Origin of the sequence: Paenibacillus sp. FSL W7-1287 (genome assembly GCF_038004245.1) — a bacterium.
GTDB classification, from domain to species: domain Bacteria; phylum Bacillota; class Bacilli; order Paenibacillales; family Paenibacillaceae; genus Pristimantibacillus; species Pristimantibacillus camelliae.
In genome coordinates this window covers 3,449,731-3,565,073 of the sequence record NZ_JBBORD010000001.1, presented here as the reverse complement: position 1 = coordinate 3,565,073, position 115,343 = coordinate 3,449,731, and the positions used below count along the sequence as shown (strand labels likewise).

General features: G+C 43.0%; 95 protein-coding genes (2 of these 95 only partly in view). 76 read left to right on the top strand and 19 right to left on the bottom strand.

Features of this window, described 5'->3' with window-relative positions; translation table 11 throughout:
- The 8 genes from NSQ99_RS16080 to NSQ99_RS16045 all read left to right on the top strand — a co-directional run.
- A protein-coding gene (locus NSQ99_RS16080; RefSeq protein ID WP_340837805.1) for an ABC transporter ATP-binding protein crosses the window boundary here: on the top strand, positions 1–808 show its 3' portion. Its footprint begins 923 nt before the window's first position; the window shows 808 of its 1,731 coding nt (coding positions 924–1,731); its start codon lies beyond the left edge, outside the window; it ends in the stop codon at positions 806–808.
- Positions 805–2,634: an ABC transporter ATP-binding protein gene (locus NSQ99_RS16075; RefSeq protein WP_340837804.1), complete on the top strand. Its 1,830-nt coding sequence runs from the start codon at positions 805–807 to the stop codon at positions 2,632–2,634. The genes NSQ99_RS16080 and NSQ99_RS16075 overlap by 4 nt, the downstream gene beginning before the upstream one ends.
- A 104-nt stretch (positions 2,635–2,738) precedes the next feature.
- Positions 2,739–4,628: an alpha-galactosidase gene (locus NSQ99_RS16070; RefSeq protein WP_340837802.1), complete on the top strand. Its 1,890-nt coding sequence runs from the start codon at positions 2,739–2,741 to the stop codon at positions 4,626–4,628.
- 13 nt (positions 4,629–4,641) lie between these two features.
- Positions 4,642–5,931: a galactokinase gene (locus tag NSQ99_RS16065; protein ID WP_340837801.1), complete on the top strand. Its 1,290-nt coding sequence runs from the start codon at positions 4,642–4,644 to the stop codon at positions 5,929–5,931.
- 80 nt (positions 5,932–6,011) lie between these two features.
- Positions 6,012–7,070, top strand: a complete 1,059-nt coding sequence (locus NSQ99_RS16060) for a glycoside hydrolase family 53 protein (protein ID WP_340837799.1) — start codon at positions 6,012–6,014, stop codon at positions 7,068–7,070.
- Positions 7,071–7,079: 9 nt separating this feature from the next.
- The gene (locus NSQ99_RS16055) at positions 7,080–8,162 is read left to right on the top strand and encodes an ABC transporter substrate-binding protein (protein WP_340837798.1); all 1,083 of its coding nucleotides are present in this window, start codon (positions 7,080–7,082) and stop codon (positions 8,160–8,162) included.
- Positions 8,138–8,917, top strand: a complete 780-nt coding sequence (locus NSQ99_RS16050; protein ID WP_340837796.1) for an ABC transporter permease — start codon at positions 8,138–8,140, stop codon at positions 8,915–8,917. The genes NSQ99_RS16055 and NSQ99_RS16050 overlap by 25 nt, the downstream gene beginning before the upstream one ends.
- A 148-nt stretch (positions 8,918–9,065) precedes the next feature.
- Entirely contained in the window at positions 9,066–9,830 is a 765-nt protein-coding gene (locus tag NSQ99_RS16045) for an ABC transporter ATP-binding protein (RefSeq protein WP_340837794.1), read from the top strand.
- 386 nt (positions 9,831–10,216) lie between these two features.
- On the opposite strand, the gene NSQ99_RS16040 is transcribed toward NSQ99_RS16045, so the two are convergent.
- Positions 10,217–10,507 (bottom strand): hypothetical protein, encoded by a 291-nt coding sequence (locus NSQ99_RS16040; protein ID WP_340837792.1) that lies wholly within the window; start codon positions 10,505–10,507, stop codon positions 10,217–10,219.
- 229 nt (positions 10,508–10,736) lie between these two features.
- On the opposite strand from NSQ99_RS16040, the gene NSQ99_RS16035 reads away from it, so the two are divergent.
- A complete protein-coding gene (locus NSQ99_RS16035; protein WP_340837790.1) occupies positions 10,737–11,105 on the top strand; it encodes a BlaI/MecI/CopY family transcriptional regulator in 369 nt (122 codons plus the stop codon).
- Positions 11,106–12,569, top strand: coding sequence for a M23/M56 family metallopeptidase (locus NSQ99_RS16030; RefSeq protein WP_340837788.1), 1,464 nt, complete (start codon positions 11,106–11,108; stop codon positions 12,567–12,569).
- A gap of 44 nt (positions 12,570–12,613) precedes the next feature.
- Here NSQ99_RS16030 and NSQ99_RS16025 read toward each other — a convergent pair whose 3' ends face one another.
- On the bottom strand, positions 12,614–12,865 hold the full coding sequence (locus tag NSQ99_RS16025; protein ID WP_340837786.1) for a hypothetical protein: 252 nt from the start codon (positions 12,863–12,865) through the stop codon (positions 12,614–12,616).
- A gap of 151 nt (positions 12,866–13,016) precedes the next feature.
- Entirely contained in the window at positions 13,017–13,784 is a 768-nt protein-coding gene (locus NSQ99_RS16020) for a serine hydrolase domain-containing protein (protein WP_340837784.1), read from the bottom strand.
- 218 nt (positions 13,785–14,002) lie between these two features.
- Between NSQ99_RS16020 and NSQ99_RS16015 the strand changes: the two genes are divergently transcribed.
- The 5 genes from NSQ99_RS16015 to nadE all read left to right on the top strand — a co-directional run bounded on the left by NSQ99_RS16015 (position 14,003) and on the right by nadE (position 18,531).
- Positions 14,003–14,779, top strand: coding sequence for an NUDIX hydrolase (locus NSQ99_RS16015; protein WP_340837782.1), 777 nt, complete (start codon positions 14,003–14,005; stop codon positions 14,777–14,779).
- A 230-nt stretch (positions 14,780–15,009) separates the two neighbouring features.
- Entirely contained in the window at positions 15,010–15,576 is a 567-nt protein-coding gene (locus NSQ99_RS16010; protein WP_340837780.1) for a cysteine hydrolase family protein, read from the top strand.
- 4 nt (positions 15,577–15,580) lie between these two features.
- Entirely contained in the window at positions 15,581–17,065 is a 1,485-nt protein-coding gene (locus tag NSQ99_RS16005; protein ID WP_340837779.1) for a nicotinate phosphoribosyltransferase, read from the top strand.
- A gap of 12 nt (positions 17,066–17,077) precedes the next feature.
- Positions 17,078–17,692 carry a nicotinate (nicotinamide) nucleotide adenylyltransferase gene (gene nadD, locus NSQ99_RS16000; protein WP_340837777.1) on the top strand — a complete coding sequence of 205 codons (615 nt, stop codon included), beginning with the start codon at positions 17,078–17,080 and terminating at the stop codon, positions 17,690–17,692.
- A 20-nt stretch (positions 17,693–17,712) separates the two neighbouring features.
- A complete protein-coding gene (gene nadE, locus NSQ99_RS15995; RefSeq protein WP_340837775.1) occupies positions 17,713–18,531 on the top strand; it encodes an ammonia-dependent NAD(+) synthetase in 819 nt (272 codons plus the stop codon).
- 127 nt (positions 18,532–18,658) lie between these two features.
- Here nadE and NSQ99_RS15990 read toward each other — a convergent pair whose 3' ends face one another.
- Positions 18,659–19,522 (bottom strand): helix-turn-helix domain-containing protein, encoded by an 864-nt coding sequence (locus NSQ99_RS15990; RefSeq protein ID WP_340837774.1) that lies wholly within the window; start codon positions 19,520–19,522, stop codon positions 18,659–18,661.
- Between the two features lie 123 nt (positions 19,523–19,645).
- Between NSQ99_RS15990 and NSQ99_RS15985 the strand changes: the two genes are divergently transcribed.
- From NSQ99_RS15985 to NSQ99_RS15905, 17 genes are all read left to right on the top strand, one after another.
- The gene (locus NSQ99_RS15985; RefSeq protein ID WP_340837772.1) at positions 19,646–21,190 is read left to right on the top strand and encodes an alpha-L-rhamnosidase-related protein; all 1,545 of its coding nucleotides are present in this window, start codon (positions 19,646–19,648) and stop codon (positions 21,188–21,190) included.
- Positions 21,191–21,359: 169 nt separating this feature from the next.
- A complete protein-coding gene (locus tag NSQ99_RS15980) occupies positions 21,360–25,766 on the top strand; it encodes a glycoside hydrolase family 3 C-terminal domain-containing protein (RefSeq protein WP_340837771.1) in 4,407 nt (1,468 codons plus the stop codon).
- 188 nt (positions 25,767–25,954) lie between these two features.
- Positions 25,955–27,742: a cache domain-containing sensor histidine kinase gene (locus NSQ99_RS15975; RefSeq protein ID WP_340837769.1), complete on the top strand. Its 1,788-nt coding sequence runs from the start codon at positions 25,955–25,957 to the stop codon at positions 27,740–27,742.
- A gap of 2 nt (positions 27,743–27,744) precedes the next feature.
- On the top strand, positions 27,745–29,223 hold the full coding sequence (locus NSQ99_RS15970) for a response regulator transcription factor (RefSeq protein ID WP_340837767.1): 1,479 nt from the start codon (positions 27,745–27,747) through the stop codon (positions 29,221–29,223).
- The gene (locus NSQ99_RS15965) at positions 29,220–30,527 is read left to right on the top strand and encodes an ABC transporter substrate-binding protein (RefSeq protein WP_251666283.1); all 1,308 of its coding nucleotides are present in this window, start codon (positions 29,220–29,222) and stop codon (positions 30,525–30,527) included. Before NSQ99_RS15970 ends, NSQ99_RS15965 begins: the two co-directional genes overlap by 4 nt.
- Before the next feature lie 116 nt (positions 30,528–30,643).
- Positions 30,644–32,005 carry an ABC transporter substrate-binding protein gene (locus NSQ99_RS15960; protein ID WP_251666282.1) on the top strand — a complete coding sequence of 454 codons (1,362 nt, stop codon included), beginning with the start codon at positions 30,644–30,646 and terminating at the stop codon, positions 32,003–32,005.
- Positions 32,006–32,093: 88 nt separating this feature from the next.
- Positions 32,094–32,960: a carbohydrate ABC transporter permease gene (locus tag NSQ99_RS15955; protein WP_251666281.1), complete on the top strand. Its 867-nt coding sequence runs from the start codon at positions 32,094–32,096 to the stop codon at positions 32,958–32,960.
- Positions 32,957–33,793, top strand: coding sequence for a carbohydrate ABC transporter permease (locus tag NSQ99_RS15950; RefSeq protein WP_251666280.1), 837 nt, complete (start codon positions 32,957–32,959; stop codon positions 33,791–33,793). The genes NSQ99_RS15955 and NSQ99_RS15950 overlap by 4 nt, the downstream gene beginning before the upstream one ends.
- Positions 33,794–34,010: 217 nt before the next feature.
- Complete coding sequence (locus NSQ99_RS15945) at positions 34,011–35,711, top strand: RICIN domain-containing protein (protein ID WP_251666279.1); 1,701 nt, start codon at positions 34,011–34,013, stop codon at positions 35,709–35,711.
- 180 nt (positions 35,712–35,891) lie between these two features.
- Complete coding sequence (locus tag NSQ99_RS15940) at positions 35,892–36,716, top strand: carbohydrate ABC transporter permease (RefSeq protein WP_251666278.1); 825 nt, start codon at positions 35,892–35,894, stop codon at positions 36,714–36,716.
- 81 nt (positions 36,717–36,797) lie between these two features.
- Positions 36,798–38,012 (top strand): extracellular solute-binding protein, encoded by a 1,215-nt coding sequence (locus tag NSQ99_RS15935; RefSeq protein WP_340837761.1) that lies wholly within the window; start codon positions 36,798–36,800, stop codon positions 38,010–38,012.
- 34 nt (positions 38,013–38,046) lie between these two features.
- Positions 38,047–38,928: a carbohydrate ABC transporter permease gene (locus NSQ99_RS15930; RefSeq protein ID WP_340837759.1), complete on the top strand. Its 882-nt coding sequence runs from the start codon at positions 38,047–38,049 to the stop codon at positions 38,926–38,928.
- Positions 38,912–39,829 carry a ComEC/Rec2 family competence protein gene (locus NSQ99_RS15925; protein ID WP_340837757.1) on the top strand — a complete coding sequence of 306 codons (918 nt, stop codon included), beginning with the start codon at positions 38,912–38,914 and terminating at the stop codon, positions 39,827–39,829. Before NSQ99_RS15930 ends, NSQ99_RS15925 begins: the two co-directional genes overlap by 17 nt.
- Complete coding sequence (locus NSQ99_RS15920; protein WP_340837755.1) at positions 39,826–40,620, top strand: inositol monophosphatase family protein; 795 nt, start codon at positions 39,826–39,828, stop codon at positions 40,618–40,620. The genes NSQ99_RS15925 and NSQ99_RS15920 overlap by 4 nt, the downstream gene beginning before the upstream one ends.
- 81 nt (positions 40,621–40,701) lie before the next feature.
- The gene (locus NSQ99_RS15915) at positions 40,702–41,421 is read left to right on the top strand and encodes a GntR family transcriptional regulator (RefSeq protein ID WP_340837753.1); all 720 of its coding nucleotides are present in this window, start codon (positions 40,702–40,704) and stop codon (positions 41,419–41,421) included.
- Between the two features lie 24 nt (positions 41,422–41,445).
- Positions 41,446–43,431, top strand: coding sequence for a hypothetical protein (locus tag NSQ99_RS15910; RefSeq protein WP_340837751.1), 1,986 nt, complete (start codon positions 41,446–41,448; stop codon positions 43,429–43,431).
- Between the two features lie 74 nt (positions 43,432–43,505).
- Positions 43,506–43,739 (top strand): hypothetical protein, encoded by a 234-nt coding sequence (locus tag NSQ99_RS15905; protein WP_340837750.1) that lies wholly within the window; start codon positions 43,506–43,508, stop codon positions 43,737–43,739.
- A 219-nt stretch (positions 43,740–43,958) separates the two neighbouring features.
- Here the strand turns inward: NSQ99_RS15905 and NSQ99_RS15900 are convergent, their stop codons facing one another.
- Positions 43,959–44,915, bottom strand: a complete 957-nt coding sequence (locus tag NSQ99_RS15900; protein WP_340837749.1) for an aldo/keto reductase — start codon at positions 44,913–44,915, stop codon at positions 43,959–43,961.
- A 154-nt stretch (positions 44,916–45,069) separates the two neighbouring features.
- Between NSQ99_RS15900 and NSQ99_RS15895 the strand changes: the two genes are divergently transcribed.
- A complete protein-coding gene (locus tag NSQ99_RS15895; RefSeq protein ID WP_340837748.1) occupies positions 45,070–45,903 on the top strand; it encodes a helix-turn-helix transcriptional regulator in 834 nt (277 codons plus the stop codon).
- Between the two features lie 58 nt (positions 45,904–45,961).
- On the opposite strand, the gene NSQ99_RS15890 is transcribed toward NSQ99_RS15895, so the two are convergent.
- Positions 45,962–48,025 (bottom strand): beta-galactosidase, encoded by a 2,064-nt coding sequence (locus NSQ99_RS15890; RefSeq protein WP_340837747.1) that lies wholly within the window; start codon positions 48,023–48,025, stop codon positions 45,962–45,964.
- 242 nt (positions 48,026–48,267) lie between these two features.
- Here NSQ99_RS15890 and NSQ99_RS15885 point away from each other — a divergent pair, with 242 nt between their 5' ends.
- A complete protein-coding gene (locus NSQ99_RS15885) occupies positions 48,268–49,143 on the top strand; it encodes an AraC family transcriptional regulator (protein WP_340837746.1) in 876 nt (291 codons plus the stop codon).
- A 31-nt stretch (positions 49,144–49,174) separates the two neighbouring features.
- Here the strand turns inward: NSQ99_RS15885 and NSQ99_RS15880 are convergent, their stop codons facing one another.
- The gene (locus tag NSQ99_RS15880; protein WP_340837744.1) at positions 49,175–50,020 is read right to left on the bottom strand and encodes an AraC family transcriptional regulator; all 846 of its coding nucleotides are present in this window, start codon (positions 50,018–50,020) and stop codon (positions 49,175–49,177) included.
- A gap of 174 nt (positions 50,021–50,194) precedes the next feature.
- On the opposite strand from NSQ99_RS15880, the gene NSQ99_RS15875 reads away from it, so the two are divergent.
- The 5 genes from NSQ99_RS15875 to NSQ99_RS15855 all read left to right on the top strand — a co-directional run bounded on the left by NSQ99_RS15875 (position 50,195) and on the right by NSQ99_RS15855 (position 57,510).
- The gene (locus tag NSQ99_RS15875; RefSeq protein ID WP_340837741.1) at positions 50,195–51,055 is read left to right on the top strand and encodes a sugar phosphate isomerase/epimerase family protein; all 861 of its coding nucleotides are present in this window, start codon (positions 50,195–50,197) and stop codon (positions 51,053–51,055) included.
- A 12-nt stretch (positions 51,056–51,067) separates the two neighbouring features.
- Positions 51,068–52,225, top strand: coding sequence for a Gfo/Idh/MocA family protein (locus tag NSQ99_RS15870; protein WP_340837739.1), 1,158 nt, complete (start codon positions 51,068–51,070; stop codon positions 52,223–52,225).
- 472 nt (positions 52,226–52,697) lie between these two features.
- Positions 52,698–53,735, top strand: a complete 1,038-nt coding sequence (locus NSQ99_RS15865) for a glycoside hydrolase family 88/105 protein (protein WP_340838814.1) — start codon at positions 52,698–52,700, stop codon at positions 53,733–53,735.
- A 27-nt stretch (positions 53,736–53,762) separates the two neighbouring features.
- On the top strand, positions 53,763–54,869 hold the full coding sequence (locus NSQ99_RS15860) for a rhamnogalacturonan acetylesterase (protein WP_340837737.1): 1,107 nt from the start codon (positions 53,763–53,765) through the stop codon (positions 54,867–54,869).
- 97 nt (positions 54,870–54,966) lie between these two features.
- Complete coding sequence (locus NSQ99_RS15855; RefSeq protein ID WP_340837735.1) at positions 54,967–57,510, top strand: glycosylhydrolase-like jelly roll fold domain-containing protein; 2,544 nt, start codon at positions 54,967–54,969, stop codon at positions 57,508–57,510.
- Positions 57,511–57,600: 90 nt separating this feature from the next.
- Here the strand turns inward: NSQ99_RS15855 and NSQ99_RS15850 are convergent, their stop codons facing one another.
- Complete coding sequence (locus NSQ99_RS15850) at positions 57,601–59,229, bottom strand: response regulator (RefSeq protein ID WP_340837733.1); 1,629 nt, start codon at positions 59,227–59,229, stop codon at positions 57,601–57,603.
- Between the two features lie 2 nt (positions 59,230–59,231).
- Positions 59,232–61,034 (bottom strand): cache domain-containing sensor histidine kinase, encoded by a 1,803-nt coding sequence (locus NSQ99_RS15845; RefSeq protein WP_340837731.1) that lies wholly within the window; start codon positions 61,032–61,034, stop codon positions 59,232–59,234.
- Between the two features lie 120 nt (positions 61,035–61,154).
- Between NSQ99_RS15845 and NSQ99_RS15840 the strand changes: the two genes are divergently transcribed.
- From NSQ99_RS15840 to ltrA, 12 genes are all read left to right on the top strand, one after another.
- On the top strand, positions 61,155–62,033 hold the full coding sequence (locus NSQ99_RS15840) for a carbohydrate ABC transporter permease (RefSeq protein ID WP_251666257.1): 879 nt from the start codon (positions 61,155–61,157) through the stop codon (positions 62,031–62,033).
- Positions 62,034–62,035: 2 nt separating this feature from the next.
- Positions 62,036–62,863, top strand: a complete 828-nt coding sequence (locus tag NSQ99_RS15835) for a carbohydrate ABC transporter permease (protein WP_251666256.1) — start codon at positions 62,036–62,038, stop codon at positions 62,861–62,863.
- 49 nt (positions 62,864–62,912) lie between these two features.
- Positions 62,913–64,214 (top strand): ABC transporter substrate-binding protein, encoded by a 1,302-nt coding sequence (locus NSQ99_RS15830; protein WP_340837729.1) that lies wholly within the window; start codon positions 62,913–62,915, stop codon positions 64,212–64,214.
- 129 nt (positions 64,215–64,343) lie between these two features.
- On the top strand, positions 64,344–65,843 hold the full coding sequence (locus tag NSQ99_RS15825; protein WP_340837727.1) for a glycoside hydrolase family 43 protein: 1,500 nt from the start codon (positions 64,344–64,346) through the stop codon (positions 65,841–65,843).
- 5 nt (positions 65,844–65,848) lie between these two features.
- A complete protein-coding gene (locus NSQ99_RS15820; protein ID WP_340837725.1) occupies positions 65,849–68,233 on the top strand; it encodes a GH36-type glycosyl hydrolase domain-containing protein in 2,385 nt (794 codons plus the stop codon).
- A gap of 17 nt (positions 68,234–68,250) precedes the next feature.
- Positions 68,251–70,578, top strand: coding sequence for an alpha-xylosidase (yicI, locus tag NSQ99_RS15815; protein ID WP_340837721.1), 2,328 nt, complete (start codon positions 68,251–68,253; stop codon positions 70,576–70,578).
- Positions 70,579–70,802: 224 nt separating this feature from the next.
- The gene (locus NSQ99_RS15810; protein ID WP_340837719.1) at positions 70,803–71,804 is read left to right on the top strand and encodes a glycoside hydrolase family 43 protein; all 1,002 of its coding nucleotides are present in this window, start codon (positions 70,803–70,805) and stop codon (positions 71,802–71,804) included.
- A 400-nt stretch (positions 71,805–72,204) separates the two neighbouring features.
- The gene (locus NSQ99_RS15805) at positions 72,205–73,146 is read left to right on the top strand and encodes an ABC transporter permease (RefSeq protein WP_251666250.1); all 942 of its coding nucleotides are present in this window, start codon (positions 72,205–72,207) and stop codon (positions 73,144–73,146) included.
- A gap of 14 nt (positions 73,147–73,160) precedes the next feature.
- Positions 73,161–74,054, top strand: coding sequence for a carbohydrate ABC transporter permease (locus tag NSQ99_RS15800; protein WP_340837717.1), 894 nt, complete (start codon positions 73,161–73,163; stop codon positions 74,052–74,054).
- 68 nt (positions 74,055–74,122) lie between these two features.
- Positions 74,123–75,718 (top strand): extracellular solute-binding protein, encoded by a 1,596-nt coding sequence (locus NSQ99_RS15795; RefSeq protein ID WP_340837715.1) that lies wholly within the window; start codon positions 74,123–74,125, stop codon positions 75,716–75,718.
- A gap of 42 nt (positions 75,719–75,760) precedes the next feature.
- Positions 75,761–76,900 carry a DUF2264 domain-containing protein gene (locus NSQ99_RS15790; protein ID WP_285855577.1) on the top strand — a complete coding sequence of 380 codons (1,140 nt, stop codon included), beginning with the start codon at positions 75,761–75,763 and terminating at the stop codon, positions 76,898–76,900.
- Positions 76,901–77,650: 750 nt separating this feature from the next.
- On the top strand, positions 77,651–78,976 hold the full coding sequence (ltrA, locus tag NSQ99_RS15785) for a group II intron reverse transcriptase/maturase (RefSeq protein WP_251670020.1): 1,326 nt from the start codon (positions 77,651–77,653) through the stop codon (positions 78,974–78,976).
- Between the two features lie 105 nt (positions 78,977–79,081).
- Here the strand turns inward: ltrA and NSQ99_RS15780 are convergent, their stop codons facing one another.
- Complete coding sequence (locus NSQ99_RS15780) at positions 79,082–81,316, bottom strand: AraC family transcriptional regulator (protein ID WP_340837714.1); 2,235 nt, start codon at positions 81,314–81,316, stop codon at positions 79,082–79,084.
- 409 nt (positions 81,317–81,725) lie between these two features.
- Here NSQ99_RS15780 and NSQ99_RS15775 point away from each other — a divergent pair, with 409 nt between their 5' ends.
- The 8 genes from NSQ99_RS15775 to NSQ99_RS15740 all read left to right on the top strand — a co-directional run bounded on the left by NSQ99_RS15775 (position 81,726) and on the right by NSQ99_RS15740 (position 89,608).
- The gene (locus NSQ99_RS15775; protein WP_340837712.1) at positions 81,726–82,430 is read left to right on the top strand and encodes a response regulator transcription factor; all 705 of its coding nucleotides are present in this window, start codon (positions 81,726–81,728) and stop codon (positions 82,428–82,430) included.
- Between the two features lie 205 nt (positions 82,431–82,635).
- Entirely contained in the window at positions 82,636–83,592 is a 957-nt protein-coding gene (qoxA, locus tag NSQ99_RS15770) for a cytochrome aa3 quinol oxidase subunit II (protein ID WP_445670526.1), read from the top strand.
- Positions 83,593–83,609: 17 nt separating this feature from the next.
- Positions 83,610–85,568 carry a cytochrome aa3 quinol oxidase subunit I gene (gene qoxB, locus NSQ99_RS15765; protein ID WP_251666244.1) on the top strand — a complete coding sequence of 653 codons (1,959 nt, stop codon included), beginning with the start codon at positions 83,610–83,612 and terminating at the stop codon, positions 85,566–85,568.
- 3 nt (positions 85,569–85,571) lie between these two features.
- Complete coding sequence (gene qoxC, locus NSQ99_RS15760; protein WP_340837708.1) at positions 85,572–86,183, top strand: cytochrome aa3 quinol oxidase subunit III; 612 nt, start codon at positions 85,572–85,574, stop codon at positions 86,181–86,183.
- On the top strand, positions 86,183–86,491 hold the full coding sequence (gene qoxD / locus NSQ99_RS15755) for a cytochrome aa3 quinol oxidase subunit IV (RefSeq protein ID WP_340837707.1): 309 nt from the start codon (positions 86,183–86,185) through the stop codon (positions 86,489–86,491). The genes qoxC and qoxD overlap by 1 nt, the downstream gene beginning before the upstream one ends.
- Before the next feature lie 156 nt (positions 86,492–86,647).
- On the top strand, positions 86,648–87,079 hold the full coding sequence (locus NSQ99_RS15750; protein ID WP_340837705.1) for a BlaI/MecI/CopY family transcriptional regulator: 432 nt from the start codon (positions 86,648–86,650) through the stop codon (positions 87,077–87,079).
- Positions 87,080–87,194: 115 nt separating this feature from the next.
- Positions 87,195–88,382, top strand: coding sequence for a Gfo/Idh/MocA family protein (locus tag NSQ99_RS15745; protein WP_340837703.1), 1,188 nt, complete (start codon positions 87,195–87,197; stop codon positions 88,380–88,382).
- Between the two features lie 152 nt (positions 88,383–88,534).
- Positions 88,535–89,608, top strand: a complete 1,074-nt coding sequence (locus NSQ99_RS15740) for a Gfo/Idh/MocA family protein (RefSeq protein ID WP_340837702.1) — start codon at positions 88,535–88,537, stop codon at positions 89,606–89,608.
- 85 nt (positions 89,609–89,693) lie between these two features.
- On the opposite strand, the gene NSQ99_RS15735 is transcribed toward NSQ99_RS15740, so the two are convergent.
- On the bottom strand, positions 89,694–90,572 hold the full coding sequence (locus NSQ99_RS15735; RefSeq protein ID WP_340837700.1) for an AraC family transcriptional regulator: 879 nt from the start codon (positions 90,570–90,572) through the stop codon (positions 89,694–89,696).
- A gap of 93 nt (positions 90,573–90,665) precedes the next feature.
- Positions 90,666–92,345 (bottom strand): SGNH/GDSL hydrolase family protein, encoded by a 1,680-nt coding sequence (locus tag NSQ99_RS15730; protein WP_340837698.1) that lies wholly within the window; start codon positions 92,343–92,345, stop codon positions 90,666–90,668.
- A gap of 247 nt (positions 92,346–92,592) precedes the next feature.
- Between NSQ99_RS15730 and NSQ99_RS15725 the strand changes: the two genes are divergently transcribed.
- From NSQ99_RS15725 to NSQ99_RS15700, 6 genes are all read left to right on the top strand, one after another.
- On the top strand, positions 92,593–93,549 hold the full coding sequence (locus tag NSQ99_RS15725; protein WP_340837696.1) for a multicopper oxidase domain-containing protein: 957 nt from the start codon (positions 92,593–92,595) through the stop codon (positions 93,547–93,549).
- 33 nt (positions 93,550–93,582) lie between these two features.
- Positions 93,583–93,996 (top strand): YlbF family regulator, encoded by a 414-nt coding sequence (locus NSQ99_RS15720; RefSeq protein WP_340837694.1) that lies wholly within the window; start codon positions 93,583–93,585, stop codon positions 93,994–93,996.
- Between the two features lie 43 nt (positions 93,997–94,039).
- Positions 94,040–94,732: a Crp/Fnr family transcriptional regulator gene (locus NSQ99_RS15715; RefSeq protein ID WP_340837692.1), complete on the top strand. Its 693-nt coding sequence runs from the start codon at positions 94,040–94,042 to the stop codon at positions 94,730–94,732.
- A gap of 107 nt (positions 94,733–94,839) precedes the next feature.
- Complete coding sequence (locus NSQ99_RS15710) at positions 94,840–95,415, top strand: DUF2249 domain-containing protein (RefSeq protein WP_340837690.1); 576 nt, start codon at positions 94,840–94,842, stop codon at positions 95,413–95,415.
- Positions 95,416–95,429: 14 nt separating this feature from the next.
- Positions 95,430–96,662, top strand: coding sequence for a cbb3-type cytochrome c oxidase subunit I (locus NSQ99_RS15705; protein ID WP_340837689.1), 1,233 nt, complete (start codon positions 95,430–95,432; stop codon positions 96,660–96,662).
- Between the two features lie 114 nt (positions 96,663–96,776).
- Positions 96,777–97,067, top strand: coding sequence for a metal-sulfur cluster assembly factor (locus NSQ99_RS15700; protein WP_251666233.1), 291 nt, complete (start codon positions 96,777–96,779; stop codon positions 97,065–97,067).
- Between the two features lie 116 nt (positions 97,068–97,183).
- On the opposite strand, the gene NSQ99_RS15695 is transcribed toward NSQ99_RS15700, so the two are convergent.
- Positions 97,184–98,050 carry an AraC family transcriptional regulator gene (locus NSQ99_RS15695; RefSeq protein ID WP_340837686.1) on the bottom strand — a complete coding sequence of 289 codons (867 nt, stop codon included), beginning with the start codon at positions 98,048–98,050 and terminating at the stop codon, positions 97,184–97,186.
- Between the two features lie 150 nt (positions 98,051–98,200).
- On the opposite strand from NSQ99_RS15695, the gene NSQ99_RS15690 reads away from it, so the two are divergent.
- Together NSQ99_RS15690 and NSQ99_RS15685 are read left to right on the top strand one after the other, a co-directional pair.
- Complete coding sequence (locus NSQ99_RS15690) at positions 98,201–99,706, top strand: tagaturonate reductase (protein WP_340837685.1); 1,506 nt, start codon at positions 98,201–98,203, stop codon at positions 99,704–99,706.
- A complete protein-coding gene (locus NSQ99_RS15685; RefSeq protein WP_340837683.1) occupies positions 99,703–101,217 on the top strand; it encodes a UxaA family hydrolase in 1,515 nt (504 codons plus the stop codon). Before NSQ99_RS15690 ends, NSQ99_RS15685 begins: the two co-directional genes overlap by 4 nt.
- A 161-nt stretch (positions 101,218–101,378) precedes the next feature.
- Here the strand turns inward: NSQ99_RS15685 and NSQ99_RS15680 are convergent, their stop codons facing one another.
- The 5 genes from NSQ99_RS15680 to NSQ99_RS15655 form a co-directional block, all read right to left on the bottom strand.
- Positions 101,379–102,188 (bottom strand): pyruvate, water dikinase regulatory protein, encoded by an 810-nt coding sequence (locus NSQ99_RS15680; protein ID WP_251666229.1) that lies wholly within the window; start codon positions 102,186–102,188, stop codon positions 101,379–101,381.
- On the bottom strand, positions 102,185–102,868 hold the full coding sequence (locus NSQ99_RS15675; protein ID WP_340837681.1) for a helix-turn-helix transcriptional regulator: 684 nt from the start codon (positions 102,866–102,868) through the stop codon (positions 102,185–102,187). The genes NSQ99_RS15680 and NSQ99_RS15675 overlap by 4 nt, the downstream gene beginning before the upstream one ends.
- A gap of 52 nt (positions 102,869–102,920) precedes the next feature.
- Positions 102,921–103,346: a nucleoside-diphosphate kinase gene (gene ndk, locus NSQ99_RS15670; protein WP_340837679.1), complete on the bottom strand. Its 426-nt coding sequence runs from the start codon at positions 103,344–103,346 to the stop codon at positions 102,921–102,923.
- An 88-nt stretch (positions 103,347–103,434) separates the two neighbouring features.
- Positions 103,435–104,424, bottom strand: a complete 990-nt coding sequence (gene glpX, locus NSQ99_RS15665) for a class II fructose-bisphosphatase (RefSeq protein ID WP_340838812.1) — start codon at positions 104,422–104,424, stop codon at positions 103,435–103,437.
- Positions 104,425–104,933: 509 nt separating this feature from the next.
- Positions 104,934–105,764 carry a helix-turn-helix transcriptional regulator gene (locus tag NSQ99_RS15655; RefSeq protein ID WP_340837677.1) on the bottom strand — a complete coding sequence of 277 codons (831 nt, stop codon included), beginning with the start codon at positions 105,762–105,764 and terminating at the stop codon, positions 104,934–104,936.
- A gap of 288 nt (positions 105,765–106,052) precedes the next feature.
- On the opposite strand from NSQ99_RS15655, the gene NSQ99_RS15650 reads away from it, so the two are divergent.
- The 5 genes from NSQ99_RS15650 (at position 106,053) to NSQ99_RS15630 (ending at position 110,859) form a co-directional block, all read left to right on the top strand.
- Positions 106,053–107,165: a rhamnogalacturonan acetylesterase gene (locus tag NSQ99_RS15650; RefSeq protein ID WP_340837675.1), complete on the top strand. Its 1,113-nt coding sequence runs from the start codon at positions 106,053–106,055 to the stop codon at positions 107,163–107,165.
- Between the two features lie 42 nt (positions 107,166–107,207).
- Positions 107,208–107,891, top strand: a complete 684-nt coding sequence (locus NSQ99_RS15645; RefSeq protein ID WP_251666223.1) for a hypothetical protein — start codon at positions 107,208–107,210, stop codon at positions 107,889–107,891.
- A 180-nt stretch (positions 107,892–108,071) separates the two neighbouring features.
- Positions 108,072–108,656: a TetR/AcrR family transcriptional regulator gene (locus tag NSQ99_RS15640; protein WP_340837673.1), complete on the top strand. Its 585-nt coding sequence runs from the start codon at positions 108,072–108,074 to the stop codon at positions 108,654–108,656.
- A gap of 7 nt (positions 108,657–108,663) precedes the next feature.
- The gene (gene map / locus NSQ99_RS15635) at positions 108,664–109,410 is read left to right on the top strand and encodes a type I methionyl aminopeptidase (RefSeq protein ID WP_340837671.1); all 747 of its coding nucleotides are present in this window, start codon (positions 108,664–108,666) and stop codon (positions 109,408–109,410) included.
- A 120-nt stretch (positions 109,411–109,530) separates the two neighbouring features.
- Entirely contained in the window at positions 109,531–110,859 is a 1,329-nt protein-coding gene (locus tag NSQ99_RS15630; RefSeq protein WP_340834771.1) for an IS3 family transposase, read from the top strand.
- Between the two features lie 74 nt (positions 110,860–110,933).
- On the opposite strand, the gene NSQ99_RS15625 is transcribed toward NSQ99_RS15630, so the two are convergent.
- The gene (locus NSQ99_RS15625; RefSeq protein ID WP_340837670.1) at positions 110,934–111,791 is read right to left on the bottom strand and encodes an AraC family transcriptional regulator; all 858 of its coding nucleotides are present in this window, start codon (positions 111,789–111,791) and stop codon (positions 110,934–110,936) included.
- A 129-nt stretch (positions 111,792–111,920) separates the two neighbouring features.
- On the opposite strand from NSQ99_RS15625, the gene NSQ99_RS15620 reads away from it, so the two are divergent.
- The 4 genes from NSQ99_RS15620 to NSQ99_RS15605 all read left to right on the top strand — a co-directional run.
- A complete protein-coding gene (locus tag NSQ99_RS15620) occupies positions 111,921–113,210 on the top strand; it encodes a Gfo/Idh/MocA family protein (RefSeq protein WP_340837668.1) in 1,290 nt (429 codons plus the stop codon).
- 33 nt (positions 113,211–113,243) lie between these two features.
- A complete protein-coding gene (gene uxaC, locus NSQ99_RS15615; RefSeq protein ID WP_340837667.1) occupies positions 113,244–114,659 on the top strand; it encodes a glucuronate isomerase in 1,416 nt (471 codons plus the stop codon).
- 4 nt (positions 114,660–114,663) lie between these two features.
- Complete coding sequence (locus NSQ99_RS15610) at positions 114,664–114,861, top strand: hypothetical protein (RefSeq protein ID WP_340837665.1); 198 nt, start codon at positions 114,664–114,666, stop codon at positions 114,859–114,861.
- Between the two features lie 176 nt (positions 114,862–115,037).
- On the top strand, positions 115,038–115,343 hold the start of the coding sequence (locus NSQ99_RS15605) for a spore germination protein (RefSeq protein WP_340837664.1). Its footprint extends 1,353 nt past the window's final position; only the first 306 of its 1,659 coding nucleotides appear in the window; the start codon lies at positions 115,038–115,040; its stop codon lies beyond the right edge, outside the window.

Here is a 115,343-nt window from a genome sequence, read left to right as displayed (position 1 = left end):
GCAGGAGGATGGCTTACATCTCGGTGTTTTACGTTTCGATGGCGTAACGTTTCACTATAAGGGACAGGCATCGCCTGCTCTTAAGGACTTCTCCCTGGAGGCGGGAATCGGATCGGTCATCGGTCTTATCGGTGGGATGGGCTCCGGAAAATCGACGGTTATGCAGTTACTAATGCGAGCGTATGAAGTTGAAATCGGTAGCATTACGATTGATGGGATCGATGTTGGCCAATTTGAACGCCGCCGACTGAGAGAGCTCATATCTGTCGTATTTCAGGAGACGTTTCTGTTCTCCGCTACTATTCGCGACAACATCACATATGGCGCAGAGGAAGTTACGATGGAGGAGGTTATCAATGCAGCTCGGCTCGCGCAAGCGCACGATTTTATTCAACAGCTACCGCTGGGCTATGATACTGTCATCGGGGAGAGGGGAATGGGGCTGTCCGGTGGGCAAAAGCAGCGGATTGCGATAGCGCGGGCTTTTATACGAAATCCTAGAATCGTCGTTCTCGACGATGCGACAAGCGCAGTGGACATGGAGACTGAACGCCTTATTCAAGCGGGACTAAAAGAGCTGATGAAGGGCAGGACGACAATCATCATCGCACAACGCATCTCCTCGATAAGACATGCGGATGAAATATTGGTTTTAGACCAAGGGATCGTTGTCCAGCGCGGACGACACGAACAGCTTATCTCAGTGCCTGGACCATATGCAGATATTTATGAAATGCAGTATGACGTGCAATACGAGGCCGAAAGCGTGGCTGCGGGTGCAACTCGCCTACAGGAGGAACGCATATGAATGCAAAGCAATCTTCGATTACCGACAAGACGAATCGGTTCATCTACCCAAACGAAGCAGAAATCAATCATTCCTTTCAGTGGAAGCAGCTTCATCGGCTATATAGCTATTTAAAGCCATACCGTAAGCAGCTGCTGCCAATTGTATTGACGTTGCTGCTTAGTACCATCATCAAGCTGATCGTACCGGCTTTGACCATTATTGCTATTGATTATGCGCTTAACCCTTTAAGCGGCAAGCCGAATGCCGGGCTGCTTATCGGTTTGGCTGGAGTGAATTTGTTGTTATACGTGCTGCAATGGGCCGCAAGTCGATACCGGGTACTCTACACGAACAAGATTGGGCAGCGGATTATTGCCGACATGCGGCAGCAGTTATTTCGACACATTCAATCATTGTCGCATCGATTTTTTAATAGCAGGCCAGTGGGTGCTGTACTTGGAAGAATAACGAACGATGTCAATGCCCTAGAGGAACTGTTCACAAATGGCATTGTCAATCTCCTCATGGATATGATTCAACTGATCGGTATCATGATCATTCTGCTTGCATGGAATGTGAAACTTGGTATCGCTGTAATGCTTACTGTACCGCTTATGTTTTTCATTTCCTCTGTGTTGAGAAGGCAAATACGCCTTGCATTTCAGAAGCTGAGAATGAAGCAGACACGCATCAATGCGCATTTGAATGAATCGATACAAGGCATTCGAGTCACCAAGGCATATGCACAAGAGCAGCACAATATGCGTTTTTTTGACAGAATCAATGAAGACAATGTGAAAACGTGGAATAAGGCAGCGGCGCTTAATCAGTCGTTCTCACCTATTGTGGAATTGACCAGCGCAATCGGAACCGTTATTTTGTTCCTGTACGGAACTTATTTAATCCAGAGTGGAGAGGTGACAGTTGGTGTTATTGTCGGATTTGCCAGCTATGTGGGCAACTTTTGGGAGCCTGTTATGAGACTTGGTCAAATCTATACACAGCTGTTGGTAGGAATGGCTTCCTCTGAGCGGATTTTCGAGGTTTTAGACGAACAGCCGTCGACTGCAGAACAATCAGGTATGACTCAGTTGCCCGTTATTAATGGAGATGTGAAATTCCGGCAAGTTGCGTTCAATTATGAAGAAGGACGCGCGGCCTTGAGAGGAATCGATCTTGAAGTTCAGGCAGGGAGTACTATCGCGTTGGTTGGGCATACAGGGGCAGGAAAAAGCACGCTGATGAATTTGCTGTACCGATTTTATGAGCCAACTGAAGGAAGTATTTTCATTGACGGCACTGATATCCGTGATGCGACTATTCATAGCTTGCGCTCGCAGATGAGTATGGTGTTACAGGACATGTTTCTTTTCTCAGGGACAATTCGTGAAAACATTCGTTATGGCAAGATAGACGCGACGGATGAGGAAGTGGAACGGGCAGCAAGAGCAGTTTGGGCGCATTCATTCATTATCAAATTACCGAACGGGTACGATACGCAAATTGAGGAGCGTGGCAGCAAGCTGTCAGTAGGCCAGCGGCAGTTGTTATCGTTTGCGAGAGCGCTTATCGCCGATCCACGTATACTTATTCTTGACGAAGCGACTGCGAATGTCGATACAGAGACAGAAATGAAAATTCGCCAAGCGCTCCGTACTGTGCGGCAAGGTAGAACAACGTTTGTTGTTGCGCATCGGCTATCGACGATTCGCGACGCGGACATGATTGCCGTCGTCGATCATGGGGTCATAGTAGAGAAAGGAAAACACGATGATCTAATAAATCGACAGGGAACATATTATCGATTCGTTGATGCCCAACAACAAACACTCAGTATTGAATAAGTTTCCAAAAGTGTAAAATAATTTAATTAATATCATACAATATAATATTTTTTCTATAAAATAGTATTTATTGAATAAAAATATAAGTTTGCGAGGAGATATGTATGGGTGACTATTTAAAAATTGCTGTCCAGCTACAGTCGGGAAAGCAAGTCGTGTTTGAGGATATAGTCTTCAGTGAAAACTATTTGTTAGAAAGTGATGGTATTTTACTTAAGGTCGGTAGCGAAATGCCTTATCCTGTTGAGGCGCGTCCACTGGACAATAGCGAGACTATCACAAGTCTTGAATTTACGTTTTACACGGAAATACGCAATTATCATTCAGTCATTGTACCTGATAGTGGTAGGTGGTTTTTCAACAGTTCCAAGATTGTCACGTTCTGGCGTTCGTTCCGGGAACTAGAGACAGGGGTAGACGACACGAAGCTTCCGTTGTACATATTTACAGGACGCGACCGAAATACTGCGCTAGCTGCAGGTATTATTGGTGAAAATTATGAAACGACTTATCAGCTCGTAGAACCAGAATCTAATCGGGCGTTGAATGTACATACCGGACATATCGCATTTCGTATTAAAAGAGGAACAGACCAGTATCCAATTCCGCAGCGAATTGCGCAGCAGTACGACGACAGGTCGGTAACTGAATACGTGTATTATAATCAGTTTGCTGGCTCGGATCATGCGCAGCCGTGGGTCATGAGCATTCGTGACTTTTCGAACTATCAGCGGAGCTTATACCTTCTGCAAGACGTTGAAGTGGAAGCTTCAATGCTGCCGATATGGTGTACGTGGGCTGATTGGCATAGTAATGACATTACGAGCGATATTATTGTCGACAATGTCAAGATTGGTACCGAACTCGGCATTCACAACTATATTATTGACGACGGCTGGTTCGGACCTGGACTGGACAACGATTATAGCGTCAATCTCAATATCGGGGACTGGGAGCCGGATCCTCATAAAATACCGGATATGGTAGCTCTTGTGAACGACATAAAGGAACATGGAGGTAAACCCATCATATGGTGCGCTCCGCACGCGGTAGCAGCTGGTGCAAAATGCTATCCGGAACGGGAGCGCTTGCTTATCGCTGAGGAATCGGGGAAGCCGATTATTAATCCGACGCAATTTTATTCGTTGTGCTTCATGAATGAGGAAGCCCGGGATACGATGGCTGACATTTGTGTCAAGTTCATTGAAAAATGGGATTTCGATGGGGCCAAGTACGACTTGTTCAATTGGGTGCCGAACGTTAAATGCAACAATCCGAATCATCATCATGATGTAACGACGATGCTCGAAGGGCTGGAGATGACGCTTGCTCTGATCGAGGAACGTACGCGCAAACTGAAGCCGGAATATATCGTTGAACTGAAGCAAAACTACGGCACACCGTTTTTCTCAAGATACGGCACAATGATGCGCGCGGGGGACGGGCCGTTTGATCCGGAGAGCAATTTTCTACGAACGCTTTTCATTCAAGGCTATACCCCTTATGCTTTAAATGACTATCAAATTATAAAAGGGTCTGAGACACCGGAGGATACAGCTGTTGCGATTATTAAAATGCTAGCAGCCGGCATCCCAGCTTACAGTATGGATTTCAAGAAGCTGTCTGTCGAGCAATTGGACGTCATCAGGCTGCTCAATGAATGGTATATCAAGCATCTGAATATTTTCAAACAGCACCGTATCCCGCTCGATCCTGACTCTGCCATTCTTAAGGCAGAAGGACCTAATTTCGATATCGTATTTATGGTCAACGGCGGCGGACCAATTGAAATCGCCCGAGACACGATAGTCGTCAACGGCACGTACAGCAGCCAATTGTTCGTACGTAGCAACTGCTCGGAAAAGTTAGAGCAGATGACCATTACTGTGGCCGATTGTTTTGGTAAAGAAGTAGATTCACAGATATATATCGCACATGCCTGGAATGCCGTTCCTATGTCCGTAGGCGGTATTGTCAAGATAACACACATCTAAGGGGGATTTAATAATGCTATTCATACAACAATCGATTGACTTAATCGAGACGACAAAAGCGCAAAGCCTGCTGGTATCAATGTATGGGAGAGATCAGCTTGCAGCTCAAACAAGCCGCTACCAATCGCTGCTCAAGAAATATGCTGAGCATTATGGAGACGGTCAGGTACGACTGTTCAGCGCACCGGGACGCAGTGAAATCGGCGGAAATCATACTGACCACAATTATGGAAAAGTGCTTGCTGCAAGCATCAATCTGGATACAATAGCCGCAGCAGTTGCAACGGACAACGGAGTTATTACGATTATTTCGGAAGGGTATGAGGGTAGGACTGTTATTGATCTGCAGGATTTGGAGGTCAAATCGGGCGAAGGCGGTACGGCTGCGCTTATCCGCGGCATTGCTGCAGGTTTTGTGGCGAAAGGATTTGCAGTTGGCGGATTCACCGCTTATATAACTAGCAACGTGTTGTCCGCATCGGGGTTAAGTTCATCGGCGTCGTTCGAGATGCTCGTATGCACCATTTTAAACTCGTTCTACAATGATGGCTTATTGGATGCCGTCACGATATCTAAAATTGGACAATATGCCGAGAACAAATATTGGAACAAGCCTTCCGGGCTGCTTGATCAGATGGCATGTGCTTATGGAGGTCTCATTGCGATCGATTTTGAAAATCCGGAGCAGCCTATCATAAGACCGATCAACTACAATTTTTCAGAGCAGGAGTATTCCCTCGTTATTGTCAACACAGGTGGAAACCATGCAGACCTGACCGAGGATTATTCCGCAGTTCCTAACGAGATGAGAGCTGTTGCTAACCTGCTTGGTGCAAGCGTCTGCCGTCAGGTGACGCAGGAAGACATTTATCAAAACTTATCGGCTATTCGCAGACAAGCAGGCGATCGTGCAGTGCTTAGAGCGCTGCATTTCTTCGCAGAGAACAATCGCGTTGACGAGCAGGTCAAAGCGCTGCAAAACAATGATTTTGACTACTTCCTTTCGCTTATCACCGAATCAGGCAACTCCTCGTGGAAGTGGCTTCAAAACTGCTATCGGGATTCCGATTCGCATGAGCAAAGCATTACAGTAGCACTCGCGATTACAGAGTCCTATTTGAAGTCAATCGGGAAGGGGGCTTGCCGCGTACATGGAGGCGGTTTTGCAGGCGTTATTCTCGCTATCGTACCGAGAGAATCAGAAAATGAGTACACCGCATTGATTGATCGCACGCTTGGCACATCTACATTTGTCATCCAAATTCGCGAGCAAGGCGCTATTTGTCTGAATGACTTAATGTAAATAATTCAATAAATTCACGACAGGTCGGGTAGAGTTCTCTCTACCTTTCTATTGTCGTGCCAAAAAGGGAGAGGTATTTCATGACTAAGTTAATTACTGGTGCGGATATTTCGTTTCTTGATGAAGTTTTGCAAGCGGGAGGAAAGTTTTATGATGAAGGCGTTCAAGCCGATTGCTTATCCATTTTAACTGACCATGGGATGAAAGCTGTACGTTTGAGAATCTGGAACGACCCTGCTGGCGGATTTTGCGATTTGGAGCGCACACTGCACATGGCCAGGCAAGTAAAGGAGAAAGGGATGCATTTACTGCTCTGCTTCCACTATTCGGACTTATGGGCTGATCCGAAGCATCAAACGAAGCCGAAAGCGTGGGAGGGGCTCGATTTTACATCGTTAAAGCAAGCGCTATATGACTATACGGAGCAAGTTCTGGGTGCCCTCAAGGCACAAGGAACGACGCCAGATATGGTTCAAATCGGTAATGAAATTACGAGGGGAATCGTCTGGGACGAGGGCTGCGTTAGCGGCAATCTTAGTGAATCCGACAAGCAGTGGCAGCAGTTGACGGAACTCGTTAAGAAGGGCATTGCAGCGGTAAAGAAGGTTGATCCTTCGATTAATATTATGATCCATATTGACCAAGGTGGTGATAATGCGACGAGCCGTAAATTTTTAGATCAGTTTGAACGATACGGTGTGCAATTTGATACGATCGGCTTGTCTTTTTATCCATGGTGGCATGGTACATTGAAAGCGCTAGAAAACAACATGGCTGATTTAATTTCTAGATACGGGAGAGATATCATTATTGTCGAACTTGCCTATCCATGGACGATCACCAACCTTACTTCTCCGGGTATGATCGTTGATAAGGAAGATCAATTGCATGAGGGATACCCAGCAACGATAGAAGGGCAAGCGGCCTATATGAGAGATCTGATTGCCCTAATGAAGAGTGCGCCTGAAGGCAAATGTATCGGATTTTACTATTGGGAACCTGCATGGATACCTTGTCAGGAGGAGTGGTCTGTCGGACATCACAACAATTGGTCAAATTTGACGCTGTTCGATTATGATGGCAATAAGCTGAAGGCGATGGATGCGATAAGGGACGCTGTTTCGATATGGAAGGAGTAGGGCAGCCTTATGGGGATAGTCAAACTTAGAATATCAGTAGGCAGCTTCCTGCTCATTCTTCTAGTGCTACTGCAAGGCTGCGGTGGAGGAGCGGTTACGAGTCAGGAAAGATTTACAATCGGCTACCAATCGACCACGGCTCAAACATGGGGGGCACTTATTATAAAAAACAAGAAGCTGCTGGAAAAGCATCTGGAAGAGCTATTGCCAGGGCAGGAGGTAACTGTTGAATGGTTTGATGCTTCAGCAGGCTCGGTATTGAACAATAACATGATCGGGGGAAAAATTCAGTTGTCTTTTCTCGGTGATATGCCTTCTCTGCTCAATGGAGTTCAAGGGAAGACGCGATCAAATTATGATTCCGTGCTGCTTGCGCTTGATGGTAAAGGAGTGTCAGGGCGAAATCAAGGTATCGTGACCCCAAACGGGAGTAGTATTCACACGATAGAGGAATTGGCAGGAAAGACTGTATCGACCCCAATCGGAAGTAGCGCTCACCGTATGCTGCTCGATATGCTTCGTGAACATGGGCTGATTGAGCAGGTGACGATAGTCGATCAGTCGGTATCAGTCGGAATGCAAAGTATCGAGCAGAGAAAGATCGATGTGCATGCAACATGGGAGCCCTATTTGAGCCTGATTGATTACCGGGGAATCGGACAACTATTGCAATCAGGAGAGACGACGAATGTCGATTACTTAACGGCAGTTGTAGCCAATCGAGATTGGGCTCAAAGCAATCGAACATATGTTATCGCATTTCTTAGAGCGTTGTATGAAGCGCATCAATTCATTAGTAATCATCCCACGGAAGCGGCTGAAATTTTTGCAGAGGAGAGCAAGTTTCCGCTGGAAGTATGTCACAAACTGGTCGCTTCGATTCGCTTCGACTCTGCGATCTATAACAAGGATTTGAATACTTTGAATGGCAGTATCGCCTTTTTGTCGGAAATAGGAAAACTGCAGCAAAAACTGGATTTAAACGATTTTGTGGATGATCAATATTTGCGTGAGGCATTGCATTCTCTGGATAAGCCCTATTTGACAGATGAGGAGTTGAAAGGAGATTGGATAGAAGACAAAAGGCTGTAAAAGCTGGACTTTCGTTGACGGTAAAGGTGTTGTCCATCGTTAGTTTCATCGGATTATGGCACATTCTGGTCACATTAGGCTTGAAGTGGCCCTTTCAATTTGCCAATTTACCTGCACCTGCCGAAGTGATGATCGCATGGGTTAACTTGCTTGGAAGTGGCTTCTACTACGAGAACATATTGACGAGTTCCATGCGTGTATTGGCTGGTATTGTCCTGGCCTTTTTTGCAGCTGTACCTCTAGGCTTATGGATAGGGCTTTCCAGACAAGCAAGTAACATTATTTTTACAAACTTTGAGATATTTCGCCCAATACCACTGATTGCCTATTTGCCAATCGCAATGCTCTTGTTCCCGACAATCGAGGGGAGTATTATTTTTATCACGTTCATAGGTGCCTTCTTCCCAATTCTTATTAATACGAAAGATGCGGCCCAGCGGATTCCTAAACAACTCATTCACGCAGCTTACAATTTGGGCTGTACACCTGTTCGAGCTCTGTTTAGTGTATACATTCCAGCAATAACACCCGAAATTTTTACTGGTGTTGCTATAGGAACTGGTGCTTCTTGGATGGGGGTCATTACAGGAGAAATGATGTCTGGACAGACTGGAGTCGGCTACATGACATGGCAAGCATACCATTTGCTTGATTATTCACAGTCGATAATCGGAATGTTTACGATTGGTCTGCTCGGTTTCTCGTCAGCGGTGTTAATTAGAGTGGCGGAACGGGGGATTGTCCGATGGAAATAATGAAGAAAATATTACCAGTAGATATAAAACTCTAATTCATATATTACGGTAAAATTTTACTAGAAATTGTAAAATCGGCACTCATTTCCTAGATACTGGGAGGTTGCCAAAACTAGGCGATATAAATACTTTACGAGGAGAAAGCCTTATGTATATCGAGTTTGATCATGTCAGTAAAACTTATGATGTCGGTACCCATAGTCTATTAAATGCAGTGAGGGACATCTCGTTTACGATTGGGCAAGGCGAATTCGTCTCGTTCGTTGGACCTTCCGGCTGCGGTAAGAGTACATTGATGAAAATGATCGCCGGCATCGAGAGCCCTGATCTGGGCGGCAGCGTCAAGTTTCAGGGGGAAGTGGTAAGAGGTCTATCGACAGAACGAGTCTATATTTTTCAGGACTATACTTTATTTCCTTGGCTGACTGTAAAGCAAAATATTGGATTTGGTTTGCGAGGCACGCGCTATTCCCGTAAGTATCAGGATTCCGTAGTTGCTCAATATATTGAGAAGCTCGGATTAATGGGAATGGAGGATCTGTATCCTGAACAGTTGTCCGGCGGGATGAGGCAGCGTACTGCGATTGCTCGTGCTCTCTGTTTGAAACCGAGTCTGCTACTAATGGATGAGCCATTCTCAGCACTGGATTCCATCAGACGCGAGCAGATGCAGAATGAGCTGATGAATATTTGGGAGACGGAGCGAACAACGATTTTGCTTGTGACTCATGACGTAGAGGAAGCGATCTATTTGTCGGACCGAATTGTAGTTATGTCATCAAGTCCCGGGGTGATTAAGAAGATTGTACCGGTTACGTTTGCTCGCCCTAGAGTTCGTACGTATCCGGAATATGTACAATTGCGCGAGCAGGTGAATCGACTGCTTCACCAGGAGCCGGCATACATCAAGTAGCTTTTTAAAACTTTTAGATTACAGAACGTTGGAACTTACGCTTTTTTGATTCACAATATATCTTCTTATGACTTTTGTGTATTAACGTTAGCTCATTGGACTCTAATCCAATGGGCTTTTTGGTTATTGTTCTGATTATCCGTCATTCTCTTGTTTAAGCTGTGTTCTAAAGAAATTTGAAGCAATATATAAACATATTCCACTGCCGAGCGACACGGTGCCGATTACGGTACTAGCTCCTTCTGCAAATAAAAAAAGCCTATTCCAATCGCCACAAAGAATGTGCCAATATAAATAAACCATTTTCTTATCGAGGATATATTGCTCATAATAAAAGCTCCTTTCGCTATTTCTTAACTAGATTCGATTTCGACTTTGCATCATATTTAAGAAGATCGGTAATTGCTACGCTTTCTTACAACAAATCTATATAGCAGCAGATCAAGCACTAAGCCAGCTATATACCACGTAACAAAATTACATACGTAGGCAAAGAGCAGCATGTTATCACCTAAAAAACTCCAGTTAATATTAAACCATTCGTTCGCAAATAAAAGCGGTGGGGTAGTGAAATAGAGCAGCAGGCTTTTATCATCCCAGCCTAACAAATTTTGAACAATGATGAAGATTGAAACCAACACAAACCAGAAGCGAAAGGATAATAGGAGCTTTTTCATTTTTCACCTCCTCAGTCATTAATAATATTTGTATAATTTTAACATTTTCAGATATGGTGTTACAATTATATTAATAAATAATTAGACATCCCCGAGCATAATGTAAGTTTTGATTAAGATGACCGCTGTTGAAAAATTAATTGGAAGAGCTTGACATCTAAGATTACATATGTAATCATTAAATAGAATTACACGTGTAATCGTAATTGGAAAGGTGTTGATTTACGAGGTGAACATCCCAAATATATCAGCGGCAGAGTGGGAAGTGATGAAAGTGCTTTGGAAGAAATCTCCGGTTACTTCTCAGGAAGTCATTGACCAACTCTCTGAACCGATGGAGTGGAGTCCGAAAACAGTTAAGGCGTTAATCAATCGCCTGCTGAAAAAGGGGGCTATTCAATTCGAAGCAGCAGGACGTGTGTATTACTATTCACCACTCGTTGCGGAGGAAGATTGTATTCGTGAAGAACGAAAAACTTTTTTACAACGCATTTATGGTGGGGCGCTATCACCGATGCTCGCCCATTTTATTCAGGATGAGCAATTGAGCAAGGAAGAAATTGAAGAATTGAAAAAAATGCTGGAGGAAAAACGCTAAATGCATTCCGGTATAGCGGGATGGGTACTTTCCTTGTTCCAACATGTTTTTTTAACGACTCCGTTAGCAGTCGGACTTATCTTGCTCATCTTATGGATACGTAGAACGTCCGTGTTTCGGCTACATATCGGTGTTGTCTATACGCTGTGGCTAATATGTATTGTAAGATTGTGGATGCCATGGACGCCACCAGGCCCGATCCAACTTTGGCAGTCTATACAAGGTAGAGGAGCATCGGTCAGTCACAATGAAACGACTGCGCGATGGACAACCACTGAAATGCGTTCATACGCTGTTCCTGTCGAGCAGTGGATCGAGACTAATGGAGCATTTAATGTTTGGGAGTTACTATTTTTCATTTGGGCCGTTGTAACGGTTGTCTTATTCCTCATCTACGTGGGACTGTCCGTGTACGGCATTCATACCATTCGCCGTGAAGGGGGCCGACCAGCTGATGAATTACGACGGATAGTAGACATGTGCAAACATGATCTGAAGATGCGAAGAAACGTAAGGGTTGAACAATCCAGCCTGGTGGCTTATCCAGTTTTGAGTGGGTGGATTAGACCGAAAATCCTTATTCCTACCCAGTTAATTGGTCATCTAAATGCTGATGAATGGCGCAATATTTTTCTGCATGAACTCATTCATGTGCGTAGAGGGGATATTATTTGGAATCATGCCATGGCCATGCTAGTTATTGTTAATTGGTTCAATCCGCTTGTGTGGATAGGTTATCGTATGATGCGGGAAGATCAGGAATTGTCTTGTGATGGTGTGGCACTGCGCTACACGGATAGTCAGCAATATGGAGCGACGTTGTTACGAGTAGCATCCTGGAAGCTAATGCAAGGGCAAGTCGTTCATGGGCTTCTATCTTTTAAGGGTTCGTCATCGCGAACATTGACGAGAAGGAGGATTGAAATGATCAAGCAAGTTGTAAGCAATAAGCGAGTATGGGCACCGCTCCTTGTTGGAATGGTGGTAATTATTGCAATCATGACATTTACAGGGGAAAATACGACAGCTCTATCACAAGAATTGAATGGTGAATTATCTGGTGAACTACAACAGCTAAAAGCTTCAGATCGTGAGCATGAAGCATTAGAGATTGTGATGACCTTCAACATTCCAGCAGAAGGTAAAGTAACGAATGAGTTTCAGACAGAACGGCCTTATGTGAGTATTGCGAATGCTGAAGGAACAGCTATATACGCAGCGGCAGACGGTGTTGTTGAGCAAGCAGAATATGTTCAGAAGGAAGGTAATTATATTCGCATTGCTCATGAAGGAGGCTATGTTACGACATATAGCCATTTGGAAGGCTTGCAAGTCAAAGCTGGAGATCAAGTGAAAGCTGGTTCACAGATTGGTACTATGGGTTCAACTGGACATAGTACAGGTCCTCATGTGAAGTGGATGCTGCTGAATGGAGAAACAGCGATTGATCCAATGGGACGATAAAGGAAAAAGTTTAGGGCAGCAGTTAAGGATATCCTATGATATCCTTAACTGCTGCCCCTTGCTTCTAAATTTTTACCTCGCTTTGGACCTTTATTATAGAATAAAATTCGGAAAATCGCAGTGAACATAAAAACACTTAGCATAATCAAAAATATTGTTAATCCTTGCACGATATCTGGATCTTTGTGGTAATCATATAAAGTTGGCACTCCGATTTCGAATGGAAGATACACATAGATGTAGGCGAGCATGAACATATAAACAGTAGACAGTATTCCAATCGCGATCCAGCTCATTCCGGTAGGCTTCTTAAATCGTAGGGTCCTACTGCCTTTCCATAGCGAAATGATCATAGATGCTACTAGTAGAGCTAACGCGAGAGTAACAAATAAGGTAACGAGCATAATTAGTTTGAGGTGCTTCTCCTTCAACTCTCCTTGTCGCTGATTATCCGAAGATTAGCGCCATTGCGCAGGACATTACCTTGAACTCCGGCTTTAACTTATACCGAATCATATCATAGGTGAAATACCCGGTCCGCTCCATGCCGAGCGGTTTGAAAATATGTTCCTCCATATACGAAGTGAAAGGTTCGCCAGTTGTTTCTTCAATGAGAACCTGAAGCAGATCGGTATTCATATTCGTATATTCGTATCCCTCGCCTGGGGAATGAGTTAAGCTTACATTGTTGAGCTTTTGGATCATCTGTTTGATGCGGTCCTCTTTGTCCAGAGACACAGCATCATGCATGTTAAGACGATCCGGCAAACCGCTCGAATGATTCAGTAAGTGACGTACTGTAATTTGATTAGATATTGTCGTATCGTCTGTTGTAAACCACGGTAGATAGTGAACGAGCGGCTGTTCGACATCGAGCTTCCCTTGTTCTTGGAGCTGCAACACAGCCAGCGTAACGAAGACCTTGGACAAGGAACCTAGCAAAAAATTCGTCTGTTCATTCACCGCTGCCTCCTCGTTTATCTCCAATAAGCCAAAGCCCTCGGTATAGAGTGCTTTTTCTTTGGTTACCCAGGCGAACGCCATTCCAGGGATGTCGTGAGTCCTCATGTTCGCTTCTATTTCGTTATCAAGCTTATGTATCGTTTGCTCAACATTATTGGAAACAGCGAGGACATTAACTTGGAACGAGAAAAAACAGCTGAATATTAGAAGTAAGGCCGTACTTATTTTGTAATGAGAACTTTTAAAGCTCATCTTTCACCCCTATTCTCTGAAAGAAAGTAGACCACCTGTAATTAGTTTAGCAGGGGAGTACTGATTAGCCAAAACAAAATTAACGATTGTGAGACTTACTAAACAACAAGGTATTACTATTTTCCTAATTAGGCTAATGTATATTGACAATAACAATTACATATACTAACATTACAATTAACAAAATGATAATTGTTAATAAATGAAGGAGGTATACAGTGTCTAATCAGGAAGCATTACAGCAATATGATGTGAAGAAGTACCGAACACCTGACGGCTATACTTCCGATATCGCTGTTTTTACAATATTGCCAGTCAAGTCTGAAGAATTTAAACCGCCTACCCAGGATCTTAAAATTATGCTGATCCAGCGTAGCATGCTCGACAGCGAAGGCCGGCCGAATATTGAGGCAGGAAAATGGGCACTACCGGGCGGGTTCGTTAATCCTGATGAGACAGCGTTCGAAAGTGCAGCGCGCGAGCTAAAGGAAGAAACGGGTGTTGAAGACATCCACCTTGAGCATTTTGCAGTATATGATAAACCAGGACGTGACCCGAGGGGCTGGATTATTAGCAACGCTCATTATGCGATTGTGCCGGAGCATAAGCTAGCGAGTCGGGCAGCTAATGATGATGCGCAGGATGTGCAGCTATTCTCCATTAAAGAGGTCATGCAGCTTGACCTCGCCTTTGATCATGCACGTATTGTCGCAGATGCGATAGAAGTGATACGCCAGAAGCTGCTTGAAACGACTGCCGCTAAGGAGTTTTTGCCCGAGGAGTTCACCTATTCTGAGCTTCAGGCTGTTCTGCTTACTGTAACTGATGATTCTGCGATTACGCTAGAGGCTGCATTTGCACGAAAGATCAAAACCTTGCCATTCATACAAGAGGTGCCAGGCAAGAAGACGACTAGAACGTCAAAAAGACCAACACAGCTATATCGGTTCATTGATGTAGGCATCAAGAGATCTATATATCATGCAAAAATATGAAGAGGTAGTTCAAATAGTCCAGGCTTGATGACGACGTGACTCGTTGTAGCTTAGCCGGCATCGAATATGAAGCCCTACCGAAAGCTCTGTTGCTCACGTACCAAAAACGTACGCTACGCTACTCGCTTTCTAGTATTGCTTCAGCTTCTTGGTCCTGAAACCTGAATTTTTGAACCTTTATTAAATAAATTAACAATGATGAACATGTTAATACTAAGGAGGATATAACAATGGAAAAGAAAAGAGCGTTAATTAATGTGGATTACACCATTGATTTTGTTGCGGCAGATGGAGCGTTGACATGTGGAGTGCCTGGTCAAGCGCTTGAAGCAAGAATGACGGAGATTACGAAAGAATTTATTGATAACGGGGATTATGTCGTGTTTGCGATCGATGTTCATAAGGAAAACGATCCATTCCATCCTGAGACAAAGCTGTTTCCGCCACATAACTTGGAAGGAACTGTTGGTCGAAAGCTATACGGCGAACTAGAGGAGCTGTACCATGCTAACAAACATGCTGCACATGTTTACTGGATGGATAAGACGAGATACAGTGCATTTGCCGGGACCGATCTGGAGCTGCAGCTTCGTGCAAGAGGGATTACTGAGCTGCACCTTGTAGGAGTGTGCACCGATATTTGTGTGCTTCATACGGCCGTAGATGCTTACAATAAAGGATATGACATTGTCATTCATGAGGATGCAGTGGCGAGCTTTGATCCGGAGGGCCACGCTTGGGCGCTTCGTCATTTCAAAGGAACACTTGGTGCCAAAGTAGTAAAGAAGGGAGAATAGCGATATGAATAGCAATGTGCTTCCAGCGTTTAACCATTACGATGACAGCCTTGCGCTGCATACCGATAAGTACCAAATTAATATGGTGCAGGCATATTGGCAGGATGGCATGCATAATCGCAGAGCTGTGTTTGAGGTATATTTCCGCAAGCTTCCCTTTCAAAATGGATTTGCCATCTTTGCGGGGCTGGAGCGCGTCATTCGCTATCTCCACGACTTTCACTTCTCAGAAAGCGATCTGGCCTACCTGCGAGAGGAAGGATATAGTGACGAATATTTAGCCTATCTTCAGAGCCTGCGGTTTACCGGAAACGTACGCTCCATGAGAGAAGGAGAGCTTGTATTCGCCAATGAGCCGATTATGCGAATCGAAGCAACGCTCGCTGAAGCACAGCTTATTGAGACAGCCGTTCTCAATATAGTGAACTACCAGACGCTTATTGCAACTAAGGCTGCTCGTATTAAGCAGGTGGCTGTTAATGAGGCGTGCATGGAGTTCGGAACTCGCCGCGCACAGGAGCTGGATGCGGCGATCTGGGGTACGAGAGCTGCGTATATTGCAGGGTTTGACGCGACATCGAACGTTAGAGCCGGCAAGCTGTTCGGCATCCCTGTAGCGGGCACTCACGCTCATGCGATGGTGCAGGCTTATCGCGATGAGTATGCAGCATTCAAAGCATACGCTGAGACACATCAGGATTGTGTATTTCTCGTTGATACGTATGATACGCTGAGATCAGGTGTCCCAACTGCGATTAAGGTTGCTAAGGAGTTTGGTGATCGCATTCGTTTTCATGGCATTCGGTTAGATAGTGGGGATCTCGCTTATCTCTCTAAGGAAGCACGCAAAATGCTTGATGAAGCGGGCTTTCCAGATGCAAAAATCTATGCCTCTAATGATCTTGATGAGCAAACCATTATGAACCTGAAGGCACAAGGCGCGCGTATTGATGTGTGGGGCATCGGGACGAAGCTAATTACCGCTTATGATCAGCCAGCTCTCGGAGCTGTCTATAAGCTGATCGCCATTGAGGATGAAGCAGGCAAGCTCGTTGATACGATTAAGATTAGCTCTAATCCTGAGAAAATCTCAACGCCTGGACGTAAGCGGGTATACCGGATTGTCAATAAGACCAGTGGCAAATCTGAAGGTGACTACATTGCGCTGGAGCATGAAACACCGCAGAACGAGCAGCGCCTGCATATGTTCCACCCTGTACACACCTATATTGCCAAGTTCGTTACTGGATTTGAAGCAAGGGAGCTACATCATACGATCTTTGATCAGGGCGTGCTCGTGTATGAGCTTCCGACGCTGCAGAATATTCGTGGGTTTGTTCGTGAAAATTTGGATATCCTGTGGGAAGAGTATAAGCGCGCACTGAACCCTGCAGAGTACCCTGTCAACCTTAGTCAGGAATGCTGGAATAACAAAATGCGCTTGATTGAGGAAGTGCGAAGCAAGGTTCAAGCAGCGCTGGAAGACTAGAAGGAGGCCCATATGGCGAAAATCGGTATTTACGGATCATCCTTTGATCCAATCACGAATGTACACTTATGGACAGCAAGCACGGTAGCACATCGCTGCAAGCTGGATCGTGTTATCTTTCTGCCCTGCTCGAGCAAGCGGCAGGATAAGAAGCTGAATGTTTCAGATGAGCATCGGATGAACATGGTTCAGCTGGCAATTGCGGATAACGAGAAGTTTGAGGTAGATGATTACGAGATGAACCAGCTTGGATGGGAGATAGCCACCTATATTACGCTAAGACATTTTCGTGAAAAGTTCCCAAGTGATGAGATATACTTTATTATGGGAGCCGATCTACTTGTCGATATTGGCGAAGGGAAATGGCAGCGGGCTGATGATCTCATTCGTGAGAATAAATTTATTGTGATGGCAAGAGATGGAATTAATATGCTGTCTGCCATTAGTAAATCACCGATTTTACGAAATGCTGATGACGGCCAAACCTTTCATCTTATCGATAAAGGATTAGCGATGGAGATCAGCTCTAGCTATATTAGAGATGAATTAAAAATGGGCGGGGAGCCGCGTTATTTGATGCCGGATAAGGTGTACGAATATATTAAAACAAATAACCTGTACCAGTAGCCCGAGAGGAGATTAGAACGTTGAGTATACAAACTGATATTATGAATGCATTGCACGTTAAGCCTGTAATCGATGCACATGAGGAGATTCGCAATCGCGTAGGCTTTCTAAAGGAATATTGCCGTAAGACGAAGGCCAAAGGCTTTGTGCTTGGAATTAGCGGCGGTCAGGATTCTTCATTAGCTGGTCGGTTGTGTCAGCTTGCAGTAGAAGAGCTCCGTGCAGAAGGCTATGAGGCGACCTTCTATGCTATCCGTCTACCGTACGGTGTACAGCATGATGAGGACGATGCTCAGCTTGCGCTGCAGTTCATTCAGCCTGATAAAGCCTTAACCTTTAATATAGGGGCTTCTGTTGATGCTTTTACCGTTACCTATCAGGAGTCAGATGATAAGCCGCTTTCTGATTATCAGAAAGGTAATGTTAAAGCAAGAATGCGCATGATTGCTCAGTATGCCATTGCAGGTGAGCACCAATGCCTAGTCGTTGGCACAGACCATGCAGCAGAAGCGATTACAGGATTTTTCACGAAGTATGGCGATGGTGGTGCAGACGTTATTCCATTGACAGGACTTACGAAGGCGCAGGGTCGTGAGCTGCTAAAGGCACTTAACGCAAATGAGCGTCTGTATCTTAAGGTTCCTACAGCGGATCTGCTCGACAACAAGCCACAGCAGTCAGACGAAGCTGAGCTTGGAATGGAGTACAGCCAGCTCGATCAGTATTTGGTCGGCAACGAGGTCGACCCGGCAGAAAAAGAAAAGATTGAGCAGCGTTATCGTATGACTCAGCATAAGCGAGAGCTGCCTGTATCGCCGTTTGATCAGTGGTGGAAATAGCTATACGAGGCAACTACAAGTGAAGAGCTTGCAAAAAGTCATTAAATCAAAAAAAGTTGGGCGGAAAACGCAATGTTTTCCGCCCAACTTTTTGCGTGTCTGCTTTAATAAAATTGCGGTAGCCTGCCTACCTATTTTGTTGCTGATTGCGATATTCACGTGGTGAATACCCGGTATGCTTTTTGAATATCTCATAAAAAAATGGAGTGTTCATGTAACCAACTGCTTCAGCTATACTAGAGATCTTTAATTGAGTCGTTATCAGTTTCTCACATGCTGCTCGAACTCGAATACTCTGTACATATTGCGTTAAGCTCATACCTGTATGCTTAACGAATAATCGTTGAAATTGTCTCTCTCCCACACCATACGCGCTTGCCAACTGGCTTGTTGTAAATGTTTCCGCATAACGCATCTGAAGAAGGTCCAGCAAGTTGTCCATTTTATTCGGTATATCTATCCTGTTATTTCGTTCTGTCCCATCATACATTCTAGCGAACAATATGAGCAGTTGGATAAGCAAGGCATATAAAGCTGCTTCCTGTTCAGAGCGTTCTATAGAGTATTCTCGGTATAGGCTTGTAAATAGTTGGTGCGCTGCTCCACTATGATCTTGAGCATGAAAAATTGAAGGGATATGAAGCAGTCTTTGTAGTAAATGAGCTCCTGGAAATGATGAAATAAGTGGGTTAAGCATGTCCAACGTTACAATGCAGTTGTATACGATGAGAGGATTCCCTTTTGCAGTTGAGGCTGGTCTAAACACATGAGATGTTCCCATTGGAATAAGAAACAGATCTCCAGAGGATACTTGAATACATTCGTTGCCCGTATGATGTGTTCCTGTGCCTTCACTTACATAGCTTAGCTCCAAAAAATCGTGGTAATGCTCCGTTAAGTCGTAGGACTCAGAGTTGCGATTGACATAAATATGAAGCTTATCATTAAAATATTGTTCTCCACTTAGTAAGCGAACGGTACGCTTTGTCATATTACACTTCACCTACAATGTCGGATTTATGAATAAAAAAGTCGCAATCACCTAATTTATCTTGTTGTGAAACATTCTATGATAAGTGCAAGTAGAAGGCAAGCATGAAAGGAGATTGTGTGTATGTTATTGAATAAGCAGATGATCGATAAGGCTGAAAGACTTGTTCCTAGCCTACAGTCGAAGGAAGTGAATGTTCAACAGCTTGTTGAGGTGATTGCCGACGAGTCAGCATTTCAAGGATGGCGTACAAAACCTACAATGACGGTACAAGAATGGAAGGAAAACAGCTACGGCAAAGGAGATAGTTTTGTACTTGACTTTGGCGATCATCAAGTAGGTTACGTAAAGATTGCTATAAGGCCGGTAGGCAGCCCACCTGATGCGCCATTAAAGCTAAAGCTGACCTTTGGCGAAATGCCTTGTGAAATTGCTGAGCCATTTGAGAGCTACAATGGCTGGTTAAGCAGCTCATGGCTGCAGGAAGAGCTAATGTTTATAGATGTCTTACCAGCAGAAATTAAATTGCCGAGGCGGTACTGCTTTCGATATATCAAGGTAGAGGTGCTAGATACATCTGTAAAGTACAAGGTTGCCTTTGATCATGTACTGTGCGAAGCAGTGTCATCTGGGAATAGCTCGCAGATCACTTCTCTGCCTTCTGGTCTGCCACAGTATATTGTAGATATGGATCGGGTTGCGATAAAAACGCTTCAGGATTGTATGCAGACCGTATTTGAGGACGGACCGAAGCGAGATCGACGTCTATGGATTGGTGATTTGCGGCTACAAGCGCAAGCGAATTATTATACATTCCAAAACTACGATTTGGTTAAACGCTGCATGTATCTGTTTGCAGGCATGCGACTGGAGGATGGTACAGTCGGCGCATGCGTATTTGAGAAGCCCCATGCACATGTCGATGATACGAAGCTGTACGACTACGCTCTGTTCTTTGTAGCAGTACTGTATGATTATTATGAGGCTACTAAGGATTGGGATGTATTACAAGAATTATGGCCGATTGCAATGGAGCAGCTGAACATCGGTGTTAACAGGCTAGATGAGCGAGGCATAGTTAAAGATGATAACACATGGTGGTGCTTTATAGATTGGCACTCTGAGCTTAACAAGCAAGCGTCTGCGCAAGCGGTGCTTATCTACTGCTTAAAGCGCGGAGAAGCACTTGCAGGGATACTGGGCAATGAACAGGAGAAGCTGATGATCTCCAACCATATCCAGCTTACTTCTAAGGCTGCACTACAATATTTGTGGGACGAGCAGTCCGGCTTCTTTAGAAGTGGGGAAGAAGGTCAAATCTCTTGGGCTTCGCAAATATGGATGGCACTTGCAGAGGTGTTGCCATCAAAGCAAAACGCGCTGTTGCTAGAAAGGTTGTTAATCGAATCACCGAAGATTAGAATGGCAACACCGTATTTGTATCACCATCTTATAGAAGCTTTATTTCTTACCGGTAACAAGGAGCGAGCAGTTGCTGAGATGGAAGCTTACTGGGGGGCTATGCTACAAGATGGCGCAGATACGTTTTGGGAGCTGTATAATCCGAAGGACAAGAAGGAGTCGCCTTACGGAAGTAATCTAATTAATAGTTATTGTCATGCTTGGAGCTGTACACCGACTTACTTTATACGTAAATATATGATCTAAAGGAATGATTTAAAGCCTGAGTATCCAGCTACATTAGGAGAATTCAGGCTTTTTGCAACCAATAAATAAGGTATGAATCAGAAAAAAGACGCGCTTATGGGCAGTAAAACTTTCCATTAAACTGATTATGAAAACGCTTTATATATTATATCGAAAGGGTGAGTTCAGCATGAGAGAATTAGTGAAATCGAAGACAAGCATGAAAGTAGTGGCAATTGCATTAACATGTTCGCTTGCAGTTAGCGCGTTCGCAGTACCTGCGCCTCTAGCGGCACAGGCAGCAGAAAATGATGCCATAGTTTTTAAGACACAGTCGGGTGGTGTTTTCGATGGGATGCCTTTGTTTGATGGTGTGCCTGAGCATTTGGATAAGTTTGTCGATACATACTTCGAATATACAGGGCTTGAAGGTCCTGCGGTGTATGTAACAGGTTCAAGAAATCATTACACGCTTAAAGAAGGAGCAAATGCAGGAAAAAAAATCCCCGGAGCACTTTCTGCAGCTGATAATGTACAAGGCGTATCTACCGATTTTCCTGCACTTGTTGGATTGGGACAGACGTGGAACAAGGAGCTTCTCGCAGAAGTAGGCAACGTAATGGGGAATGAGAAAATAAGTCAACTTAAAGTTAAACAAGGGGATTCCAATATTCACGGTGGAGAGAAAGCCTCCCTTTCAGTTGCTTTTACTGTTGTGAGCGATATGCGAATTAATCCTTTAAGCGGGAGATTCGATGAAGGTTTTTCCGAGGATCCATTTATGGCAGCGGAGCTCATTGATAGTATGGCGAGCGGATTAAGCGGTATTAATCAAGAGGAAAGTGATGATGGATTTTGGATGCGTGCTGCAGTTGGTACGAAGCACTTTTCTGTATATAACGCACAGTGGTATCGCTTCGGAACGAGTACAATTGCAAGCCCGAGAGCAATATTTGAATATCAAACACTTAGCCCAATTAAAGCGCTAGCGTCAGGATCCGTAGCAGGGGTTATGACATCATATGGAATGACGAATGGTGTACCAAACATCATTTCACCTTATCAGCGCTATGCTAATGAGCAATCTCGCTTTGGTGTGTATAGCTCACCAGATTTTAATGGGGATCAGCATACCTTTAATACCTCCATGTCTAATGGGTACGATACAAGCTATGCCAAAGATCGTACGTTAGCTAATGTGTTAATGGCATTAGCTAAGTCGAATGCTGGAAGACCAGGTCCTAATGAGGATAACGCCAATGAAGATGTTGCAGCACTTGTTGAGGCAGTTAGAGCAGGGGCATATGGAATTACTGAAGATGATCTTATTGAAGCAGCTCGTCCGCATGTGAATCAGCTTGTTCGTCTAGGAATTTTTAACGAAACAGATGACAGTGGAATTCCGAAATACTATCCGTTTGCCCAGGATGCATTAGATGTACGTACGGATGCACCAGCTACATATGCTTTAGAAGAGCACCAGGAGATTGCGCTTAAAGCAGCTCAGGAGAGTATTGTACTATTGAAAAATGATGGAGCATTGCCACTCAAAAAGGATCAAACCGCTGCAATCTCAGGTATGTATGCAGATGCTCGCTTTAAAACAACGTACTCTGTAGGAAATACACCGAGCATTCCAAATGCTGGAGATTCACCTTTGCTTTCAATTATTAAGCAAATTGGCGCCGATCAAGTTTCTTATGATCTTGGAGGTAAAATTATCGCGCTTACTTCCAAAGAAAATGGAGAAATTGTTACCACTGATGCTAGTGAGAATGTTGAAGAGGGCGCTCAGCTTATCACAACATCTGACCCACTTGACACTACACAAAATGCACAGCTATTCAGAGTGATTGATCTGGGTCAAGATGGAATTAACTTATTATCATTAGCTAACAATCGCTTTGTTACTTCTCCAACTGGTAATCCAGTCGATGTAGAAAACCTTAAGGTGAAAAATACAGATGCAACCCCATTGAACTTAACGAATAACGATTGGAATTTAGCAGAAATGAGTGGCTCTACAAGTACGATTCCGCCACGTCTAAGAATGGAAAAAAATAGTGATGGTACAGTAACATTTATTACTAATGGGTATCGTTCAGGTTTTAGTGGTGAATTTGCAGACTGGTATTATACCAATGGTCGTATGGTAACCGTTGCTGATCACAAGCTAACTGTTCCTGAAACACCAATTGGAAATGCGGCTGGTGCGGCTAATCGTCCAGATGCTGTTAAATTCGAAAAAACAGTTGTCAGAGAAGTAGGAGAAGATGCGGTAGAACGGGCGACATTGGATGATTATGCAATGGTTTTCGTAGGTGCAATTCCACGTCATAGTGCTGGTGAAGGAAATGATCGTTCGACCCTGTATATGGGTGAGGATGACTATGAGCTTGTAGAAAAGGTTTCAGCGGCATTTGCTGAACAAGGTAAAAAAACAATTGTTATTGTCAAATCAAGCTTCCCTGTTGGAATGGAAGAGATCCAAAATAATCCTAATGTATCTGCCATCGTCTATCAGCCATATGGTGGGCAATATGATTCTTATGCACTAGCACAGGTGTTATATGGGGACTATGCTCCAACTGGTCGCTTGACCTCAACATGGTATGCTGATATGTCAGCCTTTGATGCTATAAGTGAATATTCCATACCACAAAGCTTTCCAAATCATCAGCTTGGCGTTAATATTGATCCTCGATATACCGTTGACATGACAAATGCAGACCCTATCGAAGCTAAGCTTACCTACATGTATACAGCGGCACCAATTACGTATGAATTTGGTTACGGCTTATCATACAGTGATTTCAGCTATAGCAAGCTGCAGGTTCCTGCAACGATTAATGCTAAGGAGCCTGTACAAATAAACGTAGATGTCAGCAATCACGGAAATGTGGATACAGCAGAGGTTGTTCAACTCTATGTCAGCCATGATCATTCTGCCTACGGGGATGCAGCGCCATCTAAAAAGCTTGCAGCATTCGAAAAAGTGCAGCTAGCAGCAGGGGAGACAAAGACGGTCAACTTAACGGTTAACCCGTTAGATTTCGCAATCTGGGATGTGAACAAGGGTGAGTTTATTGTTGAGAGCGGAACATATAGCTTTATGGTTGGTGCTTCAACTAAAGATATTCGCTTATCGCAAAATGTAGTAGTTTCAGGCACAGATGTTGCTACATTGAATGCATATCAAGCGATAAACGTATTCGATCATTCCTTTGCAGCGAATAATGTGAAGTATTATGAGGTTTCCAAGGAACGTACAGCTATTAATCTTAAGGAAAAGAAGGTCATTGGTGGTTTTTATGCAGTCGGCTCCAAGAATCATGACTCATGGACAGCGATTCCAAAGGTTGACTTGACGGGTGCTAATCGAGTTACAGCAACGGTCGCAGCAGAAGGAAATGGCGGAGTCATTACGTTACATGCAGATTCACCAAGCAGTGCTCCTATTGCAACGATAGAGGTCCCCGTAACAGAGCCGGTTACCTACACAATTGAGAATGCAGGAGTCGAAGTTAAGGAGCTAGGCTATACAGATGTTACGGTTGATCTAAGCAATACAAGTATGGTGGGCGTTCATGATCTGTACATTGTTTTCAAGGCTGCAGATTTAAGAATAGATCGTCTAACTTTCCAGAAAGCAACAAGCGGCGGTACTCCAGCTCCTCAACCAATAGCTACGCCGGGTCCAAGTCCATCAACAGAACCTGAAGCAACTGAATCTGCATGGCCAATTGCTCAAATTAGAGCGACTACAGCAGCTGAGCAAGTGCTTGTATCATCTATCAAGCGTATGGGGATGACAATTGTAGGTGATGCGTTTGTCATCTCAAAGGTTAACCCGTCTTCAAGCTATGAGTGGGTAGAGATTACTTTCAGGAATGCGAGTGCTTCAAGACTAACAGCACTTGCTATACTCAATGATGATGGTACCTTAACACCAGTACCGAGTAAGGTCAGAACAACGTCTAATGGTCAAACTCAAGTTCAAGCGCTAGTTTCCACAGGAGGAATATACGTACCTATTGCCGCGAAACGAAGCTTTATTGATGTTCCCGTAGATGCATGGTATGCCTCATATATTGCCGAAGCAAGCAGTTTGCTCCTAATGAATGGTGTAAGCAGTAACGCCATGAAGCCATTAGAAAAAACAACAACAGGTCAAACCGTAATGGTCGCGTTAAATGTACTTGGTATAGCACCAGAGAAATTGGACGATGATCGTAAATGGTATGATGCGGTATTGAGAACAGCTGAACAACATAAATTGTTGAACTCTGAACAATTGGACCCTGAAGAAGTAATATCCCGACAAGGAGTAGCTGCAATTTTGACGCAAGTACTTCGCTATGCAGAAGTGGAAACAGAGCTTTCGCAAAATGAAATAGATGATCTGCTAAAAGATTACTCAGATATTCAAAACAGCTCTTTAGCTGATCGAAAAGCAATGGCGATCCTAGTGAAATACGGTATCTTTAATGGTAAATCTAACGTTAAGCTCGCACCACATGACGAGCTAACGAGAGCCGAGCTCGCAACGTTAGCCTTACGCATTCGTCAGGTTGTTAATCAACAAATTACAAAATAGCTTATCGTCGACCCGCTAAGTGTGCCGAATGAATTTGGCATACATCGCGGGTCTTTTTATGAATCAAAAAAATGCGGTATTGACCAAAAAAAATACTCAGCAATGCAATAAGCGTGCTCTGCTATAATGGGATAGACGTTAACTTTTTCCAGCGGCTGTCCAATTACTCAATGGAAAGGGAGTATGCTATGAAGCTAAGAGTAATGCGCAGTTTTTCTGGTGTACTGCGCCAATCACGTATTAGAAGAAGATTTTTCAGTGCAATGATTCTGGTGTCACTCCCGCCACTAATTATATTAGGTTATGTTTCATTTAATATTGCGAAGGAAACGCTAGTCGACAATCATATGGAGAGAAATTCAGGATATTTACAAACGGCCAGTGAGGTAACAGATTTATTACTAAGCAATATTATTAATATGAATCGCATTATCCTTTCCAACGAGGAGCTGAGGGATGATTTATATGCCAGTGGCTCGAATGCTGGAGAGAAGCAGCAATTTTTAGATGTACGTACGGCTAACAAACTGCAAAATATAGTTGTTTCGAATTTAATTGATACGCAAAATATTGATTCCATCTGTTTGTTCGATCGAAATTTTCGTTCTGTATGCTTTGGGAGGTCTGAGCAGGCAGGAAAGTATGGAACGGATGAGACTAGAATGCAAATAGCCAATACAGATTGGTATAGTGAAGCATTTCGTGCCAAAGGTAAAGAAGTGTTTTTTGGTTACAATGTGCTGGAATCGTCGTTAGATGGTCGCTCATTCTCTAGCGTTAAGCTATTACGAGATCCTAATCGCCTTACGGAAAGCATGATTGGATTGCTCGTCATTAATATTAACAAATCTATCTTTGATCAGTCGGTTATCGGGAGTGGGCAGAACGGCTTTTTAGTGATGGATGCCTCTCATACACCCGAGCCGATTGCAGTGTATGATCTTACGCCTTCGCTGACAGCTAGCATCGGATTAGGTGAAACGTTGGAGGATACTGTTAGCAAGGTGCAGGATGCAGGCTATATAGTAAGTCAGATAACGAATGCAACAACCGGCTGGAGATTTATTCATTATGTAGAAATGAAAACGCTGTTAAACCAATCCGATCGCATTGGTGGTATGACGCTGCTTATCGCTGCTCTTATGGCGGGAATTGCTTTATTAGTTTCATATTTTGTATCGGGTACGATTACACGTCCCTTACTGCAGTTGAAAAAGATGATTGTAGATTGGGCTAAAGGAAGCCCAGTTCATGCTGTATCGTCAACTGATTCATTCGCAGCTGATGAAGTAGGCGTCATTGGTCAAACCTTTCAGAGAATGGCTGCTACTAATCAGCAATTAAGCGAAAGCTTGCTTCAATCTCAGCTGAAGGAGCGTGAGGCAGAGCTTCGTTCCTTACTCTCTCAAATAAAGCCGCACTTCTTGTACAACACATTGGACTCAATCTATTTTATGGCGTTGCTAGAAGATAAGAAGGATATCGCGCAGATGGCGCTTTCTCTTTCGGAAAGCTTCAAGCTCAGCTTAAATAAAGGGAAAGAGCTAATTCCTGTCTTCAAAGAGCTGAAGCATATTGAGCATTATATGATCATTCAAGGCATGCGATATGATAATAGATTCCAGTATGTAGAAGAGGTGGAGGATGAAATAAAGTCCTATGAAATCATGAAGCTATTGCTTCAGCCTTTGGTGGAAAACGCAATGTATCATGGATTGGAGCCAAAGGAAGGTGAAGGAATAATTCGCCTAACCGGACGTAAAGATGGAGATTATCTCGTTTTCACAGTAACGGATAACGGCGTCGGTATGGATGACGTACAAAAAACGGAGCAGGGATACGGCATTCGAAATGTTCGTGAAAGACTCCATCTTTTTTACGGTGGACAAAGTGACTTTAGTATTGTAAGCAAAGTTAATGAAGGTACTCACATTGAGCTGAGGTTTCCTCATCAAGATAGGAAGGGAGACGACTAACCATGCTTAAAGCCGTATTATTTGATGATGAACATATTGTGCTCAAAGGATTACAAAAGCTTATTGTCTGGTCAGAGTGTGGTGTGGAGCTCGTTGCTACTGCTCAAAATGGAAAAAGCGCGTTAGCGGCCATTCGACATCACCAGCCGGATATTGTTTTGACAGATATACGGATGCCTGGCATTGATGGCTTGGAATTAATTCGAACGATTGGTGTTGAGTTTCCTGATACCGTATGTATTGTTTTTAGTGGCTATAACGAATATGAATATGTGAAGACAGCCATTCATCTTGGAGTCATTGATTACTTGGAGAAGCCTATTACTTTGGAGAAAATAAGAGAGGCAATCCATAAAGCAGTTCAACACATTAACGAAAGGTTAGAAATGCTAGAGCTGAAAAAACAAAAAAATCAAAGATTAATAGAGCAAAGCACGATGGAATTGCTTATGAAGGGTCAAGCTGCTGTTCCGAGCTGGATGGAGCAATTCGGCCCGAAAGCAAGCTCTGTGTCAGCTGTAACTGTATTGGCATGTTCTGATGGGCGATACCAAATAAACGAGGACCCATCATACGAGGCCATAAGTATTCGTAATGGTGAAGAGCATACGATTGTTTTGTTTCATTTTGATATGAATTGTCAGAACTGGATGGAGCAATTAAAGGAGCTAACTGATGTAACAGTCGGCTCAGGTAACACGTACATCTCTATGAAAGATGCAAGCAAAAGCTATAAAGAAGCGCATCATGCGCTACGCTATGGTCGTTACTTGGAAGGTAATGGATGGATAACCTTTAATGAATTGGCTGATTTGAGTGAGATTCAGCTGAATACAACGGAAAAGGAAGAAGCGTTGCTATTTGAGCTAAGGCTCGGTAACAAGAAGGAATTTATGATCAAGCTGGATCTTTTTTTAGAGAAATTCAAAAAGCGTTCGATTGACCCTGATGTCGCTGAAATGGAGTTTCTTCAGCTTATTTTTCATTGTATGGAGGCTGCGAAGGAGACAGGTGGAAATGCGGCAGATATATTCTCTCACAGCTTTGTACCACAAAAGGAATTGCGCAATATGAAGACTAGAGATGATGCAGCCATTTGGCTCCGCCAGCAATTAGAATATATTATCGATTGGGTAGTTGGGATTAGACAAAAATCTAAGCACGCAGCTATCGAGAAGGCTATTCGCTACATGGAGGAGCACTATGGTCGTGACTTAACCCAGCAAGAGGTTGCTAACCATGTCAATATGAACGCGACATACTTTAGTTTATTGTTCAAGGAGCAGATGGAGCTCTCTTATATCAAATATTTAACGAAGATACGCATCGAAAAAGCAAAGCTCTTTTTAATAGAGGGACTGCCTATTCAAGAAATTAGTGAACGGGTTGGCTATTATCATGCTAGACATTTTTCAGAGGTGTTCAAAAAGTATGTTGGTCTTACACCAGGTCAGTATCGAACAAAGGGGAATGTGAAATGAATAGCTACCCGATACCGAGAATACTATCTGGCTTGATCATCATTGCAGTACTTTCAGCATGTGGATATAAGCCTGCTCAGGAAACGATTGAACAGCATTCGAGCCAGATCATTATGTATTTATCATCCAATAAGGAGAATGAAGGAAGCGCAAGGATTATTAGTGAGCTTGCTCGTGAATATCAGGCTGCAAATCCTGAAATAAAGTTCAAATTTGAAAACGTCGCGGAAAGTAATTTGAATCAGCGTGTTCAATTGCTGGCGGCAAGTAACGATCTTCCTGTGCTTTTCAGCTATCAATCGGGCAAACCGTTGCTAGATTTGATACATAGTGATGCAGTGCTAGACTTGGAAGAAGCATTCAGTGAATTAGGTATGATGAATCAACTTAATCCCGCGGCTGTCGAGCTATTGAAATCATACGCGAACGGTGAAGGGTTGTATGCGCTGCCGCTTGAGTTCAATATCGAAGGCTTCTGGTATAATAAAGAAATTTTCAAACAGCATGAGCTTCAGGTACCCCAAACCTGGAACGAATTGCTTCAAGCTTCAGAGATACTACATACAAGCGGAGTACAGCCATTTGCCGTTGCAGGCAAGGATAAGTGGCCGATTACTAGACTAATTAACGCTTACGCTATTCGAATGTATGGTGCGGATGTCATGGAGCGTGTTGATAAAGGCGAGATGTCTTTGACAGATGAAGGCTTTGTAGAGGCAGTGGATACAGTTCAGCAAATGGCACTTAAAGGATACTTGGGGCCAAGAATAAATACGACAGATATGGAGACTTCGTTAAATGCATTTCTGCAAGGCAAGACGGCTATGTTTTATATGGGAAGCTGGCAGCTTCGTGCATTCAATAACAAGGATCAGAACCATATTGGTGAGGAATCTATTGGTTTCTTTAGTATTCCTCTTGTAGAAGGAGGGATTGGAACATTAGATGAGTACCCTGTAAACGCAGGATTAACTACCTCCTTTTCGAAAGCAGCTTATACACCTGAAGTTGGCAAATGGATGAAATATGTGTTTGAACGATACGGAGATCGTGCGATGAATGATCTAGGTATGATTACTGGTTTTCAAATTCAAAATACACCAGAAGATCTGCCGCCATTAACGAGACTTGTCCAAGAAAAAATAACGGAAGCAAAAAAAGGTGCACTTTGGTTTGAGGCCAGGTTCAATACTAGTGCACAGCTGCTGGCATGGGATAATGCGCAGCTATTAATGACTAATGAGGATTATACTGCCAATCAATATTTGACAGAGCTACAGGAGGAGCTTGCACGAGGACATTAATTACACCCAAAAAATGCGGTACTCAAGCAAAAAAATGAAGCGCTTACTCATTATCGCTATACCCTATAGAATTGAAATTGTAGAAACGTAATGACAATTTCACAGGGGGTAATTAAATGAAAGTGTTGAATCGTAAGACGTTAGTCATGTTATTAGTAGCAATACTGCTAGTGCTTGGAGCATGCTCATCTAATAGCAACAACTCTGGTACATCCAATGCTACGAACAATCCTAATAATTCAACTGAATCACCTTCTCCTTCAACTTCAACGGATGAACCTGTAACGTTAACTATGCTGGTTTCTGGAGCAAAGGCAGCTGAAGGTGAAGATTTTGAGCTGGAAACTTTACCACGATTAGTGAGAGAAAAGTTTCCAAACGTAACACTTGAAGTACAGAAGCTTCCAGATGAGCAGTACTATACAACGGTTAAAACAAAGCTTGGTGCTGGTGAAGGACCGGATATTTTCTTAGTGTTCCCGAAGCTCGCTAATATGGGAGCGATAGAAGTCGCTAAGGCAGGCTATGCAGCTGATCTGTCAGAGCTTAGCTTCTGGGATCGTGTAAGTCAGGCTGCGAAAAATGATATGAGCTATGACGGTAAGCCGTATGCAGTAGCTAAAGGAATGGACATTCTTGGAACATTCTATAATAAGGATTTATTTGAACAAGCCGGTATAACTGAAGTGCCTACCGATTGGCCTAGCTTCCTTGATGCTTCTGAAAAACTGAAAGCGGCAGGCATCACACCAATCGTAATGGGAGATAAAGATCCATGGGTTATTCAGTTCGGTATGTATCAACTTGCAGCTAATAGTGTATATCCTTCTGATCCAGAATTCGATAATAAGCTGCAAACTGGTGAAACCGAGCTAACAGATGAAAAATGGATTAAGACGCTCAATCAATACAAAGAACTTTACGATAAAGGTTATGTTGTGAGCGGCTCTTTAGGAATGGCGAGCGCTCAAGCCATCCAACAATTTGTAGACGGAAAAGCAGCGATGATTTTTACAGGAACCTGGGATTTGCCTGGCGTAACAGCATCTGGCGCATCTGAATTTGAACGTGGATTCTTCTCACTTCCTGGTAACGATGCTAACCAACCCGTGTATGCTTCTGCTTCTACTGCTGCGGGCTACGCACTTAATGCCAAATCAGCTAATCTCGATGTAGCAAAGCAAGTATTCGAATATTTGTATGATGCTGAATCTCCATTGTTTGAAGCTTGGGTTGCATCAAATCCATCTATTAGTGTATTTAGCGGCGTTGAGTTGCAACATGATATTTTTCAAAATGTACTAAGTGAGATTCAATCTTCAGGGAATGCATTCTATTTCTCTAATCAAATGTGGCCTGCAGGCGTAAGCGATGTTATGCAATCTAAGTTCGCTGAAATTATCGGAGGTAAAAATACAACGGCCGAAGATGTAGCCAAAGCTATGCAGGACAAATACAAAGAACTATACAAAGAGTAATAAGTTCGCTTAACTTTGGAGCGGAACGACCGCTCCAAAGTTAATATTTGATTGGGAAGGGAAAGAATCATCCATGAATAGTGCGGTCATGAAAAAGACAATGTATTTTTTTGTGCTACCTGCTCTCCTGTTTTATTGTATTTTCTGGATATTTCCAATCCTTAAACTGTTTCAATACAGCGTTACGGATTATAACGGATATGTTCAAAATTTTAATTATGTAGGGTTCAATAACTTTAAGACGCTCTTTCAGGAAGAAGTACTAGTAACCTCCATTAAAAACACACTAGTTTATACAGCTATTACCGTTATTCTTGGTAATATTATAGCTCTTTTGCTGGCGTTGCTTTTGAATGCTAATATTCGAGCGAAAGGGTTTTACCGTTCAGCTTTCTACATTCCAACATTGTTCAGTGCGATCGTAGTAGGATTTATTTGGAGCTATGTTTATATGCCACAGGAGGGACTTATCGCGTCGTTTCTAGCAAAAATTGGATTAACTAACTGGGACACGAATTTCCTTGGCAGTTATTCGAAGGCACTATATTCAATTATTGCAGTAGATATATGGAAAAACATAGGTACGAGTGTCATTATCTTTCTAGCAGGCTTGCAAACGGTACCCCACGAGCTGCTGGAAGCAGGTAAAATTGACGGAGCTGGTAAATGGAAGCTGTTTCGTTTTATTACACTTCCTATGCTTGCAACCTCGGTTACTATTAACATAACACTTAGCGTTATTAACGGACTTAAAGCATTTGATTTCCCGTTTATTATGACAAATGGTGGTCCAGGAATATCAACGAATACTCTTATATATGCCATGTACAAGATGGCATTTACTGATCAGCTTTTCGGAAAAGCATCAGCACTAGGTATTATTTCTTTTGCGATTATTATTGCAATAACTATTGTTTGTGTACTGACATTGAATAAGAAGGAGGTATCGGCATGAGAACCGAGTCTCTTATAAGGAAACTGGGGACACACCTCCTACTTCTCATTCTAGTATTTATTAATTTAGTTCCACTAATTATTGTGCTATCAAGCTCTTTGCGTTCACCGCGCAATATGACGAATCCTCTGAATTGGTTCAATGAGTTCACATTTGATAGCTTTATATCTGCTTATACGAGAATGCATTTTCCAATAGCATTATGGAACAGTATGGTGCTCACCTCGGTTTCCGTTGTGTTTGTTGTCCTATTGGCGGCGATGGCTGCATACCCAATGGCAAGAATAAGAAGCAGGACAAGTAAGTTTTTATACATTTTCTTTTTAGCAGGACTTGTTGTTCCAGGACAAATGGTGCTAATTCCGATTATTCAGATGATTAAGAGCTTAGGAATTCCGTTAGGGCAATATACACCAATATTAATGTTTATTACATGTAGCTTGCCTTTCTCCACCTTTCTATACACCGGATTTGTTCGGAGTAGTGTACCAGAGGAAATTGAAGAAGCGGCTTACATTGATGGAGCGGGCTTGATGAAGCGTTTTTGGAAAATTGTTTTTCCTTTACTTTTACCGGTTACGGTTTCAGTTATTATTACTCAAGGCGTCTGGATTTGGAACGATTACTTCTTCAATATGGTTTTTATTACGAAAACACTGGATGCCCCACTTCCGGTTGCTATGCTAGGTTTCCTAGGCGATCAGCAAAACCCGGCGCAATGGAATGTGCTTTTCGCGGCTTGTATCTTATGTGCGTTGCCATTATTACTAATGTTTTTTGCTCTTCAAAAATACTTTGTGGGCGGGCTTACTATGGGATCAGTCAAAGGCTAGGTTCCAATCTACACAAAACCGTTTGATCAATGGTGGAAATAGCTGCTTGCAAACTCATTAAAGCTCATTGGATATGAATCCGATGGGCTTTTTTGTATTTCTAATTGAGACAAGTAAAGATGTGGATATTAAATATAAATATGGTAATTGTTGTATTTGGTAAGCGCTGTCATAATTAGGCTGCAATACAAAAAAATTTGTTGGGAGTTGGTCATTTGTGAAGAAGAAAAAAAGGTTATTGAAGACACTTGTCATGCTTACCTTACTAATCGCAATGGTGCTACCAGCCAGTTCGCCTGCTTATGCTTGGCAGGGAATGCCAATGTCCAAGCTGCATGTGAGCGGAAACCAATTGGTGAATGCAAGTGGAGAGCCTGTACTGCTGAGTGGTTGGCATCAACCAACGGGATCGTATTGGACATACCAGAGCAGCAATTACTATTTGAACCGAAACAATGGCAATCGTCATGCTGCCACATTAGAGTACTTAAAAGAAATTACGGATACATTTACGGATACTTCTCCAAAATACGGCAACGATCATGGCTGGTACTCGAATCAAGTTAGACTATTTATTGATCGTGAAGACATGGGTGATGTTGCTGCAGGAACGTACAATTTTGCAGGTCTACAGACCGTTACACAAAACGTGATTATTCCATACATTCAATACGCAGAAACTAAAGGGCTATATGTGACCCTTGGTTTAGACTTTACGTTTTCTAACAATGAGGCGACTACTCAAGCCAATCTCGATAAGTTCAACGAAATATGGGGCTATCTTGCTTCACAGCCCGAGATAAAAAGCGCGAATAATGTCATGTTCGAGCTCGTTAATGAGCCTGTCCTCTCGTATGCGAATGGACGCTGGGGAGGGCATCCATCCGATCCTCAATTCACTGCATTTTGGAATGCTTTACGTGATTTTCAGAATTCAATGATTACTACTATTCGCAGCAAAGGTGCTGATAATGTCATATGGGCAGCAGGCCTAGGCTGGGATCAATATTACCAGCTATGCGCGACGAATCCACTTACAGATCCATTGAACAATATTGGCTATGCGGTACATTGGTATCCAGGATACGGAGCGAACAATAACTATACTATCCTGCAACAGCAGTGGGATACCAATATTAAGCCTTGTGCAGATCATTATCCCATCAATATTACGGAAACAACCTGGTTCAATACGCTGCCAGGAGATTCTGATTATTGGAGCTTGTTTAACGGTAGTAATGAAGGTTTTGGAAAAAACACAAAAGCGATTTTTACTGCTGCCGGTAATGTAAGTATCGCTGTCCATATGAATGGCTTTTTATTAGAGCCAGGACCTAGAAGTTCTTTTGCAGATCCAACGGCTGGATTATTATATGACGGGAATACGGCTCGAGATGGGATGGCACGATTTATTTTCGAGTGGTATTATGAACGAGCACAGATGAACCCTTGGAATGGGATATGGAATGGCTTGTCCTCTGGTTCAACCTACAAGCTGGTTAACCGTCAATCAGGCAAAGTCATCGATGTGCCAGGTGGACAAAACACGAATAACCTACAGCTACAGCAATATACAGATCTAAACACGACGGCACAGCAATGGGTCATTACGGATATGGGCACTTCAACTAACGTTTATCGCTTACGCAGTGTAAGCTCATCGGACGGTAAAGTGATGGATGTACGTAATGGTACGAAAAATAATGGGGAAGCGATTCAGCTCATGCAGGACTTCTCGAATACAGCCCAACGCTTCCGAATTATAAAGCTTAGCAATGGCTACTGGAGCATAATTAACATAAATAGCAACAAAGCCGTAGAGGTATCTAATTCATCGACTTCTGACGGGGCACTTATTCAACAAAATCTATATCGTGGTAATCTGAATCAGCAGTGGCAGCTGGTTAAAGTTAATTGAAATTCACTTAAGTAAATACAATGCTAGAAATGGACCATTCGATTGAATGGTCTTTTTTATTTCCATTTTCGCAAAATTGGATCTTAACCAATGCTTAATATGAGGATAACACAGTGATAACACATGCTGATTATATTCGTTGTATAGACGTCTAGACAATTAAGAAGGAAGGAGAACAACTTGAACTGGTTAAAGGCGAGCCCAAAATACGTCGTACTAACAGCAGTAGTCCTATGTACACTGTTTCCTGTTTACTGGATGCTAGTTATTGCAACTCAGCGAGATATATTTTCAAAAGTGTCCATTCTGCCGAGCTCCTTAACCTTGGAGCATGTCATCGATATATTTACGAAGGACAACTATATGCTGCCGCTTGCTAACAGCTTTACAATAACTGTTACTTCTCTGTTAATTGTGCTGGTGTTTGGCTTGTCGAGTGCATATGTGCTCGGTCGCAGAACGTTTAGAATTGCCTACAAAAATACTTTGTTGGTTTGGATATTGCTTGTAAGAGTACTCCCACCCATTACATTCGCATTACCGCTTTACATTATGATGAACGACGCTGGATTGCTGAGTACGAAGCTTCCAATCATACTCGCTCATGTACTCGTCAATTTGCCATTAGTCATCTGGTTTATGATGGCGTTTTTCTATAGCGTACCGGAAGAGATCGAGGAAAGTGCAAGAATGGATGGTGCTTCTGAATTCGTTATCTACAGCAAAGTGATTTTGCCGCTTGTACTGCCAGGGATAGCAGCAGTTACGATTCTATCCTTTATGGCGTCTTGGAATGAATATTTGTACAGCGTCATTTTTATTCAAAGTCCAGGTGATTTTACAATTCCATTGAAGCTGGCGACGCTGAACAGTGAGCAGGAATTGACGGAGTGGGGCAAGGTAGCTAGCGGAGGTTTGGTATCAGTCATTCCAGTGCTATTAACGGCGGTGTTTATGCAGAAGCATCTCATGAATGGATTAACAGCAGGAGCAGTAAAAGAATAGTGTACTTATTCAGCAAGAGTAACTTTTTTACACATAGAAAGAAACAAAAAAAGGATGAAAATCTGAGGGAGGATATAAGAAGTGAGGAAACGATTAGCTATAACTTTAAGTTTAATGATGGCAGCTTCTATAGTTGCAGGCTGTCAGGCAAAGAGTGAGGACAAGCTTGTTATTGCAGCGAGAGGTGGCTCTCATGTAACGGCTATGGAAGCAGTAAAAGCTGAATTCGAGCAAAAGCATAATGTGAAGGTTGAAATAATTGGGTTAGAATCAGCTGACCTAAAGCAAAAAATATCACTTGACGCTAAAAATAAAAATGGAGCATATGACTTAATCATGGCTGATGATCCTTGGATGCCTGAGCTAAGTGAAGCAGGGATTTTCGCTAACCTTACAGAGCTTGGGGTGGAGGAAGATGCTGATTTTGAGGAATCCTCATTAGCACTTGGTAAGCATCCATATCAGACGGGAGATCTGTATGCTCTACCATTCTCAGGTAACGTTCAATTGTTCTTCTATAATAAGCAGCTGCTAGATAACTATAATGCTGAAGTTCCGCAAAGCTGGGAAGAGGTGCTACATATCGCGAATAAGGCACATGAAGAAGATAATCTAATCGGTTATGTAATCCGCGGCCAGCAAGGCAATCCGATCGTTTCTGATTTCTTGCCAATTTTCTGGGCATATGGTGGACAGGTATTCGACGAGCAATGGAATGCACAGATCGATTCTGAGGCGGGTCAACAAGCTTTAGATACGTACATCCAGCTAGCGGCGGTCGGGGCTAACTATGAAACAACAGATATTGTTAGCTCTGTCTCAGAAGGACGTGCAACGATGGCATTGGGATGGCCGTCGTGGTTTATTGCGGGAGAGACAGCAAGTGCAGATTATGCGCCAATTCCCTCTAAGGCAACAGCTAATGGAGCAGCAGCTTCGACGGGGATGATTGGCAACTGGATGATGGGTGTAACAGCGAATTCACAAAACAAGGAGCTAGCTGCTAACTTCCTGACCTTCATTACTAGCAGCGACACACAGAAAAAGCTGGTAGAGCATGGCGGTGTTCCAACGAGAAAAAGTGTTTATCTAGATAGCGAGCTAGCTTCTAAGTATAAGCATTTCCCAATTATGCTTGAAGCATTGCAAAACTCCGTTGCCCGACCGAGAACAGCAAAATGGTCTCGCGTAGAAGAAGCGCTTGGTGTGGAGCTATCCGCAGCTATTGCAGGTACCAAATCCATCGAGGCGGCGTTGTCCGATGCTAATAAAGCGGTTAATGAAATTATGCAATAAATGTATATGCGAATGATGAAGGAGTGAAATAAGCTTGCATAGTAAACGGCGATTTCAATGGACAATGCTGGCTCCTGTCATATTGCTGCTGATCGGATTAACTGTATTTCCCGTCGTATATACGATCTCGAATAGCTTTACTGACTATTATTATCTTGCTAGTGAAGCAAAGCAGTTTGTTGGCTTAAATAACTATATTAAAGCAGTTCAGGATGAAGTTTTTCGTAAGGCTGTCTGGAATACCCTTAAGTTTATGCTCTTGGCTGTGACGATTGAAACAGCTCTAGGCTTAGCGATAGCTGTTCTCATCGAAAGCCTTAAAAAAGGTGCTAAGCTTTTGCGAGTATCGCTGCTCATTCCAGCTCTTCTGCCACCGGTAACGGTGGCGTTGATCTGGCAGATGATGCTTAGTAATCATAATGGAATTATTAACCATATTCTGGCTTGGTTTGGTGCGGGACCGTTTAACTTTTTGATGGATATCCGTATAGCCTTTAATGCGATTTTATTTATTGATATTTGGCAGTGGACGCCATTTGCATTTCTACTTTTATATGCAGGGCTGCAAGCAGTTCCACGCTCGCAGTATGAAGCGGCTAAAGTGGATGGAGCGGGCAAGCTGCGCATATTCACTCATATTACATTGCCGAATATTATGCCGACTCTGTTATTAGTTATACTACTTCGTACGATTGATACGTTTAGGCTGTTCGATAAGGTCAATATATTAACAGGCGGAGGTCCAGCCAATTCTACGACAACAATCACACAGTATATTTACAGACATGGCGTATACAATTTGCAAATAGGGTATGGAGCAGCAGCCTCCATCATTATGGTCGGGCTCGTGCTATTGTTTTCAGTAATATACATTAAACGTTCGCTCGGAGGAAGCCAGAATGAAATGCGTCATTGATTTTTTGAATGTCGGCTTTGGCGAAGCGACGGTGATACGAATTATTGATGGGGAGCAAAGCTCTTGTCTTGTTGTCGATGGCGGTGATGTAGATTCGCTAAAAAATTCACGCAGGTGCAGCCTAGAACAGTATGTGAGGGAGCATGCAATAGAGAAAATAGACGTGTTGATTTTGACTCATTTTCATAAGGATCATATTGGTGGGGTGCTGGCTATGCTTGGAAAGCTGCCGATTGAGCAAATGCTTTTTCATGTCATGCTTCCGATTCATATTATGCAAAGCGATCTTGATGATCACTCTACTCCTATGCTGGCATCGCTGTCGCTGTATAAGATGCTGCTTACCAAAGCGAATAGGCTGGGTATTCCGATGCGACTGATAAAGGAGCGGCATACGTTCAATGAGCGAGGTGTGTCCTTTTCGCTGCTTACACCAGATCAAGGCAAGCTGCAGTTGCTATGTGATGAGCTGGATAAGCTAGATATGGCCCAGCTCGATCAGCAGCAGCAGCGCTTGAGTCATATTGATCGCTTGCTCAATGAGACAGCTTTAGCTGTGCTAATTCGCTACAATGGTGAATCAGCAGCGCTGCTCACCTCGGATGTTGGTCTTGATTTTTGGGAGCCGTACGAAGGGGAGATTGGACGAGTCCGTTTGCTGCAAGCACCGCATCATGGCGATGCGGGCTGTATATCTCAGCGTTTATTGAAGAGTCTATCTCCACAAATGGTTGTGGTTAGCGCGGATGATGAAGGAACGTATCAGCTTCCTCAGCCGGAATTTGAAGCTTTCATTCGTGAACATTCACAAGCTGAGGTGTATTATACGGAAGCCGAAGCATCTACTCATCGCATCATACGAATCGATATAAATGATTGGAGATTGGATCTAATTAGATGAATAATGAAAGCTTAAATCTAAATGATGTTTTGAAAAACATAGAAGTATGGGTGGAACAGGTTGCCGAGTTTCAGCGCTCTGTGCTGCAGCATAAGCAGCTTCACGTATTAACTAAAGCATATGATACAGATTTTGTAACTAATGCAGACTTAAAGTCAGAGGAGATATTAGTCCAAGGCATTCGGGACAAATATCCTGAACACAGCATCCTAACTGAAGAACAAGGCCTGCTTGAAGGTCATAGTGATTTTCAATGGGTCATTGATCCAATTGACGGGACTACTAATTTTATTCATGGTTTTCCAGTGTACTCGATTTCTATTGCTTTGCAGATTAATGGAATCACTAAAGTGGGATTAGTCTATGCTCCTTTGCTTGCGATGAAGTTCTATGCAATTAAGGGTCAGGGCGCTTATCTGAATGGCAAGCGAATTCTAGTATCAAAAACGAGTGAGCTCGGGCATGGCTTATTGGCTACGGGATTCCCAGGAGCAGGTAGCGAAGAGCAATATAATCTCGCCTACTTTAACCGGATGATAAGTAAGGTAGCTGGCATTCGGCGTACGGGCAGTGCAGCACTAGATTTATGCTTTGTTGCAGCTTCGTTCTTTGATGGATATTGGGAATTCAATCTAAATGAATGGGATCTATGTGCGGGCGCGTTGATCGCTGAAGAAGCAGGAGGGCGGCTGCTACGAACAAAAGTAGAGGAGCATTCCTTAGTCATTTGCAGTAATGAGCGAATGATGGACGTTTTGCATAGCAGTTTACTAGAGTTAGAGCATAGCTAGGCACAATTGAGTTTTACGTAATATCGAGCTTTGCAGTACTGTTAAAGCTATAAGTTTACTGGAGAATTGGGGTCAAGCATATTGATTAGCTATCAAAATATTAAGCAGGAAATCGAAAAAATGATCGACAACAGCTTCTGGAAGGTAGGGCAAAAGCTGCCTTCGGAATATGAGCTTGCCAAGTATTTTAACGTCAGTCGTGAAACATTGCGTGCAGCAATTAAGCTGCTAGAGCAGGAAGGAAAGCTACTCGTTAAGCATGGAGTAGGTACCTTTGTTATTAAGCCGCTTCCAATGATTCCAAGCAGGCTCGAACTGCTTCAAAGCACGGGCACAATGATTAAGCTGGCTGGTTTAACAGAAGCAGAAAATAAAGAAATGGTTGGGGAGGTGCAGTGCACAAAGGAATGGGCAACAGCGCTGAGTATTGCCGAGGGCTCAACGGTTGTAAAGCTGGAACGTATTCGCTATGCCGACGGGGAAGCGGTAGCTTACTCTATTAATATGATGCCTAAGGAGCTAGTAGGGGATGCTTTTGAAGCTGAAGACTTTTCGGGCTCTCTATTCAGTTTTCTTGAAAACAGGTGCAAGATTCATATTGCTAGAGCCGATACGGAGCTCGTGGTTCCTCTAAAAAAAGATAAATATGTGGCAAGATTACAGGTCGAAAAAGAAGAGGAAACACCCGTTATATTGATGAAGCAGCTACATTATGATGAACAGAATAAAGAGGTGCTGTATTCCTACGATTATTTAAGAAATGACATCTTCAATTTTTGGGTACGCAGAGAGCGCAAGTAACAGTTTCTATCATAAGGAGTGGTGATGGTGAACAGACAGTATGCATGGACAGTAAAATGGTTAACGGTTGTACTAAGCACGGTATTGTTAATATCGTTCATCCCGACAAGTGTGACAGCAAGCTCAGGATTGATTAATGCCAATCCATACAAAGCTTTTCATGATACGTATAATGAGAGTGATCCAGACCAGAAGTTTCTTGATGCGCTGAACTTAAAGTTTTACAATGTCGAGCTAGATATTATGGTGGATACGAATCATAGCGTTTATTCAGGCTCACAATATCCTGATTACTTACAGGATAAAGTGAAGCTGTATGTGAAGCATGATGCCGCAGCTTGGCCGAATACTAGAGATCTTTATAAATATTTTGAGGATGTAGCCGCTCAAATTAATCGTAATGGTGGCAGTGTACATGGTGATGGGAAGAGCTTCATTATTAATATTGATATGAAAACAGCAAACAATCCAAATTATGAAGCTGTGTCTAGCTCTGTACAGGCGATCTTTGAGCATTATGGGCAGCTGATGAGCTATGGCTATATAGGTGATGCAAGCAGCTTCTCTAACGGTGCGATTACTGTGGTTTTATCTGGTGCTGAAGAGATGAAAAATGCTTATTTTGATTACATATCTAGCACGACAGGCAAACTGCTTGCATTTAAGGATGAAGTTTATAGCATTACTGACAGCAGATATGGAAATGTTGCAGATTATTTCCCGAATGAAGCGGATGTTTATCATCGTTTTTACGCCGTTCATTGGAAGCATATTGAGAGCGGTTTTGATCTGCTGATGCCTGGAAACTGGTCCCAAGAGGAAGAGCAACGTTTAGAGGCGATGCTAACAATGGCTTCACAAAAGGGATATACGTTGCGTTTCTACAGTCTAAACGGAAACGAGGGTGCTTGGCATTATAAATTTCCAAATGGAGATGGAGAAGCAGCACAAAGATGGACGCAGTTTGCTTATGTGAATCATAAGTTAGGGACGAATCACTTTGTATCTACGGATTCGTATCAGTCGATTACCGGCATTTATGATCGCTTTTTAGTGCCACTGCGTGATTACAATCATCGAGTGGAAAAACAAGGAGGAACGCAGAATGGCGTAAATGCTTCAATTTCGATTACCGATGATAAAAGGGTCGTTGAAGTGCATAAGGCGGAAGGTTTGTTTAACAACAATTTGTGGTATTCCGTAGGCAGTGTTCAAGATGATGGATATATTCAATGGACAACAAATGAAAGAATTAATCCTGCTGGCAGTAATAAGAATGGTATTCAGCCTGACAGTGACGTTTCGAACATAAACGGTCAATATGTGGTCGTTCAAGTTAATCAGACCGATGGAACAGGCTCAGGCTTATGGGCAAATATCGGTAGATTGGAAGCAAACTCTACGATTACATGGCTTACGAATGAAAGAATTGCTGGTGGTGGTCAGCATACAGAAGGCTCATGGCCGCATATAGCAATGAATGGCGACAAAATAGTTCTCGTTTATTCTAATGGTGGAGCATTGCATTATCATGCCGGACATATTGATCCATCGAATTACAGCATTACATGGATCAATAAGGGAACGGTGAACAACCAAAGTGGTGAACGCCCAGATGTGACACTGAAGGATGATAAATTGATTGTAGTGTACCGTAACAGCGGTCAATTAAACTATACTACAGGAACTTGGGATGCTAGTGGGCAAATTTCATGGCATGTAAGTGGAGACATGAACGGTCAGGATGGTATAGACCCTACGGTTGCATTTATAGGCAACAATAAGGTAATCGAGCTCCACACGAGTGAAAACACGGGACTGATTTGGTACAATATTGGTGAGCTTCAATGGCCAAATATTGCTTGGATGAACAATTATGTATGGGATTCTGGGGCATCGTCAACACCAAGTGTAGATTACAATGCCGAGCATAATGTACTCGTTGATATTCATAAATCATCACTAAATCAAGCGTTGTGGTACAACACAGGCAAGATAAATATTCCATAAGCGATATAGATAAAGGACTAATTTCCATTAATGTCGAATATTAGATTCAATAATCGATATTAAGGGGGATAACAATGGCTAGAACCTATCATGCGGAAGGTAGACAGCTGGCAAAGCTATTAAAGGCACTGTTTATATCAGGCGGAGTTATTTTATATATAAGTATTCCGGGACTGCATTGGGGATTTTTCATTGCGATTGTTATCGCTGCGATACTATTATCCGAGATCGCCGGCGCGATGTGGACTCAAAAAAGAAGGATGCAAAAGAAAAGCAAAAAGGCAAGTAAAGTCAAGCAAAGCAAATAACTGCGCATATAAGTAAATAGATGTCTTTCAACTAATTGACGCTAAACGTTAAGAAGCCATCAAGTCTTAATCATGTCGTAAGATATGATTAAGGACTTGGGGGCTTTTTTATCGAGAAAGGAATCGTCTATCACGGGATGATAGACGATTTCGGTTAGTAAATCATAATTAGATTAGAGAATGTAGCATTAAGGCTGCTCGCATCAAAAGCTAGACTGCTTATTCACGCGTATCCTGTTTTAAATCAAGCCAGCTTACCTCACTTGGAGTAAGTGACACATGAAGCGCTTCTAGGCTGGAAGTTAGCTCGGTGGTATTGTTCGGTCCTATGATGGCGCATGTTGGGAATGGCTGATGCAGCACGAATGAAAGTGCAATATCATTCGTGCTTCTTCCTTTCTCAGCTGCCAGCTCTGAAGCTCTGCTATAACGTTCCCAATTTTCATCATTGTAATAGACACGTACTGCCTCAAGGTCATCCTTGTAGCTGGGGGAATAACGCCCTGTGAAAAAACCACCAGCTTGAGAGGACCAAGATAAGAGAGGTAATTGTGTACGTTCATGCCAATCTACATAGACTTCATTAGCAGAAATACAGCCTTCCCATCTTGGCTCATTCGGCTTCGCTAGACTAAGGTTAGGACTGTTACAAACAAAGCCTCTCAAGCCATGACTTTCTGCATATTGGTTGGCTTCCTCGATTCGAGCTGTCGTCCAGTTCGATACACCGAGTGCATGGCATTTTCCAGCTTCCAGCTGTTCATTAAGTATTTCAAGGATGTAGCCGACTGATTTCTGAGGATCATCACGGTGAAGCATGTAAACATCAACATAATCTGTCTGCATCCATTCAAAGGTTTCTTCAATATCGCGTTCAATCTCCGCCTTGTTAACTCGCGGGCCATTTGCATCGGGATGGGCGCCCTTTCCAATCAGAACAATTCCTTCACGATTGTTACGCTTACTGATCCACTGTCCAATCGCTTTTGCACTGCCTGGACCATATACCTTAGCTGTATCGATCGTATTACCGCCTCGTTCTACATAGCAATCCAACAGCTCTTCAGAGTATTCCTGTCGTTCGATATTCAACATCATCGAGCCGAGTACTAACTTAGTGATAGGTTTTCGTACACCATCAATACCGATAGATTGCATTAGATTTGTACTAGTCATTAGATGACAAACCTCCTTAAAGTTGAAATCTATTTAGTTCATGCAGTAATCGTTTCTATGCTAGAATATTGCTATTATATACAATATAATGTGCCTTGAATATAACATTATTATGATATCGATATAACGATTTTGAACAATAAGGAGAAGAAGTATGAGTAGACATGTTTTTTTGCCTGCAGTAGATAAAGGGCAATTTTTTTGTTTTCCAGATTCGATTGGTCATTATCATTTGAATCCCAATCATATGGTTGATCGTCAGACAGGTGAACTGACCATGTTTAATTTTCATTTGGTTTCTAGTGGAAAAGGCTATGCCGAAGTAGATGGACGAGTATATCCACTTCATGCAGGAGATGTCTTTCTCTATTTTCCAGGACAAGCGCAACGATATTACTCTAGTGAGGAGGAGCCATGGGAGGTATATTGGATACATTTTTATGGCACTCTGGTCAGTGAGTATTTTATAGATCGAGGTTTTGCGCATTTTCCGCTATATACATTACGCCAATGGGAGTCGCTGCAACAACTATTCGAGATATTATTGAATGAAACCAAGGAAAGTGGCGGACTAGAATCTGCTAGAATATCGATGCTGACCTATGGCTTGCTTGCTGAATTTGTTCTCTACGCTGAGCCATTAGGAGTAAGAAGAGGAAATAATGCTACTGAAAGGATTATGGAATTGCTTCCACTTATACAGGAAGTAGCTCAGGAGCCCTTCGAGCTGGACAACTGGGCCAAGAAAGCAGGGATGAGTACTTCCTATTTCTGTCGCAACTTTCGCAAGGTAACGCAGCGTACACCGATGGAATTTGTTACGCTCTGTCGACTGCGTTTAGCTAAGCAAATGCTGCTTGAGGCGAAGGAGAAGTCAATTAGTGTGATTGCAGAGTCATGTGGATATCCAAGTAGCAGCTATTTCATTAAACGGTTTCGAGAACATGAAGGCATTACACCAACTGAATACAGAAACCTATATATTTAGAAATTCCCCTCCACAGACAAATAGAGCAGCGCATCTGAGCTGCTCTGTTTGCCTATGGTTAAAACTCTCTATAGAAATCATCTCTAATGTCCGATACTGCAAGATAGCAATCCTTGCCATCGAGTAGTCTTGCTGGAACCTTCCACACCTCTCCGTAATAGAAGCTATCTGCAACGAATTGTCCATCTGCATAAAGCTGCGCGGTGTCACCATAGTAATCAATATCGATCAACCCCTGACTACCCTTAACGTTAATCATTTGCCACGTAATCTTTCTTTTGCCTCCGATATGCATGTAATCTACATGTGTTGGCTCAAATGGTGGCGCATCGATAGTAGAGAAGGAAACAATTGGCGCTGTATAAGGCTGATGTATCGATTTAAGCTCAAAGCTTTCGCCATTCCAGTAGTGATAGTTGTAATCACCATCTTCAACTGAGAGTATAGTATTGTTTGCGCTGTACAGATCACAGCCATCGCCTAGATAGATCTGACCATCTAGCTTGCGCAAATATTTAGCTTGCTCCCATGTCAGTGTTACAATACGAATTCCATCGACAGTAAACGAGGACTGAATCCCAGGTTGTCGTACAAAATTATCTCCATTATCGAATTGATAAGTGGCTGGAATGCCTGGTACTTGAGCAAAGAAATAGTTATTTCCTATTCTGCATAGCGGCTGTGCGGTCGCATATTTCAAATTAACGCCTGACAGATTCATGTTAAAAGGCATAAAGAAGCTTACATCTCCACAAATATCAATTGTTGGAAATGTGACGGTGCCAGTATCGATGACTACGTCTCGGATATCTTCAAGCGTTGTAAGCCTCTGATAATGATTCACAAATACAAACCCTCGCTTGCCGTCTGTACGCATAACATAACGTAATGAATTCGTATCATCTCGTGTAACCGTATGCTGAGCCTCTACTCTGACCAGTGGTGCCAAGTTTTCCCCGAAGTCTTGTACAAATAAATGCAGCAGGTTTAAAAGCCTATATTGCTCTCGTATCTCGCCATACTCCGAGATTGCCGTCTGAAAATCATAGGAGAGAATAGGGTAATCATTTGGATAGCCTGTAGCCTTCGATTCCTGAAGAGTCGATAGCTGTCCAAGCTTGTTCGTTCCACCATGATACATATAGTAGCCAACGAGATTGTTACCATCACCTAGCTTTACAAGCGATATTGCATAGATATCCATCCCTCGAACAAGCGGTCTGCGATGATGCGTTACTTGCATTCCACCGCCTAGCTCGCACGTTGCAAATGGATATCTCTCATAGGGCAGCTGCCAGCCATCATCGCTTTTTTTCTCTTGAGGAAGGAGATCAGCCCCAATGCCAGTGTCATTACGCATGCCAGTAAAAAAGTAATGTGGAGATGGAGGCAGCTGATTCAAGTGTTCCTCCCAAGGTGCATCACAGTACCCGCCAAACACTGGAACAACATCATCCACAGGAATTTTAGCTCCTGCAGCAGCATTCCAGCCCGTTACTGTATATAAAGGAGCAATGATACCACATTCGATTGCAATCTCCTTTAATTTGAGCAAATGCTCAGCGTCGTGTGTTAATTCATTCTCTAATTGGACAGCAATGATATTCCCACCATCCTTGTACAAAAGCCCCTGCACCTGCTCTGAAATTTTCCTGTACAACATACGCACCAATTCAAGATAACCAGCATTATTATCTCGCAGCTTGAAGGGCTTTTTAAGTAGCCAATCAGGGAATCCTCCATTCCTGCACTCACCATGTGCCCACGGGCCAATTCGAATAACGACCTCGAGTCCTGCTCTCTTACACTCCAATATAAAAGCACGCAGATCATTGTCGCCTGAGAAGTCGAATTCACCTTCAATTTCTTCATGATAGATCCAGAAGATGTAGGTCGATACAAGGGTAATACCACCTGCCTTCATCTTGCACAGTTCCTCATACCAATGTTCTCTGTTATACCTTGAGAAATGAAATTCCCCCATAATTGGCACCCATGGCTTGCCGTTTCGGGTAAAATATAAGCTTGTTACATCTATGCGATCTCCCTCGGGATTCTCTCCTCCAAGCTTCAAATGATGCTCTAATATCTCCGGCTGCTTAAAGTTCTTGAATGTATACATACAGATATCTCCTCTCTTGGCGTTAATATTGAAGCCATTGTAGCTTAAGAGATGACTTAACCGTTAGTAATTCATAATGAAAAAGTAGCACAAAATGGATATATTGATGAAAGTTACGATGTAAATGATAAGTCCATGCGAACTATTGATGGGTGCTCACTACAATCGTGATCGTCTATAATAGGGCTTGAGGATGACTATGACTAGGAGCTGTATTATACGAGCTATATTAGGAGGTAGACATGCTACCATTTAGACTATTTCATCATAAGGGTGAACTTGAATTACCGTTATCATTGTATAGCTGTGGCCTGCATCCCCAGCACATCATACATAGACCGATTGGCTATCCAACATTTCAATGCATGATTTGTTTTTCTGGCTCAGGAACCTTTCACTTTGAAGGCATACCTTATCTGAAGATGAAACAGGGAGAACTATTGTTAGTACCAAGTAAGGTTGCTCATGATTATGGTCCATCAGAGGTAGAGCCTTGGATATTAGGTTATATGGGAATTGAGGGGAGCTATGTGGAATCCATCATTAGTGCACTCCAGCTTCCGTTATTAAAGCCAATAGCAGTAAATGAACATGAGCTTCAACAATTAGAGCAAGACATCCAGCAGCTGTGGCATATGAATGAGCAGGAGGAAGAAGATGCTAATCGGTCTGCTTCTATAAAAATTTATAGTACATTAACCTATATCGCTACGATCAACGGTAAAGAGAAGACGCAGAAGCCGTACCGAAGCAGCAGTGGGGCAAAGGATCTGCTCCGTGCTTCTGTTCAATATATGGAGCAGCACTATATGGAAGACTTAAGCTTAGCTAATATTGCTTATACGGTAGGCTATTCCAAGCAGCATTTTCAACGTAAGTTTAAGGAAGTCTACGGAATAAACCCTAAGCAATATCTCCAGCGTCTTAGATTATTGAAGGGTGCTCAGCTACTAGAGGGAGAAGTCGAGTTATCTGTAGGTGAAGTAGCGACAATGGTAGGGATGGAGCTTAACTATTTTGTGCGGTTATTTAAACGCAACTATGGCATTACTCCTGCAAAATATCGAACACAGAAGGACAAAAACATCGACACCTCCTCAACGATAGAGATAAATTAATAATGAAAGGACTGAAAAAAGATTCCGGTCCTTATTTTCTAAAATATTGCTTAGGAGAATAGCCTGTAATGCCTTTAAATGCTTTGTAGAAGGTAGAGTAATCACTATAGCCAACGGCATGAGCCGCGTCTAATGCGGTCAATCCTGTCATAAGTAGCTCTGAGGCCTTCATAATCTTTTTATAGGTTATATACTCGTTTACGGTAAAACCAGTATTCAATTTAAAGATGTGGCATAAATAATACTTGTTCACATAAAACCTTTGCTGCAGGACATTCAGTGTTATTTTTTCATCTAAGTTTTTATTAATATAATCTAGAATCTCTACTATTTTATGATCGTATTTATGGCTTTTTTGACGCTCTCCAAGTGAACGATCATATTTTGCGAAAACTTTATTCATCGTAACAAGCATCTGTACGAAAATAGCTTTCATTAGGGTGTTGTTTTCTGGGGACGAATCTTGAGCAGCGGTTTCTAGTTGCCTCCACAATTCATCAATCTTATATTGATGGACATCTTCAGCAGTAATTCTATTAAAATAACCTAGCTTCCTGTTTTCAATATGTGAAAGTAAATTATATTCACCTGTCTGAAAGGAGGAGATGTATTCTGGTTTAAAGTGAATGAACTTGCGTTCATAGCGACATTCAGAATTAAATACAATTCTGTGCAGCTCTCTTGAATTGGTAATAATCATATCATGAGGCCGGAGCTCATATGCCTGCCCTTCAATATAATACGTAAGATCCCCAGCAATAAAATAAAACAACTCATAGCAATCATGTACATGTGTTGTCACATCAGTTGGAATGTCTGTTACCGAATGAACTAATAAAAAATGGTTACTAATAAAACGCTGAATTTGTTTATCCATAGCCGCCACCCCCCTCTTTCAGTTTAAGGCATGTCCCATCGTGCAGCAACACGAAATCAGCAATATTTGCAATGTATTAAGCAATAAACCCAATGAATAAAAGCTCTAGTTGCTATACAATTTTAATTACTTAAGGAAGAAACTAGAATCACTAGTGAGAGAGGATGGCAACCTATGAGCAAATTTATTCTATCGGCCTTTGCAGATGAAATCGATTCTAATTTAAACACGCAGATGGATGTTCTAGATCAGCATCGTATTAAGTTTATTGAGATGAGAGGAGTAGACGGTAAAAATCTTGTTCATTACACCTTGGATGAAGTGAGAGAAATTAAAAATCGTCTTGATGCGAGAGGCTTTAAGCTTTCCGCTGTTGGTTCACCGCTAGGCAAGATCGGCATAAAGGATAATTTTGAGCCTCACCTGGAGCTGTTTAAGCATACACTAGAGATTGCAAAAATTATGGAATGTAAGTATATAAGGATGTTTAGCTTCTTTATACCAGAGGGAGACAGCCCGGACATTTATCGGGATGAAGTCATCTATCGCTGGAAACAGTTTGTAGAAGCCGCAGAAGGAAGTGGAGTGACCCTTCTACATGAGAATGAAAAAGGGATATACGGCGATACCCCCGAGAGATGCTTGGACCTGATAACAAGCATGAATTCTGATTACGTTAAAGCGATATTTGACTTTGCAAATTTTGTGCAGTGCGATGTGAAAAATTATCCAGACGGCTATGAATTACTAAAGGATTATATCGAGTATGTACATATTAAGGATGCGGTGTACAGTGACCATCACGTTGTACCTGCAGGGGAAGGCGATGGCTGTGTAGAAGAAATTCTTCAGCAATTGTCACTTCGTGGCTATGAAGGGTTTCTATCACTAGAGCCACATCTAGGTAATTTTGCAGGCTTCGCTGAGCTTGAGCCGAATTCACCTGGCTATGATCTTCCAGAGGGTGGAGCAAGAAGCTTCGCGATTGCTGTGCAGGCATTGAAAAAGCTAGTAACGAAAATTGAGAACGAGTAAGGGGGATTAACTGTGGAAAACGTTCGTATAGGGATTATAGGCATTGGAGGTATGGGATCAAGTCATGCCAACCATATTGTGGCAGGAAAGGTTCCTCATGCTGAGTTGACTGCGGTATGTGACACTAATTCGGATCGATTGGAGTGGGCACGTCAAAGCTTCGGTGATAACGTGAAGCGTTTTGATGACGTGGATGCATTTTTTCAGTCTAAAGCGTTTGACGCTGTCTTAATTGCTACGCCTCATTATGATCATCCAGCACTAGCAATTCAAGCATTAGAGCACGGTTATCATACATTGATCGAAAAACCGGCGGGCGTATATACGAAGGCTGTAAGAGAGATGAATGAGGTCGCGTCGCAAAGCGATAAAGTATTCGCCATTATGTACAACCAACGAACGAACCCAGTTTATCAAAAGCTTAAGGATCTGATCGATTCAGGTGAGCTTGGTGAGCTGAAAAGATCGATTTGGATTATTACGAACTGGTATCGTCCGCAAAGCTACTATGATGCAGGAGGATGGCGGGCTACCTGGTCTGGAGAAGGCGGCGGAGTGCTGCTTAATCAAGATCCGCATCAGCTGGATTTGTGGCAATGGATGTGCGGTATGCCTAAAAAGGTACGCGCTTTCATGTCCTTTGGTAAATATCATGATATCGAAGTGGAAGACGATGTGACTGCTTATGTCGAGTATGATAACGGGGCAACAGGTTTGTTCGTAACAACGACCGGAGAAGCACCAGGCACGAATAGACTAGAGGTTAGCGGTGATCGTGGGAAAGTCGTGATTGAGGATGACAAGCTTACGTTTTGGAGACTGCGCGTTTCGGAAAGAGAGTTTAATAGAGAGTATAAAGGTGGTTTTGGCAGCCCTGAGTGTTGGAAATGTGAAATTCCAACTCCAGGAGATAATAGTCAGCACATCGGAATTATGAATAACTGGGTTGACGCAATTTTACATGGCAAGGAGCTAATTGCTCCTGGAATAGAAGGGATTAAGGGTTTAACGATCTCCAATGCGATGCATTTGTCTGCATGGACTGATAGCTGGGTAGAGCTTCCACTTGATGAAGACATGTTCTATGAAAAGCTTAAGGAAAGAATAGATAACTCCACATATAAGAAGAATGTTAGTGAAGTTACGCTTGACGTATCTGGAACGCATTAGTGGATATTAGCGATTCCTGAACCAACAGCGAGGATACTACGGTGTCTTGTTAAGCTGACAGCTACATGATAACGAATACAGCATTGTCCTGCGGGCTGCTATTAAGTAACAATTGTTGCTTAATAGCAGCCCGCTTTTTTTGCAATACCTGTTTTTAACTAACTGCTCTAATGACGCTAAACACAACGCATATTGCTTTTGTTGAAAGGAATGTGCAAAAAAGTGATACAGCATTAAAAAAGTACCATCCGATACGCAAGAGCTGTGCAAAAAAATACTATTGGACGCCATTCGATATTGTATTAATGTAAGGTTGAACATGAATGACCAACGATACTGGAGGTGTGCTGAAGGCAAAAAATAATAGTTTTTACGGAATTGAGCAATAAAAATAGTCGATTGTTTAATATGGATTCATTACAGTATTAAGCACATGTGTATCGAATGAGCTTTTAATATAGGGGGCGAAATGATGCGTAAATTTGAATGCGATGAAGCTGAAGTGAAGGATGCAATCGAAAGAGTTGTTCAACGAACGATGAATATGGATTTTACTTGGAACTGGTCCTGTGGAGTAGCCTACTACGGAATTTGTAAGGCGTGGGAAGTAACGGGCAATCAGGAATACATTGATTTTCTAGTGAAATGGGTGGATGAATATTTAGAATTAGGGCTGCCGCCAATGATGGTCAATGCCTGTGCGATGGGCCATACGATGATTACGGTGCATGAAGCGACGGGAGACTCCAAGTATTTGGAGCTGGCATTAATGAAGGCTGAATACTTAAGAAATGATGCAATCCGCTTTGGTGATGGTGTGTTTCAGCATACCGTATCGTCGAAAAATGACTTTCCGGAGCAGGCATGGGCAGACACATTATTTATGGCAGCTTATTTCCTTCTGCGCCTAGGCTTTAAGCTGGACAAACAAGAATACATTGATGATGCACTAAAGCAATTTTATTGGCACGAGGAATATTTACAGGATATGAAGACGAATCTTTTCTATCATGCTTGGGACAATGTGAAGCAAAGCCATTTATCCGGCATCTATTGGGGAAGAGCCAATGCATGGGCTGCTTATACGATGGCACAAGCATATAAGATGCTGAACCCATTTATGCCGATGTGGATGCAAATCGGTGGATCGCTCGGAGATCAGCTAAGTGCACTGGTGAGATTACAGACTTCGGACGGGTTATGGCGCACAGTATTGAATGACGAGACCTCTTACGAGGAAACATCCGCTTCAGCAGGAATTGCAGCAGCAATGGTCATTAATGGACATCCGATGCATCAGAACGCTATGGCAAGCGCTTATAAGGGCATCCTCGCCAATATAGATGAGGATGGCTCCGTTCGAAATGTATCAGCAGGAACGGCAGTGATGTATACCGTTGATGATTACAAGATCATTTCTAAGAAAAGAGTGCAAGGCTGGGGCCAAGGGCTTACGTTAGCTTACCTAGCGGCTTTGCTTCAAAATAAAGAGCTAGTCAGCAAAATATAGGCTTGATGCGGCCAAGGGGGGGCAAGCATGAAAGTTCAGCATAAATTTGTGTTTGCAGCGGAAGAGGAATCTGCAGACTTCGTATCCATTCAGTATACCGATTGCTACAGTATGGATAGAGGCTATGGCTTCAAGCAAGCTACAAGCTTGTCCACCAATGAAGACTTACGGATTTCTTTACCTGGTGAATATGTACAGCCGGCTGTTCCTACGCTATTGGTCGACGTGCCTTATGGCAATTATCGGGTTTCCATATGCTTTGGTGATCAAGAGAAGTCCACTGAAACGACGGTATTGACTAGTATTGGCAGTCTGATGCTCGATCGGATTCAAACCTTGCCTGGGCAGTTTCTTGAAGAAGAGTTCGCTGTTCACGTGGATGATGGACAGCTGAAGCTAGCTTTTGCTGGACAATCGCCATCTGTTCGTTCCATTGCGATTAATAGGGATGCATCCATTCGTACGATGTTTTTGATTGGAGACTCGACTGTCACCGATCAGCCAGCTGGCAAATATCCGTACACAGGCTGGGGGCAAGGGATCGGACAGTTTTTTACTGCTGATATTGCAGTAGTTAACTATGCACGCTCGGGAGCAAGCTCGAAAAGCTTTATGGAACAAGATCGTTATCTAAAAGTACAGAGTCGGCTGCGTTCCTCTGATTATGTGATTATCCAGTTTGCTCATAACGATGAGAAGGATAATGATGGTGGTACGGAGCCGTACTCTTCGTACCAGCAATTCTTACGTGAATATATTAACAGTGCAAGGAGCTGCGGGGCTGTCCCCCTGCTAGTAACGCCAATGCATAGAAGAGTATTCGATGAGCGGGGAGAAATTCAGGATACCCATGGACAATATAGCGAAGCAATGAGAAAGCTGGCAGCTGATGAAGGGGTAACGTTGCTTGATTTGGCAGCAAAGAGCAAGCAGCTGTTTGAAGCATCTGGCGAAGAAGGAACGAAGGAGATCTTCCTGTGGGCTGAGCCAGGTGCTTATCCGACGCTGCCAAGTGGCGCTGCTGATAATACCCATTTCTCTAGGCACGGTGGAATGGAAATTGCAAGGCTTGTTGCAGACTGTGTCCGAGATTCTGCTTTTCTACCGTTAGCACGCTTCTTAAGAGATAGGTAATTGACCTTCATAGAAGCGTTTATCTGTTTACCGAGCAATTCAATGAACAATTCAATAAACAATTCAATGAACGAGGATCGAGGTGTCGACGAGAACGATGAAGCTACTTGAAAGCTTGAAGCAGACATTTATTAATCCACCAAGCGAATTTAGTCCAATCCCGTTCTGGTTTTGGAACGATGAGCTGTCTAAGTCTGAAATTATTAGACAAATTCACGATTTCCGTGCGAAGGAAGTAGAAGGCTTTGTTATCCATCCTCGGATGGGATTGCCTCGAACGATGCCTTATCTATCGGAATCATATATGGAATTGGTCGAAGCGGCAGTAGCCGAGGCGCAGCGACTTGGAATGAAGGTCATTCTCTATGATGAAGGAATGTACCCTTCTGGTTCGGCATGTGGGATGGTTGTCCAGCATAATCCAGAATACGCTAGCCGTGCTTTGCAGCTTCGAGAGTATGCATGCGGAGAAGAGAACGAGACATTTAAGCTAACTATTGATCTGTCGCAAGGAGAGAAGCTCGTTTCTGCGCAAGCCGTTTGTAAGTTAACTGAGCAAGAAATAACGATGGAACGAACCATTGTGCTCAAGCTTGAGCAAGGCAGCGATCATATTGAATTTACTCCACCGAATAAAGGAAGCTGGTCGGTATTGCTGCTCGTTGATACCTACTCCCAAGGAACGATTCGAGGTGTACACCCCGGACAGGATGATGGAGAGCCAGATGCACCTTTAGCTGCTGACCTGTTGAATCCAGAGGCGACGAACACCTTTATTGCATTGACGCATGAACGTTATTATGAGAAGCTGCAGCAATATTTTGGAACAACGATATTTGCTATGTTTACGGATGAGCCGGATTTGCTTGGCAGAGGACATAAGGAAGGCTTAATGCCTTGGACTACAGGCTTTATGGAAGAGTTTCTAGCAGGTGGTGGGCGTGAGGAGGAGCTTCCAGCGCTTTGGTTCGAAGCCGGAGAGGAGGCGGAGCGGATACGTCATTATTATAAGAAGCTTGTTCAAGCACGACTTTCGCGTACCTATTACAAGCCGCTTGCTGATTGGTGCGAGGCGCATGGCATTGGATTGACTGGACATCCCGCAGCTAGTGATGATATTGGGCTATTGGAGCATTTCCATATTCCAGGTCAGGATATCGTGTGGCGTTATGTTGCTCCTGAGGATGATAAAGCGATTACCGGCATGCACAGCACAATGGGCAAATGCTCCTCTGATGCTGCGCGACATCGAAGCAGACGCCGTAACCTGAACGAAAGCTTTGGTGTTTGCGGACGTGAAGGTGGATGGTCATTAACAGCGGATAATATGAAGTGGTATTTGGATTGGCTATTCGTTAGAGGGGTCAACCTCATTGTCCCTCACGCCTTTTATTATTCAATACGCGGGGAGCGTAGAGATGAACGACCACCTGACGTTGGCCCCAACAACATATGGTGGTCAGAGTATGCTCAGTTTGCAAGATACATGAAGCGGATGAGCTGGCTTATGACCGACAGCGTGAATGGTGCGGAGGTTGCGGTGCTGGCGCAAGCTTCCTACCTGCCCTGGAGAATCGTTAAACCGTTATATGAGCGGCAGATTGAATTTAACTATTTAGAGGAAGAGCTGCTGCTCCATGCTAGCCACATCGTTGACGGAACGATACATATCGCTAAACAGAGGTATAGCATCATTGTCATCGAAGACGGACGTCGTTACAGTAAAGCGTGCGAGGAGATGCTAGCGGAATTTGTCCAGCAAGGCGGCAAAGTGATTGAATGGAAGGACGAGAAAGAAGGGCTCGGTGTCATTGGTCAGCAGCGAGCTTTCGATGCAGAAGAGGCAGCAGATCTCGTAGCAACAAGCCTAGATCGTATCAATGCCTTTAAGCTTCAACCAGCACAGCCAACGATACGGATCAGTCGAATTACCAAGGAAGGAACGAACTTGCTTGTCGTCGTGAATGAAGGGGAGACTAGCTACGAAGGTAAGCTGCTTGTAAGCTTCGCTGGAACACCAGAAATTTGGTATCCGTGGACAGGGGAGCTTGAAGCTGCACAATATTCATGTGTAGGAGATAAGCAGGCTATTAAGGTCAGTGTTGCACGCAGAGAATGCATTGTTATCGCATGGGATAGATTGGGGAGTGTTACAGCTACAGTGGATAAATCCGATGTTGAACCAAGCGAGTTGAGCGAGCAGAATGACAAGGTTGAGTCGTTCGAGCGTGAGACGAGGACAGAAACAATTGATCTCTCTGAGGACTGGCATATTGATCTTGATGCATGCAGCAAGGAGCTGAGCAGCTTGGCTTCATGGACTGAGTGGGCAGGACTGGAGCATTATTCTGGCAGCGTCATCTATACGAGAAGCTTTGAGCTGCCTGACGATGTAAGAGAAGGAAGCATTGAGCTCGATCTAGGGGAAGTGCATGAAATTGCGCGGCTATCGGTTAACGGACAGGAGCTTGGCGTTCGGATGTGGAAGCCGTACGTGTTTCAGCTAAAGCCCGAACTGCTGCAGAGTCATAATGAGCTACAAGTTGAAGTAACAAACAGCCTAGCGAATAGCTATGATGGTCTTTCATTGCCTTCAGGTATTATTGGACCAGTATCTCTAACGATTACACGCAGTAAATAGCGAGAGAGCAGCCTTAGAAGCAATTAATGCTTTTCTAGGGCTGCTCTCTTTTTACATCTGCAATTATGAATAGCACAGGTGTATCATACTTTACCGATTCACGAATGTTTTACGATACTCATTTGGCGTCAAGCCCTCATGCTTCTTGAACACCTTGCTAAAGTATTTTACATCTGCAATGCCGACCATTTCCGCGATTTGATTTAGCTTCAGATTATGATTACGCAGTAATGCTTTGGCTTTGTTTAAGCGAAAGCTCGTTAAATATTCTGTGAAGCTAATGGCATAATCCTGTTTGAACTTTCTTGAAATATATTCTCGACTAATGAGGAACGTATCAGCAATATCTTGCAGTGTAAGCTCCTCATTATAATGCAGCTCGATATATGACACGATATCAGAAAACGAACGAGACTTATTCTGCTGAATACTAGTGATGGCTTGTGACAGATCGAGGTTAAATTGTAGTGCCCATTGTCGCCAATCATGTATTTTAATGCTGTAATCGTGTATGCTCGGAGGAATATTTAATTTATCCTGCTGCTCCAGTAGTGATAGCAATTCATTTTTCTGATTGCTCGAAATCTCTTGTAATAAGGAGTGGCGGAAGCTAAACATATCCTCTAACCATGCCTGTAAAATATAAGGGCTAATATAGCCGCTATTTACAAATTGCTGCAGCCAAGAGGTGGAGTATTGCTCAATGAAGTGTAGATTGCCGCTTATTAAGGCAACTCTCCATTCCTCTCGAACGTCTGCAAACGAATAGCTGGTGCGGCCTTTGAACTGTTGTACCTCACGGACATTGTGCAAATAGGTCGTGAAATCAAGCAAGTTACGATGATTCAAAGCGCGAATCGCTTCATCATATTGATTAGCTAAACTAGATGGAAATTTACCCATCGTCGTTGTTCCAAAATGGAATTTGCGGGAAAAAAGCATCTGTATTGCATCATTTATTTGGTTAGTGACATGAGCTGCATCAATCTTATGATCCCATAATAATAGGAGGATTTGCTCAAATGAGCCCCAGTAGTTAAACGCAATACCATTTGTATTCCCGCCAATGCACTCATTGCAAATATTTTCAATCGTGTACAGCAATAGATCGATATCGTTACCGAACCTGTTTAATAGAGGTTCATCTGCGTTGTTAATTTGTAGTATAACGAGCTGTGCATTCTTAATCTGGTCAGGAATGACACGCTCTCTTTGCAATCGTTGAACGGTATAGTGAATATTGGTAGGATCATCGATTAGCCGAGATAGAAGCTTCTCATCATGTACTGGCTTCAGCTCATTAAGCTTAATCGATTGCTCCAAATGAACTTGGCGCGTATGCTCTTCGGCTAACCAAGCCTTCGTTGCTGTAGCTACAGCGGTATTAATAATATCATCATCAATTGGCTTTAATATATAATCGATTCCGCCGCATTGAACGGTGTGGCGCATATATTCAAAATCATCATGCCCGCTTATTACGATGAATTTACAAGTTTTTGAGAAGCTTTCGATCCAAGTCATTAGCTCAATGCCGTCACCATCATCCATCATCATATCGGTAATGACAAGCTGTGGTTTAAACTCACTCATCATCTCAATTGCTTTTTTTCCGCTTTCTGCTTCTTCGATTTCGGTAATACCGTGTTCTTCCCAATTGACTAATAGTCGAATCGCCTTTCTTACACGAGATTCATCATCTACTATTAATGCTCTCAATTTTATTCACGCTCCAATTTCACTTGTGCAGGAAAAATGATTACGACAATAGTCCCTTTGTTTTCGGGGTTATTGTCAATGTCTAAGGTAGCTTTATTATCATAAAGTAGCTTTAATCTGGTCAGAACATTATTTAATCCAATGGATGGATTGGATGATGGTTCATCGCTATCATGCTCCGCAAGGCTCAGTAAATTGCTTGAGGTATACTCCAGCTTCTGATGTAGTTCCTCCAATTTCTCAGGCGCAATGGGTAACCCATTATTGCTTATTTTAATACAAATCGTATGCGCGGGAAGTGCGCTTACTTGAATCAATAGCTGCTGATTGTCGGTGTTGCGCTGAAAGCCGTGCTTGAAGTAGTTCTCTACAATAGGCTGTAGGATAAGCTTCGGCACCGGCATTGACAGTAAAGATTCATCGATATTAAATTGTACGTTAAATTGATTTTCATAGCGCTCTTTTTGCAGCTCAATGTAAGCTTTGACATGATCAAGCTCATCGATTAATTTAACGACTTTATTGTTGTTGTGCATACTATACTTCATCATTTTAGCTAGTGAGGATAGTAGCTTGTAGATTCTCATATTGTTTTGCTCTAAAGCTAATGTCCCGATAATTTGCAACGTATTATTGAGAAAATGCGGATTTATTTGCGCTTGCATTGCTTTAAGCTGATTATTTTTGCTGGATAGCTCCAACTTGTACTCCCGTAAAACTAAGTTGTTAATCGTATTCATCATTTCACGGAAACGGTTAATAATATTACTAATCTCATCATGGCTTTTCACAGATGGAATAGCGACATCTAATTGTCCGCTTTGAATTAAACTCATATATCTAGAAAGCTGACGTATTGGCATAGTAAGACGAATCGAGATGATCATAGTCGCCCCAATAATCGTAATTAAGGAGATCGCTAACAATAGGATGTTAATAGCCGCAGCATTTTTAGCTTCCTTCGTTAAATAAGCAATAGGTATCTCCTTCACTAATGTCCAATCCGTTAAATTGTTTTTTATTTTGTGATAAACAAATAAGCTATCTTCTGCCTCAAAATAGCTTTGCAGCTGTTCATTAGCTTGTACGCCCTCGTCATACCAAGCACTAGCAAAGGCTTGTCCATACTGCGTCTCATCATCACTATAGATAAGCTGTTTATTATGATCGATAATATAAAATTTTTCAGCACCCGGATTATATAGATTGTGAACAATGCTCGTAATTGCCTTAATATCAACATCTATCGCCAAATGTCCGATCACCTCGGTGGATGGGATCTTTTGTATTTTATTTTGCAATGTAAATACATGACGAGCGGTATGATTAGCCGTTAACGAAGTTAATCCGTATGTATGGCTTAGATGAGTTGGCAGTAAATGCTCGTCGGAATCGGTGGAAGGATGGACATCAATATTATAGTTTCGGCTAGGTGTGTTTAATGTAACAAGTGTAGCCTTGTTATTTTTATTCTCGTACAAATACACTTGATACACATCAGGGACAACACTGGTCATGTACAGTAGTGCATCATAAACACGTGATTCACTATACCTATCGTTATAGCCGCCTTGAATAAGGGACTGTATCGTATAAATATTAGAGCTCGCTCGGTTTAAATTATCTAATAGCGTTGATAAATTATTCGCCCCTTGAAATAGTAAATTCATATTTTCGGTAGCCATTCTTTTCTTTAGCGACTCACTCGTGTAATGGTAACTGACTAACATCGTCGCCGAAATGGGTATGATCGTTGCCAGTAATAAAAAGATAATGAGCTTGCTTCGTATCGTTTTGAACTTCAATTTAACACTCCCCAATCAATATTTTACCCCTTTTAGTTCACTCTAGTAGGTATTTGTCTGTTCTTCTAGTCCTTATAATGAAGATACTTTAGCAGCAAGACAGAAGAAGGGAGATACCGCATGAAAAAGAGAAAGATGGAATGGGGACTACAAACGTTCTTTGTTGGACCCGTGTTCATATTCTTCGTTCTTATTCTCATAGTACCATTTTTATTAGGGATGTACTATTCATTGACGGATTGGAATGGGATTGCGAAAACAGTCAACTGGGTAGGGTTGAGCAACTTTAAAACACTATTCACAAATGATTCTAACTTTTGGGAGTCATTCATATTTACCACCAAGTTCACTATTGTTGGTGTAGTTCTAGTTAATGTCGTGAGCTTCGGATTTGCTTACGTATTAACGAATGCATTAAAATTACGAAACATTATGCGGACGGTCTTCTTTATGCCGAACGTCATCGGCGGTTTATTACTGGGCTTTATCTGGCAGTTTATCTTTATTAAAGGGTTTGATACCGTTTATAGGCTGACAGATTGGTCGTTTTTTGGACTAGCTTGGCTTGGTGATCCTACGACTGGTTTCTGGGGGATTGTCATTGTGTTTGTATGGCATCAAGCTGGTTACTTGATGGTTATCTACATCTCATCTTTAACGAATGTACCTAAGGAAATTGTTGAAGCTGCAGAAATAGATGGAGCTAACCGCTGGCAGTTGCTTCGCAATATTACGATTCCATTGGTTATGCCAGCTGTTACGATTTGTTTATTTTTAGCTATCTCCTGGTCATTCAAGATCTTTGATATTAACTTATCGTTGACCGCAGGTGGACCGTACAAATCGACGGAATCTGTTGCGATGAATATCTACAATGAAGCTTTCCAAAACAACCGTTACGGGTTAGGTACTGCGAAAGCACTATTATTCTTTGTAACCGTAGCTATTATTACTTTAATTCAGGTTCGCGTAACGAAAAGCAAGGAGGTGGAGGCATAACGATGAAACGATACACTGGTAGAACACTTATTCTTGAAATAGGGATGGTGCTAGTTTCACTCGTTTTTCTCGCACCGTTTTACTTCCTTTTTGTTAACTCCGTAAAGCCATTCGGTGAAATTATGTCGGATGCGGCAAGCTGGCCGCAAGTATTTCAATGGGAAAACTACTCAAAGGCATGGTCATTGACTCGCTTTCCTGAAGCATTTACAAATTCCCTTGTGATCACCGTTATTGGTGTAGCGTTAATCGCGCTCATCAGCTGTATGGCTGCTTATCGCATGGTTCGTGCTAATACGCTTTTTAATCAGATTTTTCTACTCGTATTAGTAGCCGCAATGGTCGTTCCTTTTCAGACGATCATGATGCCGTTAATTCGTGTCATTAGCGAGTTAAATTTAATGAACACGAAAGCAGGGCTAATTATTAGTTATTTAGGTTTAAGTACGCCGATGGCTGTCTTCCTCTTTCATGGATTTGTAAAATCCATTCCGTTAGAAATTGAAGAAGCAGCTACGGTCGACGGTACAACACGCATTGGTGTATTTTTCCGAATTGTATTACCGATGTTGAAGCCGATGATTATGACGGTCGTTGTACTGAATACGTTAGCGATTTGGAATGATTACTTGTTACCATCGCTAATTTTGCAGAAACCAGATCTGCGAACGATTCCATTAGCAACATTCTCATTCTTCTCTGAATATACGAAGCAATGGGATCTGGCGCTGCCAGCATTAGTACTTGGCATTACTCCAATTATCGTATTTTTCTTATTTTTACAACGTTACATTGTAGAGGGAATTGCAGCTGGCTCAGTCAAAGGATAATAACTTACATGTTATTATAGATTAATTAAATTAGAGGGGGATTATTTCAATGCAAAAGGGTAAATTGGTCAAAATGTCATCTTTGTTGTTAACGCTCGTAATCGTACTCGCTGCTTGTGGCGGTGGTAATTCAAACTCGAACAGTAGCAGTGGCAACAATAAAGCAGCAAGTGGATCACAGGAGAAAAAGACAGTAACTGTGTTCCAATTCAAGACTGAAATTGTAGAAGGCTTGCATGAGCTTGCAAGAGCATTTGAAGAAGAGCATCCAAACATTAAAGTTGATGTTCAAACGGTAGGCGGCAGCGGTGACTATGAAGCTGGCTTGAAAACGAAGTTTGCTTCTGGCGAAGGTCCAGATATTTTCTCTAATGGCGGCTATTCTAAATTAATGCTGTGGCAAGAACGTATTGAAGATTTATCTGATCAGCCTTGGGTAGAGGACATTGCTCCAGCAGCAGCTGATCCGGTTACGCTAGACGGTAAAGTATATGGCTTGCCTCTAAGCATGGAAGGCTTCGGTTATATCTATAATAAAGATATTTTTGCAGAAGTAGGTATCGACCCACTTCCAAAAACATATTCAGAGCTAGAAGCAGCAGCGAAAAAGATTGCTGACGCTGGCATTACTCCATTTGCTAATGCGTATTACGAATGGTGGCTAGTAGGTAGCCAGGGTGTGAGTGTAGCATTCAACAACCAACCAGATACGAATGCATTTATAGATGGCTTGAATGATGGTACGACTACGATTGCTGGCAATGAGCATTTCCTAAATTGGGCGAAGCTAATGCAATTAACATTAGACTATGGTAATAAAAATCCATTGACTACTGATCATAATACGGCAGTAACGATGTTTGCTAATGGCGAAGCGGCTATGATGCAGCAAGGTAACTGGACGCAAAACATGATCGACAGCATTAACCCTGACATGAATATGGGCGTATTGCCAATGCCGATTAGCGATGACGCAGCAGTAACAAGCAAAGTAACCGTTGGTGTGCCTGTAAACCTAGTCGTTAATAAAGATTCAAAAGTAAAAGAAGAAGCTAAGCTATTCTTGAACTGGCTTGTTACTTCTGATATGGGTAAAGAGTATATTACTAAAAACTTCAAATTCATTCCAACTCTATCTACAATTGAAGCATCTCCAGAAGATATGGGTTCTCTCGCTTCTGCACTAGTTGAATACGTAGACCGCGGTGAAGCATTCCCTAATATTTCTGGTAAATATCCAGATGGTGTGACACAAGAATTTGGTAGTGTCATTCAAGAATTCCTAGCTGGAAAAGTAGATGCACAGCAATGGACAGAAAACATGCAGGCTGCTTGGGATAAACTGAAATAATAAATTATATATTTGAGTAGCATAAGGCTGTTCCAACGAAATCATTTGATTGTCGGAACAGCCTTTATGCAAGTAAATAGAGTAGTATACGAAAGAGAAGAAATTTTAGCAGGTAGGAGATGAGATCACATGAAGATCCAAAATCCAATAATTCCAGGTTTTTATCCTGACCCTAGCATATGCCGTGCTGGTGAGGACTACTATATTGTAACTAGTTCTTTTGGTTACTTTCCAGGAATTCCGATCTGGCACAGTAAAGATCTCGTGCATTGGCAGCAAATCGGGCATTGCTTAACGAAAGAGAGTCAACTGCAGCTAGAAGGAGCAAAAATTTCAGAAGGTGTCTGGGCACCAACGATTCGATATCATCAAGGGCGCTTTTATATGGTTACAACAAATGAAACAAAATGTGGTCATTTTTATGTGTGGACAGAAGATCCTGCTGGCGAGTGGTCAGAACCGATTTACGTCGATCAGTCAGGGATTGATCCATCACTATTTTTCGAGGATGATAAGGTTTATTTTTCAAGCACAGGGACAGAAGAAGGAATTGGTATTTATCAATGCGAAATTGATATTGAGACGGGTAAGAAATTAACGGATACAAAACTCATTTGGAAAGGTACTGGGGGGAAGTTTACAGAAGCTCCTCATTTATATAAAGTAGGCGATTACTATTATTTAATGTGTGCAGAGGGAGGAACGGAGTACGGACATACCGAGGTAATTGCTCGTAGTAAATCCCCGTATGGTCCATTTGAGTCATGTCCTTACAATCCTATTCTTACTCATCGCAGCTCTGGCCGCAGCATTCAATCCACTGGTCATGCTGATCTCGTACAAGCATCAGATGGGAGCTGGTGGGCGGTGTTTTTAGGTGTTCGTCCAGTCTCTTATCCATATCGCCATCATATTGGCAGAGAAACGTTTATAGCTCCTGTCCATTGGACAGAAGACGGATGGCCGATCATTGGCAATCAAGGCACGGTTGAATTAGAAGAGAATGCACCAAACCTACCCGTTGCTAAGTGGAAGCAGGCAACTAGTCGTGATGATTTTAATGAAAAGCAGCTACAAGCTTGCTGGGCATTTCTCCGTAGTGAGGAACAGACGGAATGGTCCTTATCAGAGAAAGATAGCACGCTAATGCTTGCTGGTTCTTCTGATCGATTAGATAGTAGAGGGTATCCTGCATTTATAGGACGCAGACAGCAGCACCATAGCTGTGAGGTAACGGTCAGTATGGCGTATGAACCGCAGCAGGACGACGAAGCGGGCTTAACGGTGTTCATGGATGATAAGCATCATTACGATCTTGCACTGACTAAGGTTAATGGTCAGACTCAGTTTATCCTGCGTAGACAAGTCGGTAGTTTAATAGATGAAAAGCTCTCTGAGCCTATCGACGGAACGAATGTAGAATTACGGATCGAGGCAACACCGACAGACTATCATTTCTATTACAGAGTAGCCGGTAAGCAGTGGACCTTGCTTGGAGATGGTGAAGCACGCCTGCTATCAACAGAGGTTGCGGGCGGATTTACAGGAGTATTTATTGCAATGTACAACTACTCACGTAATAAGACAAAAGCATATTATGATTGGTTTGAATATGAAGCTAAGGAGTAGATCACATGATAGAAACAACAAAGGATGAGCAATATATTATTTTGAACAGTCCGGTCGTTATGCCCAAAGCATCAGGATTTTTATGGAACGATCATATGATGATGGATGTGAATTGTAGAGGCTATGCTGTTGCACAATTCATGCAGCCAGAACCAGCCAAATATTCCTATGCTCCCAATCTGGAAGCGAAAACATTCATGCAGCCTGAACAGCCTTATTACGCACATCATCCGGGCAGATTCGTTTATATAAAGGATGAAGAGAATTCTAAGTTATATTCGGCTCCATATGAGCCAGTACGCGCGATGCCAGATCAATATCAATTTATTGTAGGGAAGTCTGATATATCCTGGAAAGTAGTATTTGATGATATTGAGTTGAATATGTCGCTCTTTCTATCACCTGATGAGCCGATTGAGATGTGGAAAGTAACCGTTAAAAATAATTCTAATAAACAACGGAAGATCAGTATCTATCCATCGTTTACGATTGGTTATATGTCCTGGATGAATCAATCTGGACAATATGAGGCAGATCTCCAAGGTATCGTTGCTACCTCGATTACGCCGTATCAAAAGTACAAGGATTATGAGAAAATTAAAAACTTGAAAGATATGACGTTTTTATTAGCTGATAGAGCGCCACATAGCTGGGAAGCGAATTGGGAGGTGTTCGAAGGAGAGGGAGGCATCCATAATCCTTCAGCATTAGCAACTGAAGCGTTAAGCAATAGCGACAGTCGTTATGAGACACCAGCTGCAGTCATGCAATATCGTATAGCATTAGAGTCGCAAGAGGAGCAGCAATTTAGATTTTTATTCGGCCCTGCTAACAACAAGCAAGAAATTGCAAATATAAGAGATAAATATTTTATTAGAACGAATGCAGCAGGCGAGGATGGCTTTGCTACGGCGAAGCAAACATATGAGCAATATATTCAACGCGGCGCAGGCATTATGAACATAAAAACGCCGGATGCTTCGTTTGATCAATTCGTGAATCACTGGTTGCCGAGACAAATTTACTATCATGGGCAGACCAACCGACTAACGACAGATCCGCAAACACGTAACTATTTGCAGGATAATATGGGAATGAGCTATATCGATGGAGCCATTGCCCGTCAAGCCTTTCTAACTGCTCTGCAGCAGCAAGCTGCGAGTGGCGCTATGCCAGATGGAATTATACTGCATAAAGATGCTGAGTTGAAATATATCAATCAGGTTCCGCATACCGATCATTGCATCTGGTTGCCGATTTGTATAATGACTTATTTGGATGAGACCAATGATTATTCAATATTGGATGAAATGATCCCATTCCAGGATGATCCAAAGCCAGCTAGTGTGTTTGAGCATATCGTGCGCGCGATGAATTGGCTATTAGCGACGAGAGATGAGCGCGGATTGAATTATATCGAGCAGGGTGATTGGTGTGACCCTATGAATATGGTTGGGTACAAAGGTAAGGGTGTTTCCGGTTGGCTAACGATTGCTTCTGCTTATGCCTTTAATGTATGGGCGGAAATATGTGAAGCTGCTGAACAGCCGGATGTTGCAGCGCGCTTTAGAGCAGAAGCTGAGCAAACCAATGCCATTGCGAATCAATATCTATGGGATGGCAACTGGTATGCAAGAGGAATAACAGACGATAATGTGGTGTTCGGTGTTCATACGGATGAAGAAGGTAAAATCTTTATCAATCCTCAAGGCTGGTCATTAATGAGTGGAGCAGCAGATGAGGATAAGCAAGCGAAGATTATACAATCCGTAGAGGAGCTGCTAGAAACACCTTATGGAGTGGAAAAGCTAGCGCCTGCTTATACAAAAATGCGTGAGGACGTAGGGCGAGTGACGCAGAAGCATCCAGGCAGCGCTGAAAATGGTGCAGTCTACAATCACGCGGCAGCATTTTATATTTTCGCTCTGTATCAAGTAGAGGAGCAGGATAACGCTTATCGCTTATTAAGAAAAATGATACCTGGTCCAGATCTAGAGGATATTGTTCATCGTGGTCAATTGCCAGCATTTATTCCTAACTATTACCGTGGTGCCTATCGTCAAATTCCTCGAACTGCGGGTAGATCAAGTCATCTGTTCAATACGGGAACAGCGGCTTGGATTTATCGCTGTATTATTGACGGCCTATTCGGAGTGAGAGGCAATAAGGAAGGATTAATGATTACTCCTCAGCTTCCGTCTAACTGGCAAACGGCATCGATTCAACGTCAATTTAGAGGTGCCGAGTTTAATATTGTTATCGAGCGTCATGCAGATGTGAAAGAGATGACGATTGCTGTGGACGAGCAGATATTGAAGGATCATATCATTAGAGATATCCAAGCGGGTGAAAAATATAAAGTCCTTGTGAAGCTACCGCAAGAGACATAGAAAAAGGTGAAGACAGCATGAAGTTTACTGATGGAAATTGGATGATTCGTGAGCAGTATGAGGTAATTAGTGCAGTTGAGCCCTATGATCATTATGTTGAGGATCATAAGCTAACCGTCAACGTATCTCCGAAACCAATCGTTATTCGCTCAAATATTTTAAATACGCCGATGTTAAGAGTGATATTCCACTCACCAAGACCGGGTATTATCGGTGTAAAGCTCGTCCACTTTAAAGGAACAAAAAAACGTGGACCACAATTTATGCTGACTCCAGAGACAGGAGATTTTGTAACAATCGAAGAGACAGATAGTGAGATTATATTTACTAGTGGTTCGTTACGCGCTCATGTGCAAAAAGGCGAAGAGTGGCAAGTTTCCTTCTACCGAGGCAGTGAGCGATTGACAGGCAGTCGAGTGAAGTCAATGGCCTACATTAAAGAAGGTAAAACGAACACGTATATGCGCGAAGAATTAGACCTAGGTGTAGGTGAATTAGTCTACGGCCTAGGCGAACGCTTCACTTCCTTTGTGAAAAATGGTCAAGTGGTTGATATGTGGAACAAGGACGGTGGCACAAGCTCTGAGCAAGCCTACAAAAATGTTCCATTCTATATAAGCAACAAAGGCTACGGTGTATTTGTAAATCACCCAGAGCTCGTTTCCTTTGAGATCGCATCGGAAAAAGTGAAAAAAGTGCAATTCGCAGTAGAAGGCGAATCATTAGAGTACTTTGTTATCGATGGTCCGGATATGAAGGATGTACTTACGAAATATACAGACTTAACCGGCAAGCCAGCATTGCCGCCTGCATGGTCGTTTGGCTTATGGCTCACCACATCGTTTACAACAAATTATGATGAAGAAACGGTTCAATCGTTTATCGATGGAATGGCTGAACGTAATTTGCCATTATCTGTTTTTCACTTTGATTGTTTTTGGATGAGCGGCTTCCATTGGACTGATTTTACATGGGATAAACAAACGTTCCCTGATCCTGTAGGAATGCTGAAGCGCTTGAAAGCAAAGGGCTTGAAAATTAGTGTATGGATTAATCCATATATTGCTGAGCGCTCTAAGCTGTTCGATGAAGGTATGGAGCATGGCTATTTACTTCAAAAACCAAATGGTGATGTATGGCAGACCGATATGTGGCAGGCAGGAATGGGCATCGTTGATTTTACAAATCCGGCTGCTTGTGAGTGGTTTGCAGGGTATTTGCGCCAGCTAATTGATCAAGGAGTAGATAGCTTTAAGACGGATTTCGGTGAGCGAATTCCAACCGATGTTGTATACTACGACGGCTCCGACCCACACAAAATGCATAACTACTATGCTTACTTGTACAATAAAGTTGTATTCGAGGTATTGGAAGAAAAGCTTGGCAAAAACGAAGCGGTCGTATTTGCTCGTTCCGCGACGGCGGGTGGGCAACAGTTCCCAGTTCACTGGGGAGGCGATTGTAACTCTGATTATGAATCGATGGCTGAAAGCTTGCGTGGCGGGCTGTCACTAGGATTATCAGGCTTTGCGTATTGGAGTCATGATATTGGTGGCTTCGAGAATAAGCCGCAGGACGATGTGTTTAAGCGTTGGTTAGCGTTCGGCTTGCTTTCTAGTCATAGTCGTCTTCATGGAAGTAAATCGTACCGAGTACCATGGGTATATGATGAGGAAGCGGTAGATGTTACTCGTCACTTTACGAATTTAAAATGTCGACTCATGCCTTACTTGTATCAAATGGCAGCAAAGGCTCATGAGCAAGGCATTCCGATGATGCGTGCGATGGTGCTAGAGTTTCCACATGATCCTGCGGTCGAATATATTGATAGACAGTATATGCTGGGAGATCATTTACTCGTAGCGCCAGTGCTTAAGGAAGATGGCGTGGTACGTTATTATTTGCCAGAGGGGAAATGGACGCATGTCATCAGTGGTAAGGTTGTAGAGGGCGGCAAGTGGTTTACTGAGCAGTATGATTTCTTCAGCTTACCTTTATATGCACGACCTAATTCAATTATCGTACAAGGAGCGGATCATAGTCGACCAGATTATGATTATGCTCAGGATGCACAGATAGCGATATATCAGCTAGAGGATGGAAAGAGCGCTGCAGCGAACATTTATAATGTGAGCGGTGCAGTAGAAGTGAATGTGCAAGCGACGAGAGCGCAGAATACAATCTCGATTACAGTTGCTGGCAGCGGTAAGCCGTTCTCTATTCGAGTGTACGATGACAAACAAGTCACTGCGGTCGATGGAGAAGCGGGCGAGTTAATCGACGGTATCGTTCACATTCCAGCTGGCAAGGAACACATCACATTAACGCTGAATTTATCTAACTAAATAAGTTGAACTAATGAGAGTCCTAATTAGATTGGCGGCGACGTGCGTCAAATCCATATCTAGTTAGGGCTTTTTGTTACGGGTAACAAAAAGTTGATAAGGATCATCAGCAAGTATGGATTGAATGGAGGCAGGGTTACTTGCAGCTATATCGAATATTAGTTGCAAAGGAAAAATAATCTAATACGTGCATGCAACGAAACGATTGTACAGGAGGAAACGAGATGGCGATTTATAATGAAGCATCTGATGTATCCAATCCACGTTCAGGCTTAAGGCTGAGCGACATCCCTGCACATGACCCTTATGTATGGGTCGATATGCAAGCTGGTGTTTACTACTTATATACAAGTGGTATCCCTAAATTCACGGGGATGGAGCGCTATGGTGTACTAACGTATCGCAGCAATGATTTATTAGAGTGGGAAGGTCCGTATGTTGTGTTTACTGTTCCAGATAACGTATGGGCACATCCGATGCATGGTACCTGGGCTCCTGAGGTGCATGCTTACGAAGGACGGTTTTATTTGTTTGTAACGCTGCATAACCGCATGCGTCCGCTAGAAGATAACAACACGATTCCAATTGCTAAGCATTGGCGCGGGACGGCGATTGCTGTTAGCGATTCTCCTGAAGGTCCGTTTGAGCTGATACGAGAGGATGCTCCTGTCATCGATCCGTCAAGGATGACGCTTGACGGAACACTTTTTGTGGATGAGCAGAAAAAGCCGTGGATGGTCTATTGTCATGAGTGGATTCAGACGATCGACGGTACGATTGATGCAGCTCCACTCAGTGATGATCTAAGAGAAGGGATAGGGGAGCCTATTCGATTGTTCAACGCTTCAGAGGCAACATGGGATACGGGTGGACCAGCTGAAGGATATGACGGAAAGGTTTATGTAACGGATGGCTGCCAGCTGTATAGAAAGCAGGACGGCAGTCTCCTTATGCTGTGGTCCAGCTATGACAACGGGCAGTATGTGCAGACGATTGCCCGCTCGGAATCAGGAAAGCTGCAAGGCCCTTGGAAGCAGCTAGAGCCGCTCGTTCACGGAGACAGCGGACACGGCATGCTGTTTCATACGTTGGAGGGGGAGCTGATGCTTATCCTTCACCAGCCATTCGATATGCCGCAATCGCGCTGCAAGCTGTATCTCATGGAGGAAGCGGGAGAAGGACTCACAGTAGTGAAAAGCTGCGAGCATCTGCATGGTGAACTTTAAAGGCATCGTGAACAATGTGCACTAATTAAATGTAGTAGAATAAAAAATGTTGAAAATTACTAATTCACAGGACGTACCACTTCTGTATACAGGTTCAATAATATATTCAATTTCAGCAATAACCCGACAGACTATCGATAATAGGTAGTCTGTTTTTTGTTGTTTGAACAGTCTGTGCTCAGATATTCAAGGAAATGTGCAGGATTAATGTCGGCAAATTAACGCTTTTGTACAGTAATATCACAATCGTTCACTACACAACTGCTGAATAATTCAATAGTGAACTGGAATTTCACTTTTAATGGATATGCTGCTGAATTATAGTTTGAGCTAGCTAAATCAAGCGCACAAATTTACGAAAACAAGCAGCAACAATTTAATATGTGGAAAGGAGCTTTCTATGTCTAAAACGATGGTGCATAAGAAAAAGGGTCTGCTGCATGAGCTGAATAAAAATAAAATTTTATTCCTTATGCTGCTGCCCACTCTGCTTTATTTTTTGATCAATAATTATGTGCCGATGATTGGTATTTATTATGCGTTTGTCCAGTTTGATTTTCATTCTACGAATATGTTTCAGATGGCTTTTATTGGACTTAAAAACTTTGAGTTTCTATGGAAATCTGGCAAGCTCATTCAATTAACGATCAACACAATCGGCTATAATATCGCCTTTATCGTCCTCGTCAATGGGCTGGCGATATCGGTAGCGGTGCTGCTCAGTGAGCTTAGGGGGAAATGGTTCAAAAAGATAACACAATCGATATTGTTTTTACCTTACTTTGTATCCTTCGTTATTTTAAGTGTTATCGTGTTCAACCTGTTCAACTACGATCAAGGTGTGCTGAACACGGTGCTGGAAAAGCTCGGTGCTGAGCCGATCAATTTATATGCTAAGCCAACAGCATGGATATTTCTCATTATTATCTTTTTCTTATGGAAAAATTTTGGTTACAGTATGGTGATTTACTTGGCCTCGATTACTGGGATAAGCGAGGAATACTATGAAGCCGCCAAAATCGATGGTGCGAATATTTTTCAAAGATCTTGGCACATTACGTTGCCGATGCTAAAAAATACGTTTGTCATTCTGCTGCTGTTTGCGCTAGGCGGCATTATGAAGGGGCAATTCGATCTGTTCTATCAAATGGTCGGCAACAACGGGCTTCTATTCAGCACGACAGATATTTTGGATACGTATGTTTACCGATCACTGCGTGTTACGTTTGATATGGGGATGGCAACGGCTGCTGGTGTATATCAATCCATCTTTGGCTTTGCTTTAATTATGACCGTCAACACAATCATTCGAAAAATCAATAAAGATTACGCACTATTTTAAGGGGGGTGGACAGTATGAAGATCAAAGAAGACGGCGCCACAAAGTGGTTTCGCTTCATAGCCTATGTCGTCGTGCTAACCGGAAGCGTATTGTGCTTGCTCCCATTCCTGCTGATCATCTCCGCTTCACTTACGAGCAATGAAGAAATCGTTAGAGAGGGATATAATCTCATTCCGTCTTCATTCACGCTTGATGCTTATAAGATCGTCTTTATGTTTCCTGAGGATCTGCTTCGAGCCTATGGTGTAACGACCTTTGTCACGATTGTCGGAACGGCTATCGGGCTGCTGCTTATGACGATGGCGGGCTATGTGCTACAGCGAAAGGACTTCAAATATAGAAATTTCTTCTCATTTTTCATTTACTTTACTACGCTGTTTGGTGGTGGACTTGTTCCGTACTACATGCTGATTACGAACTATTTAAAGTTTGGGAATACGATGAATGCTCTCATCTGGCCATCGTTAATGACGCCATTTTTAATTATTTTGATGCGAAGCTTTATCCATTCAGCGGTACCTGATGAGGTTGTTGAATCAGCAAAAATCGATGGCGCAAATGATTTTGTTATTTACTATCGCGTTGTACTGCCACTCTCAGTTCCAGGTCTGGCAACGGTAGGGCTGTTTTTGGCCTTGCATTACTGGAACGACTGGTTCCATTCCGCACTGTTTATTAACGATACAGCGAAGTACCAGCTGCAGTTCTACCTATACAACATTATTAACACATCCAATTTCTTGAATAGCATAGGGGCTGGTGCAGGAGTTGTGCTATCGGGACCTGTTCCTTCGGAATCGATGAAGATGGCGATGGCAGTCGTTGTAACGGGGCCAATCTTACTTCTATATCCGTTCATCCAACGGTATTTCGTGAAGGGTTTGACGATTGGTGCAGTGAAAGGTTAGAACTGGCAGCCCTCTTGAGGATACGCTAGCTAACATATATATTAAATAGATAAAGGGAGGATTCTCCAATGGTAGGTAAACAGAAAAAGGTGTTACATCTATTCATCTCACTCGTGTTGGTGCTCACATTGCTCGCAGCATGCAGCAATAACAGCAAAACGAACAACGAGCCAAGCCCAGCGCCATCCAAGTCTACTACAACCGAGGGAACGAATGCTGAAGGCAACGAAAGCTCATCATCCGGTATCGATACCTCTGAACGGGTTGAGCTGCAGTTTTATATGTTAGGTAATGCTCCGAAGGATCTGGATAAGGTAGAAGCACAGGTTAACGAGTGGCTCCTTGAAGATCTGAATGCAACGGTGAAATTTAACTATACAACATGGACAGATTGGGATCAGAAATACAGATTGCTCCTATCTACAGGGCAGGATGTAGACTTAATCTTTACAGCTGAGTGGACGCAATATCAGCAATATGCTAAAAACGGTGCCTTCATGCGACTGGATGAGCTACTGCCTGTTGCAGCGCCAAAGCTTTATGAGTTTGTTCCGCAGGATATGTGGGAGGCCGTTAAGATCGATGGCAATATCTATACTGTGCCAGCAACCTATAAGGAGTATGTAACTGGTGGCTTCGTATGGCGTGAGGATTTACGTGTGAAGCATAATTTACCGAAGCCAGTTGATATCGAGACCTTTGAGGCTTATCTAGCAGGAATTAAACAAAATGAACCGAATATTCAGCCGCTTGCAGTAGGTCAGGATGTTGGTGCAACGCTTGAGGATGCCTATCTTGATTTTCAACGTCAAAGAGTAGGCGCGATGCCGTATGGTCTGCATGCTTCCTATAGTGACCCTTCCAATATAGTAGGCTACTGGGGATCAGAGGAGCATTTAACGGATCTAAAGCGCTATAAAAGCTGGGCAGACAATGGCTACTTCTCTAAAAATGAGCTGAATGAAACAGATGGTAACCAAGATAAACTAACGAACGGCACAGCAGCGGCGATGCTATCCGATAACCCGACTAGATACAATAGTGTGCTGAATCAGATGAAAGCATTGCACCCTGATTGGGATCTAGCCTATCATCCATATGGCTTGACGCTTGGCTACGCGACGCCCGTTCATCCGATTCATAACGGCTTCGCTGTTCCGAAAAACAGTAAAAAAGCAGAGCGTGCACTCGCATTCTATGAATTAATGGTTACTGACAAGCGCTATAATTTATTGACTCAATATGGCTTTGAAGACGTCAACTATACCGTTGAAGACGGATATTACAAGATGATTGGTGATAACACAACGAACGGATTTGTGCGGGAAGCGATGAACGGTTGGGCATGGCGTAACCCTGAATATATGATATTCGAGCCGAGCTATGACGGAGTTGAAGCGATCTTTAATGAATTAGATAAAATTCAAGTACCAGATATCTATACTGGTTTTGCAGAGGACTACACACCTTATCAAGCAGAACGAGCTGCATTAGAACAAGTAGAGAAGCAATATTTATATCCGTTAATGGCAGGGCTGGTTGATGACGTAGAGGACGGCCTGAAAACCTTTATGGAGAAAGCGAATCAGGCTGGCTTGGAAAAAATTCAGGAGAGCTATAAGCAGCAATGGCTGCAATATTTGCAGGAAAGCGGTCACAATTAGAGAAATATATTCAGATAGCCTTAACTAAAGCAAGGGGGAATCATGGTGGGAGCAGACCGAAAATATTGGGTCGACACGTTAGTACGAATCGCGCATCCAGTGCTGTATGCCTTATCAGAGCGAAAGCTTCGCAAAGCTATGCCAGTAGAGGGCTGGACAGACGATCGATCGGAATATACGCATCTAGAGGCATTAGGGCGTACACTAGCTGGAATTGCACCGTGGCTTGAAAGCGCTTCGCTATCTGGCGAGGAAGAGGAACGCAGGTCTCAGATGGCTAGCTTGGCAAGGGATGCTATTGATGCAGCTACGGAGCCAGCTTCGCCTGACTATATGAATTTTGATAGAGGCGGTCAGCCTCTCGTTGATGCAGCGTTTCTAGCCAACGCGGTGCTTCGCGCTCCTACTGAGCTGTATGAGAAGCTTGAGCCGAAGGTGAAGGGAAATTTGGCGCAAGCGCTTATGGCGACACGAGTTATTCGCCCCGTATTCAGCAATTGGCTATTGTTTAGTGCAACCATTGAAGCAGCGTTGTTCCGTATGGGAGAAGCGTGGGATCGCATGCGAGTAGATTATGCGCTGAGACAGCATGAGCAGTGGTACGTAGGGGATGGAGCCTACGGAGATGGACCGGATTTTCATTGGGATTATTACAACAGCTTTGTCATTCAGCCGATGCTCGTAGACGTATTGGACGTATTGGGAGACCAATTTCACGATTGGTCTGAGCTTCGAGCGAACACGATGAAACGGGCTGTACGCTTCGCCTCTGTGCTCGAACGATTGATTTCACCGGAGGGAACGTATCCCCCAATTGGTCGATCACTAGCCTATCGCTTCGGTGCATTTCAGCATTTATCGTTGATGGCGCTAAGGAATGAGCTTGCAGAGGAGCTGGAACCTGCTCAGGTTCGCTGTGCATTGACGGCTGTCATTAAGCGCCAGCTGGAGCTTCCGGGTACGTTCGATGAGGACGGATGGCTTCGTATCGGTTTTGCTGGCAGCCAGAAGGAGATCGGAGAAGGCTATATATCAACTGGCAGTCTGTATTTATGCCTTACCGTATTCCTTGCTCTTGGGCTTCCTCCAGAAGCAGAATTCTGGCAAGGGGAGGCAGAGTGGACAGCGCAGAAGGCCTGGTCAGGCGGCATGTTCCCGATAGATAAAGCATTAGCAGATTAATGAGCTAGAGAGCTGAAATGTTGCATCGGGTGAGTTAATAGGTTACCCAGCGGCAATAGATATAGCTAGGCCGACTCTGTAGTTGTTAGAATGACTACAGAGTCGGCCTTTTGTGCGCTTGGCAGCGCAATCGACTAACGAGTGAAAGTCTCCAGCACACCGCAGGTGGCGGAAGTGCATAGCTGACGCATAGTGCGTAGTTCGCGAGAATGCGTGCGGAGGATGCGAAGGCAAAACCCGGAATAGGCGGTTTAACCATGTTGGCTGACGGAGTCGGATAACTCTGCAAAAGAAGAGGAAGTCCTGTACCACCATAGACTCCGTAAGTTAAGAGGACTGGATTCGGGGGAAAGTCGGTTGACGTGACCCAAGGAGATCTCATCATTTCCATATCAAGTGGTAACCATTGCTCGAGATCGTGAGGATCAAGGCAATGTTAAGAGTGGTGAGAAGTCAGACGTAGGGATAGTAGTTACAAAGTTTGCCGGAAAGACCGCAAAGGCAAATGAATTGGCGCGATGTCGTCAATACAAGCTTCGACTCAAAAGGCGAAGACTTGTGTGAAGCCCGAAACCGTGGAAGAAGAGAGATGGAGAGAAGCCATGTGCCAGACAGAAGCCGGGGAGCTAGGATGTGCGTAGATCCGGGGAATGAACATAAGGAGAAGCCGTCTGGGGCGAGTACTATTTTGGAAATGAAGATTGCCGTAAGGCTACAAATCATGGAACGAAATCGGGAAGGAAAACGAACATGGAAGAACAAGGAACAACCAATCACTCTCGTGAAGGAGTAAATCAAAAGGAACGCAAATGGTACAGCCTCATCGACAAGATATGGGCGAAGCCAAACCTAGAGGAAGCCTTTAAAGAGGTCAAGCGAAACCGAGGTTCAGCAGGGATTGATCGAATGACCATCCAGGCATTCGAATCGCAGTTGGAACACCATCTAGAAGTGGTTCAGCAGACACTAAAGAACAAGACGTATCACCCAAAACCCGTACGTCGTGTCTACATCCCCAAAGCAGACGGAACGTCAAGGCCGCTGGGCATTCCTACCGTGGGAGACCGAGTGGTTCAAGCCGCAACGAGGCGCATATTGGAACCGATTTATGAATCAAAGTTTATGGATTGTAGCTATGGGTTTCGACCGGGAAGAAGTGCACACATGGCATTGAAGAAGATCCGTCAAGATCTAAACGATGGATATCGATATGTGATTGATGCAGACTTGAAGTCTTATTTCGACACCATTCCGCATGAGAAGCTCATCCGCATGGTGAAAGAAACCGTAGTCGATGGAAGTGTGTTAACTTTGTTGGAGAAATTCCTGAAGGCAGGTATCCTAGACGGTGGAAGCTTTCACCTAAATGAGCAGGGCACACCACAAGGGGGAGTCATCAGCCCTCTGCTAGCCAATATCTATCTACATCCGTTAGATCTGGCGATGACGGAACGCGGGCATCGACTGACACGCTATGCAGATGACTTTGTGATTTGTTGTCGTACGCAAAAAGGAGCAGAGCGGATTCTAAAATCGGTAACGAAGCTGCTAGAGAGAGAAATGGGACTTATCATTCATCCAGAAAAGACGAAAATCGTCAATAGCAAGAGGGAATCTTTCGAGTTTCTTGGGCATGAATTCAAACCAGGGAAATGGATGGTACCGTCAGATAAAGCGATGACAAAATTCAAGAAACGTGTGAAGGAAATCACAAGACGAAACCAAACGGTGGATGTGCAGCAATTGGTGAAGAAAAAATTGAATCCCTATCTCCGTGGGTGGGGCAACTATTTTGGAATGGCAGATGTACAGATGAGATTTCGGGATCTGGACAAATGGATAAGAAGAAGGCTTCGTTCTGTCCAGTTGCGAAGCTGGAGAAAGGTGCGGAAACTTCACCGAGAGATGCGTAGAAGAGGATGGAAAAGCCGTGACCTACCTGGGCTACGTATGACAGCATGGCGCAGTTCTCATTCCACTTATGCTCAATATGCGATGCCAAATCAATGGTTTGAAGAAATCGGTCTTTGCAGTCTATCTATGATTTACAAAGAACTTCATCCCCAGAGGGGATAGTCACTGGAGGAGCCGGATGCGATGACCCGCATGTCCGGATCTGTGAGAGGCCTATGCGCATGCGCATAGGCCTACTCGATTTGTCGTATATAATGGAGTACCCTGCTAGCTGCTGCGATTCGCATTGCGAAATTCTGATGGGGTAACACCGTAGAGCTTTTTGAACATTCGGTGGAAATAAGAGCTGCTAGTGTAGCCAGTTTTTGCAGCAATGTCAGCAATAGATATCGCAGATTTTATAAGTAGCTGCTTCGCGTGCTCCATACGAATATGGTTAATCATGTCCACAATATTACTTGAATTATGCTGCCTGTATACCCGGCTAATATGGTAGGAGGACATGTTAAGCTCATCAGCAATATAATTGAGACCAAGTGCGGGATCGGCATATCGCTCCTCAATGATTTCATTGATTCTCCTTGTAAGCTCCTCCTGCTTGCCGTTTCTTTTTTCACTTAGCTTAGAAGTCAGCTTCTCAAAGAGCTGGTGAAATTGATAGGACATTTCCTCGAGGGTTTCATAGTTTTCGAACTTAGGCAGGATAAGCTCACGATCGAAACCAAGCTGCAGGGAGCTATTCTTCTCAATCTCTGAGATCATATTTTCAAGCGTGACCGTTAGATGCTTCGTCGTTAGCTGGACTACTTGAAGCGGATACTGCTTTGTTCCTTCCATAATTTCATCATAGAGCTGCTTGGCCTCTTCGCATTTTCCTGTTTTTATTGCTTCGATGAGCCTTTTTTCCTTGCCGATCGGAAAGGTGTGTGCTTTTTGCGCTAAAGGCTGCTGCTGTACATCTATTATTGCGCCTCGTCCCTTGAAGAAACGATGGAGAGAGGCATCCTTTGCTTGCTTGTATAAAGTGTACAGCTGATGTGGATCACTGCTAAGTGGTGTTACAGCAATCGTTATACCTAAGCGCAAATACTCCTCACAGGCCACTTGAACTTCCTTCATAATCAGCGGAAGTGTTTCAGATGAGATTGTTGTCTGCTCCGGTATATTCAAAAACATTAGCAAGCAATCATCCTCTAGATCAAGCGCATCGACATGGAAATGCTTTGAGCAAATTTCTGTACTAATGTTCATAATGGCAAATTTATAGGTGAGTATATCTCGATGACCTTGAGTTTTCAGCTCATCATATCGATCAATTCGCATAAAAACGAGCTGATAAGGCTTAGTAAAATCGAACTGTACACCTATCCGGCGCAGCTTCTCTAGCTGTAATTTAGGATTGAAGCCTTGAATCTGCAGCAGCTTGCTTAGCGCATTTTGCCTGATTGTATAGCTGCTGTTGCGCCATTCTGATTCGAGATCCTCCATGCGAACCTTAATTTTGTTGATGGGCGCGTACAAGTATTTAGATAATAGCCACGATAGCAGTAGTCCGGCGATGAGTATGATTGAGGCGATTTGGATCGTTGTGACACCAACCTGCTGCACTTCTCCAATAATATCTCGATACGGCGTTACTCGCACATAATACCAGCCAAACTGATCACGAGCAGTGTAGGTTAGCAGTGATTTGACCCCATTAAAGCTTGAGATGGAATAGTTGGCCTCATGACTAGGATCTAAAGTTAATAGTGTAGTAGAAACTGCTGTGTCAGGCCCGATCTCCTGTAGGTTCTGGACATTTCGGATAGAGCCGTTTTGATCGATTACGTAAATTTGCTCTGTATCATCATTGTTGCTTAGCGTGATACCCTGATTTATCCAATCAGCGGAAATATTGACGGCGATCGCTGAATTTAATTTACCATCTGTTCCGATAGCGTCATAGCATAAATACGTATAGACAGCGGTTTCATTATTTTTGGTAGACGATGAGTCTAAAATTCTAGGAATGGGAGCGAACGGTTCGTAATCACGGTAATCATTCAAAATATCGATAAATGCGGTGTCTGCCAAAGCTTCTTCTTCTATGACCCCTCTTTGACCATTCTGAGATACGATATAGTAGCGTTCCTGTGAGGCGTTATACACATAGATTGATTCAATAAAAGGCATAGAATTTAGATAATTGTACAGATCTAGCATCGCGCCCTGAATATCAAACGGGTGAGGATCGTTATAATACAATATTTTAGCAATTGTGCTGTTTCGATAAATTTGAAAGGAAACCGTCTGTGCGTTTTCAGTCGTAATTGCAATGGCTTGACCGGTATGCTCTAGATCGCTTAAATCCGATTCAAATGCTTTCTGTTGAAGGATGCGAGTAAACGAAACGTAATAGACCGAGGAACTGGCAATTAATACGATGACGATGCCAAGGGTAATCCCCATTAGCATTTTGGCATATAAGCTGCCATGCTTTCGAATTTTATTTAGTTTCATGTATACTCCCCTTTTAGACATTTGTATAGTTGTGTACTTTTCAGCTTTATTATAGCTCGACCTTGCAGCATGCAATAGTAGAACGATGCTAAAATAGTGAACAATGTTGAGATGAGGCAGTGTACTATTTTGCTTTTTGTACACAATTCGTACATATGTATACGTCTTTTGGCCTCAATCGTTTGAATGGTCAGTTATTCCTATGTTAATATGATTACAAGTTAGTAACGAATAAAAAGTATTTAGTCAGCGGTGAAGTCGTATACAGTCCATTATGTTTAAGGAATTTTGAGAGTAATCTGACGAAAAGAGATCTCGCGTTTGTCGAGTTCTCTTATTTTTATACCATTTCAAACTAAACATTGTAGTGTAATAGAAATACGCCTTTTGTGAAAGGAAGTTTTATAGGATGAAAGCTCTTAAAAAAATTCTTATTATCGATAGCAATGAAAGCGAGAGAAACAAGCTCAAGCATTTTCTTGAGAAAGAAGGCTTTGAAGTAGAGGGAGCGGTGGATGGCGAAACGGGAATTCAGCTATTAATAGAAGGAGACTATGATCTTATTATCGTAGAATTAGAGCTGCCCGGAATCAATGGAGCCGATGTATGTAATATCGTTAGAAAAATAAAAGAAACGCCTATTATCGTCCTCATATCAAATGGTGAAGAAAAAAATATGCTTAGCAGCCTACGAGCGGGCATGGATGATTATATATTGAAGCCATATATTAAAGCTGAAATGCTGCATCGTGTGAAGGCGACGTTTAGAAGAGCGACTACTAATGATTCTACTGTTATAGAGCAAGATAAGAATCAAATTCGTTTGCCGAATGCGGTGATTGAGTGGGAGGCTCATCGGATTACCGGAGGTGGTAAAGAGATTTATCTCACACCTAAGGAATATGAATTGCTGCAATATTTGACGAGCTGGCCCAATAAAATTTTGTCACGGGATGAGCTACTCCAAGCGGTTTGGAATGATGAGCAGAGCCTGGACACAAGGACAGTGGATACCGCGATTAAGAGGCTTCGCGATAAATTTAGCAAAATATCTCCGGAGACTGCTTCTACCATTAAAACAGTATGGCGAGTAGGTTATATTTTTGAGATTTGACTAAAATTAGAAGCTGGGATTAGCTAAAGGTAGAGACATTTCGGATTTGTGAACAAGTTATGAGTAACCTGTGAGTGACTAGTGAACAAAGATTGAATAAACTGTGACATTAATTTTTTATACTACGAAACGTAGTTTTATTGTTGTAGCATATTGAGAGAATCGAAAACTAGCATCATTAGAAAGGAAGGTGAGCTGAACGAGTATGTTCAAAAATTATAAAACCTGGTTAATCATCATGCTAAGTTTAGTATCACTAATCGTTATTACTGTATTAGGTTTTCAAGCAGATCTGATCGTACTGGATCCTAAAGGGCCTGTTGGAGAGATTCAAAAGGATCTTATTATGTATTCCATCTACTTTATGCTCGCTATCTTAGTTGTTGTTTATGTTTTGTTTACATATATGGTGATCAAGTATCGAGACCATAAAAATGTTGATAGCAAAAACTATAAACCTGATATGCATGGAAGCGTAAAGCTAGAGATCATCTGGACAGCTATTCCAGTTATCATTGTCATCGCCTTAGCGATACCTAACGCTAAAGCTCTTTATGACTTAAAGCAGCCGCCAGCATCAACTGCTGGTAAGGAACCGATTGTTATACATGCAACTGCTGCAGATTGGAAGTGGATATTCAGTTATCCAGAAGAAAATATCGAAACGGTTAACTATGTAAATGTTCCGGAAGACCATCCAATCTTATTTAAGATTACGGCCGCAGATTCTATGGCTTCCTTCTGGGTACCACAGATCGGAGGGCAAATCTATGGTATGCCAGGCATGGTGAATGAACTCTATTTACAGGTTGATGAGCCAGGAGAATACAAAGGTAGAAACTCTAACTTTACTGGTGAAGGTATGACTCATCAACAGTTTAATATGGTTGCATTGGATGAAGACAGCTATCAAAGCTGGGTGAAGGAAACACAAGAAAATGCACCCAAGCTAGATGAAACTACCTATGAGAAATTAATGCTCCCTGATAACGTTGGGGAAATGACGTTTTCATCCACTCACTTGGACTTTGTAGATCATGGAATCGACGCTGCCTATGCTATGCATATTCGTGAGAAATATGGAGTTGAAATCAAAGGAGTAAAAATTACTACGGAAGAATATAAACAAGTTTCAAATAATGGATCTCACTCGAACCATTAAGAAGGGACGAAATCTAGATGGTTGAATTTATTAAGGACAATTTAATTTTAAATGATCCAATGATTGTAGGAGCAAATATATCGATTTTATTAACGGTCATTGTACTTGTATTTGTTCTTACGTACTTTAAAAAATGGAAGTGGCTTTGGACGGAATGGATTACGACCGTCGACCATAAACGCATTGGAATCATGTATATCATATCTGCATTATTAATGCTGTTCCGCGGTGGCGTTGACGCTTTATTGATGAGAGCACAGCTAACAGTGCCTAATGCCTCGTTCCTATCATCACAGCATTATAATGAGATTTTTACGACGCATGGAACGATTATGATCCTATTCATGGCCATGCCGTTTCTACTTGGACTTATGAACGTTGTCGTTCCACTGCAAATAGGAGCAAGAGATGTAGCATTCCCTTATCTAAATAACTTAAGCTTCTGGTCATTCTTCTTCGGAGCAATCCTCTTTAATATTTCCTTTGTTTTCGGAGGATCGCCGGATGCGGGTTGGACAAACTATGCACCGTTAGCTATCGAGGGAAGCCCTGGACCAGGAATAAACTATTATTTACTTGGGCTACAGGTTTCAGGAATTGGTACCCTATTAACAGGGATTAACTTTATCGTAACGATTATAAAAATGCGTGCACCGGGTATGACGTTGCTGCGTATGCCAATGTTCTCTTGGACGACGTTAATTACTTCGTTTATCATTGTTTTTGCGTTTCCAATTCTAACAGTAACGCTAGCCATGATGACGTTCGATAGATTGTTCGGAACGCATTTCTTTACACTGACAGCGGGCGGTAATCCGATGCTCTGGGCCAACTTTTTCTGGCTATGGGGCCATCCTGAGGTTTACATTGTTGTATTGCCTGCATTTGGTATATTCTCAGAGGTTATTGCAACCTTCTCGAGAAAAACATTGTTTGGCCATAAATCGATGATTATTTCTCTAGTCGTGATTTCGGGCTTAAGCTTCCTTGTTTGGGTACACCATTTCTATACAATGGGAGGAAGCGCCAATGTCAATAACATCTTCTCGATCACGACGATGGCCATTGCGATTCCAACAGGGATCAAGATCTTTAACTGGCTGGGGACGCTATATAAAGCCCGAATACAATTTACTGCGGCAATGATGTGGGCACTTGCGTTTATTCCTACATTCGTTATTGGTGGGGTAACAGGTGTAATGCTTGGAATGGCAGCTGCTGACTTCCAGTACCATAACACGTACTTCCTTATTGCTCACTTCCACTATACGTTAATTGCCGGTGTTGTGTTTGCTTGCTTCGCAGGCTTTGTATATTGGTACCCTAAAATGTTTGGCCATAAAATGAATGAACCAATTGGTAAATGGGCATTTTGGTTCTTTACAATTGGATTTAATGTCTGCTTCCTACCACAGTTCCTATTAGGTTTTGCTGGTATGCCAAGACGTGTCTACACGTACCTTCCAGAGGATGGATGGACAGCATTGAACGTGGTTTCAACGATTGGTGCGGTTGGAATGGGAATTGGTTTTGTTATTATCGTTTACAACGTATATTACAGCTTGCGTCATTCGAAGATGGAGACGACAGGAGATTCCTGGAACGGACGTACGTTAGAATGGGCAACAGCAACTGCAGTGCCTCCGCATTATAATTTCCCAGTTACACCTGTCGTGAAGGATGTTGATGCATTCTGGCAGATGAAGCAAGAAGGGACAGCTAATAAAAAGGATATCGAATATGAACCAATCCATATGCCGAATAACACTGGTACGCCTTTTGTCATGTCCATATTCTTCTTTATTGCTGGCTTCGGTCTAGTTTTCGAGATATGGTGGATGGCGATATTGGGTATTGCAGGTTCATTTGGTTGCATGATCTTCCGTTCACTTCGCTCTCATGTGTACGACAAGGGATATTATGTAAGTGTTGAAGAAATTAAAAGATTAGAACAACCGTTTCATAAGGAGGCCTAAGTAATGGAAAATACAAATAAGTTAAATACAAATGTGCCTTTGGAATACCAAACTGAAACGGGTAAATTGAATATTTTTGGGTTTTGGATTTTCATAGGAGCAGAGGTTGCCTTATTCTCAACCTTATATGCAGCATACTTTGCTCTTAAAGATGGTATGATGGAAGGTCCTCTTCCTCTTGATCTTTTTGACTTTAACTATACCATTATTATGACTTTAATTTTGCTAACAAGCAGCTTTACATCAGGCTTAGCTATTCATGAAATGCGAAGAAACAACATTAAAGCAATGATTGTTTGGCTCGTTATTACGTTATTATTCGGTGCAGGCTTTCTATATATGGAAATCGCCGAATTCGTTCACCTTGTGCACTCAGGTGCTACGCTTGGCACGAACGCGCTTTGGTCTTCGTTCTATCTATTAACTGGAACGCATGGCGTCCACGTAGCAATTGGTATTGTATGGATAACGCTAATTATTTTTCAGGCACTGAAAAGAGGTCTAACGCCAGATACGGCTAAAAAGGTTTTTGTATCTAGCTTATACTGGCACTTCCTAGACTTTGTATGGATCTTCGTATTTACAGGAGTTTATCTATTAGGGATGGTGAAATAATGGAAACGGAAAACAAAAACGTTCAAGCGAATCGTTTCCCATGGTCACAGGTTATTGGTTTCCTCCTATCGATTGTATTAACCTTTGCAGCCGTATGGGTTGGAAAGATTACCGACTTATCCTATAGCCAAATTGCTATTATCGTATTTGCTATCGCATTTATTCAAGCGGCTGTTCAGCTGTTCATGTTTATGCACGTAACAGAGGGAGAGCAGGGGAAATGGCAGTTAGGTAAAATGTTTTCAGCTGCATTTTTCGCAATAGTCATTGTTGCAGGCAGTGTCTGGGTCATGAACTCAATGCACTAATGGAATCAACCAATGAGAAGAAGCAAGAGAGCTTAATAGGCTCTTTTGCTTCTTTTTTTATTTCTGGAGAAAGGAAATGGTAATAACAGTAATTCCTCGCCAAGAAAATTATGATAAAATGAAATAAAATGGCTTATCGAGAGGAAAATTACAATAATGATCGTTAAAAAAATTAATTTAAACGAAGTAGGGATCTGTCGTTTCTTCGGTTCCTTAGAAGCCAAGGTTATGAATATCTTGTGGGAAAAGGAAAAGCTCACCATTAAGCAAGCACATGAAATACTTAATCAAGAGAGTCCTATCTCCTTTAATGCCGTCATGACCGTCATGATGAGGCTAGCTGAAAAAGAGGTTTTACATAAGGAGACCTCAGGTGGAGGGAGAACCCGTTTAACGTTGTTTTCTCCACTGCAAAGTAAAGAGCAATTTATCGTTGAGCAAACAAAGGCTGTAACAGACGGCTTAATCAATGATTTTGGCTCCATTATTATCGACCATTTTATAGATCGGCTAGATGGTACAGATCCTGAGCTGCTTGAAAGACTACAGAATAAGCTTGATGAGATTAACGCTATGCTGCGAAAGTAAAATTTCCGCAACATAGCGTTATTTTTGTAGCCTTATAGCAGGACAATGTGTTTACTGCTTCGTTTATAGTGAGAGTGCAAGCATGAAATCATAGATAAACGAATGGAGGATTGACATGTTAAAGGTTGCAATTATTGGAGCAGGGGCGATTTCTACAGCACATATCGAAGGATATTTGAATTTCAAGGACCGTTGCAGCATCGTAGCGATATGTGATCTGTACGTTGATAAGGCTCAACAAAGAATAGAGAAATATGGTCTTGAAGCAAAAGCTTTGCAGGATTATAAGGAGCTGCTGCTGGAGGATATCGATCTGGTGTCGATTTGCACGCCTCCATATTCACATGCGGAAATCGCTATTGATTTCTTAAATGCTGGCAGTAATGTCATTATAGAAAAACCGATGGCTTCCTCACTTAAGGAATGTGATGAGATTAATGAGGCAGCCTCTAACAATGGTAAGATCGTGTCCGTTATTGCACAGAACCGCTTTAGAAATCCAATGATGAAGCTGAAGTCAGTACTGGACAGTGGCTTAGCAGGGAAAATCCTTCATACACAAGTAGACTCTTATTGGTGGCGAGGGCATTGCTACTATGATCTATGGTGGCGTGGAACATGGGAGAAGGAAGGCGGAGGTCCGACCTTGAACCATGCAGTACACCATATCGACGCTCTGCTATGGATGCGTGGACGTCCAAGTGAAGTACAAGCATTTATGAGCAATGTCGCACACGATAATGCTGAGATTGAAGATTTATCGATCGCCATGCTGCGTTTTCCAGATGGAACGCTTGGACAGATTACAAGCTCGGTCGTTCATCATGGAGAAGAGCAGCAGCTTATTTTCCAAGGATCAAATGCTCGTGTGTCCGTGCCATGGAAGCTTACTGCATCGGTTAGTAAGCCCAATGGTTTTCCTGAACGAGATTCACAGCTTGAGCAAGAGATTCAACAGTATTATGATGGCATGCAGGATCTTCAACATGAAGGGCATGCTGCTCAGATTGACAATGTATTGACAGCAATTGAGACAGGCGCACCTGTGCTCATAGATGGTATTAGTGGACGTGAAACGTTGGAGCTCATTATGAGCATTTATAAATCTGCAAGCACTGGTCAAAGCGTGAAGCTGCCGCTACAGCCAGACGATCCCTTCTATACACGAGAAGGAATATTGAAAAACGCGACACACTTTTACGAGAAAAAAAGTCATGTTGAAAACTTCGCTGACCTAGCGATCACAACAGGCAGTCTTTCCGGATCAAATGAAAGTACATCTTCAATTGGCAAGAGTAAGTAATGATTCTGTAGAAGCAACGCGGTCGCCTTTGTTTCCGAATTTCTACCTTTTTTTTTCTAATATAGAAAATTGGGAACAACAGCGATCGTAAGAACATTACTTACGGCTGCCTTGCTACATGTAAATTAACTTTCAATATAGGAGGTAAGACGATGGATAATAAGAGCGGAATGTTTTATGCGCCTAAAGGAAAGCCTAACCCAGTTGTTTCACCAGGAGAATTTCGCATAGCAGCAATAGGACTGGATCACGGACATATTTATGGAATGTGCAATGGACTTATTGAAGCTGGTGCTCAGCTGGATTGGGTATATGATCCAGATCCAGCGAAGGTCGCAGCGTTTCAGCAGAAATACCCTACAGTAAAGGTGGCACGCTCAGAGCAAGAGATTTTGCAGGATGAACGAATTGCACTCGTCGCTAGTGCAGCTATTCCATCGGATCGCTGCGATGTAGGGCTTCGTGCGATGTCACATGGCAAGGATTACTTTGTTGATAAAGCGCCGCTAACCACCTTAGAGCAGCTGGAGCGGGCGAAGCAAAAAGTAGCTGAAACAAATCGAAAGTATGCAGTCTATTATAGCGAGCGTCTGCACGTAGAAAGTGCAGTATACGCTGGGCAGCTTATTGATCAGGGAGCTATTGGTCGTGTCATTCAGGTGCTTGGCTTAGGACCTCACCGACTTAATGCGAAGCACCGACCGCATTGGTTTTTTGATAGAGATAGATTTGGCGGTATTCTATGTGATATCGGCAGTCATCAAATCGAGCAATTTTTATATTATACAGGCGCGAAAAATGCTGAGGTTGTGCATAGTAAAATAGCGAATTATCATAACAAACAGCATGTGAAATTCGAGGATTTTGGCGATGCAACCTTAGTTGCTGATAACGGAGCTACAGGATATTTCCGTGTAGACTGGTTTACACCAGATGGTCTTTCAACTTGGGGAGATGGACGTACCGTTATACTAGGGACAGAAGGCTATATTGAACTGAGAAAATATGTGGATATCGGAAGAGAGCAAGGTTCAGGTAATGTGTACCTCGTTAATGGCGAAGGGGAGCATCGCTTGAATATATCTGGGCAGGTCGGTTATCCTTACTTTGGACAGCTGATCCTTGACTGCATACATCGCACTGAGAATGCGATGACACAGGAGCATGCCTTCAAGGCTGCAGAATTAAGCGTCATTGCTCAGTCTAACGCGACACAGATCGAATAGATAAAAGCTCGAGCTGCGGGTTCAATGAACCTGGCAGCTCGAGCTTTTTAATTACTAATTAATAACAATAATAGGACGGGAGTAATTACTTGTTCCACTTTTTACGATATTGATGTGGAGTTATCCCCATACGAGACTTGAAAAATTTGCAAAAATAAGAGGTGTTCGTTATTCCAATTTCCTCTGCAATCAGTTGGATCGACTTATCCGTCGTCGTCAGCAGTGTGACCGCCTGATGAATTCTACGTGTAGCAATGTAATCAGTAATACTAATCCCGACCATCTCTTTGAACAGATGTGACAAATGATAGGGTGATAGATGCAGCGCCTTAGCCATGCTTTGCAGCTGGAAAGGAGCTGTGTAATGCTTCTCGATCCAATGCAGCATATGCTCCACCTGATGATTTCTGCGTGTGCGGAACGGTACGCTGTTTGCTTGCTGCTTCATCCATAATGGCTTAAGACTACGGAACAAGGAGATAAGAAACAAAGAAACCTCCTCGAGCTGTTCCGTCTCCGGTAAGCTTATAAGCTTTTGCTGCATGCCTAAAAATACCGTTACAAGCTCGTGATTCTCCTCTATATCATAAATACAGGGAGATTCTAGCTCGCTTAAGTTAATATGCTTGTAAAACGCATGTAGAGCAGGCCATTGCTCAAAATAGCACTCGAACATGCTTGGCTCAAAGGTTGCGAGCGAGCGTTCAAAGACTTGCTGGTCAGAATAATCCAGCTTAAGATGGTGAAGCTGAAAGGGCTGAAATATACATAGCATTCCGGGTCTGATGTCATAGCTGATGTTATTGACGATCATCGTGCCTTTGCCTTGATGAATGAATAAAATTTCTGTACCACGATGCGAGTGAAACGTTTCTTTAAGCTGATTATTAGAGCTGCTTCGTCTATAAGCAAAATATAGTGGCTCCTCATTCAGAGTAGCGTTAGCGACGAATCTTATAGCCAAGTGCACTCACTCCTATTGAACAAGTACGGAACATACCTTCAATATATCGAATGATACGAGAATTTCAAGCCCTCAATTTATATATATTCACATTTATTCAACATAACCAAATCCGAGTATTGTAAAGTGCTTCTGCTTATGCTCTGGATCCATCTGTATTTCGACGGTATGCTCGCTTGAGTACTGCTCATTATAAAGGATAACGGCATGGCAATGAGTCCAGCTGATTGCAAGCGGATCGACCGTTTTTACAACCTCTCCATCAATCGAAATTTGTGCGCTGCCAAATGCCTGATTGCCAGAATCCTTGTAAATTAGCAGCAGTGCTTTGCTGCTGATCTTCATCATAAAGCTATCGTTGCCGGAGCTGTCTGTATGCATCCAGTTGTAAGGAAACTGCGGTGTACCGTGTGGTTGATCGTCCATTTCAGCCAGTTGCAGCTCTGTATCGACAGCACTGAAGCTGCCTTCTACGATGTGTGCAACATGCGTATTGCTTTCTCTATCCAACAAACGAACCGTGACAAAGTCATTGCCGATTACCGGTTCTTTGTTTAGCTCAATATCCTGTACACTTATCGCAGCACGGTCCGTCTCGGCAAACAGATAACCAAGACTGTCAGCCATAATCGTATGACCAGTATTCGTTGGATGATAGCTGTCATAGAAGTACTGTCTTTTCGTAACAACATTGCCCTCTGCTTTCGATAAATAAAACTGCTCAACAACAGCGTCCTTTACGCTAACCATAGGAAGATCATAATGGAAGCCTACTGGGGCCAATCGATCCTGCAGGTTCCAGTCATTAATGAATACGCTGAACAGTAAAATAACTGCAGGCTCATTGCCAGCCGAAAGTGCTTTAAGCACAAGGCTTTCGTAGCATTTACCAGCAGTTTCATCGTCGGCATCGTTAACGGCAAACTCCACAATGACGATGTCCGGCTGCACCGCTCCGTTTTTCAGCACATCTCGCTCATAGCGTAGCATTCCAAGCTCAGATGGGGTACCACCTACTCCTGCTTTAATAAAGTGAATATGCTCGCCTCCATGTTGCCCAAATAGCCTTTTGAAGATGCTGTACGATTGGTAAGCATAGCATGCATGGTTGATCGGCTTGGCACCTGCACCTTGTGTAATGGACCCGCCAATATAAGCGATCGTTACATCTTCTCCTCTTTTAGCTTTCTCGATCGCAGCCTTTAGACGTTTATTGTTCCCCTGATGTAGCAAGGATCGGCTAATCATATTCTCGTAAGCTCGTGATTGAAAATCAACAGGCTCATCAGCTTCAAGCTTAGGTACATCATAGCCTTCATTGACGTAGAAGATTACGTTTGCGGTTGCAAGCAACCCAGCCTGCTGGAATTCAAATGTAAATTTACCTGGAACATCATCCTCGGCAGATAAATTGAAATCGCTCACATTTATGATCATTTCTGTCCCATCAGCAGGACATTTTACACTCATACGAGAGCCAGATTCATATTTACTTGTTTTCCCCCAATTTTCTAGTGTAAAGATAACGTCGCTTGAAGCCTCTGGTGTGGTAATGGATACACCAATGCTGTGAACGAATTGTTGAAATCCTTCACAGTTTTTCAGCAATTGCAGGATACTCTCATCGGTAACTCCACTTGTATATTTTGCTAAATCAACAAGTCGACCTTCCAAATATATGTCCTGTACAAATTTCCCATCCGGTTTAGGAGATGCCTCAATCATTGAATCAAGCATAATGTAAAAGCCTTTGCGCTCTTTTTGATTGCTCATATTGATGTCTTCCTTTCTATCGCATTATCTGCACATCTTATCGTAATCTGACTAAAATAAAAACCTCTCAAAGCATGGATTTTACTGATAAAACTAAATAATTTCATAGGAAGGATATTTATTACGGATTAGTGACAGTTCGAAAAATGTGTTCCTCATCACACTTTATAGTTTAGCTCTGTCGTATCGTATACGTATAAAGAAAATCAAACCTTGGATTATAACGAACGAGATGGAGGGAGCAAAGATGAAAAAACGTTATATGATGCAGCTATGGTTGCTGTTGTTGATCGTTGTCGTTCTTGCTGGATGTGCAATTACTTCAAAGAAGGAACCCAATGAAGTCTCGAGCTCAGCTACAGCTTCGCAAACGTTGATTGATCAACCTCCTGTCGATCCAGTCATTACTCGTGATGGAGATGATGTGTATATTGAGATGACCTCGCAAGTAACAAATATTGAAATATCCGAGGGAGAGATCTTTAATGCTTGGACTTTCAATGGAACCGTACCTGGCCCTGTGTTAAAAGTAAAGCAAGGAGATACGATTCATTTCACGTTAAAGAACTTAGATCCGAATGTTCCGCATTCCATGGACTTTCACGCTGTGCATGCTGCACCAAGTGAAAAATTTCTCGATGTTTTGCCAGACGAGGAAGGGAGCTTTATGTATCCTGCTAACAGTCCTGGAGTGTTTATGTATCACTGCGGTACCGCACCAATGATTCTTCATGTAGCTAATGGGATGTATGGCGTTATCATTGTTGAGCCAGAGCTAGGCTATCCTACAGATGATGAGATTGATCGAGAATATACGATCGTACAAAGTGAGTGGTATCCCTATGACGATTATGAAGCACTGGAAAATGGAGAGCCGCATTATGTTGTATTTAATGGAAGTGCTCAAGCGTTAACGAAAAATCCTTTAGAGGCTAAAGCTGGGGAGAAGATTAGATTATATGTAGCTAACGCTGGCCCTAATGAGGTTTCCTCGTTCCATGTCGTAGGGACAATAATGGATACCGTTTATTTGGACGGTAATCCGAGCAATGTATTGAAGGGGATGCAGACGGTTATGCTCCCAGCAGGCGGTGGAGCGATTGTTGAGTTTACGGTGACGGAAGCTGGAGAATATTCATTTCTAACACATCAGCTCAATCATGCAGCAAAAGGAGCAATAGGAAAGATTAGAGTAACAGAGTAGTGGCTAACAAAGAAAAACTAAGGAGGAAAAAGGATGATTATTACACTAGCTAATCAAACCTTAATTGATAAAGTGGCAGAACTATGCAAGGAGCTGCTCCAGCAGGAGTCGTATAAAAGTTTACGAGCAATGATTGATAAATTCGTCCATGACGAGGAAGCTGTACAGCAATATAAGCGTTTCTTACAGCATCAGCAGGAGCTGGAACAGAAGGAAGAAAGGGAGCAGTTAACAGCTGAGGAGCTTCGTAGTTATGAGCAGGAGGAGATGGCTTTATATGAAAATCTAGTTATTCGCCAATATTTATACGCCGAGCAGGAGTTTGGTAAGCTGCACCGTCTAATGAGCCAATTTTACAACAAAACGATCGAGCTTGACAGATTGCCAGAGCTAAGTGAATTGAAGAAGGAAGGCTGCGGCTGCGGCGGTGCTTGTGGTGGACATTAACTTTATCGTTAGCCTAATGAACGATGAACGAAAGAGGTAGCCTATGACGAAAAGTACGAACCGAATGCTAAAGGATTTTATGCTGTTCCAGGATCTGAACGATGAGGAGCTGAGGCAGGTAGAAGAAATTTGCAGTCAGCGCATCGCAGCAAAAAAGTCCATCATATTTACAGAGGGCAGTCATAAGGATGCAGTTTATTTCATCCAAGAGGGTCTTGTCAAAACCTATAAAACTGATGAGAGCGGACATGAGCAAATCGTATCCTTTCTGAAGGCTGGTGACATGTTTCCACACACTGGCTTGTTTAATGCTAATCCTTACCCTGCTACTGCAGAAGCCATTGTGGAAACCTCGTTGTTAGCAATATCCGTTGCAACGTTTGAAGGCCTCATGATGCAAATGCCTAGCATTGCAATAAAGATGATGCGTGTGATGGGAGATAAAATTAAAGAGCTTCAAGATAAGCTGCAAATGCTGTCTGAGCTCGATGTAAAGCATCGCATTCTTTCCTTTTTACTACTGCTAGCTGAGCAGCATGGGCTTAGTAAAGCTGAGGTTATTACGATAAATTTGCCGGTAACAAACCAAGAGTTTGCCAATTGTGTTGGCACAACGAGAGAATCAGTTAATCGCCTGCTTAGCCAATTAAATAAGGAAGGCCTGATTCAAGTAGAACGAAATCGTATGATTGTGAAGGATCTAGAGGCGTTAAAGCAGCTTCGGGAAACTAAATAAATTTGAGCTTATCAAGTAAATTGAACAAGGTCCAACAGTATTCCAAGTGAAAATCAGCAAGAAGTAAATAAGCTCGTCGCTTAGTAATGTAAAGGAGGCGCACAATTATGGAGAGAAAAGAAGCTAACGTCGTTGAGCTTGATGTTCGACCTCACTTGCGAAAAAAGCTAGAGCCATTTCAGCTTATTATGGATACGGTAAAGACGCTCGATAAAAAGGAGATTTTCCTGCTGCATGCTACATTCAAGCCGACACCGCTGCTCGGTCTGCTAAAGATGAAGGGGCTAATCGGCAAAGCTGAACAAATAAGCAAGGAGCACTGGATCACGACATTTGTCCATAAGAGCAATAAGCATTGGCTCGAAGATGATAGTAATGAAGATATATTAATTGAGAATGATATTCGGTTGCAAGAGGGTGCAGAAACTGATCAGATTAACTTTGATGATGAGCCTGTAAAGGATAGTAAGATCATTCGGCTAGACAACCGTGGACTTGAGCCACCAAAGCCTATGATGCGTACGCTAGCTGCGATCGATCGCTGTCATGCTGGTGATGAGGTGCATATTCATAATGATCGAGTCCCCGTATTTCTTATAGAGGAGCTTAATAGCTTGGGATGTCCTTATGAGGTAGAAGAGCAAGCGGATGGTTCAGCAAAGATCAAAATTCGAAAGGTATAAGGAGGGAGTTATCAATGTCACGTCTCCCATTCTTGTTTATTATAACTGGAATTCTAGGCTTTGTTGCATTCCATACCGCTTCCTTGCTGTCGCTTACACAATGGCTCGCTGAGGAGCTGCGCGGACCTAGCGGATGGTTTCATATTCATTTGTTTGTGTTAGGCTGGGCGACGATGCTTGCGATGGGCGCTATATATCAGCTTATCCATGTTATTCTGCAGCGCAACATTTACAGTGAAAAGCTAGGCTATATTCACTACGTGCTTTTTACAGTCGGTTTAGTTGGCGTGTTATATGGCTTCCATCAAGGGGCGATCTACTGGATAGCAATAAGCGCAACGATCCTGATGATCAGTATTCTAGTTTTCGCCTACAATATGGCCATTACACTGTATCGTGCGAAGCTGTGGAATACGGTGACGATTAGCGCTGCATGTGCGGTAATCTATCTTGTTCTTACTGCAGTTTCAGGATTATTGATGGGATTGAATCTAGCACTAGGTTATTGGATTGAGCTGCATGGTCGGTTGTACGGGGCCCATATATGGCTCGGCACCATCGGATGGTTTGGCTTATTAATAACAGGCTTTAGCTACAAGATGCTCCCAATGTTTTACCTGTCGCACAATTATCCAGAGAAACTGCAGAAGGTAACAATGATCCTATGGAATGCGGCTGTTATTGCAGGTGCGCTGTGCTTCCTGCTTGGCGGAGCACCAAGGATGCTGCAGCTTGCGATAGCAATCCTCACTGCCGCCATCATTGTATATAATGTACATTTGCTGCAAATTCGTAAGCATCGTCACAAACGAAACCCAGGTGCGGGCATTCAGTGGTCGATGTACTTTAACCAAGCCTTTGCAATAATCGCGGCTCTCGCTTTAATGTATAGCTTTTGGCAGCCAGAGAAGCTGCTGACTCAAGAGGTTGTACGCTTGGCAGGCTGGCTATACCTTGGTGGCTGGGTTTCACTCATGATATTAAGCTATGCTTCAAAAATTATTCCATTCTTATGGTGGACACACAAGTATGGTAAGCAGGCAGGAAAACGAGGCACACCAGTAATGAGTGACCTGTTGAATGATCGCAAAGTGCAATTGTGTTTAACGGCAATAGCAGTAAGTAGTGCACTGATGATTGCGGGGCTGCTTTCAGACACCAAGCTGCTTATTTCAATCGTGGGAATCATATTTACTCTATGCTCCTTCTTCTACATTGCATTGATCAGCTCAGTGTTCAGAAGGTAGCGGCATCGGAATAGATCGGCAGAATTCAATATTCGAAGTCGAATAAACATACAGTGCAATATCGTGATCAAAGTTAAATATTTTGAATTACCTATATAAAAGGAGATGAGATTAATGGTTAATGATGAACACTACCTCACCCTCCTCAAGGAGGTATATGATCCTGAGCTCGGCATTAACGTTGTTGACCTGGGACTAATTTATGAAGTTCGTGAAGAAACAGATAAGCTTTACGTTCGCATGACGTTAACGACGCCAGGCTGCCCGATGCATGACACAATCGTAGGCGCAGTCGAGTGGGTGTTAAAGGATGAAAAACCGAAGATTGAAGTCGATGTCGTATGGGAGCCTGCATGGAACCCGAGTAAAATGTCAGATTGGGCAAAGGATATGCTAGGCTGTTAATAGATTCTAGCATAAGGATGTACGAATCCTATGCGGCTTATATGAAAATGAACAAGAAGCTTGCTTCGAACATATGGTGCATGCAGCAACCATATCAGAGCAGGCTTCTTTTGTGATCATTCGTGTCGCTTATACTGAGCAGGTGTCATACCTGTTAAAGCCTTGAATTTGCGATGAAAATGTGTGATGCTGCCAAACCCACATTGCTCAGCAATTTCCGAAATGCTCATATGGCTTTGCTGAATAAGCTCCTTGGCACGCATCACTCGTTTCGCGGTCACGTAATCTGTAACATTCATGCCTGTTAGTCGCTTAAACACTCTTGAGAAATGCGAGGGTGTGACCGCAGCATGTCGAGCTAAAGCAGATAAGCTTAAATCCGCTTCAGGATGCGCATCAGCATAGGAGAGTACATCCGTCATCCACTCAGGCATCATCGAGCTATTATGTCTTGCCTGCTGCGAGTCCATCGTTTGCAGATCATATCTGCCTAGCAGCAGTAGAATTTGCTGAATATGCAGTCTAATAGCTTGCCTATAGCCGACTTTAGCTTCACTATGCTCCTCGTGAATTTGGTCAAGAATAGCTATAATTCTCTCCTGTGCATCTGCAGGAAGCGATAAGCGGTAGCTTTGATTACGTTTGGCCGCCTCGAAAGGCTGTAAGTAAGTAAAGGCGTCACCAAGTGAAGCAGCATGTATGAGGGTAGCACTGAAAAATAGCGCAGTAGAACGTTTGGGATCGTCCTCAACAGGGAAGGAGCGATGCAGCGTGTTGCCTGGTATTAAAAAGATATCGCCAGGCTCAGCATCATAAAAGATATGGTCTATAAAAAACGTCCCCCGTCCGGAATAGACATAAACGAATTCATACCAGTCATGAACATGATCGGGCAGCTCATTTTGCGCGCTTTTAACATCATGGTACACATATTCGAATGGAAACTCGCCATCAAACTGGAATCGCTTACGATAAGGATTCATAGAAAACCACCCCGACGTTATGTTTGTTATGAGCTAAGTCTATCAGAGATCAAGATCGAGTACAATTATGATGAAATTAGCTATTTCTTGAATCATATTTGTTATCTATAATGAAGGAAACAAATACCTCCCGTGAAGGAGATGAATCTAATGGTGTTACAGCAGCTAACTCAAAAAATGCTTAATAAGGAGCAAGCCTCTGCTTATGAGAAGCTTAGTGAGGCTCCAGTTACCGTATTGCAAATCGGTGAGGGCAATTTCTTACGCGGCTTTTTTAATTGGATGATTCATGAAAGTCGTAAGCAAGGGCTATATGATGGAAGCATTGCAGTCGTGCAGCCGCGTCCAAGCGGTAAGCCGAAGATTGAGGCGCTAGCAAGCCAAGAAGGATTATATACATTAGTGACACGCGGACTTGAGAATGGCGCTGCAGTGGAGCGTGCTGAAGTGCTGAATGTTTTCTCACAGGTATTCGATCCTTACTCGGATTGGAAGCGGTTTCTATCGCTAGCAGAGCTTCCTGAGTTAAGAATCGTCGTCTCGAACACGACAGAAGCAGGGCTTGTTTATCAGCCTGAAGCTTGGACAGAGCATGAGCCGATCGCATCCTATCCGGGTAAGCTTACACGATTTTTATATCATAGATACGAGGCGTTTCAAGGAGCTGCTGATCGCGGATTAATCTGCTTGCCATGCGAGCTATTAGAGCGTAATGGTGATACGCTTCGCGAATGCATTCTAAAATATTGTGATGATTGGCAGCTGCCAGATGCATTTAGGCAATGGGTATTGGAGCATAATTACTTCCTAAATTCATTAGTCGACCGCATCGTAACTGGCTATCCGAAGCAGGAGCAGGCAGAGGCGTGGTTCGAAGAGTGGGGCTACCGAGATCCGATGCTGACTACAGCTGAGCCCTACCATTTATGGGCGATTGAAGGAGATCAAAGCTTAGCGGAGGAGCTGCCATTGCATAAGGCGGGTCTTAACGTGCTGTGGGTAGATAATCTAAAGCCGTATCAGCAGCGAAAGGTTAGCATACTGAATGGAGCACATACCTTTATGGCGCTATACGGTCTATTGCAGGGGCTAGAAGAGGTTCGAGTGACGATGGAGCAGGAGCACACATCGGAGCTTATTAAGCGAATGGTTGAGCAGGAGATTATTCCGACTTTGCCTTATGAGGACGAAGCTTTGAAGCAATATGCTAGAGAAGTGTACGAGCGGTTTTTGAATCCGTTTATTCAGCATCGATTATCAGATATTGCAATGAACAGCGTAAGCAAATTCAAAACGAGACTTTTCCCAGCCATACATTATTATCTTGAAAAGGATGCTAAGCTTCCAGATGGGCTAGCTACTGCTTTTGCTGCCTTGCTGCGGTACTATCAAGTGAGGAAAGGCGATGCTGGCTATGAAGGCAGAACCTTTGCAGGAGCTTCGTATGCGCCACGCGATGATCAGTCCTTACTAGAGATCATAGAACAAGCTTGGAGTAATCACTTGGCGACTAGAACTGGGGCATCACTGCAGGCGGCTGTTGTACAGCTGTTGGAGCTTGAAGCATTATGGGGCTTGAATGTGAATGGGCATTATCCGCAAATTGCAGACCAGCTAACGGCAATTCTCATGCGATGGGAGGAATACAAGGGATGAATGAATGGGTAAAGCTTCATGAGAAGGATAGTGTCGTCATTGCCCTTCGCGCCTTTGCGAAGGGTGAGCAGCTTACGCTTGAAGGCGGCCAATCGCTTGAATTGCTTGATGATGTTCCCTTCGGTCATAAAATTGCGCTGCAATCGATTGCTGCAGGTGAGCATGTGCTTAAATTCGGTTATTCGATTGGGGTCGCAAGTACAGCGATTGAGCCCGGGGCATGGGTGCATACACATAATATGGGCACCGGCTTGAAGGGCATCCTAAGCTATGAATATGAGCCGAATCTCGCTGCATTAGAGCAGGCGGCAGCGATTCAGACGAAATCACAAGATGCAGCTCGAACGTTTATGGGCTATGTTCGCGAGGATGGCGAGGTTGGCATTCGCAATGAGATATGGATTATTAACACGGTAGGCTGCATCAATAAAACATGCGAAATCGTCGCGCGTCAAGCTTCTTCTCTGTACGCAGGTCGAGTAGATGGTATCTATCATTTTGCGCATCCGTATGGCTGTTCGCAGCTGGGAGATGACTTGACGTATACACAGAAGCTGCTTGCTTCATTAGTGGCTCATCCTAATGCTGCGGGTATTCTTGTCATTGGACTAGGCTGCGAAAACAATCAAATCGAGCTGTTCCAGCAAGTAATCGGTGATTATGACCCAAGACGGATTAAATTCGTAAAGGCGCAGCAGGCTGAGGATGAGATTGAAGAATCCTTAGCACGAATTGATGAGCTCGTTGAATATGCTGAGGGCTTTCAGAGACAGCCCGTTCCAGTATCACGCTTAAAGCTTGGTCTGAAATGCGGCGGCTCAGACGGCTTGTCCGGCATCACGGCTAATCCACTGGCTGGCGCAATGGCTGATCGATTAATTGGGGCAGGCGGATCGGCTATATTAACCGAGGTGCCCGAAATGTTCGGAGCCGAACAAATATTGATGGAGCGGGCAGCAAGCGAAGAGGTTTTCCACGGTGTTGTTCAGCTTATTAATGGCTTCAAGGAGTACTTTATTCGCCACGGTCAGGAAATCTATGAAAATCCTTCTCCGGGCAATAAAGCAGGTGGCATTACAACATTAGAGGAGAAATCTTTAGGCTGCACGCAAAAAGGCGGGCATGCAATTGTTACGGATGTGATCGATTATGGGGAGCGGGTACAGCAGCAGGGCTTAACCTTGCTTGAGGCACCAGGCAATGATCTTGTATCGGTTACGGCATTAAGTGCAGCAGGTGCACATATCGTCTTATTTACAACAGGAAGAGGAACACCATTTGGCGGGCCGGTTCCAACCGTTAAGATCTCGACAAACAGTGAATTAGCAGAGCGTAAAAAGAACTGGATTGATTTTAATGCAGGGCGGTTGCTGGATGGACGTACGATGGAGCAGTTAAGCGATGATCTATGGGAGCGGCTTATCGCGATCGCATCTGGAGACGTGTTAACGCATAATGAGCGAAACGGCTTTAAGGAAATTGCTATCTTCAAGGATGGCGTAACATTATAGGCTGTAATGAAATAAGTACGATTAGAAACAAGCTTGCGGCATGCTTCTACAGCGTAGCCGCAAGCTTGTTGCGCTGTGCTAAGAATAAACAAGGCACCTTTACCTATCTCAGGAAGAGAGGCAGGTAAAGGCGCCTTTGCATTAGGATTAGATTAATTAGATTATTGCTGTAAAAATTCAATAATGATTTCACTCGTTTCTTCAATGGCTCGATCTGTTACATCGATCATCGTACAACCAATTCGCTCCATAAACTGCTGTGCATGCTGAAGCTCTAGTTCGACTCTTGCATGCTCCGCATACTTCGCCCCCGAGGTTAGCCCGAGATCCTTTAGTCTAGCTTCACGAATGCGGACGAGCTGCTCTGCCTTCATTGTCAGTCCAATAATGCGCTTCGGTTCAATATGCTGCAATATATCCGGTGGCTGTACCTCAGGCACGATTGGGATATTCGCTGTTTTATAGCCTTTGTGAGCGAGATAAATGCTAAGTGGTGTTTTAGACGTTCTGGAGACCCCAATCAGCACAATATCAGCATGCATAAGCTCTGTTAAGCTTTTCCCGTCATCATTACGAACAGCATATTCTATCGCATCAATTCTTCGATAATAATCCTGGTCCATCATATGAGGCAGTTCAGGGCTTCTTCGCGGAGGATCATGGAAGGTATGGACGAAACCTTTCATAGCCGGGCCCATAATATCCACTGCTTGAACATTGTATAGTGCTGCTTCTAGTCGCATCATTTCTCTTAGCTCAGGCTGAACTAGAGTGTAGATTATGAGCGCTTGAGTAGAAGCTGCTTCTTGCACAATTGCTCGAACTTCTTCTTCATATTGAAGCTGCGAGAAGCGCTTCAGTTTAATCTCTTCCATCTGAAATTGTCTAAGCGTTGCTTTTGCGACCGCTTGAGCGGTTTCACCTACGGAGTCCGAGCAGATGTAGATCCAGTGCTGATTATCTATCTTCATACACTATTGCCATCCTTTGCGAAAGGTTCAGTAGCTAAGCTAAGCAGTATTTCTGTCATCGTTGTTTTTGTTACCCGGCCAATCGGTTCAAGGTATTCTACGCCTTCCTCATCAACCGTTACACGAACAACCGGAAGCATTCCGATTTCATTAGACATCAGCTTTTTTGCAGCTGTTAATACGGAATCGTCAGGCTCTACGGTAACGATTTTCGGTTGTCTTGTCATGACAAGACTGACGGGCATCGTTGGCGCGGATTGATTGCCGAGTGTGACTTTTAACAGGTCTTTGCGTGAAACCATTCCTGCAAGTGCTCCACGCTGATCCGTTACGATCAAGCTGCCTACATTCTCCAAAAACAGAGAGATGACAGCATCCTGTACGGTTGCATTCATCGAGATCACAAACGGAACTCCCTGCACATCTCGAACCTTCATATCTTCTAAGCGTGATGACCAATTCGATTCGTTTTTTGCTTTGCCAGGGAAGTAGCCAACCTTCGGTTTAGCATCTAGATAGCCTAGCATGACGAGAACAGCAAGATCAGAACGCAAAGTGGCGCGATTCACATTGAGGTATTCCGCAATTTGATCGCTTGTCACTGGAGATTGATTCTGAACAAACTCAATAATGTCAATTTGTCTTTGTGTAAGCTGGATATGAATAACCTCCCTTGCCAATCACATACCATATTGCTTCTCATTATATCACGTAATCGTCTAGTTTAAGATATTAAGATACGGACTTGGCCGGATGAAGATTCGGAAAGAACAGCTGAATCTCACGTTCAGCGCTTTCGAGGCTATCTGAGCCATGTATGATGTTGCTGTCCAGCTCTAGCGCGAAATCTCCGCGAATCGTACCTGTAGGCGACTCTAATGGATTGGTAGCACCGATCAAGCTACGTGCAGCTTTAATGGCATGAGGACCTTCCCACACCATAGCCATAACCTCACCTGAAGTAATAAACGCTATTAGATCGTTAAAGAAAGGCTTAGTTGCTAAGTCACGATAATGCTCCTTAGCTTGTTCTACGGTGAGCTGACGCAGCTCTGCCCGCACAAGACGCAGTCTTTTATTTTCGAATCGTTGAATAATCGTACCGACTAGTCCATGCTGCACACCATCAGGTTTAATCATGACAAATGTTTGCTCCATCTTTCTCGAATCCCCCTGTATCACCTTTAATGAGGCTCTAATTAATTATTGAACAGCCTAAGTTTAGTTCGTAGGATTGAATAAAGCTTTAGCTTGTAAATTGCTCCTGCATTTGTTTTTGCAAATAGGGCTTCATCGCCAAATCATGGATTGAATGAATAAATCGAATAGTTTTAGTCTGTGCACGCATAACCATAGAATAGGTCTCTGCGCGTTGATTAGGTAAATACCGTACACCGTTAAGAAAGTCACTTGGGGTAACACCAGTCGCAGCAAATATTACATCCCCATTGCCGATCATATCCTCCATCGTTAGCAGCTTCCTTGGATCCGTTAGTCCCATACTCAAGCAGCGCTGCTCTTGAAGTGAATCCTCTGGCATAAGTCTGCCTTGTAACTCGCCACCTAAGCAGCGGAGTGCAGCAGCAGCTAAAACGCCTTCGGGAGCACCGCCTGAACCGATGTACATATCAACACCTGCTTCCGGAAATGCAGGGGCAATGGCTCCAGCTACGTCTCCTGCCGTCAAAAATTTAATTCTTACACCTAGCTCACGTACTTGTTCAATAATACGTTGATGTCTTGTTCTGTCGAGAATCGTAACCGTTAATTCATGAAGCGGCTTGGAGAGAAGCTGTGACGCTTTCCGCAAAGTAACGTCAATGGGGTCTATTAGAGAAAGCTTTCCTGCAAGCGCCGGACCAACTGCTAGCTTTTCCATATACATATCGGGTGCATGTAATAGATTGCCTTTATTAGCAACCGCGATGACAGACATGGCGTTATTAAACCCTTTGGCTACTAATTCCGTACCTTCAAGTGGATCAACCGCAACATCGAGCTCGGGTCCTTGTCCAGTTCCAACTTGTTCTCCAATGTACAGCATCGGAGATTCATCCATTTCTCCCTCACCTATAACAACAGTACCCTTCATTGAAACGGAATCAAACATTTCGCGCATCGCTTCTGTGGCAGCCTCATCAGCATTGTTTTTATCGCCTAGCCCCGTCCAAGGTGCTGAGGCTAATGCTGCTAGCTCTGTCACTCTAACAATCTCAAGTGATAATTCCCGTTCTATTTTCATTGCTTCTCCGCCTTTAGTGTGGTTTATTTTTATATAGTGTACACTATATGTGCAGTAACTGGCAAATGTTTCTTTTTATTTAGCTTAAAATGTGTATATTACTCATTTTAGTTTGTGCGACTAAAATTATGTTGCATTATATAATAAATAGTGTATATTAAATGTAAAGGACTCATATGATGTGTTGTGACTGATTTATGCTAAAACCATTCAATGAAATGAGGGGTTTTTATGGAACAACGAAAGGTTAGCTTATACGGCACAATTTTATGCAAACATTGTAACGATTGTATTGGAGAAGTGGATACGTCGAGAGTTAGTGTATTTTACATGAGCTGTAAGAAGGAAGAATGCTTGCAGAAGGACGCCGAGCAATATAAAGCAGCAAAATAACTTCAAAAAGCATCCTGAGCGCTTTTATAGAGCGTTGCTAGGATGCTTTTTTTGTTGGCTACTTTGAACAGCTTTAGGCTTGTACCACCTTAGCGTATCGTGTATTGGAGTTAAATATAGCGGTGGCTTCTTACGCTTGCCTGCTGACGCTTACGATATTGCAGCGGTGAGCAGCCGTTCGCTGATTTAAACAGCTTATGAAAATTAGCAACAGAGTCAATGCCGACTTGTTCTGCGACTTCAATGATTTTAAGCTCGGTCTCTCTTAGCAAGCGCTGTGCCTCGCGTATGCGTACAAGCTGGACATATTCAGAGAAGCCGAAGCCTGTGCACGCTTTAAATTTGCGACTTAAATAATATGGACTTATAAAAAAACGATTGGCAACATCATGGAGTCGAAGCTCATCGTTATAATGCTTACCGACAAAGGCGGCCACCTCAGAGATTGTTCTATGTACACTTGATGTATCTGCTTTAATCTCAGGCTGCTCTTTTTGTGCACGAAACAATAGCAGCAGCAGCTGCTTGAGTAAAGACTCTAACATCACATCTCTGCCTTCAGCATCATTTTGAGCTTCTGCTATAATTTCCCGTACAAGCGTTTCGCCCTTATATTGCTCCTGCGGTGGCAATAGAATGACGCCACTATGTCCACGTATAGGGAAATCTGAGATGACCTCAGAGCTGAAATTGATGACGAGTCGCTCATGGTTAGGAACCTCAGCATCAATCGTTTTGTGCAGCTCCTCTTTTTCCACAAAAACAAAGCAGCCACGTTCAATGCGATAAGAACGATCTCGTATAAAAAAGGTGCGTTCACCATGGAATAAATAGTACAGCTCGTACACATCGTGGGCATGGTGAACGGGCATCGCATAGAAGCCCTTACGTTTATAATGATCAACGGCAATCGTCCCCGTGCTATTGTGAAAGATCCCCACCTGCTCACCTCCAAAACTATTCTTACATGTCATTCACCATCATATTTGCTATTAAGATTGCTATGAAATTTGTTATGAAAGTTGCTATGAAGATAGTCATTGAGCTTTTCATGGAGTAAGTCTAGAGAGTTTGCTGGTGCAAAATATGCAACTTTTTTGTGAACTGAGCAATTATTATAGTCGATTATAGCTGATAGTTTCGCTACAGTAAATGAAAATAGGCAACGAGCAAACATAACAGCAGCTTTATTACATAAGTGTATCGTAGACTAAGAAAGGAGCTTAAGTATGTCGTGGAAATTTGATTTTGGGCCTGAAGCAGATACAGCTGAAAATTATAAAAAGGTGACGCATACGACGCTGTATGACGCTAGCCTAGGCTATGGCTTTACTTCGCCTCATAAAGTCTCAGCTAAGAGACGGACGGAGCAGCCTTTGAATGGAGATTTTTGCATTCCCTTCGATGCAACGTTTATAGCGGATGTACCGAATGGCAACTACATCGTTACAGTATTAATTGGCGATGCCATTGCACCAACGCAAACATCCATAAAGACAAATGGTGAGCATGTTGTATTGCAAAACTATGAGACCGTAGCGGGTCAATTTGCACATGAGCAATTTGGGGTAAATGTGAGGGATGGCAGGCTGAAGCTTAGCTTTGGAGGACTAGCTCCGCGCATTAATGCGCTTGAGCTGACTGCATCAGAACAGCAGATTACGATTTATTTGGCAGGTGATTCTACAGTCACAGATCCTGCACCAAGTCGTTTTCCATTCTCAGGCTGGGGTCAAATGCTGAACTACTATTTCAAGCATGATGTCGTAGTAGCTAACCATGCGGTCGGTGGACGCAGCTCCAAAAGCTTTATTGCAGAGGGCAGGCTGGATGGAATAATGGAGACGATGAGGAAAGGCGACTTTTTGTTCATCCAATTCGGACATAACGATCAAAAGTCTGATGAGGAGCGACACACCGATCCCGCAACGACCTACCCACAGTATTTGAAGCAATATATCGAGGCTGCTCGCTCGGTTCAAGCAACGCCTGTGCTGCTTACGTCCGTACATCGCAGATACTTTGATCAGAACGGAAGGCTGATCGATACACATAAAGATTATTTAGAAGCAGTAAGACAACTGGCAGCAGACGAACATATTCCATTGATCGACTTAGCCGAGAAGAGCAAGCAGCTGTTCGAGCAGCTGGGCGAGGAAGCTAGTAAATCATTGCTGCTATGGGGCGAACCGGGGGAGTGGATAAACTACTCCAGCGGGATTAAAGATAATACGCATTTCCAAGAGCAGGGAGGTTTAGCGATTGCTGCACTGGTCGCTCAGGGCATTCGCGAGCTTCAATTAATGCCGCTCACAATGTTTATGAAGCCGGACGCGGTATAGATTACAGCTTAAGTAATGAATACATTCTAGGAGTGAGGGGCAATGATTGAGCGACATATGTTTAGAGCTCGATTAAAAAAAGGGATGGAAGAGCGAGCAGTTGCCGTCATGTATCAGGAGCATGCCGGACAAACATTCATAGATACGGGGCATTGTATGACGGTCGCTGGATTTATTTTTGAACGTGATGCATTTCTTTATATTGAACAGTTAACAGGCCAAGTTGCCCCTGAGCTAATTGTCCCTGGCTTGAACGCAATGCTGGAGGATTGGCCAGGACAAGAGGAAGCACGTAAGTGGATAGCTCTCATCGACGTGTTTCATTTTAACGAGCCAGCCTCACTTGATCACTGGAGAAGGAAGGAAAAACCAGAGCGTATCGGGGGGAGGGTAGCGTATCTTCGACCAGAAATGGTAGCCAGCTATATTTTTTATCATTACCAGCTGCAGGAGGAAAGAGGCTTTACAGGTCCTAAGTATGAAATGATCGGGATGCATGAAAATCTGCTCTTTGGTTATCAGGAATTTCCGGCTGTTGTGGAAGAGCCGATTTTACCTGGAAGATTAACCTCCAAGCACACGCCCGTCCCTTGGGCAACAACACGAATGGACCTGCATTTTAAAGAGTGGGAGGATGGACATCAATTCTTTAAACGCTTCGATGCAGTGTTTCACTGCTATGTAGCAAGGGAAAAGGGAAGTCAAATAACCTTCATCAATGGATGAGGGCTTTTTGACGTTCACAATCCGGTTACTCTACTCTAGTTCTAATAGTGGTGGCTGTATTGTAACGTTGTTCTAAATATCACTTTTATTACAATAGAAAATATTGCAGATCCCTGCCATATGCGGTAATATTTTTACATCGACAAATATGCAGGTCTAAACAAGGAGGTCCACGAATTCATGAGTCCGCGTACCAAGGAACAAAATGAGCTCATTCGCATGCAGCGTAGAGAGCAGATCCTAGACGCCTCCGCGCGCACTTACTTTCGCACGGGCGGTAGCTTTGATATTCGCGATGTTGCTCGCGAGGCCGAGCTTGGTTATGGTACGGTGTACCATTATTACCCTAACCGACTTTTATTGATCCAGGATGTGTTGGAAAGTGGCTTTGAACGATGTGAGCAAGCTCTAGAAGAATGGACAAGCATCGGTGGCGGAGGTCTGGAAGATAAGCAGGTTATCACTTATTCCAAGGCGCTGCTTCGGCTATGGCAGTCAGACGCACGTACATATCTTATCTACAAAATGGCTGCAGAACATTATGCAGGCTTGCCAGAGAAGGATCAGCATCTCTGTAAAAGACGTTTCAGAGAACGACTATACGCACCACTCCAATCGATCATTCCATACGATGACGACAGCGGCGACTATATGCTTGCAGTGCTGGTCGGCTGTTATGGGCTGCATTATTATTCGGGTATTACCGAGCTGGAAATCGATCGAATCGCCCGACTTGCGGTGCAAGCAATTACAAAGGAGCAGTGAAACGAATATGGTTATCTTAAAAAGCAAGCATGAGATCGAGGCCATCCGTAAGGCATGTCAAGTGGTGGCTGAATGCCATCGCACGATCGCACCGCTTATTCAGCCTGGCATCACGACTAACGAGATTGAGCGCATCTTTGAAGAGATTATTTTGAAGCATGGTGCAAAGCCCTACACGAAGGGCTACAAGGGCTATCAATATGCGACCTGTGCTTCTGTCAACGATGTAATCGCACATGGCTTCCCTAGTGATAAACCACTTAAGGAAGGCGATATCGTGACGATCGACACGGTCGCAGAGCTCGATGGCTGGCTTGGCGATTCGGCATGGAGCTATGCGGTCGGGAAGATTTCTCCGACAGCTGAGAAGCTCATGCGCATTACGAAGGAATGCCTTGACCTCGGAATCGCGCAAGCACAGCCTGGTAATCGACTCGGCGACGTGACAAGTACGATTCAGCGTCATGCGGAATCGAATGGCTTCGGCGTCGTGCGCGATCTTCATGCGCATGGTATTGGCCAGGATCTGCACGAGGAACCGAACTATATGCATGTCGGCAAGCCTGGCAAAGGCCCCCGCATCAAGGAGGGCATGGTATTCACGATCGAGCCAATGATTACCGAGGGCACCTACTACATGACAATCGATGAGGATGGCTGGACTGCGCGAACAAGGGATCGCAAGCTCGCTGCACAATACGAGCATACGATTGCGATTACCTCTGAGGGTCCCCAAATTTTGACTGCTCAATAGAAAAAAAGAAGTCGACCTAGAATGGTACCTGTAGTTAAGACACTTGAAAAAGAGTGTGCGAACTACAGGTTTTTTTATATACTAGAAATTAAGATTAGAGGACGAGGACTAGAGGCTACTATGAGTAAACTATTATTTTCACCCAAAGATGTACAGCTACTTCAAAAGAATCCAAATGTACAACAAGTTAGTGAACGTACCATTACGTATACAGATGCATTCAAAAGTAAGTTTATCGATGAATACTTAACCGGGAAAACACCAAGACAAATCTTCAAGGAATACGGATTTGATGAAAAAATGATTGGTATCAAACGAATTGAACAATCTTCATCACGTTGGCGAAAAGCGTATGAAAAGAATGGTTTAATCGGGTTAACGGATACACGAAAGTCTGGATCAGGTAGACCATTAAAGCGTGAATTAACAATGGCTGAAATAATGGAAAGACAGGCTGCACGTATTCAGCTATTGGAAGGGCAGATAGAGCTGCTAAAAAAGCTCGAAGCGACAGAAAGGAGGCTACTAAACGAAGGCCAAAAAATAAGCACAAATAAGATTTTTCAATTACTTTCAGACACACTCACTACGTTTCCATTTGAACGCATGGTAACCTATTTTTGCGAACTATTAAATGTTTCTCGTTCAGGCTATTACAGCTTCTTAAAAGCGCGAGATACGCGAGTAATTAAGGAACAGAAGGATTTAGAAGCACGAGATTTGATTTTAAGAGCCTTTAATCGGCGTGGTTATAAAAAGGGCTCACGTTCAATCAAGATGACGCTTGAACAGGATTACAAGTGTGTTATGAGCCGTAAAAAGATCCAACGCATCATGCAGAAGTACGGGATTGTCTGTCCTCACCGCAGACCAAATCCTTATAAACAAATAGCAAGAGCAACGAAAGAACATCGTGTTGTGTCAAATAAATTAAACCGAGAGTTTAAACAAGGTGTCCCTGGGAAAGTACTTTTAACGGATATCACCTATTTGCCGTATAACGGAAAGTGTATGGCTTATTTGTCGACCATAAAAGATGGCTCTACCAACGAAATATTAGCTTATCATGTCTCGGACCGAATCACATTAGACATTGCAACAAAAACGATTGAAAGGTTAGTACGCAATAAGAAAGTCAAACTCCACCCAAAGGCTTTTATTCATTCAGATCAAGGATTTCATTATACAAGCCCGAAATATCAAAAACTACTAAAGAAACACAATTTAGATCAATCGATGTCACGCCGAGGAAACTGTTGGGACAATGCGCCTCAGGAATCATTTTTCGGTCATTTTAAAGATGAAGTGAACTTTGAATCTGTCCAAACTCTGGATGAACTTAAAGCGAAAATCGATCATTACATCGTCTATTACAACAATTATCGTTACCAATGGAATTTAAAAAGGATGGCTCCTGTACAATACAGAAACCATCTCTTAGTTGCGTAATCTCTTTTTTTTACTGTGTCCTTGACATAGGTACCACTTTAACCATCGCATGTGTCGACTTCTTTTTTAGTTTTCTACTTGCGAAACTGCGCGCGATAATCACGCGGCGAGAGTGCGGTTAGCTCCTTGAATACCTTCTGAAAATGCGCAAAGCTGCCAAAGCCGACCTCCTCCGAAATATCAGTAATCCGCTTATTCGTCTCTCTAAGCAGTCTTTGAGCTTCTTTCACCCTCGTCATTCCAACATATTCAGTAAAGGCGAAGCCTGTCAGCTTTTTGAAGGTACGGCTCAAATAGCTTTCGCTTAGGTAAAATCTGCTGCTTAGTCGTTCTAAGGTCAAGTCATCACGAAAATGAGCGTTGATGTATTGAGCAATTTCCATCATTTTTGCTTCGGTTGGAGAAAGGATATCATCAGCAGGATCAACTACAGCATTTCGCATTTGACGTGCTACATATAATAACGTGTCCGCGGCCGTATTTTGTACAGTTAACCTATAACCTGGCTGTTGCTCCTGAATGTCATGCAGCATCGTATATAAACGCTGCTCGATATGGAGCTTTTCGTGAGGTGCAGTTCGATGTATATGTCGTGCGCTGTGAAAAGGGGCTAGCAAAAGCTCGGCATCCTCTCTCGCAAACTGCTTAAAGTAATCCTCATTGAAGTAGAGCACCAATCGTTCGTGGTCAGGTACACCGCTATCCAGCGTTCTATGAACGACATCGCTAGGGATGATGACAAAGTCACCGGCTTGAATTGTGTAAGAACGATCTCTAATGAAATAAACTCGCTGTCCTGCGAACAAATAGTATAGCTCATAATGGCTGTGCATATGACTGCTAGACATAGAGAAATGACCTTTACGTCGGTCGTATTCCACATGCAACGGCTCTAATGGATCACCATAATGCAGCTTACTTTTTATTTTCATAGAAAGTCTTCTCCTTAAGGACAAAATATAAGACCTTTTATTAATATTAGCATAATATACGAGGAAAATAATGATATTTTGCGGTAAATTTTAAGCATAGGCAATTAAATGACAAGGAGAGATGATGAGATGACGAAGAAAAAATATGTACAGGTTGGCGTAGGAGGACGTGCAGAGTTTTTCTATTCTGCGATTGCTACAACATTTCGTGAAACCTCGGAATTGCTTGCATTTTGTGATGTGAACCAAACTCGAATGAATTATGCGAATAAGCTATTGACTGATAAATATAATTATAATGCCGTAAAAACATATAAAAGTGAAGAGTTCGACAACATGATCGAAGCAGAAAAGCCTGACGCAGTTATCGTGACAAGCGTGGATCGCACCCACCATACTTACATTATTCGTGCACTAGAGCTTGGCTGTGATGTCATTACAGAGAAGCCAATGACTGTAGACGAGGAGAAATGTCAGGAAATTCTTGATGCTGTTGAGCGTACAGGACGCAGCGTACGCGTTACATTCAACTACCGTTATGCACCGCATCACACAAAAGCGCGTGAGTTAATTGCAAGCGGTGTCATTGGTGATGTAACATCGATTCACTTTGAATGGCTGCTTAATACGCAGCACGGTGCAGATTACTTCCGCAGATGGCATCGCGACAAGCGCAATAGCGGAGGGCTGCTAGTTCATAAGTCTACTCATCACTTCGACCTAGTAAACTTCTGGATCGGATCGCAGCCGGACACTGTATTTGCAATGGGTGATTTACTGTTCTATGGACGTGAGAATGCAGAAAAAAGAGGCGTAACAGCGTTTTATGATCGGGCTACAGGGCATCCTAATGCACAGGACGATCCGTTCGCTCTACCGCTCGATAGTAATGAGCACCTAAAGGCGATGTACCTAGATGCAGAATTTGAAGATGGCTATAAGCGTGATCAAAGCGTATTTGGAGATGGAATTTCTATTGAAGATACGATGAGTGTGCTCGTTAAATACAAAAACAAAGCACAGCTTACGTATTCGCTTAATGCATATCTGCCATGGGAAGGCTACCGTATTGCCTTTAACGGAACGAAAGGTCGTATCGAAATGAAAATTGTTGAGCAATCCTACGTCAATTCTGGCGGAGACAAGGCACTAGAAGGAGCGGTGAAGGGCGTAACGATTCTCGTGTTCCCGATGTTCGGCGAGCCGTATAAAGTAGAGTTTGAGACGGGGCAAGGCGGTCATGGCGGCGGTGATCCTGTACTGCTCAATGATATATTTGGCGTTCCTGAGCATGATGAGTATAATCGCGCTGCCGACCATATTGACGGAGCTCGCTCTATTCTAACTGGAATTGCTGCTAACAAGTCGATTCGCACGGGGCAAGCGGTTAAAGTTGATGAATTAGTTAAATTTTACTAAAATTAAGAAAATTAGATGCAAGGAGATGAATGAATGAAAGCATTTATGGATGAGCAGTTTTTGTTGAATTCGAAATCAGCTGTTGAACTGTATGAGCAATTCGCCAAAGAAATGCCGATTATTGATTATCATTGCCATCTCGATCCGCAAGCGATTTACGAGGATAAATCCTTTAACAATTTAACCGAGGTTTGGCTGTACGGGGATCATTATAAGTGGCGTGCGATGCGCGCAAACGGCATAGAGGAATCCCATGTCACAGGCGGTAATGGGGTATCGGATTATGATCGTTTTCTAGCCTATGCGAAGACCGTACCAATGACGATTGGTAATCCTTTGTATCATTGGTCACATCTCGAGCTAAAGCGCCTGTTCGGCATCGAGGACATTATTAATGAGAAAAACGCACCGATGATCTGGGAAAAGGCAAATGCAAGACTTAAGGAGGAAGGTTTTTCTCCACGCGGCTTAATTCGCAGCTCTAATGTACGTGTTGTTTGTACAACAGATGATCCAGCCGATACATTAGAATACCATCAGCTTTTAAAGAAGGAGAATGATCTTGGCTTCCAGGTTCGCCCTTCCTTCCGTCCAGACAAAGCGCTAGAAATTAATCGGACGACGTTTTTACCATGGTTGAAACGACTAGAGGATGCGTGTGGCTATGCGATAACCGACTATTCCGTATTGCTGCAAGCACTGAAGGAGCGGGTACAGTTTTTTCATGAGACGGATTGCTTATTATCTGACCATGCTATCGATAAAGTGATGTATGCAGAAGCAACCGAAGAGCAAGCTGCGGCAATATTTGCAAAAGCTTTGAACGGGGAAGCTGTCTCGCTTGAGGAAGAGGCTGCCTACAAATCCTTTACACTTCGTTATCTCGGACGTTTGTATACGGAGTACGGCTGGACGATGCAGCTTCATATTAAAGCTCATCGCAACAACAATGCTGCGATGTTCTCTAAGCTTGGTCCTGACACAGGCTTTGATTCTATTAATGATGGTCCGCTAGCAGAGCCACTTGTAAGACTGTTAGACGCGATTGAGAGAGAAGGCGGCTTGCCGCGTACGATTCTTTATTCTCTTAATGCAGGAGACAACGACGTGCTAGCTTCAATTATTGGAAGCTTTCAAGGGGATGGTATTCCTGGGAAAATCCAGCTTGGTTCGGCTTGGTGGTTCAACGATACGATCGATGGCATGCTTGCACAGTTGAAATCTCTTGCTAATATGGGACTGTTAGCTCGCTTTGTAGGGATGCTTACGGATTCACGGAGCTTCCTGTCTTATCCTCGTCATGAGTATTTCCGTCGTATTCTATGTAATCTATTAGGGGACTGGGTAGAAGCAGGTTTAGTGCCTAACGATAAAGAACTGCTAGGCAGCATTATTGAAGGTATCTGCTATCGCAATGCGGAGCAGTATTTCCGCTTTGGAACGGAGTAATACTGTGGGTAAGAAAGTATTTTTACTATCTGTAGCAGGCTTAATATTATTTCTTTGCTTTACAATTATTTCTGCATTAAGTGATATCCATACAGGTTTGTCATGGGTAAAGGAAAGCTTTGAGTGGATGACGACTTATGTGTTGCCGTGGGTTATTGTTATATTGCTTTATCTCATTTTGAAAAAGTTAGATCGAAAATAATACAATGAAAAAGTAGTTATACCTATATTTCCGAAAGTGAGTCAGTTATCGATATTTATTCGATAATTGGCTCTTTTTTTATTGAGACTATTCGTTGTAAATACCTGAAATGAAGGGTGAAGGTGCATGAATTTGAAAAAAATGGGGGAAAATAAGCTGACATCTTAGAGTTAGGAATGATTAGTATGTGGTGGAACACATTCATTGAATATTTTCCAGATTGGAAAATTTGGTGCCAAGCTATAGCTACGATGTTAATTGCGATTGGTGTATTTATTATCCATAAGTATATATTTGATTGGGGAAAAGCTAAAACGTTAAACAGACAACAAAAGACTAATGAAAAGAAGACACAGCAGCTAAGTGGTAAATATGATATTGATTTGAATAATCTAAGAAATGATTTAGCGAAAAATGGAGATGTGAATTTCCGAGAATTTCGAATTAGTTTACGGGGGAGTCGAGCAGTCTTAATTTTTGTA

Excerpts from the sequence above, each read along its gene's own strand:
- NSQ99_RS16075 (WP_340837804.1), top strand. The coding sequence starts at position 805 with ATGAATGCAAAGCAATCTTCGATTACCGACAAGACGAATCGGTTCATC.
- NSQ99_RS16070 (WP_340837802.1), top strand. The coding sequence starts at position 2,739 with ATGGGTGACTATTTAAAAATTGCTGTCCAGCTACAGTCGGGAAAGCAA.
- NSQ99_RS16065 (WP_340837801.1), top strand. The coding sequence starts at position 4,642 with ATGCTATTCATACAACAATCGATTGACTTAATCGAGACGACAAAAGCG.
- NSQ99_RS16060 (WP_340837799.1), top strand. The coding sequence starts at position 6,012 with ATGACTAAGTTAATTACTGGTGCGGATATTTCGTTTCTTGATGAAGTT.
- NSQ99_RS16055 (WP_340837798.1), top strand. The coding sequence starts at position 7,080 with ATGGGGATAGTCAAACTTAGAATATCAGTAGGCAGCTTCCTGCTCATT.
- NSQ99_RS16045 (WP_340837794.1), top strand. The coding sequence starts at position 9,066 with ATGTATATCGAGTTTGATCATGTCAGTAAAACTTATGATGTCGGTACC.
- NSQ99_RS16040 (WP_340837792.1), bottom strand. The coding sequence starts at position 10,507 with ATGAAAAAGCTCCTATTATCCTTTCGCTTCTGGTTTGTGTTGGTTTCA.
- NSQ99_RS16030 (WP_340837788.1), top strand. The coding sequence starts at position 11,106 with ATGCATTCCGGTATAGCGGGATGGGTACTTTCCTTGTTCCAACATGTT.
- NSQ99_RS16025 (WP_340837786.1), bottom strand. The coding sequence starts at position 12,865 with ATGAGCTGGATCGCGATTGGAATACTGTCTACTGTTTATATGTTCATG.
- NSQ99_RS16020 (WP_340837784.1), bottom strand. The coding sequence starts at position 13,784 with ATGAGCTTTAAAAGTTCTCATTACAAAATAAGTACGGCCTTACTTCTA.
- NSQ99_RS16010 (WP_340837780.1), top strand. The coding sequence starts at position 15,010 with ATGGAAAAGAAAAGAGCGTTAATTAATGTGGATTACACCATTGATTTT.
- NSQ99_RS16005 (WP_340837779.1), top strand. The coding sequence starts at position 15,581 with ATGAATAGCAATGTGCTTCCAGCGTTTAACCATTACGATGACAGCCTT.
- nadD (WP_340837777.1), top strand. The coding sequence starts at position 17,078 with ATGGCGAAAATCGGTATTTACGGATCATCCTTTGATCCAATCACGAAT.
- NSQ99_RS15990 (WP_340837774.1), bottom strand. The coding sequence starts at position 19,522 with ATGACAAAGCGTACCGTTCGCTTACTAAGTGGAGAACAATATTTTAAT.
- NSQ99_RS15985 (WP_340837772.1), top strand. The coding sequence starts at position 19,646 with ATGTTATTGAATAAGCAGATGATCGATAAGGCTGAAAGACTTGTTCCT.
- NSQ99_RS15980 (WP_340837771.1), top strand. The coding sequence starts at position 21,360 with ATGAGAGAATTAGTGAAATCGAAGACAAGCATGAAAGTAGTGGCAATT.
- NSQ99_RS15975 (WP_340837769.1), top strand. The coding sequence starts at position 25,955 with ATGAAGCTAAGAGTAATGCGCAGTTTTTCTGGTGTACTGCGCCAATCA.
- NSQ99_RS15970 (WP_340837767.1), top strand. The coding sequence starts at position 27,745 with ATGCTTAAAGCCGTATTATTTGATGATGAACATATTGTGCTCAAAGGA.
- NSQ99_RS15965 (WP_251666283.1), top strand. The coding sequence starts at position 29,220 with ATGAATAGCTACCCGATACCGAGAATACTATCTGGCTTGATCATCATT.
- NSQ99_RS15960 (WP_251666282.1), top strand. The coding sequence starts at position 30,644 with ATGAAAGTGTTGAATCGTAAGACGTTAGTCATGTTATTAGTAGCAATA.
- NSQ99_RS15955 (WP_251666281.1), top strand. The coding sequence starts at position 32,094 with ATGAAAAAGACAATGTATTTTTTTGTGCTACCTGCTCTCCTGTTTTAT.
- NSQ99_RS15950 (WP_251666280.1), top strand. The coding sequence starts at position 32,957 with ATGAGAACCGAGTCTCTTATAAGGAAACTGGGGACACACCTCCTACTT.
- NSQ99_RS15925 (WP_340837757.1), top strand. The coding sequence starts at position 38,912 with ATGAAATGCGTCATTGATTTTTTGAATGTCGGCTTTGGCGAAGCGACG.
- NSQ99_RS15920 (WP_340837755.1), top strand. The coding sequence starts at position 39,826 with ATGAATAATGAAAGCTTAAATCTAAATGATGTTTTGAAAAACATAGAA.
- NSQ99_RS15910 (WP_340837751.1), top strand. The coding sequence starts at position 41,446 with ATGGTGAACAGACAGTATGCATGGACAGTAAAATGGTTAACGGTTGTA.
- NSQ99_RS15905 (WP_340837750.1), top strand. The coding sequence starts at position 43,506 with ATGGCTAGAACCTATCATGCGGAAGGTAGACAGCTGGCAAAGCTATTA.
- NSQ99_RS15900 (WP_340837749.1), bottom strand. The coding sequence starts at position 44,915 with ATGACTAGTACAAATCTAATGCAATCTATCGGTATTGATGGTGTACGA.
- NSQ99_RS15895 (WP_340837748.1), top strand. The coding sequence starts at position 45,070 with ATGAGTAGACATGTTTTTTTGCCTGCAGTAGATAAAGGGCAATTTTTT.
- NSQ99_RS15890 (WP_340837747.1), bottom strand. The coding sequence starts at position 48,025 with ATGTATACATTCAAGAACTTTAAGCAGCCGGAGATATTAGAGCATCAT.
- NSQ99_RS15885 (WP_340837746.1), top strand. The coding sequence starts at position 48,268 with ATGCTACCATTTAGACTATTTCATCATAAGGGTGAACTTGAATTACCG.
- NSQ99_RS15880 (WP_340837744.1), bottom strand. The coding sequence starts at position 50,020 with ATGGATAAACAAATTCAGCGTTTTATTAGTAACCATTTTTTATTAGTT.
- NSQ99_RS15875 (WP_340837741.1), top strand. The coding sequence starts at position 50,195 with ATGAGCAAATTTATTCTATCGGCCTTTGCAGATGAAATCGATTCTAAT.
- NSQ99_RS15865 (WP_340838814.1), top strand. The coding sequence starts at position 52,698 with ATGCGTAAATTTGAATGCGATGAAGCTGAAGTGAAGGATGCAATCGAA.
- NSQ99_RS15860 (WP_340837737.1), top strand. The coding sequence starts at position 53,763 with ATGAAAGTTCAGCATAAATTTGTGTTTGCAGCGGAAGAGGAATCTGCA.
- NSQ99_RS15855 (WP_340837735.1), top strand. The coding sequence starts at position 54,967 with ATGAAGCTACTTGAAAGCTTGAAGCAGACATTTATTAATCCACCAAGC.
- NSQ99_RS15840 (WP_251666257.1), top strand. The coding sequence starts at position 61,155 with ATGAAAAAGAGAAAGATGGAATGGGGACTACAAACGTTCTTTGTTGGA.
- NSQ99_RS15835 (WP_251666256.1), top strand. The coding sequence starts at position 62,036 with ATGAAACGATACACTGGTAGAACACTTATTCTTGAAATAGGGATGGTG.
- NSQ99_RS15830 (WP_340837729.1), top strand. The coding sequence starts at position 62,913 with ATGCAAAAGGGTAAATTGGTCAAAATGTCATCTTTGTTGTTAACGCTC.
- NSQ99_RS15825 (WP_340837727.1), top strand. The coding sequence starts at position 64,344 with ATGAAGATCCAAAATCCAATAATTCCAGGTTTTTATCCTGACCCTAGC.
- NSQ99_RS15820 (WP_340837725.1), top strand. The coding sequence starts at position 65,849 with ATGATAGAAACAACAAAGGATGAGCAATATATTATTTTGAACAGTCCG.
- yicI (WP_340837721.1), top strand. The coding sequence starts at position 68,251 with ATGAAGTTTACTGATGGAAATTGGATGATTCGTGAGCAGTATGAGGTA.
- NSQ99_RS15810 (WP_340837719.1), top strand. The coding sequence starts at position 70,803 with ATGGCGATTTATAATGAAGCATCTGATGTATCCAATCCACGTTCAGGC.
- NSQ99_RS15805 (WP_251666250.1), top strand. The coding sequence starts at position 72,205 with ATGTCTAAAACGATGGTGCATAAGAAAAAGGGTCTGCTGCATGAGCTG.
- NSQ99_RS15800 (WP_340837717.1), top strand. The coding sequence starts at position 73,161 with ATGAAGATCAAAGAAGACGGCGCCACAAAGTGGTTTCGCTTCATAGCC.
- NSQ99_RS15795 (WP_340837715.1), top strand. The coding sequence starts at position 74,123 with ATGGTAGGTAAACAGAAAAAGGTGTTACATCTATTCATCTCACTCGTG.
- NSQ99_RS15790 (WP_285855577.1), top strand. The coding sequence starts at position 75,761 with ATGGTGGGAGCAGACCGAAAATATTGGGTCGACACGTTAGTACGAATC.
- ltrA (WP_251670020.1), top strand. The coding sequence starts at position 77,651 with ATGGAAGAACAAGGAACAACCAATCACTCTCGTGAAGGAGTAAATCAA.
- NSQ99_RS15780 (WP_340837714.1), bottom strand. The coding sequence starts at position 81,316 with ATGAAACTAAATAAAATTCGAAAGCATGGCAGCTTATATGCCAAAATG.
- NSQ99_RS15775 (WP_340837712.1), top strand. The coding sequence starts at position 81,726 with ATGAAAGCTCTTAAAAAAATTCTTATTATCGATAGCAATGAAAGCGAG.
- qoxA (WP_445670526.1), top strand. The coding sequence starts at position 82,636 with ATGTTCAAAAATTATAAAACCTGGTTAATCATCATGCTAAGTTTAGTA.
- qoxB (WP_251666244.1), top strand. The coding sequence starts at position 83,610 with ATGGTTGAATTTATTAAGGACAATTTAATTTTAAATGATCCAATGATT.
- qoxC (WP_340837708.1), top strand. The coding sequence starts at position 85,572 with ATGGAAAATACAAATAAGTTAAATACAAATGTGCCTTTGGAATACCAA.
- qoxD (WP_340837707.1), top strand. The coding sequence starts at position 86,183 with ATGGAAACGGAAAACAAAAACGTTCAAGCGAATCGTTTCCCATGGTCA.
- NSQ99_RS15750 (WP_340837705.1), top strand. The coding sequence starts at position 86,648 with ATGATCGTTAAAAAAATTAATTTAAACGAAGTAGGGATCTGTCGTTTC.
- NSQ99_RS15745 (WP_340837703.1), top strand. The coding sequence starts at position 87,195 with ATGTTAAAGGTTGCAATTATTGGAGCAGGGGCGATTTCTACAGCACAT.
- NSQ99_RS15740 (WP_340837702.1), top strand. The coding sequence starts at position 88,535 with ATGGATAATAAGAGCGGAATGTTTTATGCGCCTAAAGGAAAGCCTAAC.
- NSQ99_RS15730 (WP_340837698.1), bottom strand. The coding sequence starts at position 92,345 with ATGAGCAATCAAAAAGAGCGCAAAGGCTTTTACATTATGCTTGATTCA.
- NSQ99_RS15725 (WP_340837696.1), top strand. The coding sequence starts at position 92,593 with ATGAAAAAACGTTATATGATGCAGCTATGGTTGCTGTTGTTGATCGTT.
- NSQ99_RS15720 (WP_340837694.1), top strand. The coding sequence starts at position 93,583 with ATGATTATTACACTAGCTAATCAAACCTTAATTGATAAAGTGGCAGAA.
- NSQ99_RS15715 (WP_340837692.1), top strand. The coding sequence starts at position 94,040 with ATGACGAAAAGTACGAACCGAATGCTAAAGGATTTTATGCTGTTCCAG.
- NSQ99_RS15710 (WP_340837690.1), top strand. The coding sequence starts at position 94,840 with ATGGAGAGAAAAGAAGCTAACGTCGTTGAGCTTGATGTTCGACCTCAC.
- NSQ99_RS15705 (WP_340837689.1), top strand. The coding sequence starts at position 95,430 with ATGTCACGTCTCCCATTCTTGTTTATTATAACTGGAATTCTAGGCTTT.
- NSQ99_RS15700 (WP_251666233.1), top strand. The coding sequence starts at position 96,777 with ATGGTTAATGATGAACACTACCTCACCCTCCTCAAGGAGGTATATGAT.
- NSQ99_RS15695 (WP_340837686.1), bottom strand. The coding sequence starts at position 98,050 with ATGAATCCTTATCGTAAGCGATTCCAGTTTGATGGCGAGTTTCCATTC.
- NSQ99_RS15690 (WP_340837685.1), top strand. The coding sequence starts at position 98,201 with ATGGTGTTACAGCAGCTAACTCAAAAAATGCTTAATAAGGAGCAAGCC.
- NSQ99_RS15685 (WP_340837683.1), top strand. The coding sequence starts at position 99,703 with ATGAATGAATGGGTAAAGCTTCATGAGAAGGATAGTGTCGTCATTGCC.
- NSQ99_RS15680 (WP_251666229.1), bottom strand. The coding sequence starts at position 102,188 with ATGAAGATAGATAATCAGCACTGGATCTACATCTGCTCGGACTCCGTA.
- ndk (WP_340837679.1), bottom strand. The coding sequence starts at position 103,346 with ATGGAGCAAACATTTGTCATGATTAAACCTGATGGTGTGCAGCATGGA.
- NSQ99_RS15650 (WP_340837675.1), top strand. The coding sequence starts at position 106,053 with ATGTCGTGGAAATTTGATTTTGGGCCTGAAGCAGATACAGCTGAAAAT.
- NSQ99_RS15645 (WP_251666223.1), top strand. The coding sequence starts at position 107,208 with ATGATTGAGCGACATATGTTTAGAGCTCGATTAAAAAAAGGGATGGAA.
- NSQ99_RS15640 (WP_340837673.1), top strand. The coding sequence starts at position 108,072 with ATGAGTCCGCGTACCAAGGAACAAAATGAGCTCATTCGCATGCAGCGT.
- map (WP_340837671.1), top strand. The coding sequence starts at position 108,664 with ATGGTTATCTTAAAAAGCAAGCATGAGATCGAGGCCATCCGTAAGGCA.
- NSQ99_RS15630 (WP_340834771.1), top strand. The coding sequence starts at position 109,531 with ATGAGTAAACTATTATTTTCACCCAAAGATGTACAGCTACTTCAAAAG.
- NSQ99_RS15625 (WP_340837670.1), bottom strand. The coding sequence starts at position 111,791 with ATGAAAATAAAAAGTAAGCTGCATTATGGTGATCCATTAGAGCCGTTG.
- NSQ99_RS15620 (WP_340837668.1), top strand. The coding sequence starts at position 111,921 with ATGACGAAGAAAAAATATGTACAGGTTGGCGTAGGAGGACGTGCAGAG.
- uxaC (WP_340837667.1), top strand. The coding sequence starts at position 113,244 with ATGAAAGCATTTATGGATGAGCAGTTTTTGTTGAATTCGAAATCAGCT.